Raw genomic sequence first — 111,879 nt, 5'->3', positions numbered from 1 at the left:
GCCGGTCCGGCCGAAGCCGCAGATCACCTCATCAGCCACGAACAGCACGTCGTACTTGCGCAGCACGGCCTGGATCTTCTCGAAGTAGGTCGCGGGCGGCAGCATCACGCCGCCGGCGCCCATCACGGGTTCCGCGAAGAAGGCGGCGACCGTCTCCGGCCCCTCGCGCAGGATCGTCTCCTCCAGCTCGGTGGCCAGGCGGGTGGCGAAATCCTCCTCCGTCTCGCCGGGCTTGGCGCCGTGGTAGTGGTGCGGCGTCGAGACATGGATGAAGCGGTCGGAGACCGGCAGGTCGAACATCTTGTGGTTGGCCGGCAGGCCGGTCAGCGACCCGCTGGCGATGGTGATGCCGTGATAGGCCTTCAGCCGGCTGATGACCTTCTTCTTCTCCGGCCGACCGATGGCGTTGTTGTAGTACCAGACCATCTTGATGGCCGTGTCGTTCGCCTCGGAGCCGCTATTGGCATAGAACACCTTGCTCATCGGGCAGGGCGCGCGCTCGATCAGCATCTCCGACAGGTCGATCAGCGGCTCATGCGATTTGGCGCCGAAGGCGTGGTAGAAGGGCAGCTTCAGCATCTGCTTGTGCGCCGCATCGGCCAGTCGCTTGCTGTCGAAGCCGAGCGCGGCGCACCACAGGCCGGCCACCGCCTCGATATATTCCTTGCCCTGGTCGTCCCAGACCCGGACGCCCTCGCCACGCGCGATCACCAGCGGGCCGTTCACCGCATGGGCGCGGTGGTCCGTGTAGGGGTGGAGCACATTCGCGATGTCGCGGGCGGCGTTCGAGTTGCGGGCCGCATTGGCGGGGGGCGTCATGGCGCTCGGTATTCCTTGAGCAGGATGTGGTCGTCGGGGCCGAAGCCTAGACCCTTTTCGGCGGAGTGGAAGCGGCAGGATGGGCATGGCCCGGGCCTTGCGCCATTGAAGGTTGCCGCAAGCGCCGGTGGGCGGCAGATTGCCCTTATTGGGGACTTCGACACATGACCGAGATCAAGCCGCATTCTGCCCATTGGGGCGCCTTCGAGGCCGTGGTGGAGGCGGGCCGGCTGGTCGAGGCGCGACCCTTCAGGCGGGACCCGTTCCCGGGCTCGCTGCTCGCCTCGATGCCCGATGCCGTGCATGGCGCCGCGCGCATCGACCGGCCCTATATCCGGGCCGGCTGGCTGCGCGGCGAACGGCGTGGCGCGTCCCGCGGTGGCGACAATTTCGTGCCGGTGAGCTGGGACGAGGCGATCCGCCGCGTGGCCGAGGAAGCCGCCCGGGTCCGCGCGGAACATGGCGCGCCGTCCATCCTCGGCGGGTCTTATGGCTGGTCCTCGGCCGGGCGCTACCACCATGCGCGGACGCAGCTGCACCGCTACCTCGGCATGGCCGGGGGCTTCACCAGCCAGGTGACGAACTATTCCTACGGCGCCGGCATGACGCTGATGCCGCATATCCTCGGCACCAACGAGGTGATCCAGGGCCGCGTCACCGATTGGGGCAGCATCGCGCGCAACACGAAGCTGATGCTGTGCCTGGGCGGGCTGCCGCGGAAGAACGGGCTGGTGACGGCGGGCGGCGGCGGCGCACATGAATACCTGCCGCTGATGCGCCAGGCGGCCGAGGCCGGCGTGCGCTTCGTCAACATCTCCCCCTTCCGTGGCGATACGGAGGACTTCCTCAATGCCGAATGGGTGCCGATCCGGCCGAACACCGATGCGGCGCTGATCTTCGCCATGGCGCATGTGGTGCTGGAGGCCGGGCTGCAGGACAGCGCCTTCCTCGACCGCTGCACGGTGGGCTTCGACCGCTTCCGCGACTACGTCCTTGGCGCCACCGATGGCACGCCGAAGACGCCCGAATGGGCGTCCGCCATCACCGAGGTTCCGGTCGAGACCATCCGCCGCCTGGCGCTGGAGGCCGCGGGCGCGCCCACCATGTGCACCGCCACCTGGTCCATCCAGCGCGCCGAGCATGGCGAGCAGCCCTGGTGGGCGCTGGTCGCCTTCGCCGCCATGCTGGGCGGCATCGGCAAGCCGGGGCGGGGGATCGCCTTCGGCTATGGCAGCATCAATGGCATGGGCACGCCGCGCGTGGACCTGCCCAGCGTCTCCGGCCCCTCCGTCCGCAACCCCTGCGGCGCCTATATCCCCGTGGCGCGGGTGACGGAGCTGCTGGAACGGCCGGGTGAGATCCTGCAATACAACGGCCGCGACCTGCTGCTGCCCGATATCCGGATGATCTGGTGGGCCGGCGGCAATCCCTTCCACCACCACCAGGACCTCGGAAGGCTGCTGCGCGGCTGGAACCGGGCGGATACGGTGGTGGTGCAGGAACCCTGGTGGACCGCCGTCGCGCGGCACGCCGATATCGTGCTGCCGGCGACGACGACGCTGGAGCGCAACGACATCGGCAGTTCCTCCCGCGACCGCTTCGTCACCGCCATGCACCAGGCGATCGCGCCGGTCGGGCTGGCGCGCAACGATGTGGACATCCTGGCCGACCTGGCGGACGCCGCTGGCTTCCGCGCAGCCTTCACCGAACAGCGGGACGAAAGCGCCTGGCTGCAGCACATGTATGGCCGCTGGCGCCAGGCCTGCGCCCGGCAGGGAGTGGAGGTGCCGGATTTCGAGACCTTCTGGGCCGCCGGCCATGTCGAGATCCCGCCGCCGGAGCAGGACTACGTCCAGTTCGCCGATTTCGCCGCGGATCCGGAGGCGAACCCGCTGGATACCCCCACCGGCAAGGTCGAGATCTTCTCCGAGACCATCGCCGGCTTCGGCTATGCCGAAACGCCGGGCCATGCCGTGTGGCATGAGCCGACCGAGTATCTCGGCAGCCCCATGGCGCAGAAATACCCGCTGCACATGCTGTCCTTCCAGCCCTCCACCCGGCTGCACGGGCAGCTCGACAGTGGGCGGGTCGCGGCGGCGGACAAGATCCAGGGGCGGGAGAAGCTGCGCATGAACCCTGCCGATGCGGCGGCGCGCGGCCTCACGGATGGCCAGGTGATCCGCGTGTTCAACGATCGCGGCGCGGTGGCGGCGGGGCTGGTAGTGACGCCGGATATCCGCCCCGGCGTGGTGGCGATGGCCACCGGCGCCTGGTGGAACCCTGCGCGCCCCGGCGCCACGGACAGCGCCTGCGTCCATGGCAATCCGAATGTCCTGACCCAGGATATCGGCACGTCCCGCCTTGGCCAGGGCTCGGCCGCGCAATCCTGCCTGGTGCAGATCGAGGCCTGGCAGGGCGAACTGCCGCCCGTGACGGTGCACACCCCGCCGCCTGGCGCCTGCGCCGTTCCGTAACCGGCTGCGAAAAAGCCCTCTCCCCCCGCAGGGGGGAGAGGGTTGGGTGTGGGGGGGTGCGAAGGACACCCGTTGTCCAGGTGCCTCCGCCTTGGTGGCGGCTTCAGGTGCCGATGATGCCGCCGTCGTTCTTCGTGATCACCAGCGTGGCCGAAAGCGGCACGCCGCTGCCATTCGGGAAGCTGGTATTGGGCTTGCCCGCCGCCCAATCCGCGGGGCTGGTGGTGGCGCCCGGATGCTGGACGTTCACGAACATCGTGCGCCGGTCCGGCGTGGTGACCACGCCGGTGATCTCCTGGCCGTTCGGGCCGGTCAGGAAGCGCCGCATCTCGCCGGTGATCGGGTTGGCGCAGAGCATCTGGTTGTTGCCGAAGGGGGCGAGGTCGCCCTTGAGCTGTTCGCTCTCGCCGATATCGGTCTGGATCCACAGGCGGCTATCCGCGTCGAACCACAGGCCATCCGGGCAGGCCAGCATGTTGTCGGCGTTCACCGAGGCATTGCCGGCGATGCGGCTGCTGTCCTCGGGGCCGGCGATCAGGAACAGGTCCCAGGCGAAGCGGGTGGCGGCGTGGTCGTCATTCGCCTCGCGCCAGCGGATGATCTGGCCGAACTGGTTGCGGGCGCGCGGGTTGGCCGGGTCCACCTGCGCCTCGGTGCGGCGGGTGTTGTTGGTCAGGGTGAAGTACACCCGCCCGTCGCGCGGATCGACGGCGCCCCATTCCGGCCGGTCCATCTTGGTGGCGCCGACCGCATCGGCGGCCAGGCGGGTGTTCACCAGAACCTCCCCCTGGTCGGCGAAGCCATTGGCCGCGGTCAGCGGGCCCTGGCCATGCACCAGCGGCAGCCACTCGCCGCTGCCATCCGCGTTGAACTTCGCGGCGTACAGCGTGCCCTCATCCAGCAGCGCGCCGTTGGCCGTGGCACGGTTGAAGGGGCGGGCGGAGACGAATTTGTAGATGTATTCGAAGCGCGAATCGTCGCCCGAATAGGCGACCACCGGCTGGCCCTCGCGGGCCGGGGCGAAGACGATGCCCTCATGCGCGAAGCGGCCGAGCGCGGTGCGCTTCGCCGGCATGGCGCCCGGGTTGAAGGGATCGATCTCGACGATCCAGCCGAAGGCATTCACCTCGTTGCGGTAGTCCTGCGTGGCATCGGCGCCGGTCGAGGAGACGTTGAAGCGGATGAACTCATCCGCGCCATTCGCCGCCTGGTCCCAGTTGTAGCGGCCCTGGCCGGTCGGCACGCCGTAGCGGGCCTGTTCGCGCGGCAGGTTCGGCTTCTGGTCCTGCTGGTCGAGGTTGCGGAAGTAGCCCGCCCAGTTCTCCTCGCAGGTCAGGTAGGTGTTCCAGGGCGTGTAGCCATGCGCGCAGTTGTTGAGTGTGCCGCGCACGCGGGTGCCGTCCGGGCTGTACTTGGTGCGGACCAGCGCATGGCCGCGCACAGGGCCGGCGATCTCCGTCGGCGTGGCGGCGGTGATGCGGCGGCTGCGCGGGTCGGCCACCACCGCCCATTTGCCATCCGCCTGGCGGGCGACGCGCACGATGGAGACGCCATGGGCGTTGATCTCCTTCTGCACCTCCTCCGCCTCACGACGGTCATCCGTCACCGGCATGCGGCCGCTGCCGATGGACATGCCTTTCGCGCGGGCATGCATCGTGCGCGGCTCGATGTATTCGTGGTTCAGCACGAGCAGGCCATCGGTGCTGCTGCCCTGCTCTGGGTGGCGGCCCTCGATCGGGAAGAAGTGCATGCCGTCATGGTGCGCGCCGATCGCCATGCCCTGTTCGGCGGCGGTCATCTCGGCGGGGGTCTTGCCGGCGGGCTGGCCGCTCAGCGGCGTGCCCTGCGGGATCATCACCTGGACCGAATAGCCCTCCGGCACCACCACGGTGTCGTTGGCGCTGATCGGCACGGGCTTGAAGCCGATGACCGGACCCTGGCTCGCGGCCTGGGCGCCACCCTGGCTGCTACCTTGGGCAGCAGCCGGGCGGCCGGCGCCGATGAAGCCGCTGATGGCGGCACCGAGGCCACCCACCAGCATGCCACGACGGCCCAGCCGGGCCTCGGCGATGTCGGTGAAGCGCGGGTTGGCGGAGGTGTTGGAGGGCACCTCGTCACCCGCCTCGAGATCATAGTCCACGTGGCGGAGATCGTCCGGCATGTTGCTGTCCTGGCGAGTTGCTTGGTGACCAAGCTTAGACTCGCCAAGGCAACAGGCATTCGTCAGTTGAATGACGGATCGATGACGCCGGACGCCACCGAGGAAACGCCTTTTACTGCACCGTAATTCCCTTCTCCCGCACCACGGCGCTCCACCGCGCCAGGTCGCTTTCCATCACCGCCGCCAGCGCCGCGCCATCGCCCGCCACCGGCGTCGCGCCCTGCTGCACGAAACGATCCCGCACCTCGGGGTTGGCGAGCACCTTGTTCACCTCGCCGCGGATCTGCGCGACCAGCACCGGGTCCATTCCGCGCGGGCCGAGCAGCCCGTACCAGAAGGAATAGGTGAAGTCGTAGCCGAGCTCCTTCGCCGTCGGCACATCCGGCAAGGCGGGAATCCGCCCACCCGTGGTGCCGATGGCGATCGCCCGCGCCCTGCCGTCCCGCACCGCGCCCAGCACGGTGGGCGGCGCCGCGATCAGCAGGCCGACACGCCCGGCCATCAGGTCGAGGAAGGCCGGACCCATGCCGCGATAGGGCACATGGGTCAGCCGGATGTTCGTGATGTCCTGCAGGTATTCCGTATAGAGATGCGGCGAGGAGCCGGAGCCCATGGAGCCGTAGAAATTCGCATCCGCCGGCTGGCCGCGCGCCGCCTCGATATAGTCGCGCAGCGTGCGGGCGGGGGCATTGCCGGGCACCACGAAGACGGTCGGGTAGTCCACCATCAGCGAGATCGGCGTGAAGTCCGTCCGCACGTCGAAGCCGAGATTCGGATACAGCGGCGGCGCGGTGGCCAGCGAATTGTCGGTCAGCAGCAGCGTCGTGCCGTCATTGGCCGAGCGCACCACATTGGTCCAGCCGATGATGCCGCCGCCGCCGGAGCGGTTGTCCACCACGAAATTCCCGCCGGTCTGCTCGCCCAGCCTTTGCGCCAGCAGCCGCGCGACGAAGTCGCTGGTGCCGCCGGGCGGGTAGGTGATGAGGATGCGGACCTGCCGGTTGCCCGGCCAGGCGGCCGGTTGGGCGAAGGCGGGTGCGGCGGCCAGCAGCGCGGCTGCGGCACCCAACAGGAATCGGCGGAGCATGGCGTTTCTCTCCTTCATTGGCTTGGCCGGCACAGGCTCGGCCGGTTTCGGCCTTGGTTTTGGTAGGGGCTTCGGGCGGCGGATGGTGCAGAGCCAGCACATCAGGGGCGCAGCCTTTCGGTGGCCAGGCGCGCGCCATCGGCCATGCTGCGGAGCTTCGCCCAGACGACGTCGGAGGAAACCCGGCCGCGGCCGGCGGCGGTATCGAAGCCGCAATCGGTGCCGGCGAGCAGGCGCTTCGGGTCGCCGAGGCTCTCCGCGATCCGCTGCAGCCGTTCGGCCACCACCTCCGGGTGCTCGACAAAATTGGTCAGCGTGTCGATCACGCCGGCGACCAGGATCTGGTCCTCCGCCAAGGGGTGCTTGCGGAACAGCCGGTGCTCATGCGCGTGGCGCGGATTGGCGAAGGGCAGCACGAAGCCGCCCACCCGGGCCTGCAGGATGGTGGGCAGGATATCGGCCAGCGGCACGTCGGCATCATGCGGGCCCTCGTAATTGCCCCAGCAGACATGCAGGCGGATGCGGTCTTTCGGCAGATCCTCGATCGCGCGGTTGATGGCGGTGACCACGCGCTCGCAGAAGCCGATGAAATCCGACAGCGGCCGGTCCTGGTAGGAGGCGTGGCGTTCCAGCGCGAGGTCCGGGCAATCCAGCTGCAGCAGGAAGCCGGCGTCGAGGATCGCCCGGTATTCCTGGCGCAGCGCCGTGGCCAGCGCCGCCAGATAGGCTTCCTCGGTATCGTAGTGCTGGTTCTGCACCACGGCGGCGACGATGCCGGGGGAGGGGGCGGCGAGGAAGGCCTCCCGATACTGTCCCTTGGCGGGCGCCAAAGCGCGAGCGAATTCGGCACATTCGGCGCCCATCGCCGCGTCGCCGATGTAGCGCACATCATCCACCGCGGCGGGCAGGTTCGCCGTCATGCTCGCCGTCTCCTTGCCCGCATTGGCGGCCTGGAGGTCGGCCTTGAATTCCGGATAGGCGTCGATGTCCTGCCAGCCGCCGCGCAGGCTTTCGCCGCCCAGCCCGGTTAGCCGGTCGCGCAGATACAGCACGAAGGATTCGCGGCCCTGCTCGCCATTGTTGGGGATGTCGATGCCGGCGGCGATCTGCTTCGGCACGATGGCGGCCACCGCCGCCTGCGCCGCGGCCTCCAGCTCCGCCGCATCCACCTGCTCGCCGCGGGCACGGCGGGCGTGCAGGCGGGTGAGGGCGCGCGGGCGCGGCAGGCTGCCGGTATGGGTGGTCAGGATACGGTCCGCACCGATGGCCATGGCTTTTCCCTCGATTTGCGAAAACCTTACCGCCGCAGCCCGTCCGCCACCAGCGTGCAGCCTGCCACCGCGGCAAGGATGGCAAGCCCCGGCCAGACCGCGACCCAGGGCGCGCTGAACACCAGATCCTGCGCATTCGCCAGCATATTGCCCCAGCTCGCCGCCGGGGGCGCGATGCCGAGGCCCAGGAAGCTCAGCGTGCTTTCGGCCAGGATGGCGCCCGCCACGGTCAGCGCGGCGGCGATGGCAATCGGCCCGGCGATATTGGGCAGCACGTGGCGGGCGAGCACGCGGCCCTCCCCGGCGCCGAGCGCGCGGGCCGCCCGCACATAATCCCGCGCGAGCACGGAGAGTGCCGCCGCGCGCGCCAGCCGCGCCACGCCGACCCAGCCGAAGACGGACAGGATGGCGACGATCCGGACAATGTCGGAGGCGGCTTCCCCGCGCGGCAGGCCGATCCGCCCGGTATCGGCGGCCGCCAGCACCACCAGCACCGGCAGGGCCGGCAGCGCGAGCAGCCCATCCGCCAGCCGCATCAGCACCGCATCCACAACGCCACCGCGCCAGGCCGCCAGCAGCCCGATGCTGGTGCCGAGCAGGGTCGCCGCGAGCGCCGTCGCCACGCCCACGGCCAGCGAAACCCGCGCGCCTTCCAGCAGCCGCAGCAGCACGTCGCGCCCGAGATCATCCGTGCCGAGCGGATTGGTGGCGGAGGCGGGGGCGAAGCGGTTGAACAGGTCCGGCGCGAAGGGATCGAGCCCGAGCCAGCCCGCCACCCATGGCGCGGCCAGCCCGCCCGCCGCCAGAAGGCCGAGCAGGAGAATGCCCAGTCGGAGCCTCATGGGCGCTCCCTCCCCCGCTTGCGGGGGGTTGCGGCACTGCCGCGACGCCTAAGGCTGGTCGGGGTGGGGGGGGCGCGACGAATCGGTACGCGCGCGCCGACCCCCCACCCCGACCCTCCCCCCTTTGAGGGGGGAGGGAGCAGCGCGACGCCCCTCATGCCAGGCGCGGGTCCAGCGCCCTTTGCCCGAGATCCGCCGCCAGCGTCGCCAGCATGGTCACCAGCGCCACCAGCAGCAGCGCCACCAGTGCCAGGTTCGTGTCGTTGCCCATCACAGCATCGTAGATCAGCTTGCCCATGCCCGGCCGCGCGAACAGCGTCTCCGTGATCAGCGCGCCGCCCACCAGGCTGCCGGCATCCAGCGCCGCCACCTGCAGCACCGGGACGGCGGCATTCGGCGCGGCGTGGCGCAGCAGCAGGCGCATCTCGCCGACGCCACGGGCGCGGGCGGCGGTGATCCATGGCGCGCGCAGCACCTGCGTCAGCTCCGCCGCGCTGTGCCGCGCATAGGCCGCGAGGTTCGCCATCGCCAGCGTCGCCACCGGCAGCACCAGGAAGCGCAGCGCCTCCCACCCGCCTGCTTCCGCCGACCCACCGGCCGGCAGCCAGCCCAGCGTCACGGCGAAGACGATGATCAGCAGGATGCCGAGCCAGAAGCTGGGCGCCGACTGTCCCAGAATCGCGATGGCATCGGCAAAGGGCGCCAAACGCGGCCGCATCGCAGCCAGCGCGCCGAGCGAAAGCCCGATCAGCGCCGAGACCGCCACCGCCGCCCCCAGCAGCACCAGAGTGGAGCCCAGCGCCGGCCCGATGATCTGCGCCACCGGCTGCGCAAACAGCCGCGAATAACCGAACTCACCCCGCAGCAGCGCGGCGGCCCAAGCCAGGTAGCGCGTGAGAAGCGGCTGATCCAAGCCGTGCAGCGCGCGCAGCCGCGCCGCATCCTCCGCCGTCAGCCGCGGGTCGCCGGCGATCGCCAGGTCGATCGGGTCGCCCGGCATCAGGCCGATCAGCAGGAACATCGCCAGCGACAGCAGCGCCAGCGTCACCGCGATCTGCAGCAGGCGGCCCGCCAGCAGGCGAATCATGCCTCGGCCTGGTGGCAGACGGCCTCGATGCGGTTGCCGGCGGGGTCGCGCAGGAAGGCGGCGTAGTAGTCTGGGTGGTAGTGCGGCCGCAGCCCTGGCGCGCCGTCATCCTGCCCGCCCGCGGCCAGCCCGGCCGCATGGAAGGCGCGCACCGCGGCGCGGTCGGGCGCGCGAAAAGCCCAGTGGCAGCCGGGGCCTGCGGGGGCGGTGCCGGCGCGGATGGTCAGGTAGCCGGCCGCATCGCGCGCGCCGTAGCCGATCGCGCTGTCTTCCCGCCAGACGCAGGGCACTCCCAGCGCCTGCATCACCGCATCATAGAAGGGCGCGGCGCGGTCCAGCGCCCCGATGGCGATGGAGACGTGGTCCAGCATCAGCGCGCCACCCGCCACTGCTCCACCCAGTTCGAGGACGCGTTGAGGTGCCCGGTCGGCCGCACCCCCTCCAGCCACAGCGGCCAGACATGCGCGTCGGATCGGAACCAGAGCGGGATCGCCGGCAGCTCCTCCGCATAGATCGCCTGCAGCCGGTGCCACAGCGCGCGGCGGCGCTCGCGGTCCAGCTCGATGGGCAGGGCCTCCAGCAGCGCATCCATCTCCGTATTGCGGAAGCCGGTGTAGTTCTGGCCGGACCAGTTGCGCTCGGCAGTGGGGATCTCGGCGGAATGCAGCGTGGTGCGCGGCACATTCTCCGGGCTGCTGATCCAGGCGAACAGCGCCGCGCCGGTGAAGCGGCGGCGGGAGACGGTCTCGCCGAAGAAGACACGCGGCGGCTCGTTGCGGATGCGCGCCTCGATGCCGGCCTGGCGCCACATGCCCTGGATCACCTGCTGCACCTGCTCGCGGGACCGGTTGCCGGCGGTGGTCATCAGCTCCAGCGTCAGGCGATCGCCCGCGGCGTTGCGGCGGATGCCGTCCGGGCCGGGGGTCCAGCCGGCCTCCGCCAGCAGGGCTGCCGCGCGGGCCGGGTCGAAGGGCCATTGGCGGACGGCATCGTCATGCATGCCGTCCAGCGGGTTGACGGTGGTATGGGCGACGGGCTGGCGGTTCTCATAGAGGCGCGCGACGATCTGGGCGCGGTCGGTGGCCAGGATCAGCGCCTGGCGCACGCGGCGGTCGGCCAGCACCGGGTTGTCCAGCATCAGGTCCAGATGCTCGTAGATCAGGCCCGGCTTGTATTCGAAGCGGAAGCGGCCGCGCGCGCGACGCTCCAGCGCCGAGACCTGTTCCAGCGGCAGGCCCAGCTCCCCCGCCACCATGTCGAGCTGCCCGGCCAGCAGCTGTGCCTCCAGCGCCGCAGTGTTCTCGATGGTGCGGATCTGGATGCGCCGGAAGGCGGGGGTGGGGCCCGACCAATGCGCGTTGCGCTCCAGCGTCACGCCGGTGCCGGGGGTGGTGGCGGTGACGCGGTACGGGCCGTTCCAGAGGGCGGGGTTGGTGGGCTCCGTCTCATAGGCGCTGCGGGTGCGGTAGCTGCGGGGCTCGGCTTCCCAGCGGGCGCGCTCGACATGAGCAGGCAGCGGCACCCAGTCGCCGGAGGCGCCGTATTCGAAGGTCACCTGGTCGAAGCGCAGCGTGATGCGGCGTGGCCCCTCGACGATCGCCTCATAGGCGCGGCGGTAGAATTCGCTGCCGCCGAAGCCGGTGGAGAAGTCCCGCCCGGCCTGCCAGGCGAATAGCAGGTCTTCCGCCGTGACGGGCGTTCCATCGCCCCAGGCCCAGCCCTCGCGCAGCTCCCAGGTGACCCGGATGCCGGCTTTGCCGTCCGGCGTCTGTTCCAGAACGGCCAGCCCGTTCTCCAGCGTCGGCACGGTGACGCAGCCGAGGCAGGTCAGGTTCCAATCCGCGTCCCGCGCCGTCAGCGGGCGGCGGGTGAAGCCGGCGATGTAGGATTTCGCCGCCATGGATTCGATGTTGGGGTGGAAGGTCGCAGGATATTGCGTGATGCCGATGGTCAGGCTTTCGCGCACCGGCTGCGCCAGGGCAGGGGCGGCGAGGGCGAGGAGAGCGAGGGTCAGCCAGCGGACGGCCATTGGCGGGCTCCATGCCAGACGGCGGGAATCGCGATGCGGTCGAGGTGGGCACGGTAGATCAGACTGTAGGGCGTTGGCGGCAGCGCCATGATGCGGCGCGTTCCGACATGCGAACGACCGGCCTGGGGAAAACGCGCGAGAAGCTCCGCCCTGCGCATCGGGGCTGCGACCAGCGCATCGGCCGCAGCAGGATTGTCCAGCGCAATGATTTCACGCGCCTCCCTCAGGTGGCGCAGGGCCACTGGCATCCAGATAAGCCTCACGAAGCCGGCTTCACCGGCCGGCGTGGCGGGCTCGGATGCCTGCGGCCCAGGCGTGCATCTCCTGCATCACCTCGTCATGCGGCACGCCGAGGCCGGCTTCCAGTTCCACCTCGGCCTGCGCCAACTCTGCCTCGAGTGCTGCCTGATCGGCGACCCGGTCGCGTATGGCGGCGGCGGCCAGCGTTTCCGGCGTGGATTGCAGCGCCCTGGCAGCCGCCTGGAGCGCCGCCGCCACCTCCTCCGGCAAATCCACGCTGATCCGCACCATCTGCTCGCCGCCTCCGTCCTACTCGCTGCCGTCCTTCGGCTTCGCCTCGGCCAGCGACCCGATGCCGCCATGCGCGCCGGACCAGCTCACCGGATCCTCCAGGAACTTGCGCACTTCCTTCAGCGCGGCTTCCGAGAAGTAGGGGCGTTCGCGGCAGACTTCCAGCACGTCCCACCAGGTGCAGAGGTGGTGCAGGTTCAGGCCCATGGCCTTCATCTGCTCGAAGCTGCCGGGGAAGACGCCGTAGTAGAAGACCACGAAGGTGTGGTCGCAGATGGTGCCGGCCTCGCGCAGCGCATTGGCGAAGCGGATCTTGCTGGCGCCGTCGGTGGTCAGGTCCTCCACCAGCAGGGTGCGCTGGCCGACCGGCACCTCGCCCTCGATCTGCGCATTGCGGCCGAAACCCTTGGGCTTCTTCCGCACATAGGCCATTGGCGCCATCATGCGGTCGGCGATCCAGGCGCCGAAGGGGATGCCGGCGGTTTCGCCGCCCACCACCACGTCGATGCTCTCATAGCCGATATGCCGGCCGATCTTCTGCACCGCCAGGTCGCAGATGCGGTTGCGGGCGCGGGGGAAGGAGATGATCTTGCGGCAGTCGATATAGACCGGGCTCTTCCAGCCCGAGGTGAAGGTATAGGGCTCCTCCGGCCGGAAATTCACCGCCTTGATCTCCAGCAGGATCCGCGCGGTGGTGAGAGCGGCGTCGCGGTCCCAGTCGGAGGCGTGCGGGATGGCCATTGTTTCAGAGTCCTCTGCGCGGGCGATCGCCCGTTGGTAGCCCTGCGGCGCGGCGGCGTCCATGCGGGCTGAGGAAGCGCCCGTCTGGGTGCTGGCGGATCCGCGCGCCGGTACGGCGGCGCAGGCACTGGGCATCGCGGAACGGCTGCCGGTCGCGCATCGGGTTGTGCCCCTGGAATGGGGGGCATGGGCGCGGCTGCCGCTGCCCCTTCCCACGCTGGCCGGGCTTACCCCGGCGACGCGTGCCGCTTTCCAGCCGCCCTGGCCGCGCCTGGTGATCTCCGCCGGGCGGCGGGCGGGGCCGGTGGCGCGCTGGCTGGGCGCGCGCGGCGCCCGCACCGTGAACTGCATGCGCGCCTTCGGCCGCTTCGATCTTTCGATCATTGGCCGCCACGACCGGCCGCGCGCGGCGCCCGATGTGCTGCCGATCCTCGGCGCGGCACATCGGGTGACGGCGGCGAAGCTGGCCGCCTCGCGCACCGAATGGGCGACGCTGGCGGCGCTGCCCGGGCCGCGTGTGGCGCTGCTGCTCGGCGGGCCGGTGCGGGGGGAGGGGCTGGCACCCGGGCTTGCCGCTGCGCTGGGCGCGCAGGTGGCGGGCTTCGCCGGCAGCGTCATGGCCAGCGCCAGCCGCCGCACCGGGGCCGCCGCGACGGATGCGCTGGCCCAGTCACTCACCGCCGTGCCGCACCACCTGCACCGCTGGGGTGGAGATGGCGAAAATCCCTATCTCGGCTTCCTGGCCTGGGCCGATCTGGTGGTGGTCAGTGGCGACAGCGTCTCCATGCTGTCGGAGGCGCTGATGACGGCGGCCCCGGTCTTCGTCGCCTCGCTTGGCGATGAGGGGCCGCGCCACCGGGCGCTGCACGAAAGCCTCTACGCCGCCGGCCAGGCCCGGCCGCTGGCCCAGGCGCCGGCCCCCTTCAATCGTCCTGCGCTGGACGAGGTGGGCCGGGTGGCCGCGGAAATCCTGGCACGCGGCTGGCTATGACGCGAAACCGCCGGCGCCTTGGCGACGAAGCCCTGGCCATGAGCAGCACCACCCTCCGCGCCCCGAACCCGATTCCCTGGCCCTGGCTCGACCGCGCCCGGCGCTTCTGCTGGCTCCGCACCTCTGTGCTGGTCGCGGCCCTGTCCCCCGGCCTGGTGCTGCTGGCGCTGCTGGCCGCCGGCGAGTTGGGCGCCGAGCCCTGGAAGGCGGCGACGCGGGAGGCCGGGACCCATGCCATGCGGCTGCTGCTGGTCAGCCTGGCGGTGACGCCGCTGCGCTACATGGCCGATTGGCCGAAGGCGGTGACGCTGCGGCGGATGCTGGGGCTTGTGGCGCTGGGCTACGCGCTGCTGCACCTGGTGCTCTACACCGGCCACATGGCCTGGAACCTGGCCGAGGTGGCCAGCGAGATTGTGCTGCGCTTCTACCTGACGCTCGGCTTTGGCGTGCTGCTGGGGCTGGCGGTGCTGGGCTGGACCTCCACCGATGGCTGGCAGCGGCGGCTCGGGCGGCGCTGGAAGCGGCTTCACAAGGGCGTCTATGTCCTGGCGGCACTCGGGATCTTCCACGCTTTTCTCCAGGCCAAGTCGCGCGCCGATTCGGCGGTGGTGCTGGCCGGGATCTTCCTGTGGCTGATGGGCTGGCGGCTGCTGCCGGGCTGGGCGCGGGCGCTTGGGCTGGCGCTGGCGGGCCTGGCGGTGGTGGCGGCGCTCGGCGCGGCGGGGCTGGAATGGGGCTGGTACGCCGCCACCACCAACCTGCCCGCCGCACGCATCCTGGCGGCCAACCTGGACCCCGGCGCGGGGCTGCGACCTGCGCATGGGGTGCTGGCGGCCGGGCTGGTGGTGGCCGCACTCACCGCGCTGCGCCGCCGCTTCGCCTGAGCCGCCCGGCGCGCGCAAGCTTCCCGGCCATGATCGCCAGCGTCATCATGCCCGCGCCAGAGGAGAGCCAATGCTCAACATCCGCAAGCTGCAGATGATCCGCGAGGAACTGCGCTCCGAACTCGGGGCGGAGGCGGAGCGGCCGGTGATCCGCGCCGCCGGCCTGGCGGTGGTCCAGAACCCGTTTGCAGGCCGGTTCGCCGAGGACCTGACGCCGCTGTGGGAGATCGGCGCCCAACTCGCCGAACGGCTGATGCCCGACCTGGTGCGGATGCTGTCCGGACCCGCGGTGTCCTATGGCAAGGGGGCGGTGGTCGGCGTGGCGGGGGAGATGGAGCATGGCGGCGCCTGCATCCATCCGCGCCTCGGCAGGCCGATGCGCGCCGCCATCGGGGGCGGGGCGGCGGTCATCCCCTCCAACGTCAAGGTCGCGGCAGCCGGAACGCCGCTCGACCTGCCGCTGGGGCACAAGGATGATCCCTGGTCCTTTGCGCATTTCGACACGATCACGGTGTTCCTCGCCGATGCGCCGCGGCCGGACGAGATCCTGGTCGCACTGGCCGTGGCCGATGGCGGGCGGCTGCGAAATCGCTGCGGCGCGGGGCCGGCCCGCTAGGATTTCCTCCCCGGGCGCCGCTTGCCGCGCAGCCCCGGCGGCGGCAGTGTCGGCCCGAATTGCCCGGAGGCCCGCCCATGTCACGTAAAACCCACCGAATCGCCGTGCTGCCCGGCGATGGAATCGGCAAGGAAACGGTGCCGGAGGGCCTGCGCGTGCTGGATGCCGCCGCGCGGCGCTTCGGCTTCGACCTGGAACTCAGCCATTACGACTGGTCCTGCGAGACCTATGCCCAGACCGGCAAGATGATGCCGGATGACGGGCTGGACCAGCTGGCGAAGTCGGACAGCGTGTTCCTCGGCGCGGTGGGCTGGCCGGGCGTGCCGGACCATGTCTCGCTCTGGGGCCTGCTGATCCCGATCCGCCGCGGCTTCGACCAGTACATCTCGCTGCGCCCCTGCAAGCTGATGCCCGGCGCCCGCACGCCGCTGGCCGATCGCGGCCCGGCGGATATCGATTTCTACGTGGTGCGCGAGAATACCGAGGGCGAATACTCCTCCACCGGCGGCAAGATGTTCCCGGGCACCGAGCGGGAATTCGTCACCCAGGACAGCGTCTTCACCCGTGTCGGCGTGGACCGCGTGCTGAAATACGCCTTCGAGCTGGCGATGACCCGCCCGCGCCGGAAGCTGACCAGCGCCACCAAGTCCAACGGCATCACCTTCACCATGCCCTATTGGGACGAGCGCTTCGCCGAGATGGCGAAGAACTACCCGGGCGTGACCACGGACCAGTTCCACATCGACATCCTCTGCGCCCATTTCGTGCAGCACCCGGACTGGTTCGACGTGGTGGTGGGCTCCAACCTGTTCGGCGACATCCTGTCGGACCTCGGCCCGGCGGTCGCTGGCTCCATCGGCATCGCGCCGTCGGCCAACATCAACCCGGAGAAGAAATTCCCGAGCATGTTCGAGCCGGTGCATGGCAGCGCACCGGACATCGCGGGCAAGTGGATCTGCAACCCGATCGGCCAGATCTGGTCCGGCGCGATGATGCTGGAGCACCTGGGCGAGAAGGCCGCGGCCGATTGCATCGTCAAGGCGATCGAGACCCTGCTGGCCGAGGGCGGCCCGCGCACCCGCGACATGGGCGGCAATGCCGGCACCGTGGATGTGGGCAAGGCGCTGGCGGAGGCGGTGGCGAGGGGCTGAGGACAGCAAACACCCCCGATTCCGCCCCGAATTGCGGGCGGAGTCGGGGCCTGATCGAAGCCGCGGGCCCGAATGATGCACCGCGTCACTTGAACCGAGTGGCAAACCCGTCGTATAACTCGGATACCAGTTGAGAACCATTCTCAACTACTTCGCATCCCCGCCGAGCGGGAAGACGGGAGTGCTCATGGGTCGCGAATTCAGCTACATCGCCCGACGCTGCGAGCGGGCCGTCGTCACCGCCTATCGCGAATTGCGCGATGGCGGCAACGCGGACATGGCGGCCTTCACCGCCTGCACCACGCTGTACCGCATCCACCACCCCGAATCCTCGGTGACCGAGGCGCGCCGCCTGGTTTCTGAATGGATCGACCATCACGTGGTGCAGGGGATGCAGACCGAGACGGACGGTTGCGATTGCGACTGACTTCAATTGCGAATGACTCGCAATTGAAGTTGCCGCGGCAGCTTCGGCGCGCCGCCTGAAGCGTCAGCCGGCAGCCTGCACAGCCGCCAGCGTTCGCTCCGCCAGCCCGGGCAGGCCGGTCGCAGCCTCCGACGCAGCCCTCGCGTCACCGTCCCGCGCGGCCGTCTCCACCGCCGACAGCATATCCGCCAGCGGCCTTGCGCCCGCCATGCGGGCCGCGCCCTTCAGCCGGTGCGCTGCCGCCGCCGTGCCCGGCAGGTCGCCGCCGGCCAGCGCCGCCGCCACCGCCTCCACATCCCGCTTCACCCCGTCCCGGAAGCTGGCCAGCAGGCCCGCCAGGCGCTTGGGGTCCGCGCCGAACAGGCTGCGCAGCGCCTCCGGGTCGAATAGCGGTGCGATCTCGGCGGGCGGCGGGCCCGGCTGCGCGCCCTGCGGCGCCTGGTTCGGCAGAAAACGCGCCAGGGTGCGCGACAGCAGGTCCAGCGCCAGCGGCTTGGCCAGGAAGGCGTCCATTCCCGCCGCGTAGCAGCGCTCATCCTCGCCCTTCAGCGCATTGGCGGTCACCGCGATCAGTGCCGTGCGCGGCAGGCCGGGGGTGACGGCCTCGTCGCGCCGGATGGCACGCGACATGTCCAGGCCATCCATCACCGGCATGTGCAGGTCCACCAGTACCAGCTTGTGCCGGCGGGTGCGCCACAGCGCCAGGCCCTGGGCGCCATCGGCGGCCATGTCGGCCTCGCAGCCCAGCAGTTCCAGCTGCCGCGCCAGTACTTCCCGGTTCACCGGATGGTCGTCCACCACCAGCAGCCGCGGCGTTTCCGTCCGCGTGGTGGCGTGTTCCAGCACCGGCGCCGGTTCCACCGCCGGCAGCGCATCCGCCGAGGCCACCAGCCCGAGCCGCAGCGTCACGGAGAAGCGGCTGCCGCGCCCGGGCGTGCTCTCCACCGTCACGTCGCCGCCCATCAACTGTGCCAGCCGGCGCACGATGGACAGGCCAAGCCCGGTGCCGCCGAAGCGGCGCGTGGTGGAGGTATCGGCCTGGGCGAAGGGCTGGAACAGGCGGCCGATCTGCTCCTGCGTCATGCCGACTCCGCTGTCCTCCACCATCAGGGACACCAGCGCGGAGGTGCCGCTCAGGCTGGCCGAGGCACGCAGCCGGACGAAGCCGACATCGGTGAACTTGATGGCGTTGCCGACCAGGTTGAACAGGATCTGCCGCACCCGCACCGGATCACCGGAGACCAGATCCGGCGATTGCGGCGTCTCCGGCCCCATCGGGTCGGCGAACAGCAGCAGGCCGCGGCGCTTGGCCTCCACCGTCAGCGTGTCCACCGCGCCTTCCACCAGCCCGCGCAGCGAGAAGGGCAGGGTCTCCAGCTCCATCCGCCCGGCCTCGATCTTCGAGAAATCGAGCAGGTCGTCGATGATCCGCAGCAGAGATCCGGCGCTTTCGCGAATCACCGCCACGCAGCGGTCCTGCGCCGGGCCGGGCGGGGTGCGTTCCAGCACCTCGATCATGCCGAGCACGCCGTTCATCGGCGTGCGGATCTCATGGCTCATCGCCGCCAGGAAGGCGGATTTGGCGCGGTTCGCCCCCTCCGCCGCATCCCGTGCGGCGGCGAGGGCCTGTTCCACGCGCTTGCGCTCGGTGATGTCCATGTAGGTGCGGACCGCGCCGCCATCCTCCATGTTCCGCGCATGCACCTCCACCACGGTGCCGTCGCGGCGGGCGCGTTCGTAGCGTTCCTCACCCAGCGCCTCCCCGGCGATGGCGCGACGGGCTTCCTCCTGCCGGTGCTGCGACCCCTCATAGTCGCCGCGCGCCGCCTGGAAGGCGACCAGGTCGCCGAAGGGCACGCCGGGCCGCGCCAGATGCGGCGGCAGGGCGAGGATTTCCGCCGCGCGGCGGTTCATCACCCGCACCCGGCGATCGGGGCCGACCATCACCAGGCCCTGGCTCATATGCTCGATCGTGGCGGCCAGCGCACCGCCGGTGGCGCGGGCCTCGTCGCGCGCCGCGGCCAGCGCTTCCTCCTGCCGCCGGCGTTCCGTCACATCGGTCAGCGTGCGGACGCTGCGGCCATCCGGCAGGCGGATCGACTCCACCTCCAGCACCGAGCCGTCGCGGCGGCGGCGTTCGAAATGCCCCTCCGGCAGCGGCCCGCCGGCAACCACGGCCTGGGCGCTCTCGGTCGCTTCCGCGGTGCTCTCATACTCGCCACTGCCGAGCTGCCAGGCGGTGATGTGCTCCAGCGGCGTGCCTTCGCGCGTCAGTTCCGGTGGCAGGCGCAGCAATTCCACGGCGCGGCGGTTGATGACCTGCACCTTGCGGTCCGGCGAGAACATCACCAGCCCCTGGCTCATATTCTCGATGGTGGCGGAGAGCGCGGCCTCGGCCGCGCGGGCGCTGTCCCGCGCCTGGCGCAGCTCCGCCTCCCGCGCCTGGAGGCGGGACACGTTCCGGTAGGTGGACAGCACGGAGCCATCCGGCAGTTTCTGCCGCGTGATCTCGACCCAGGCGCCGGAGGGGGCAAGCCGGATGTCGGATTCGCAGGTCGGGTTCAGGATGGCCTGCACCCGCTGCGCCACCGCCGCCTCCAGCGCCGCGCCTTCCGCCGGCGGCGGCCCGTAGTCGCCGCGGCGGAGCATCATGCGCAGGATATCGCGGCCATCGGCGCCTGGATGCGTCAGCTTCTCCGGTATGTCGTAGAAGCCGGCGAGCTGGCGGTTCAGCAGCCGCACGCGCAGGTCCGGGCCCCACAGCACCAGCCCGTCATTCATCCGGCCCAGCACCAGCTCATGCGTCGCACGCGCGGCCTGGAGTTCCTCCTCGCGGCCCTTCAGGGCGGAGATGTCGCGGTAGATCACCAGCGTGCCGCCATCCGGCGTGGCGACGGAGGAAGCCTCGATCCATTCGCCACGGGCGCCGCGCACGAGTTGCGCCGCCGTCCCCGGCTCCCGCGCCAGCACCAGGCGCGATTCGACCAGCGCCTCGAATTCCGCCGGGTCTTCCGGCACCGGGCCGAAATCGCCACGCCGCAGCCGGTGGCGCATCGCCTCCATGGCGGAGGCGCCAGGCGTGCCGAGCTCGGGCGGCATGTCGAACATGCGGATCGCGGCCCGGTTGCCCAGGCGGAAGGTCAGGTCGCGGTCCATCAGCACGACGCCGTCGGTCATGCTGTCGAGGATCAGCTGGTACATGGACCGCGCCGCGGCGAGTTCCTCCTCCCGCTGCTTCAGGCTGGTGATGTCGCGGTACATCAGCACGGCGCCGCCGCGCTCCACCGGCACCGTCTTCACCTCCAGCCACATGCCGGAGGGGGTCTGGCGGATATAGGAGATGCCGCCCGGGCGGTTCAGCAGCGCCGCGCGCTGGGCGACCCGCGCCTCCAGCTCCGCCTCATCCTTGGGCGGAGGGCCGAATTCGCCGCGCCGGTCCTGGTAGCGCATGACGTCGAGCACGTTGCAGCCCTTGATCGCCATATGCGCCGGGAACTCGCCGACGCGCAGCGTCTCGCGGTTCCAGAACTGCAGTCGCATCTCGGCATCCCACATCACCACGCCATCGGTCATGTGGTCGAAGACGGTCTGCAGCACCGTCTGCGCGGCGGACAGCTCCGCCTCCTGCCGCTTGAAGTCGGTGACTTCGGTGGCGGACAGCACGAAGCCGCGCGCCATGCGGCGCAGATGGATGCGGAACCAGGCGCCGCCCTCGGTCAGCCAGTCGCGGCTGCGCTCAGCGGCGCCCGGCCCGGGCAGCCAGGCGGCGGGGCTGGCCGCATCGGCGATATCCGGGTTCAGCTCCGCCGCGCCACCGCCGATGGCGGCGAGCAGGTCGTCCAGCGCCTCCGGCACCGCCGCGCGCATGGCAGCCGGCAGCAGGCGGCGTAGGCCTTCATTGGCGGAGACCAGGCGCCCGTCCGCGGCGAACAGCGCGAAGGGACCGGCGAGATTCGCCAGCGCCTCCGCCTGCAAGGCGGCGAGCTCTGCCGCCGGCAAGTCTGCGGCGGAACGGGCAAGATGGAGCATCACGACATCATGCCGCAGTTGGCGATAAGTTGTGTTTCGCGCGGAACCGAAGTTTGTTTCACAGGTTTCGCGCCAGCCAGACCTTTGACGCAGAGCGCCGGTCTTTGTAACTGATCCGGTCAACGAGGCCTGTCGATGCGAGCAGGTTCAGGGGGATCCATCCATGGCCGGTGGCACAACCAATCTGCTTGTCGTCGAAGATGACCCGTTCCAGCGGGAAACCATCTGCGCCTACCTGGTCAGCCAGGGCTTCGCGGTGGAGTCGGTGGCCGATGGCCGCGCCTGTCGGGCCTCGGTGGCCGCGGCCATGCCGGATGCGGCGCTGCTCGATGTCGGCCTGCCGGGCGGGGAGGATGGCTTCGCCCTGGCCCGCTGGCTGCGCGGGCAATCCGCCCAGCTCGGCATCATCATGCTGACCGCGGCCGGGGACCTGGTGGACCGGGTGGTGGGCCTCGAATCGGGCGCCGACGACTACATCACCAAGCCCTTCGAGCCGCGCGAATTGCTCGCCCGCATCCGCGCCGTGATGCGCCGCGCCGGGGCGGATGGCGCCGCCCAGGCCAGCCCGAAGCCGGAGGTGCTGGGACCGGGCAAGACGCGGATCGGCGGTGCCGTGCTGGACCTGAAGCGCGGCCTGCTGGTGACGGCGGAGGGGCGCGAGGACACGCTGACGGAGGGTGAGTTCACCCTGCTGAAGCTGTTCGTGGAACACCCGAACCGGGCCCTGCACCGCGACTGGCTGCTGGAGCGCACCTCCGGCGACGAGGAGCCGGAGGCCTTCGACCGCGCCATCGACCTGCGCATCATGCGGCTGCGCCGCAAGGTGGAGCGCAACCCGACCCGGCCGATGGCGATCCGCACCGTCCGCGGGGTCGGCTACCTGTTCGACCCCGAGGCGGTCTAGGAGCCACCGGGCGGGATCACCCGGGGCTTTCAAGCGGCCAGCGCACGCCGGGCCGCCGGCATCTCCGACTGGCCCAGCACCTCGGCGCGGCCGCGCGGCAGGGCGCCGGGGTGTTCGGCCTGCAGGAAGGCGATCATCTTCTCCCGCACCTCGCAGCGCAGGTCGAAGGTGCGGCCGGCATTGGTGGCGCTGACCAGCATGCGGACCTCCATGGTCTCCGCCCGCAGCTCCGTCACCTGCAGGTTGACCACCCGCCCGTCCCAGAGGCGGGAGCCCTCGGCGATCTCCACCAGCTTGCGGCGCATGACATCCACCGGCGCCGTGTAGTCCACATGGATCATCGCCGTGCCGATCAGGCTGGCGCTTTCGCGCGTCCAGTTCTGGAAGGGGTGTTCCAGGAAGTAGCTCAGCGGCAGCACCATGCGGCGCCAGTCCCACAGGCGGATGACGACATAGGTGGAGGTCACCTCCTCCACATTGCCCCATTCGCCCTCGACGATCACCGCATCCTCCAGCCGGATCGGCTGGGTGACCGCCAGCTGGATGCCGGCGACAAGGTTCTTCAGCAAGGGCTGCAGCGCCAGGCCGAGCACCAGGCCGGCGGCACCGGCGGATGCCAGCAGGGAAACGCCGTATTGCCGCACCCCCTCGAAGGTCATCAGCGCCACGGCGATGGTGATGGTGACGATCAGCCAGCCTGCGACCCGCTGCAGGATCCGGGACTGGGTGGTGTGCTTGCGGGCGAGGAGGTTGTCCTCTGAATCCAGCTTGAAGCGTCGCAGATAGATCGTCACCCAGATATGCAGCACGGTACGCGCCGTCCAGCCGACCAGCGCGATGAAGCAGACCAGCAGCAGATGGCGGATGACGTTGGCCTGCCCATTGGTCAGCGGCGCGATGGAGGCGGCGAAGGCGACCGCGATCATCATCAGGGTCAGCCGGGACGGACCCTCGGTGCGCTGCACCAGGGATCGCCAGAACAGGTCGCGTTCCGCCACCATGCGGGTGGCCGCGCGGAACAGCACCCGATGCGCCTGGATCGCCAGGAAGATCCCCGCAGCCAGCACGATCAGGCTGAGCAGCCAGGCCGGGACGAAGGTGAAGGAGGCGACGACGCGCCGCGCCGCGAAAGTGAAGTTGTCCAAGAGGGAGCCCCTTTGGCGGTCTTCCAGGGAATAATGCTGCGGCGCGGCGGAAGTTCCCTGCCACGATATCTCCACAACTCACCACAAGCTGCTGTTCATACAGCATTTGCTGCGGTTGCGGAGCCTCCGGGAGCCATAATTGTACTCGTGGCGCCTACTTCCCGGCCCAGTGGAGCGCCGCCCGCGCCAGCGCGTCGATCGTATCGCAGACCGGGAAGGGCAGCGCCGGGCCGGCGGCGATGCCGAGCGGGATTTCCGTGCAGCCCAGCACCACCGCCCGCGCGCCGCGCGCCACCAGGGCACGGGCCGCCTCCGCCAGCGGGCCATGGGCCTCGGCCACGCGGTTGGCCTTCACCTCCGCGATGCCGGGGGAGACCAGGCGGTCCATCTCGGCCGGCTCCGGCACCAGGCAGGTCCAGCCGCGTGGCTCCAGCCTTTCCTGGTAGAGCCGCATCGCCAGGGTGCCCGCGGTGCCCATCAGGCCGATCGGGCCGGGGGTGACGCCGAGCCGCAGCAGCTCCGCCTCCGCCGCATCGACGATGTGCAGGATGGGCAGGGCGGTGGCCGCCTGCATGCCCTCGAACCAGCCATGCGCGGTGTTGCAGGGGATGGCGATGGCGCCGGCGCCGGCAGCCTCCAGGCCGCGGATGCCGCGCAGCAGGGCGGGCAGGGGGTCCTCGCCGCCCGCCAGTCGCGCCGCGGTGCGGTCCGGCACGCGGGGGTTGGACCACAGCACGGCGGGGATGTGGTCCTGGTCGCGCTCGGCCGGCGTCAGCAGGGTCAGCCGCAGCATGAACTGCGCGGAAGCCAGCGGCCCCATGCCGCCGAGCACGCCAAGCACCGGAACACCAAGATTTTTTTCCGCCATCCGAAGCCTCGTCCTATTCTCGGCGGCCCCCGGAGTCCCGCCCCATGCGCCGCCGCAGCCTGATTGCCCTGACCGCCACCATGCCCTTCGCCGCATCGGCGCAACAGAGTGGGGCGCAACAGGGTGGCGCGCAGCCCGCCGCCGGGGCCTGGACCGCCGCCACCGAATACCCGGCGGGCGCCATGCCGGCGGAGGGCCTGGTGCGGCTGGCCGAGGCCGCGAAGCCGCTGGTCATCACCCCCGCCTTCGACGCGCCGGGCGGCGTGCGATCCGCCGCCATGCCGCGCGCCGTGGCGGAAGGGCGCTTCGCCATCGGCGATGCCTTCGCCGGGGCGCTGGGCGCGCTGGACCCGGTGTTCCTGCTGTCCTCGCTGCCCTTCCTGGCAACCTCCGCCGCGGAGGCGAAGCGGCTGCTGGTGGCGGCCCGCCCGGCCTATCAGGAGGCGCTGGAGACGCTGGGCGTCACGCTGCTGCATGTGACGCCCTGGCCGCCCACCGGCATCTGGTCCCGCCGCCCGATCGCGACGCCGGCGGATCTGCGCGGCCTGAAGCTGCGCACCTATGACGCCACGGGGACCGAGACGATGCGCGCCCTGGGCGCGGCGGCGGAAATGCTGAGCTTCCAGGCGGTGGCGACGCGGCTGGCCGATGGATCTTTGGATGCCGTGCTGTCCTCCGGCGATGGCGGCGCCGGGCGGCGGTTGTGGGAGCACCTGCCGCATTTCACCGAGATCGGCTACGCCATGCCGGTCAGCCTGGCCTTCGGCGATCCGGCCAGGCTCGGCGCGCTGACCGAGGACCAGCGGGCCGCGCTGGAACGCGCCGCGACGCGCACGGAATCCAGCCTCTGGACCCTGCTGGAAACCCGCGACGCCGCGAACCAGCAGCGCATGCGGGAGAATGGCGTGACCATCGCCCGGCCCGGCGCGCCGCTGCTGGCGGCGCTGAAGGAAGCCGGCGGCGCGGCGGTGAAGGCGTGGGAGGAGAAGGCCGGCACCGCCGGGTCCGAGATCCTGGCCGCCTATCGCAGCGGCGGCTGACTACAGCCCCGCCAGCCCGTCCCACACCAGCTTGCTGCCGGTGACCGCCAGCATCGCATAGACGATGCGGTAGAAGACCCGATCGCTCATCCGCGACTGCAGCCAGATGCCCAGCCGCACGCCGATCGGCGCCAGCGGCAGCAGCAGCAGGCTGGTCAGCAGGTTGCTGGCCGAAAGCTGGCCGAGCAGGGCGTAGGGAACCAGCTTCACGTAGTTCATCACCGTGAAGAACACGACGGTGGTCGCCGCCAGCGTCGCCCGGTCCAGCCGCAGCGGATACAGGTACACCGCCAGCGGCGGCCCGCCGGCATGCGCCACCGTGCTGGTGAAGCCGGAGATCATGCCCCAGAAGCCGCCGCGCAGCCGGCCGGGGGTGGCGGGCGCCGGCGTGGCGCGGCCGGGGCGGGCCTGCCACAGGCTGCGCGCCAGGAAGACCAGCGCGATGCCGCCCACCATCAGCTTCACCGCCGCATCGCTCATCAGCCCGAACACCGCGGCCCCCACGGCGATGCCGGCGAGGCCGCCCGGCAGGATGATGCGGAGCTCAGCCCAGCTCCACCGCCCCCACCAGGCGCGGATCGAGGAGATGTCCATCGCGCAGAGCACCGGCAGCGCGATGCCCGCCGCCTGCGGCGCCGGCACCACCAGCGCCATCAGCGGCACCGCCACGTTCCCTGCGCCGGAGGCGAAGCCGCCCTTGCTGATGCCGGTCAGCAGGAAGGCGGGCGCGGCGAGCACCCAAAACCAGGGGTCTGTGATGATGGACAAGCGCGGGACCCCGGGATGACGCAGTGGGAGGCGGGGTGTATGGCACGCGGCACCCCCGCCTGCATCACCCGGCCGCATCAGGAGTCGCCTGCATCATGGAGCATATGACGGACCCGATGTGGCTCGCCGGCCTGGCGGTTGCCATGGCACTGACCGGCATCGTCTCCGGCACCCTGGCCGGGCTGCTCGGCGTTGGCGGCGGCATCGTCATCGTGCCCGTGCTGTTCAACGTGTTCCCGCTGTTCGGCATTCCGGAGGCGGTGCAGATGAAGCTGGCGGTGGGCACCTCGCTCGCCACCATCATCCCGACCAGCATCCAGTCGGCGCGCAAGCACTTCGCCAAGGGCACCATGGACGTGCCCTTGCTGAAATCCCTGGCGCCGTCGATCGGCGTCGGCGTGCTGTTCGGCACCATCCTGGCGATCTGGCTGAAGGGCGAGGCGCTGACCCTGGTCTTCGCCACCATCGCCATCCTGGTGGCGCTGAACATGGGTTTCACGGGCGTGGAGTGGAAGCTGCGGGACAGCTTCCCGGGCGGCGTGCTGCGGCAGCTGCTCGGCAGCTTCATCGGCACGGTCAGCGCCATGATGGGCATTGGCGGCGGCACGGTGGGCGTGCCGATCCTGTCGATGTTCGGCGCGCCGATCCGCGGCGCGGTGGCCACCGCCAGCGTCTTCGGCATCATCATCTCGATCCCGGCCACCATCGGCTTCATCTATGGCGGCTGGGGCGACCCGCTGCTGCCGCCGCTGAGCCTCGGCTACGTCAACCTGATCGGCTTCGCGCTGATCGTGCCGAGTTCCATGATCGCGGCGCCCTGGGGCGTCCACCTGGCGCACACCATCCCGCCGCTGCTGCTGAAGCGGGCCTTCGCGCTGTTCCTGTTCATCACGGCGATGCGGATGTTCTATTCGCTGCTGGTGTGATGCGCGGTGCGGTCATCGTGCTGAACGGGCCGGTCGGCGTGTTCAGCGGCGCCGCGCCTCGAAGAAGGTCTTGCCGCCGCGCGTAAAGCCGGCGGCCTCGTAGAAGCGCAGCGTCGCTTCCTGCTTCGAGCCGCTGGCCAGCATCACCTTGTAGCAACCCGCCGCCCAGGCCGCGTCCAGCGCCGCCTGCAGCACGGCATGACCGAGGCCGCGCTGGCGATGGGCGGCGTGGGTCACGACATTCTCGATCACGCCATAGGACCGGCCGCCGCGCGTCAGGTTCGGCACGATGACGAGGGTGCAGGACGCCACGGGCCGCGCCTCCATCTCCGCCACGAAGACCGTGGTCAGGCCCGAATGCAGCAGGGCGTGCCAGGCCGCCTCCGCGGCTGTGGGGGCGGGGGGCGGATCGTCCTGGTTCAGGTGCCGGTACAGCTCCAGCATCCCGGCCAGATCCTCGGCCCGGGCGGGGCGGATCAGGGCCGCCATGGCAGCGTCCCTGCCGGCAGCCGCCGTGCCGCCAGTGTGGCCGCGGCCATCAGCGCGGCGCTCAGCAGCAGCGCCAGGCAGGATACGGCCGCGGCGAGCGGCGACTGCCCGCTTTCCTGCAGGCTGAACACCAGCACCCCCAGGGTCTGCGTCCCCGGCCCGTAGAGCAGGGAGGAAACCGTTACCTCGTTCACCGCCGTCAGCGCCACCAATATGCCGCCGGCGGCCAGCGCCGGGGCCAGTGGCGGCAGGTGGATCGACCACAGCCGGCGCCATGGCCCCGCGCCCATTCCGCGCGCCGCATCCTCCAGCAGCGGGTCCAGCCGGGCGGCGGCCGCCGCGGCCGGGCGCAGGGCGAGCGCCTGGAAGCGCGTGAGGTAGGCGAACAGGATCACCCCCAGCGTGCCATACAGCGCCCCGCCGCCCGGCAGCGACAGCACCACCAGGATGGCAGCGACGCCGGTGCAGGCGCCGGGCAGGGCATAGGGCAGGTCCACCGCCGTCGCCGCCAGCCGCACCGGCCGGGCGCGCAGCGTCAGCGCGATGGGCAGCGCCGCGGCCGCCAGCAGCAGCGCGGCGCCGGCCGAAAGCAGCAGCGAATTGGCGAAGGCGCGCCCGGTATGCGCATCGGCCGCGACGGCGGCCAGGAAGTGTCGCAGCGTGGCGGAGGCGGGTGTGAGTTCCATCCCCATCGCGGGCACCAGCGCCGCGGCCAGCAGCGCCAGCATCGGCACCGCCAGCACGATGAACAGGTACGCCGCTACGAGGCCGAGCACGACGAGGCGCCCGGCCCGCGGCAGCGCCACCGGCGCGAACGGCAGCCGCCCGGACGCCGGCGCCCGCCGCGCCGCCAGCGCCTGGAGCACCAGGGCCGGCGCGGCCATCGCCGCCAGCAGCAGCGCCAGCGCCGCGGCCTCGGCAAGCGAGGCGGTGCCGCCGGAGGACAGGCGCTGCCAGATCAGCACCGGCAGCACGGTGAAGCGCGCCGGGATGCCGATCAGCGCGCCGACGCCGAAATTGCCGAGTGCCGCGACATAGGCCAGCCCCGCCCCCGCCAGCAGACCCGGCGCCAGCAGCGGCCAGACGGCGCGCCGCAAGGCGGCCTCCGGCGAGGCGCCCAGCCCCCGCGCGGCCAGCACCACCTCCCCCGGCACGCGGCGCAGCAGGGCGGCGACGGCCAGCAGCACCAGCGGTGCCGATTGCGCAGCCAGCAGCAGCGCCATGCCGATGGGTGAATAGACCGGGTTCGGCGTGCCGATCGGCGGCGCCATCCCCAGCGCCAGCAGAAGCGGGGAGGCCGGGCCGCCGGCCTGGATCCAACCCAGCGCCATGACCTGCGCCGGCACCAGGGCGGGCAGCACCGCGCAGAAGATCAGCACGCGCCGCCCCGGCAGGCCGCGCAGCAGCAGCGCCCAGGCCAGCGCGCCGCCGATCAGCGTGGCCAGCGCGGCGGCGGCCAGCGACAGGGCCAGGGATCGCCAGGCGGCCCGCCAGATCGCGGTATCGGAGAAGGCGGCCGCCACCGCCGTGCCACCCAGCGCCTCCGCCAGCAGCCGGGCGAGCGGAATGGCGCCGACCAGCAGCAGCCAGCCGAGCGAAAGCCCCGCAATGCCGCGCCCGAGGCCGTGCCCGGGCGCGAAGTCCTGGTCCCGCGTCAAGTTCCGGGCGGGCGCCTCAGCCGCTGGTCAGGGCGGCGAAGCGGCGCAGGATCTCGGCCTGCTCGGCGGCGGCGCGGGCGGCATCCAGCGGCATGATGCGGATCGACTTCGGATCCGGGAAGCCGGCCGGCGGCGCCACCTCCGGGTCGATCGGCAGGAAGCCCTGGCGCGAAGCCAGCGCCTGGCCCTCCCGCGACAGCAGGAAGTCGATGAAGGCGATGGCCGCCGGGGCGTTGCGGGTGGTCGAGAGGATCGCCGCCGGTTCCGTGATGGCGGAGACGCCGTCCTCGGGGAAGACGAAGCGCACGGGGGCGCCCTTGGCGGCCTCGCGGATCGGCAGGTAGTCGATGGCGATGCCGAAGGCGCGCTCGGCGCCGGCCACCGCCTGCATCACCGGGCCGTTGCCGCCGCGCGCCTGCACGCCATGCGCCACCAGCTTTTCCACATAGGACCAGCCGAGCGCCGGATTCTGCACCAGCGCCGTCACATGGATGGCCGCGGCGCCGGACACGGCCGGCGACGGCATCGCCACTTGGTTGCGCGCGCGCGGGTCCAGCAGATCCGTCCAGGTCTTCGGCACGAAGGGGGCACGGGTGTGGTGGACGATGCCGGTGGTGATCAGCTTGGTGGCGAAATAGCCGCGCGCCGCATCCACTTGGCCGGCGGGGGTGCCGCCCAGCTTCACCTCGGGGCTCGGCCGCAGCCGGCCCTCGGCGCGCAGGCCCTCGAAGGTCAGGCTGTCGGCCAGCAGCAGCACGTCGGGGCGGGGCTGGCCGGCGGCGATCTCGGCGCGCAGCCGGGTCATGATCTGGCCGGTACCGGCGCGGATCCATTCCACGGTGACGCCCGGATGGCGGGCCCGGAAGGCCTCCACCGTCTGCGCCGCATCAGGTTCGAGCTGGGAGGTGTAGAGCACCAGCGGCCCGGAGACGCCGCCCTGGGCGAGTGCCGGGGTCGAGAGAAGCCGGCTGGCGGCGATGCCCGCCGCGGCCAGGCCGAAACTCCGCCGATCTAGTGCCATCGTTTTCCCGCTGCATGAAATCGCGTTGCCGATCTAGAGCGACCTGCGCGGGCCGGGCAGGGGGGGGAAGTGAAGTTCCTGTGGCATTTTTCGTGGGCCGGAGCCGGGCCGGCGCGAAGCGGGTCCCACCACCCGCTTCGCGCCGGCCCGTAGGCATCGGCTCAGGGAGGGGTCATGAAGTTGGCGGTGGCGCTGGCGCGGCCGATCAGGGACTGCATCTCCGGCGCCTCATGCCCATCCACCGCGGTCAGGGCCTCCATCGGGCAGAAGTATTCGTGCGGCGCCGGCATCTGGGACTTGGCGAAGCCGAGGTAGTGGCGCGCCTTCAGCCCATACAGCACCCGCACGTCGCGCACCGGCAGCACCAGCGGCTCGGTCGGTGCTTCCCGCAGTAGGCGGATCAGGCGCCAGCGCGGCGTCGTATCCTCCGCCCCCACCCGCTCCATCATCCAGCGCAGCGGGCAGACCACCAGCAGGGACCCGGTGGAGGGGGCGAAGCGCGCCCGCTTGTCCTGCAGGTTGGAGATCGAGCCGCAGGCCTCGATGCAGAGGATGTCGGCATAGCGATCCGCCGGGTCCGGGCTGAAATGCAGCCAGAGGCCGTCCGGGATGGTGCGGTAGGTGTTGGTGCCCGGCAGCTTGAGGAAGGGCTGCGCCGCCATGGACAGCTCGCCAGGCCGGCCGCGCAGCCAGGTGCCCGGCTGCTTCGGGGTACGGGTGATGCCAGGCGGGTGCTGCGGCCAGAGGCGCAGGCGGTTGCGGACGAGTTCGTCGAGTTCCTTGCCGGAGCCCAGGCGTAGTGTTTCGCTCATCTGGTTTATGTCCCCTGTGGATATCAACCCTACGTAGATAGATTCCCTGAACTGCGCGTGAGTTCAAGGCGAAAATTCAGGTTTTCTTAAGAAAGCACCCGTTCGGGTTGCAGAATCGCCCAGGTTGCGCGGAAGGCCAGAGGGCCTGGATGGGGTGCCGCCGATGACGCGAAGCTGTCGCGCAATTGCACCGCAGGATTTTTCCACAGGCTTTCAATTGCTTGCGCCAACGTCGCAATTGCACGGCTGCGGATTTTCCGGTTGCGGCGGAGCCCGGCGACCGGGCGGACGGGGCCAACGTTTTTTTTCGTCGCCTGGCCCGGCGAGGGGCGGCTTGTGCCCCGTGGTGGCCACCCGGGCACGAAAACGCCCCGCGCGGCAGGGCCGGCGGGGCGTCTGGCAGGCGGTGGATGCGGGGCCGGGTGGCCCCGCCGGGTTCAGCGCGCGGCGACCTTCACATAGTCGCGCTGCGCCGGGCCGGTGTAGATCTGGCGCGGACGGCCGATGCGCTGGCTCGGATCCTCCACCATCTCCTTCCACTGGCTGACCCAGCCGACGGTGCGCGCCACGGCGAAGATCACCGTGAACATGCTGGTCGGGATGCCCATCGCCTTCAGGATGATGCCCGAATAGAAGTCGACGTTCGGGTACAGCTTGCGGGAGACGAAGTACTCGTCCTCCAGCGCCACCTTCTCCAGCGCCATGGCGAGGTCGAGCAGCGGCTCGTCCTTGATGCCAAGCTCGGACAGCACCTCGTGGCAGCTCTGCTGCATGATCTTCGCGCGCGGGTCGAAGTTCTTGTACACGCGGTGGCCGAAGCCCATCAGCTTCACGCCGGAGTTCTTGTCCTTCACCTTGGCGATGAAGTCCGGGATGTTGTCGACATGGCCGATCTCGGCCAGCATCTTCAACACCGCCTCGTTCGCGCCGCCATGCGCCGGGCCCCACAGCGCGGCGATGCCGGCGGCGATGCAGGCGAAGGGGTTGGCGCCGGTGGAGCCGGCCAGCCGCACCGTGGAGGTGCTGGCATTCTGCTCATGGTCGGCATGCAGGACCAGGATGCGGTCCATCGCCTTGGCCAGTGTCGGCGAGACCTTGTATTCCTCGGCCGGCACGGAATTGAGCATGTGCAGGAAGTTGGCCGCGTAGGACAGGTCGTTGCGCGGATATACGAAGGGCTGGCCCTGGCTGTACTTGTAGGCCATGGCGGCGATGGTCGGCACCTTCGCGATCAGGCGGAAGGCGGCGATCTCGCGCTGGTGCGCGTCGTTGATGTCGAGATTGTCGTGGTAGAAGGCGGCCAGCGCGCCGACCACGCCGCACATGATCGCCATCGGGTGCGCGTCGCGGCGGAACCCGTTGAAGAAGTTGCGGATCTGCTCGTGCACCATGGTGTGGTAGGTCACACCCTTGCGGAACTTCGCCAGTTCCGCCTCGGTCGGCAGGTTGCCGTTCATCAGCAGGTAGCAGACCTCGATGAAGTCCGAATTCTCGGCGAGCTGCTCGATCGGGTAGCCGCGGTACAGCAGAACACCCTCATCGCCGTCGATGTAGGTGATCTGGCTCTCGCAGCTCGCGGTTTCGCCATAGCCCGGGTCGAAGGTGAACACGCCGAGGTCGGCGTAGAGCTTGCGGATGTCCACCACATCCGGGCCGATCGTTCCCTTGAGGATGGGCAGGCTGGTACTGCGGTTGGACCCGTCGAGGGTAAATGTGACGGACCCGTTGGCCGTGACGGTCATGGCTTGCTTCCTCGCAGGCAGGGGGCTCTCAGGCAATCAGAGGTGACGGTCGCCTTACTCGCGCCACCGTTATGGTGCGGCGCAAGATAGGAGCCAGTCCGCCCCCTTGGCAACGTGGGGTCGGATCAAGACTGGTTTCGAATGAAGGTTCGGTGCATGCGGGCAGCGCGAAAGGGTGCCGGCCGCGTCCTCAGTTGCGGCGGCGCCAGGCATCCGGCCGCGTGAAACTGCCAGCCCAGAGGCCGCGGCCGGCGAGCCTCGCCTCCGTCTCGACCAGCAGCATGCCGGCATCGTCATCCTCATAGGCCAGCGCCCAGCCGGCGGTGACCAGCCCGCTGTTCAGCTCCGCGCCACCGGCGCTGCAGCGGCCGAGTCCGCGGCCATAGCGATCCCGCCCATGCACGCGGCACAGCACGGAGCGGCCATTGACCAGCCGGGACAGCGCCTCCGCCGCCGCGGCGCCGCAATCGAACCAGCGGCCGGCGGCGTCGGAGCAGGATTGCCCGCGTTCCGGCGCATCGATTCCGGACAGGCGCAGCGTGCGGTCGCCTAGCCGCAGCGTGTCGCCATCCACCACCCGCACCTCGGCCGCCAGCGCGGACCAATCCTGTTCCCGCGGGGCGGAGCCCATCAGGTCCGGCGGCAGGCCGATGCCGGACAGGCCGGCAACGATGAGGATGCCCGCCAGGGCCATCAGCGGCGCGCGCAGGCGGCGGGGGGCGGGGGCGGGGCGGAAGATGCGGCGACGTCGAAACACGGGAATGGATGCAGTGCTCGGATGGGGTCACCTACGGGTAACCCATGCACCGCAGCGGGCGCAACCCATTCATTTATCTTAAATATTAGGCGAGGAATGCGGCTCTCAGCCTTGATTCCAGAAGGCTTCCGTTGCCAGCAGGGCAGCCCAGGCCTTGGCCGCCCGGGACCGCGCGCGGCGCGACCGCGCCAGCACCCAGCCCTCCGCCACCCCCGCCGCCCAGGCACCGGGCCCATGCGCCTCGGTCTCAACCAGGGCGCGAGCCACGCTGGCGTCGTTCGCTAGGCCGAATTGCTCCTGCATCTCGGCCAGCCGTTCCAGGAAGCGGCGGCTGCGCTTGCGGCCGAACAGCGGGGCGAACAGCTCCGCCAGGTAGCGCAGCCGCTTGCCGTGCAGGCGCAACGCGTGGAATTCGGCGTCCGGCAGATGGGCGATATCCTCCCCCACCTCCGTCATGCGGCGCCAGGCCTTGGCCAGCATGTGGCTGGCCAGGTCCTGCAGCGGCGCCTCGCGGCGCTCCGTGGCCTCGGCGTCCGCATCGGCCCGCCAGGGGCGCTCCACATCCAGCGCCACGCCGTCCCACACCAGTTGCCGGAAGGCGGGCCCGGCGAGCAGGCCGCGCAGCGTGGCATAGGCTTCGTCGCGGTGCCGGTGGCCGGCCTCCAGCAGCGCGAGGATACGACGCTCGCCCGGCAGCGCCTCGGCCAGTTCGGCACCCAGCCCGGCGAGGAAGACGTCCCAGTCCCGCGCCGGGCCGAGCGTGCCGGCTAGGCCCTTCAGCCCCTGGTCGAATCGGCGCAGAGCCGGGCCATCCGCCGCCGGGCGAAACGCCTTCAGCGCCGATCGCAGCCGCCGCAGCGCCACGCGCATCTGGTGCACGCCGCTGGTATCCTCCCCGGCGGCGGCCACGGGCGCGTGCCACAGCAGCACTTCCAGCAGATGGCCGATGACCCCCTGCAGCGCCGCTTCCACATCGAGATCCGGCGCCAGCTTCGTCGCGCCCAGCCGGCGCGGGCGCAGGTTCTGGTGCTGCGCGAAGGCGCGCGCTTCCTCCGCCAGGCTGGCGATGGGCGGCAGCAGGGGCAGCACGCCGGCCAGGTCCCGCATCGTCTCCAGCACCGCCTCGGCCGGGCCGGTCAGGGTCAGCCGGGCGATCGGGCGTTCGGCCGCCATCACCCGCAGGGTGCCGTGCAGCAGGCTGGCCTCCACCGCGCCGGTCAGTGGAACGCTGACGCGCCGCCCGGCGAAGGCCGCGAGCGGCAGCAACGGCGCACCGCCCGCCTGCTCCGGCACCCCATCCGGGGCCAGGGTCTCCAGCACCGCGGCGGGGGTCGCCGGGCGCCAGGGTGCCTCGGCTGCGGGCAGGGCGAGCACCAGCCGGCGCGGGGCGCGCGGGCCGGGGGCTGCTTCCAGCGCCAGGCCCTCGGCCGCCAGCGCACCCTTGGCGGTGTCCAGCCAGCCCAGCGCCACGGCGACGGATCGGGTGCGGCCGGCGCGGCGGCTCGACAGCGCGGGGTTGCGGAAGAAGCCGGTGGCGAGGCTCGGCTCCAGATCGGCTTCGAGGCTCAGGCTGGGAATGGTGCCGGACATCGGTTCAGGCCGGCAGTTCGGGCGTATCGCCCGCGGCGGGCAGGTCGGCCGGGGACAGCACGCGCAGCAGCCGCCCGCCACCAGCCTCCAATTGGCGCCAGGGCAGGGCCAGGGCGAATTCGGTCAGCGTCGCGGTCGGATAGCCTTCCGCCAGCCGGCGGGACATCGGCGTGCCGGCCGCCATGGCGGCGGGGCCGGCCAGGGCCATCGCCAGATCGTGCAACCCGGGATTGTGGCCGATCAGCAGCACGCTGCGCGCCGTCTCCCGCACCCGGCGGAGCACGTCCAGCAGGCTGGGCCAGGCGGCGAGATACAGGTCGTCCATCGGCTCGACCAGCGGCGGGCCCTCCAGCGGGGCCAGCGCCTCCAGCGTCTGCAGGGTGCGGCGGGCGGAGGAGACCAGCACGATGTCCGGCGCCAGCCCCAGCTCCCGCATCGCCGCGCCCATGGCCACGGCGGCACGCCTGCCGCGCGCGTTCAGCGGGCGGGCGTGATCGGAGAGGCGCGGATCGTCCCAGCTGGACTTCGCGTGCCGCAGCAACAGCAATTGGCGCATGGTGGCGCATCATGCCACGCCGGGGCGCGGTTGGCGACGGGTCGCCATTCGGGCGCCGGGGCGGCTTTCCGTCCGCGCCATCGGGACCATCTGTGCCGACGCGGAGACGGGTTCTGGATGGGGATTGGATGTGATGACGGGTCAGGTGCTGGTCTTCGGGGCGACGGGCGGGGTCGGGACGGCGCTGGCGCGGCGGCTGGCGGCGCGGGGTGCGCTGCCCTTCCTGGTGGCGCGGCGGGAGGCGCCGCTGGCGGCACTGGCGGCCGAGCTCGGCTGCGGCCATTTCGCCGCCGACCTGCTGGACCCGGAAGGCCGCCGCGCGGCGGTGGAGGCGGCGGGTTCGCCGCTGGCGGGGCTTGCCGTCTGCGTCGGCTCCATCCTGCTGAAGCCGCTGGCCCGGGTGACGGAGGCGGAACTGCTGGAGACCTTCCGGCTGAATACCGCCGGCCCGGCGCTGGCGGTGCAGGCGGCGGCGGCGGCGCTGGCGGCGGGGAAGGGGTCTGTCGTTCTGTTTTCCTCCGTCGCGGCGCGCACCGGCTTTGCAAACCATGTCGCGATCGGCGCGGCCAAGGCGGGGGTGGAGGGAGTGACGGTGGCGCTGGCCGCCGAACTGGCGCCACATATCCGCGTCAACTGCATCGCGCCGAGCCTGACCCGCACGGCGCTGGCCGAACCCCTGACGCGGAGCACCCAGATGGCAGATGCCATTGCCAAGCAGCACCCGATTCCCAGGCTGGGCGAGGCCGATGACGTGGCCGCCGTGGCCGATTTCCTGCTCTCCGACGCCGCCGGCTGGATGACGGGGCAGGTGATCGGCGTCGATGGCGGCCGCGGCGCCATTGCGGGGCGCGGGTGATGCGGCGGCGGGCGCTGCTGGCGGGGGTGCCGATGATGCTGCTGGCTGATGCGGCCCTCGCGGCGCCTGCCGGGCTGGATTTCCGCGTGCTGCGTGGCGGCAGCGCGGTCGGCACGCACCGCGTGCGATTTCGCGAGGAGGCCGGGCTGCTGGAGGCGCAGAGCGATGTGCGGATCGAGGTGAAGCTGATGGGCTTCACCGTCTTTCGCTACCACCACGCCACCGCCGAGACCTGGCGCGGCGATCGCCTGGTGGCGCTGACCTCCCGGCTTGAGAAGAACGGCACCACCACGGCCTGCGAGGCCCGCGCCGCCGGCGCCGCGCTGCTGCTGCGCGGGCCGGAGGGCGAGCAGCGCCTGCCCGCCGAGGCGGCGCCGCTGACCTGGTGGCGCCGCGCCACGCTGCGCCCCGGCGTGCCGCTGTTCGACCCGCGCAAGGCGCTGGTCGTGGCGCCGGAACTGCGGATCAGCCCGGCCCAGGGCGGCACCCGCGTGGTGCTGGTGGGCGGGGAGGGCGCGGATGTGCTGTACGATGCCGCCGGTACCTGGATCGGCTTCGCCACCACCGGCGAGGATGGCAGCGCCGTGCGCTACGAAAGGGCGTGACGGCGCTTCGCGTCGTTCTCGGCGACCAGTGCAGTGCGGGTCTTTCCGCGCTGGAAGGGCTGGATGCGGCGCGGGACCTGGTGCTGATGGCGGAGGTGCGGGCCGAATGCACCTATGTCCGCCACCACAAGCAGAAGATCGCGCTGGTGCTGTCCGCCATGCGGCATTTCGCCGAGGCGCAGGAAGGGCAGGGCGTGCGGCTCGCCTATAGCCGCCTGGACGATCCGGCGAATACCCAGAGCCTGGCGGGGGAGGTGGCGCGGGCGGCGCGGATGCATGGCGCCACGCGCATCATCTGCACCCATCCAGGCGAATTCCGCGTGCTGGCGGACATGCAATCCTGGCAGGACGCCACGGGCCTGCCGGTGGAGATCCGGGAGGATACCCGCTTCCTTTGCACCCTGGACGGCTTCCGCGACTGGGCCGCCGGGCGGAAGCAGCTGCGCATGGAGTATTTCTACCGCGACATGCGCCGCGTCACCGGCCTGCTGATGGCGGCGCCGGATGAGCCCGCCGGCGGCCAGTGGAACTACGATGCCGAGAACCGCGCGGCGCTGCCCGCCGACCTCACCCCGCCCCGCCCGCGCCGCTTCGCGCCCGATGCGGTGACGCGGGAGGTGATTGCCCTGGTGGAGCGCGAATTCCCCGACCATTTCGGCACCACGGACCGCTTCGGCTGGCCGGTGACCGCGGCGCAGGCGGAACAGGCGCTGGAGGATTTCATCGCCCACCGCCTGCCGCGCTTCGGCGACTACCAGGACGCCATGGCAACCGGCGAGGCGACCCTGTTCCACGCGCTGGTCGGTGCCGCGCTGAATTGCGGGCTGCTGCAACCCATGGCCGCCTGCCGTGCGGCGGAGGCGGCGTACCGGCGCGGCGATGCGCCGCTGAACGCGGTGGAGGGTTTTGTCCGCCAGATCCTCGGCTGGCGCGAATATGTGCGTGGCCTTTATTGGCTGAAGATGCCCGCGTACCGGGAGACCAATGCGCTGGAGGCGCATCGCCCGCTGCCCTGGCTGTACTGGTCCGGCGAAACCTCGATGGCCTGCATGGCGGCGGCCATCGGGCAGACGCGCGACCTGGCCTATGCCCACCACATCCAGCGGCTGATGGTGACCGGCAATTTCGCCTTGTTGGCGGGCCTGGCCCCGGCCGCGGTGAATGACTGGTACATGGTGGTCTATGCCGACGCCTATGAATGGGTGGAACTGCCCAATGTGCAGGGCATGGCGCTGCACGCCGATGGCGGGGTGATGGCCTCCAAGCCCTATGCGGCGTCCGGCGCCTACATCAATCGCATGTCCGACTACTGCCGTGGCTGCGCCTATGACGTGAAGCGGCCGACCGGGGAGGGCGCCTGCCCGTTCAACTACCTGTACTGGGATTTCATCGCCCGCCACGCGTCCCGCTTCGCGAAGAACATGCGGATGGCGATGCCGCTGCGGACCCTGGCGAAGATGGACCCGGGGAAGGTCGCGGCGATGCGGGCGCAGGCGGCGGCGTTCCTCGATGCGCTGGAGGCGGGGGCGGAGCCTGCCCCTACGGCACGCAGGACATCAGCGTCACGGGCTGGCCGCGATAGATCTCTGCCCCTTCTGGGGACCACCCCCGCGCCGCGTAGAACGACGCCTGCCCGCCGGTGAACAGCCACAGGCGCTGATGGCCCAGCGCCGCCGCCCGCCGCCGCACCTCCGCCACCAGCGCCGTCGCCACGCCCTGCCGCCGGAAGGCGGGGGCGACGAGGACGGAGGCGAGCCAGGGGGAAAGGTCCGGCCGGCTGGGCAGGTCCTCGACATCGAGCGTGGCGGTGCCCATCGGCACCCCGCCCTGCTCCGCGACCAGCGCGCAGGGCGCGGCGGGGCCGGTGGCGGCGCGCAGGAACGCCTCCGTCTCCGCCAGCGCATGGCCTCCGGCGGCCCACCACTCGGCATGCAGCAAGGCGGCGATCCGCGGCAGGTGCGGGGATTGGGCGACGGGGCGGATCAGCATGGCGGCCACAGCTAGCGCAGCCCCGCGGCCGCCGGTAGCGCGGGCCTCGCGGCTGCAGTTGGCGCCGCTCCGCAGCCACGGTGTACGAAGCCCGGCTGTCACAGCTTACGCAGCTCCGCTGACACAGCTTACGCAGCTCCGCTGACACAGCTTACGCAGCTCCGCTGACACAGCTTACGCAGCTCCGCTGACACAGCTTACGCAGCTCCGCTGCGGGCCTCACGCCACGCTGCGCGCCGCCTCGGCCCATTCCTCGGCGCTCAGCCGCCGCGCCGCCTCGGCCGGCATCGGGCGGCCGAACAGCCAGCCCTGGCCCTGCTCGCAGCCCTCCGCCGCCAGGATGCGGGCCTGTTCCTCCGTCTCCACGCCTTCCGCCACCACGGTCATGTCCAGGATTCGCCCGAGGCCGACGATGGTGGCGACGATGGCGGACAGCTTCGGGTCGCAGGCCAGGTCCGTGATGAAGGCGCGGTCGATCTTCAGCTTGCCGAAGGGGAAGCGCCACAGATGCGCCAGGCTGGACCAGCCGGTGCCGAAATCATCCATGGCAATGGACACGCCCAGGCCGCGCAGGTCGCGCAGCAGCGCCACCACATCCTCCGGATCCTCCTGCAGCAGGCTCTCCGTGATCTCGAGCTCCAGCCGATGTGCGGAAAGCCCGGAACGGGCCAGCGCATCGGCCACGGTATGCACCAGGTCGCCATGGCGGAACTGCGCGGGGGACAGGTTGACCGCCACCCGTTGTTCCCCTGGCCAGCGCGCGGCCTCGGCGCAGGCAGCACGGATCACCCAGGCGCCGAGCGGCACGATCATGCCGTTCTGCTCGGCCAGCGGGATGAACTCGATCGGCGGGACCAGGCCGCGCAGCGGGTGCGGCCAGCGCAGCAGCGCCTCGAACCCCACCAGGCGCCGGTCGCGCAGGCGGCGCTGCGGCTGGTAGTGCAGGACCAGTGCTTCAGCCTCGATCGCCTGCTGCAGATCGGCCTCGATGGCCCGCCTGGCGCGCAGCGCCTCGTCCATCGCCGGCTGGAAGCCGCGGATCGCGGGCTTCGGCACGCCGCGCGCGGCGGAAAGCGCGGCCTCGGCGCGCGCCAGCAGCAGTTCCGCCTCGTCCCCATCCTGCGGCGCCACGGCCAGGCCGAATTCCACGCACAGGGTCAGGCTCGGGGTATTGGGCAGCAGCAGCGGCTCAGCCAGGGCATTGGCCAGGCGTTCGGCCAGCGCCACCGCGTCCTCCTCCCCGGCCATCGCGGTCTGCACCACGGCAAAGCGGTCCGCCGACAGGCGCGCGACCGTGTCTTCCCGCCGCACCAGGGTCCGCAGCCGCCGGGCCAGCGCCTCCAGCACCGCATCGCCGGTGGCGCGGCCGTGCAGGGCGTTCACGTCTCGGAAGCCGCGCAGGTTCATCACCAGCACGCCGACCTGGCGCTGCCCCGCCCGGGCGCCGGGCAGGGCGCGGGCCAGGCTCTTGCGCAGCTCCGCATGGGTGGCGAGGCCGGTCAGGCTGTCATGGCGCAGCAGCGTGCGGGCGCGGATCGCGGCCGCTTCCTCCCGCCGCCCACGCAGGCCGAGCCAAAGCAGCAGCGCCAGCATCGCGCCGCCGAACAGCACGACGCTGGCCTGCGCGATGCGGAAGACGCGGACGAGATAGCGGCGGCGCCCGGTCTCCCGCAGCGTCATCTGCAGGGCGCCGGCGGTGCCTTGGGCGTCCTCCACCGGCACCTCGACATGCGGTGGGTGGGCGGCGTCGATCGGCTGGCCGCGGTCCGGCGCCGCCATCTCCAGCAGCGGCGCGCCGCTGGTGCCGAGCAGCCGGAAGCCGCTGAATTCCTGCGGCAGCGGAAAATCCTGCAGTAGCTCGCGCTCCGCCAATTCGGCCGGCGCACTGCGCAGAAGCTGCCCCAGGCGCGGTTCCTCCCGCAGCATGTCGCGGGCCACCTGGGTGGCCCAGCCATGGGCCGCGGTCTGCAGCGTCTGTTCCAGCAGCAGCTGGTTCGCCCCCACCGCGGCCAGCGTCAGCACCACGGTCAGGCTGGCGAGGCGCAGCATGAGGCGCTGCACCGTGTCGGTCGACGAGGGAGCCGGAGGCACAGGTCTGGCCATGCGGCCATTCTGGACCGGATTTGTGAACCGCACGTTGAAGGCGGGCATGACGGAATTTGCCGCGGAGTGCCGCGCGCCGGTATAGCAGCGCCCCGCCAGCTAGACAGAAACACGGAGAACCAGGCCATGGCCGGCCATTCGCACGCGAAGAACATCATGCACCGCAAGGCGGCGCAGGGGGCCAAGAAGGCCGCGGCCTTCGGCAAGCTGATCCGGGAGATTTCCGTCAGTGCCAAGCAGGGCCTGCCCGATCCGGCGATGAATCCGCGCCTGCGCGCCGCGGTGAAGGCGGCGCTGGTGGCGAACATGACGCGCGACACCATCGACCGCGCCATCAAGCGCGCCGCCACCGCCGGGGTGGGCGAGGACTACCAGGAGATGCGCTACGAGGGCTACGGCCCCTATGGCATCGCCGTGATCGTCGAGGCGCTAACCGACAACCGCAACCGCACCGGCGGCGACCTGCGCTCCATCTTCGCCAAGAATGGCGGTGCTCTGGGCGAGACGAACTCGGTGGCCTTCCAGTTCGAGCGCAAGGGCGTGCTGCGCTACCCGGCCAATGCGGCGGATGCCGACACCATGCTGGAGGCCGCCATCGAGGCCGGCGCCGGCGATGTCGAGAGCACCGAGGACGGCCATGAGGTGTCCTGCGCGGTGGAGGATTTCGCCGCCGTGCGCGACGCGCTGGAGGCCAGGTTCGGCACCGCGGAGGCCGCCAAGCTGGAGTGGTGGCCCTCCACCACCGTGGACCTGGACGAGGAGCGGGCGCGGGAGGTGCTGAAGCTGCTGGATATTCTCGACGAGCATGACGACGTGCAGAACGTCTATGCGAATTTCGAGGTCGATGCGGCGGCGATGGAGCGGCTCAGCGCCTGAGCTTCACCATTACAAACACGTTATCTGATGAACCAGGACGCGCAACGAGCGATCTGTTCTCAACCGCGACGGTGACGTCGCGGGAAACCGCGGCGATGTCGTCGCGGCAAATGAGATGGATGGACCGCCCGATGAGCCGAAACCTGCTTTATCCCGTCCTTGGCGTGCTGCTGATCGCCGTCGGCGCACTCGGCTATTGGGCGTACCAGGAGCAGAACCGCAGCGGCATCGACCTCACCGTGGGCGGCCGCGGCATCACCGTCGAAACGCGCTGAGGGGGGCCGCCACATGCTCGGGACAATCCTCCTCATCGTGCTGATCCTGGTGCTGCTCGGCGGCGTCAGCGGTCGCTTCGGCGGTTATGGCTACGGCTTCGGCCATGGCGGCATGGGGCTGCTCGGCACCGTGCTGGTCATCGTGCTGGTGCTGCTGGTGCTCGGCCGCCTCTGACGGCCTTCGCCGGGGTCGTCCGGGACCGCATGCAGGCCTCATGAGGGCCTGCATCTGGGCCACCGGTTGCATCCCGGCTTGGCTTGCGGGCCAATCGCGGCGATCATCCGCCCCAAGGGCCGCGCATGGCCCAGCGGAGGAGATGCTGCCATGACCATTTCGCGACGTATTGCGCTCGCCCTGCCCCTGGCGGCACTGGCCGCGCCCGCCATCGTCCGCCCCGCCTTGGCGCAGGCCGCCTGGCCGTCCCGCCCGATCCGCCTGGTGGTGCCCTATGCGCCCGGCGGCACCACGGATGTGATGGCCCGCCTGGTGGCGGAGCAGATCGGCCAGCGCCTGGGCCAGACAGTGGTGGTGGAGAACCGGCCCGGCGCCGGCGCCACCATCGGCGCCGCCGTGGTGGCGCAGGCGGAGCCGGATGGGCTGACCCTTTTAATGTCGAACAGCGGCTCGCATGGCGTCTCGCCGAGCCTGTACCCGAGCCTGCCCTATGACCCGATGGGCGACTTCACCCATGTGGCGCTGGTGGTGACCAGCCCCTCCGTCCTGGTGGTGACCAAGAACCATCCGGCGCAGAATCTGGAGCAGTTCATCGCCCATGTGCGCCGCGCCGGGGAGATCGACTTCGCGGTCTCCGGCATCGGCAGTTCCAGCCACCTGACGGGCGTGCGGCTGGGCATGGCGCTGGGCATCCGGGTCACGCCGATCCCCTATCGCGGCGCCGGCCCGGCGATGACGGACACCATCGCCGGCGTGGTGCCCGCGATGATGGACAGCCTGCCTTCCGCCGCGCCGCACATCGCCAATGGCAGCGTGCGTGCCATGGCGGTATCCTCCGCCACCCGCTCCGGTCGCTTCCCGGACCTGCCGACCCTGAAGGAAAGCGGCGTGGACGTGGTGAATTCGGCCTGGTTCGGCATTTCCGGCCCGGCCCGCCTGCCGGCCCCGATCGTCACCCGGCTGGCCGCCGTGATTCGCGAATCGCTGGCCCAGCCGGCCATGATCAGCCGTTTCGAGGAACTGACGGGCTCGCCGCCGCCGGAAAGCACGCCGGAAAGCTACACCGAATTCGTGCGCTCCGAGATCGCCGGCTTCGCGCCCATCGTCCGCGCCGCGGGCATCGAGCCGCGCTGAGGCGTGCCGCCGCGCGGCTGCGCGGCGGCATTCCCTGGTCTTCAGGGCAGGGGATCGGTGCGGCGGAAGCGCTGCACCCGCTGGCCGGTATCGACCTCCGAGATATAGAGGTTGCCCTGGCTGTCGACCGCGACGTTGTGCGGCACCATGAACTGGCCGGCGTAGCGGCCCATGCGGCCAAAGGTGGACAGCACCTCCCCGTCCCGCCGGCGCAGCACGCGGGCGACGCTGTTGGTATTGTCCACGCTGAACAGATACGCCTGGTCCGCATCCGGCGAGGGCACCAGATCCGCGATGGCGCCGTTCAGCCGCGTCTGCCGCGCCACGAAGAATTCCGAGACGAAGCTGCCGTCGCGGCGGAACACCTGCACGCGGTTGTTCACGCGGTCGCAGACATAGACCAGCCCGTCGCGCGTCAGCCGTACGCAGTGCACCGGGTTCGCGAAGCTGCGGGAAGGCGGTTGCGCCGGGTCGAAGGCGGGTTGCGGGTCATCGTTTGGCCGCTCGCCATAGGCACCCCAGTGCCGCTTGTAGGCACCGGTGTCGCTGTCGAAGACGATGATGCGGCGATTGCCGTAGCCATCCGCCACGAACAACTCCCTTGCCTGGACATCGACCTCGGTATCCGCGGGGCGGTTCAGGTTCTGCGTGTCGTTGCTGCCGGAGGAAGCGCCGGCGCGGCCGATCTGCATCTGGAAGCGGCCATCGAGGTGGAACTTCAGGATCTGGTGGTCACGCGGACCATTGCCGGCGAGCCAGACATTGTCCTCCGCATCCACATAGATGCCGTGCTCGCTCTGCGGCCATTCATAGCCCTCGCCCGGCCCGCCCCAGGACCGGAGCAGATTGCCCGACATGTCGAAGACCAGCACGGGCGGCGCGGCGACGCAGCACAGCGTCTGCGGCGGATTGGTGGCTGCCAGCACCTGGCGGGGCGCCAGGGTGGATGGCCGATGGATGATCCAGATGTGGTCCCGCCGGTCCACCGCGACCCCGGCGACCGCGCCGATGATCCAGTTGTTGGGCAGGGTCTTCGGCCAGAACGGGTCCACCTGGAAGTTCGGTGGAACCTCCGCATGGTCATGCGCGGTCTGTGCATGACCTGGCGAGGCGAGGAGAAACAGGGCGGCGCAGGCGCCCAGCAGGCTGCGCCCCCAGATTCGGGTTCGGTGCATCTTGCGTTTCCTTCCCTTGGCCCGGGCTGTTCAGCCGGGCAGGGGAAGGCTAGGCGCCGCCGCGCGTGGCGGCAGCCATCCGCATTGTCACGCTTTCGGGCGCAGCGCTGCGCCGGCTTCAGCGGGCCGGGGCGCTGTTGACGCGGCGGCCGATCTCCTGCGCCAGCCGCGCCTGGTCGGCGACGAAGCCCTGGAACTCGGCCGGTGGCATGGCGATGCCCTGCAGGCCCTGGGTGTCGAACTGCCGCATCACCTCCGGGTCCGCCACCGCCGTCGCCACGGCGGCATGCACCTTCCGCACGATCGCGGCGGGGGCGCCCGCGGGCATCCAAAGGCCGAACCAGTTCACCACGTTGAAGCCGGCAATGCCGCCTTCCTGCATGGTCGGTACCTCCGGCATTCCCTTCCAGCGCCGTGCGCCGGTCAGCGCGATGGCGCGCAGGCGGCCGGCGCGGACATGCTCCAGCGCCACGTTGGTGCCGACGAAGAACATGTCCACGCGGCCGGAAAGCAGGTCCGCCACCGCTTCCGCCACGCCGCGATAGGGGATGGACAGCACGTCCACCCCGGCCATCGACTTCATCAGCTCCGCCGGGATGTGGCTGGCGGTGCCGTTGCCGGCATTGGCGTAGGTCAGCCGCCCCGGCTCGCGCTTCGCCAGCGCGATCAGCTCCGCCAGCGTGGTGGCCTGCACGCTGGGATGCACCACCAGCGCCTGGCCGAAATTCTGCACCGCCAGCGTCACATGGGTGAAGTCGCCGATCGGGTCGAAATTGACGTTCGGGTTGAAGGGCGGCGTGTTGACGTGGGACGCGGTGGTGAACAGCCATGTGTAGCCATCCGCCGGCTGCCGCGCGACGTAGGAGGTGCCGATGACGCCGCCGGCGCCGGGGCGGTTTTCGGTGACCACCGGTTGGCCGAGCGCGGCCGACATGCGCGGCGCGATCGCCCGCAGGATGAGGTCCGGCGGCCCGCCAGGCGGCGAGGGGACGACGGCGCGCACCGGCCGGTTCGGATAATCCTCCGCCCCCTGGGCACCCTGGGCGCGGGCCGTGGCGGGAAGCGCGAGGGCGGCCGCGCCGATGAGGTGACGCCGTGTGAGTCTGGCCATGCGAAGAACCTCCTCCATCAGATGCGAACCGGACCCTGGGATTGGATGGAGGCCATGATCGCCTCCAGCACCTCGACATTATGCACCGCGTCGCCGCCGGGCCGGGCGAGCGCCTGGCGTCCCAGGGCGTGCTCCGCGAAATGCTCCAGCTCCGCGCGTTCGGTGCCGGTCTTCTGGAAGGTGATCACCTCCGGCCGCTGCTTCACCGTGACGTTGTCCGGGTCGATGCGGCAAACGGTCAGGTCCCAGGTGGTCAGGTGCTCGACATCGCCGACGGAGACCCAGGCCTTGCTGCCGAAGACCTGCATGCGCCAGGTCTCGGCGGTCGCGATGACCGTGCCGAGATAGCCGGTTGCGCCGCTGGCGAAGCGCAGCAGCATGGAAGTCGTGTCGTCCATGCCGAAATCCTGCACCAGGCGGTAGCTCTGCGCCGTCACCTGCTCGATCGGCCCGGCGAGGTAGAGCATGGCATCCACCACATGCACGCCGCGCCCGGTCATGCCTCCGGCGGGGCCCTCCGCGCGGTCATGCCGCCAATGGCCCTGCGGGAAGCGATAGGCGCTGGGGCCGCAGAAGTTGCCCTCGAGATGCAGCACGCGGCCGAGCGTGCCGTCCTCGATCATGCGATGGATCGCCTGCAGCGCCGGCTGGAAGCGCCAGTTGTAGCCGACGCCGAGCGTGACGCCGGCATCGGCGCAGGCCTGCGCGGCGCGCTGCGCTTCCTCCACGCTCACGCCCAGCGGCTTTTCCGTGAACACATGCTTGCCGGCGGCGGCGGCGGCGACGATCTGGCCGGTGTGTTGGCGATGCGGCGTGGCGAGCACCACCGCATCGATCTCCGGGTCCGCCAGCGCCGCCTCGTAGCTGTCGATCTGGCGCAGGCCATGCGCGGCGGCGAAGTCGCGTGCCTTGTCCGGCGTGCGGGTGGCGAAGGCGGTGAAGCGGATGAGCTGGCTGTCCGGCCCCACGCAGCGAACCAGGTGCTGGCCCCAACTTCCGAGGCCGATGATGGCGGCGCTTATCATGGCGTGGGGTCTCCTGCAGTGCGGATGATCAACTGTCCTGAACTCCCTCGGCAAAGACTTCCTCCACCGCCAGAAGGCGCCGCGACAAATGCTGCGCGTGCGACCAGCGGCAGATCGCCTCCAGCTCCGCCCGGTTGGCGGCGATGCCGTAGGTCCAGGGGTCGGGGCCGAGCAGGGCCTTGGTGGCGGCCCATTCCTCGGCGTGGAAGGGCAGCATCTGGGTCAGGGAGGAATGCCGCAGATCGGCCTCGATATCCGCCAGCGCCAGGCGCTTCGCCTCGGCGAAGGCCGCGGTCAGGCGTGGGGCGAGGGCGGGATCGCGCGCCAGGATGTCCTGGCGGATGCCGATCAGGTGCATGATCGGGTGGAAGCCGGTGCGGCGGTGATAGGCGATGGCGGCGGCACGCGGGTCGGGAAACAGCCGCGTCACGCGCGGGTCGCCGGCGGCGAAGGCGGCGGGCTCGGTGGGGGACAGGATGGCGTCGATCTCGCCGGCCAGCAGCGCCTCGTTCAGCGTGCCCGCGATGGGCTGCACATCCATCCCGGGCGGCAGTTCCAGCGGCAGGCGCTCGCGCCGGCCGGCCGCATTGGTGCCGGCGGTGCGCCAGGCGATGCCGTTCACATCCACGCCGTGGTCATCCGCCAATATGCCGCGCAGCCACAGGCCGAGCGTCATCTGGTACTCCGGAATGCCGACGCGCCGCCCCTCCAGGTCCTTCGGCCCGGCGATGCCCGCCCCGGCGCGCAGATAGATGCAGCCGTGCCGGAAGGCGCGGGAGACGAAGGCCGGGATGGCGGCGTAGGCCGCCTCGCCGCGGGATACCTGCAGCAGGTGGGACGACAGCGACAGCTCCGTCACATCGAATTCCGCGCGGGTGAAGGCGCGCGGAAAGCTCTGCTCCGAATGAATCGGCACCTGCACCAGCCGCAGGCCGGGAATCGTCACGCGGCCATCGAACAAGGCCCGCACCCGGTCATAGGGGGCGCAGGCGACGGTCAGTGTCAGCAAGCGATCAATCCGCCTTGATGCCGGCGCGGCCGATCAGCACGCGAAACCGCTCCAGCTCGCTGGTGATCAGGGTCCGGAAGGCCTCCGGCGTGCGCGGGGCCGGGTCGGCGCCTTCCGTGGTCAGGCGGGTCTTGAGGTCGGCGTCGTTGAGCAGGCCGTTCACCGCGGCGTTGATCTTCGCGATCACCTCCCGCGGCGTCGCGGCGGGCGCGACCAGCCCGTGCCACTGCACCACCTCGAAGCCCGGCAGCGCCTCGGCGATCGGCTTGATGCCGGGCAGCGCGGCGGAGGGGGTGAGCGCGCTCATTCCCAGCGCCACCAGCCGGTCGTCGCGGGTGGAGGGCAGCACCACCGGCGCACCGGCGAAGCTGGCCTTCAGCCGGCCGGCGATCAGGTCCGTCAGCATCGGGCCATTGCCGCGATAGGGCACGTGCACCAGCTCGATCCCCGCCGCGTCGCAGAAGGCGGCCATGGTGATGTGCGAAGCCGCGCCATTGCCGGCGCTGCCATATTCCAGGGAGCCGGGGCGGGCCTTGGCCAGCGCGATGAACTCCGCCGCGCTGCGGGCGGGGACGGAGGGGTGGACGGCCAGGATGGAGGGCAGGGTGGCCACCAGCGCCACCGGGGCGAAGTCGCGCAGCGGATCATAGGGCAGGTTCGGGTAGATCCAGGGATTCACCGCCAACGTGCCGACATGGCCCCACATCAGCGTGTGCCCATCCGCCGGCGCGCGCGCCACGGCGGTGGCGCCCACGGTGCCGCCCGCGCCGCCGCGATTCTCCACCACCACCGGGTGGCCGCCCAGCGCCTGCTGCAGCTTCAACGCCACCGGCCGCGCCAGCAAATCGTTCGAACCGCCGGGCGGGAAGGGCACCACGATGGTGATCGGCCGCGACGGCCAGGGCGCCTGGGCCAGGGCCGGCGTGGTGAGCGGCGCCAGGCCCAGAAGGGAGGAGGCGCGGAGGAGGCTGCGGCGCGAGGGCATGGTTGGCTCCGGTCGATTGCCGCTACAATTGCGCGGGCGCCACGATTGCGGAAGGGCCAATCCCGCTATGTGGAAGCAATTCAGATGGCCCCGCCGCGCGAGCCAGTGATTTCCAGCCGCCGCGGACCGCGTTACGCTCGCTGATCCAGGTGGAGAATGCCGATGACCAAGATGCGGATCGAGGGGTCCTTCGTCGCCCTGATCACCCCCTTCAATGCCGATGGCAGCATCGATTTCGGCGGCTTCCGCACGCTGATCGACTGGCAGGCGAAGAATGGCACCTCCGCCGTGCTGATCATGGGCTCGACCGGCGAGGTCTCCATGCTGACGCCGGAGGAACGGCGCGAGATCGTCGAGAAGACCGCCAAGATGAAGACCGGCGGCATGAAGATGTTCTACGGCTGCACCGGCACCAGCACCGCCGCCACCATCGCCTATCTGAAGCACGCCAAGTCCGCCGGCGCCGATGGCGCGATCCTGGCGGCGCCGGCCTATATCTGCGCGCCGGAGGATGACATCGAGGCCTTCTTCGCCGAATGCGCGGATGCGGTGGAACTGCCGATCGGCATCTACAACAACCCGCCGCGGGTGAAGTCCGACCTGCATTGGGACCATCTGCTGCGGCTGATGAAGCACCCGAACATCGTCGTGCTGAAGGAAAGCACCACCCGCGTCGGCCAGGTGGCGCAGGTCTGCGCGGCGCAGCCGGATGCGACCATCATGTGCTGCGACAGCCCGAACCTCGGCCTGGTGGTGCCCACCATGTCGCTCGGCGGGCATGGCACGGCGAATATGACCGGCAATATCGACCCGGCCGGCATGGCACAGCTTTCGACCCCCTGGGCCGATCCGGCGCAGTCCGTGGTGTTCCGGGAGACCTATCTGCGCCTGCTGCCGCTGCTGCACTTCACCTATTCGGCCATCAACCCGGTGGCGGTGAAGTCGCTGATGCAGGCGGTGGGGCTGCCGGCGGGTGACCTGCGGCGGCCGCTGACCGGGCTGAAGCCGGACCATCTGGCGCGCGGCCTGGCCATCGTGCGCAGGCTGGGGCTGGATGAAAAATATGGCTGGAAGACCGCGCCGGTGCTGCCGCTCGCGGCAGAGTAATCTTTCTCCGCTTGCCGGCCGGGCGCGCATGGCCAATCCTCCCTGCAACGCAACGGAGGAAATGACATGTCGCGCAAGACCGAACGCTCGGTGCAGGAACTGTACCGTGATGACCCGGAGCGGGCGGATGCCGTGGCCTTCGGGCGTCGCGGGGCGCTGAAGGGCGCGGCGCTGGCGGCCATGGGCGGCGCGGTGGGCGCGGCGATTCCCTTCGGCGCCAACATGCCGGCCGGCACGCTGCCCGCCCTGTTCAGCCGCCCGGCCGCAGCCCAGGGCAGCGCCCCGGCCGTGCTGCAGATGGAGGGCAAGGGCCCGCTGATCCTGCAGGGCGAGCGGCCGTTGAACGCGGAGACGCCGGAAACCCTGCTGGATGAGCCGGTGACCTCCGCCCGCAACATGTTCATCCGCAACAATGGCGGCGTGCCGGAGGTGCCGGCCGACCCCAAGGCCTGGAAGCTGACCATCGACGGGGAGGTGAACACCCCGATCGAGATCACGCTCGGCGAGTTGGAGCAGCGCTTCCCCGTCGTCACCCGGCAGTTGCAGCTGGAATGCGGCGGCAATGGCCGCGCCTTCTTCTCTCCGCAGACCCGCGGCAACCAATGGGGCAACGGCGCCATCAGCAATGGCGAATGGACCGGCGTGCGGCTGCGGGACGTGTTGCAGGCGGCCGGGCTGAAGCCCTCCGCCGTCGCCACCGGCCATTATGGCGCCGACCCGCATCTGTCCGGCGAGCCGGGGCGGCCCTCCATCGCGCGCGGCATGCGGATCTCGAAGGCGATGGAGGAGGACACGCTGCTGGCCTTCCGCCTGAACGGGGCGGCGATTCCCCTGGTCAACGGCGCGCCGCTGCGGCTGGTGACGCCGGGCTGGCCGGGCAGCCTTAGCCAGAAATGGCTGACCCGCATCTGGGTGCGCGACAAGCCGCATGACGGCCCGGGCATGGGCGGCACCAGCTACCGCGTGCCGGTGAAGCCGATCGTCCCCGGCAGCAGCAACAACGGCGCCGATTTCGTCGATCTGGAGAGCATGCCCGTGCGCTCGATCCTGTCCTCGCATGCGCATGGGGCGCGGCTGGCGGCGGGGACGCGGTCGCTCGACCTGCGTGGCGCCGCCTGGGCCGGGGACCTGACGGTGCGGGCGGTGCATGCCAGCGTCGATTTCGGCGCGACCTGGACCGAGATGCAGGTGGCCGCGCCGGCGAATGCTCATGCCTGGCAGCGCTGGACCGGCCGCGTGGAACTGCCCTCGGATGGCTATTACGAGGTCTGGTACCGGGCGACGGACAGCAACGGCCGCATGCAGCCGCATCTGCCGGCCAACTGGAACCCGCAGGGCTATGGCGGCAATGGGATCAGCCGCGCCGCGATCCTGGTCGGCTGATGCGGAAGGTCTTGTTCACCCTGGCGCTGCTGCTTCCCGCAGCGGCGCTGGCCCAGGATGCGGCGCAGCGCCAGGCCGATGCGGCGCGCGCCATCGAGCAGACGGTGGAGGAGGAGACGGTTCTGGCCGAAGGCGAAGGCCGATCCGAGGTCTTCGGCTACTGCACCGCCTGCCACAACACCGCGCTGATCCGCCGCAGCCGCTTCTCGCGCCCGCAATGGGACGGGCTGATGGACTGGATGACGGAACGGCACGGCATGAACCCGCTGGAGGGCGAGTTCCGCGACACCATCGTGGACTACCTGGCCCGCCACTACGGCCCGGCGCAGGCGCCCGCCCGCGGCCGCAACCCCTTCCTGAACTGAAGCTAGCGCGGGTTCGGGCCGTGGTGGTCCACCGCCGGGCCGACCGGTGCCGGGCCGGGGTCCTTCGGGGTCTCGGCCGGCTTCTGCGCCGGGCCATGCACGGCCGGGCCGACCGGGGCGGGGCCGGGGTCGGGCCGCGCATCGGGGTTGTTCTTGCCGCCCTCATCCGTGGTCACGGCGCCGCTGCCGCGTTCGGGGGTGCTCATCCGCGCAACTCCTGCTGGTTCGTTCCGGTCCTCAACGCGGCGACCGCCGCGCGGTTCGTCCAGGCCACCCGTTGACGCGCAGCCGCCGCGGCGGCACGAAACGCCGAACCCATCGAGGAACCCGACCATGGCCGACGCCTTCATCTGCGACGCCGCCCGCACCGCCATCGGCCGCTATGCCGGCGCGTTGAAGGATGTGCGCCCCGACGACCTCGGCGCGGTGCCGATCAAGGCGCTGATGGCGCGCAACCCGAAGCTGGACTGGGCGGCGGTGGAGGATGTGATCTTCGGCTGCGCCAACCAGGCGGGCGAGGACAACCGCAACGTCGCCCGCATGTCCGCCCTGCTGGCTGGCCTGCCCGAGTCGATCCCGGGTGCCACGGTGAACCGCCTCTGCGGCTCCGGCATGGATGCGGTGGGCATCGCCGCCCGCGCCATCAAGGCTGGCGAGGCCGAGCTGATGCTGGCCGGCGGCGTCGAGAGCATGACCCGCGCGCCCTTCGTCATGGGCAAGTCGGCCGAGGCCTTCGGCCGCACCGCCGAGATCTACGACACCACCATCGGCTGGCGCTTCGTCAACCCGAAGATGAAGGCCGGCTTCGGCATCGATTCCATGCCGGAGACGGCGGAGAACGTGGCGCAGGATTTCCAGGTTTCGCGCGCCGACCAGGACGCCTTCGCGCTGCGCTCGCAGCAGCGTGCCGGCAAGGCACAGGCCTCCGGCCGCTTCGCGCAGGAGATCGTGCCGGTCAGCATCGCGCGCCGGAAGGGCGACCCGATCATCGTCGACCAGGACGAGCATCCGCGCCCGGAGACCACCATGGAAGCCCTGGCGAAGCTCGGCACGCCATTCCGCAAGGAAGGCGGCAGCGTCACCGCGGGCAATGCCTCCGGCGTCAATGACGGCGCCTGCGCCATCCTGATCGCCAGCGCGGATGCGGCGCGCAAGCATGGGCTGACGCCGCGCGCCCGCGTGGTCGCGGCCGCCACGGCCGGCGTGGCGCCGCGCATCATGGGCTTCGGCCCGGCGCCGGCGGTGAAGCGCGTGCTGGCGAAGGCGGGCCTCAGCCTGTCCGACATGGCGGTGATCGAGCTGAACGAGGCCTTCGCCGCGCAGGCGCTGGCGGTGACGCGCGATCTCGGCCTGCCGGACGATGCGGCGCATGTGAACCCGAATGGCGGCGCCATCGCGCTCGGCCACCCGCTCGGCATGTCCGGCGCGCGGCTGGTGCAGACGGCGGTGCAGGAACTGCACAATCGCGGCGAACGCTACGCGCTGGTCACCATGTGCATCGGCGTCGGCCAGGGCATCGCCATGGTGCTCGAGCGCGTCTGACGATCGACCGTCCACCAATCGCTTGCGGGCCGCACCGCGCGGCCCGCACCCCGCTTCCCGACGGCCGGGATCGAATGTTAGACATCCCACCTCATCAGGTGGGGAGCCGGGATGTTTTTGCACCTGGGGGATATCGTCGTGCATGCCGCGGTGGAGGGCCCCGAGGAGGCGCCGCCGCTGCTGATGCTGCATTCCATCGGCACGACGATGCAGGTCTTCGAACCGCAGGTCGCGACCCTGGCGCGCACGCATCGCGTCATCCGCATGGATATGCGCGGCCACGGCCTGACCGGGGTGACCGACGGCGATTATTCCATGGAGCTGCACGCCTCCGACGCGCTGGCGCTGCTGGACGCTCTGGGCATCCGCCAGGCGCATGTGCTGGGCATGTCGATCGGCGGGCGCATCGCCATGCAGCTCGCGGCCATGGCGCCGGATCGCGTGCTGTCGCTGATGCTGATGGACACCGCGCTGGAATTCCCCCCGCCGGATGCCTGGCAGGACCGCATCGACGCTGTGCGCGAGATCGGCACCCAGGCACTGGTTGATGTGGTGATGCCGCGCTGGGTGGTGGACACCTCGCTCGCCTCCTCCCAGGGCCTGCGGCAGATGCTGCTGCGCACGGACCGCCGCGGCTATGCCGGCTCCGCCGCCGCGCTGCGCGATGCGCGTGCGGCACAGGTCGCCGGCCATATCGACTGCCCGACCACCGTGATGGTCGGCGACCGTGACATCGCCACCCCGCCCGAGATGGCGCGGGAGGTGCAGGACGCGATTCCCGGCAGCCGCTATGTCGAGATCAGCGAGGCGGGCCACCTTCCCACGCTGGAACGCCCCGCGCAGGCGACCGCGGCCATCCTGGAGCATTTCGCCAACCTCGCCCCCGCGGCCGGGCGCGACGCCGGTATCGCCATCCGCAAATCGGTGCTGGGGGAGGCACATGTCGCGCGGGCCGGCGCCAATGTCACGTCTCTGGATGCACCGTTCCAGGACTGGATCACGGCCAATGTCTGGGGCGCCATCTGGACCCGTCCCGGGCTGACGCGCCACACCCGAAGCCTGCTCTGCATCGGCATGATGGCGGCGCTGGCCCGGCATGAGGAGCTGGAACTGCACATCCGCGCCACCCGCAACACCGGCGTGACGCCGGAGGAGATCGGCGAGGTCCTTTTGCAGGTCGGCGCCTATGCGGGCGTGCCGGCGGCGAATTCCGCGCTTAAGATCGCCAAGGCCGTCCTCAAGGAAGAATAAGGCAGATGCCCGACCCCATCCCGTTCCGCCGGCCGGACCCGGCGACGCAGCCGCCCTATGACGCGCCGGAATACGGCAGCACGCATAAGCGCCACCCGAAGCAGAAGCTGGTGGTGGTGCCGCATACGCTGACCGAGACCAGCGGCCCGCGCTTCGACCCGGCCTTCTACCCGCCGCAGGTCGACATGTCGCAGGTGAACGGCCGCGCCGCGATGGGGGAACGCATCATCGTCGCCGGACGCGTGACGGATGAGGATGGCCGCCCGCTGCGCGGCGCGATGGTCGAGGTCTGGCAGGCCAATTCTTCCGGCCGCTACCACCACCCGCGCGACCAGCACGATGCGCCGCTGGACCCGAATTTCGAGGGGCGGGCGCGGCTGTTCACCGATGCGGAGGGCAATTACAGCTTCGTCAGCATCAAGCCCGGCGCCTATCCCTGGCGCAACCACGCCAATGCCTGGCGGCCCATCCACATCCATTTCGGCCTGCATGGCGCGGGCTTCGCGCAGCGCATGATCACCCAGATGTATTTCCCGGGCGACCCGCTGCTGCCGCTGGACCCGGTGTTCAACTGCACGGCGGATGAGGCGGCGCGCAACCGGCTGGTCTCGACCTTCGACCTGGACATCACCAGGCCCGAATGGGCGCTTGGCTACCGCTTCGACATCGTGCTGCGCGGCCCCGCCGCCACCCCCTTCGAGAACGCGCCATGACCCGCGCCCTAATGACCGCGCCGATCCCGGCGACGGCAAGCCAGACCGCCGGCCCCTACTGGCACATGATCGATTTTCCCGAATGGGCCGACCTGCTGCGCCCGGGCGGGCCGAATGCGGGCGTGGCCGGGGAACGCATCACGCTCACAGGCCGCATCACCGATGGCGATGGCGCGCCCTGCGTCGATGCGCTGGTGGAGATCTGGCAGGCCGGGCCGGACGGGGCCTACGGCGCCGGCTTCCACGGCTTCGGCCGCTGCGCCAGCAACGAGGACGGCGTGTTCCGCTTCACCACGCTGAAGCCCGGCGCCGTGCCGGGCCTCGGCAATGCGACGCAGGCGCCGCACATCGTGGTGACGATCTTCGCCCGCGGCCTGATGAAGCATGTCGTCACCCGCGCCTACTTCGCGAATGAGGCGCTGAACGCGGCCGATCCGGTGCTGAACCTGGTGGACCCCGCTCGCCGCTCCACGCTGATCGCCCAGCCGGAAGGCGGTGGCACCTGGCGGCTGGACATCCGGCTGCAGGGTGAGAACGAGACGGTGTTCCTCGACGTATGAGCGTTTCCCCGGGCGACGGGCCGGTCTTCGGCGCGGTCTTCGGCAGCGATGCGATGCGCGCCATCATTGGCGAGCGCGCCTTCCTCCAGCGCATGCTGGATGTGGAGGCGGCGCTGGCCCGCGCCCAGGCGCGGCTCGGCCTGATCCCGGCGGAGGCCGCGACCGCCATCACCGCGGCGGCGCGGGTCGAGATGCTGGATATCCCGGCGCTGGCGGCGGCCACCCGCAACACCGGCTTCGCCGTGGTCGGGCTGGTCAAGCAGCTTGCCGCCGCGGCCGGGCCGGAAGCGGGGCGCTGGACCCATTGGGGCACCACTACCCAGGACATCACCGACAGCGCCTTCGTGCTGCAGATGCGCGACGCCTTCGCGCGGATCGAGGCGGATCTCGACCGGCTGGTTGCCGCACTGGCGCGGCTGGCCCGGGCGCATCGCGACACCGTCATGGCCGGGCGCACCCATGCGCAGCAGGCGCTGCCCATCACCTTCGGGCACAAGGTGGCGCTGTGGCTGGATCCGTTGCTGACCATGCGGGAACGGCTGGCGCAGGCGCGGCCGCGCATGCTGCGGCTGCAATTCGGCGGCGCCGCCGGCACGCTGGCCTCGCTCGGCCAGGATGGCCTGGCGGTGCAGCGGGAACTGGCGGCGGAGCTCGACCTGGCGGTGCCGGCGATCCCCTGGCATGTGGCGCGCGACGGCATGGCGGAGGCCGCCTGCTGGCTCGCCATGCTGACCGGCTGCCTGGCGAAGATGGCCACCGACATCATGCTGCTGATGCAGTCCGAGGTCGCCGAGGCTTCGGAGCCCGCGGCGCCGGGCCGGGGCGGCAGTTCGGCCATGCCGCAGAAGCGCAACCCGATCGCCTGCGAATACGTCATCGCCCAGGCCCGCGCCGCGCAGACCCTGCTGCCGCAGGTGCTCGGCGCCATGGCGCATGAGCATGAACGCGGCGCCGGCGGGCAGCAGGTGGAGCAACTGGCCCTGCCGCAGATCTTCCTCTACGCGCATGGCGCGCTGTCCCAGGCGCTGCTGCTGGGGGAGGGGGTGGTGGTGGATGCCGCCCGCATGCGCCGCAACCTCGATGAATCGCGCGGGCTGATCGTGGCGGAGGCGGTGATGATGGGCCTGGCCCCGCTGCTCGGCCGCAACCCGGCGCATGATCTGGTGCACCACGCCTGTGACGTGGCGTTGGAGGAGAAGATCACGCTGGACGAGGCGCTGGCCCGCGACCCGCGCGTCACGGCACATCTGGATGCGGCGGGCATCGCCCGGTTGACCGACCCGGCGGGTTATCTCGGCGCCGCGCCCATCTTCATCGACCAGGTCCTGGCCCGGCTCGGCTGACTACCGCAGAAGCTCCCCGATCGCCTCCGCCGCCCGGGCCACGGTGAAGGGCTTGGCCAGGAAAGGCGCGCCGGGCAGCCCGCGCCCCGGCTCCGCCGCGCGGAAACGGCCGGAGGCATAGAGCACCGGCAGCAGCGGCCGCAGCTGCCGCGCCGCATGCGACAGGTCGAAGCCATCCGCGCCCGGCAGGTTGATGTCGGTCAGCAGCACGTCGATCTCCGGCCGGCGGGCGAGCAGGCCCAGCGCGGCCTCCGCATCCTCCGCCTCCAGCACCGTGAATCCGGCATCGGTCAGACCCTCGACCAGGGTCATCCGCACCAGGGGGTCGTCCTCGACGAGCAGCAAGGTCTGCGGCTCCGACTGCATGCCATCAATCCTCCAGCTCGCAAGGCTAAACCCAGCGCGGCCGGATAGGGTTACCCGGAGCTGGCACGAGTGCGTGAGAAGCAGCCTGGGCGCCATGCTGTGTCCCAGAGGACGCGAGGCGGCGGATTTCCGCATCGCACAAGACCCTTGCCTAGCTGGCCCGGCACGCCATACAGGGCCTTATGCCACCCAAAGACATTGCCATCGTTGGCGCCGGCCTGGCCGGCCTTGCCTGCGCCAAGACCCTCGCCGCCTATGACGTCCGCCTGCGCCTGTTCGACAAGGGCCGCAGCCCCGGCGGGCGGATGACGACGCGGCGCGTGGAGGCGGGCGGGCATGTGCTGAACTTCGATCATGGCGCGCAATACCTGACCGCCCATGGCGCGCCCTTCGCCGCGGTGCTGGATGCGGCCAATGCGCAGGAATGGCCCGATGCCGGGCGCCGTGTCGGCGTGCCGCGCATGTCCTCGGTTCCGCGCGCGCTGGCGGAGGGCATGGATATCGACCTGATGCGCCATGTCAGCGCCATCACCGGCGAGCCGGGTGCCTGGCATGTGCATCATCTGGACGCGCGACTGGTCCGCCCCGGCCGGCCCTTTCCGACCCAGGCGCCGGAGGTGGAGGGGCCGTTCGATGCGGTGATCCTGGCGCTGCCGGCACCCCAGGCGCAGGCGCTGCTGCTGGGCCCGGCGCCGCATCTGGCCTCCACACTGGAATCGGTGCGCTTCGAGCCCTGCTGGGCGCTGATGCTCGCCTTCCCCGAGCGACTGCCGCTGCCGGACACGATCCGCCTGCATAGCGGCCCGATCGGCTGGGCGGCACGCGACAGTTCGAAGCCCGGCCGCGATGCCAGCCTGGAGCTGTGGGTGGTGCAGGCCGGCCCGGAATGGTCGCGGGAGCATCTGGAACTGACGGCGGAAGACGCCGCGGCGAAGCTGCTTGAGGCCTTCGCCAGCCTGGCCGCGGAACACGCCCCCGACACGGCGCTGCCCGAGCCCTTCTATCAATCCGCGCATCGCTGGCGCCACGCGCTGGTGGAGGCGCCGCTCGGCGCGCCCTGCCTGTGGGACGCCTCGCTCGGGCTGGGGGCTGCCGGCGACTGGTGCATCGGCGCCCGGGCCGAGGCGGCGGTGGACAGTGCCGGCGCCCTGGTCGCCGCGATCCGGAGCACATGAGCGCGGCGCCCGGCCTTCAGGATCCGAGCCTGGACGTCCCGAGCCTCGATGCGACGCTGGCCGAGGCATTCCGCCTGATCGCCCATGGCGTCGCCGATCGCCGCCACCCTTTCCATACGCCGACATTGGCGACACTGGCCGCCGATGGCGCGCCGGCCGCCCGCACCGTGGTGCTGCGCGGCTTCGACGCGGCCGCGCGGCAGCTTCGCATCCATACCGACCAGCGCGCCGCCAAGGTGGCGGAGTTGGCCGCGGAGCCGCGCGCCAGCCTGCATCTGTATGATCCGGGCGCTGCGGTGCAGCTTCGGCTGGCGGGGGTGGCGACGCTGCATGGCACGGATCCGGTGGCCGATGCCGCCTGGGCGGCCAGCCGCGACTTCAGCCGGATGTGCTACGCGATCGAACCCGCGCCCGGCACGCCCTGTGCCGCACCACCGCCGGCGCCGCTGGATGCCGAGGCCGGGCGGCCGAATTTCTGCGTCATCCTGCTACGGATCGATCGACTGGAATGGCTGCATCTGGCCGCCGGCGGGCATCGGCGGGCCCGCTTCGCCTGGCCGGAGCCTGGTTCCCTGCCGGGGGCGCCGGAGGCCGGCTGGCTGGTCCCGTGAAGCCCGAGGCCCGCCGAAACTCTCCTGTTTTCCGCCGCCGGCCGAATCGCCTAAACTCCTTTGTCTTGGCCCTTGCTTCCGGGCCTGTCCCCCGAGGCCCGACGACCTGCGGAACCTGCCACCTGCGGCGGCGGGGCTGCGGGCGCGGGGTATCAGCTAGGCGCACATGACCTCCCCCGAAGCGATCACAGCCGAAATCCTCCGCCAGACGGCCCTGCGCGGGCCGGAGAAGAGCATCTGTCCCAGCGAGGTCGCCCGCGCGCTGGCGCCGGAGGAGGACGCCTGGCGGCGCCTGATGGGCCCGATCCGCGCCGCGGCCATCCGTCTGGCCCGCGCCGGGCAGGTCGAGGTGCTGCGGAAGGGCAAGCCGGTGGGCACCGATACGGCCATTCGCGGCGTGATCCGCCTGCGCGCGCCGCAGGCGGGTTCCGGTGCCGCGGCGGGCTTCAACGACGGGCCCGCGGCGAGCCGCGACGAGACGGACCCGAAGGCATGAGCCAGGCCGCGAAGCTGCGCGGCCGTGGCACGGCCGGCCTGCCGCCGGCCGAGCCGGTGGATTTCAGCCGGCTGGTGCTGCCGGCCTCTCCCAACGCCGCGCTGCTATCCCCACCCGGCGCCACCACCCAGCCCCATGTGGCCCAGCCACTGCTGCCGGTCTCGCCGGAAGCCGCCTGGGCGGCGCTGCGGATGCTGGGGGAGGCGGAGCTGCGCTGCTGGAAGATGGCGGAATGGCCGGAACGGCGGCAGGTGCAATGGGTGGTCCGGTCCCGCCTGATGAACTTCCCGGACCTGGTGAACGGCCAGGTGGTGCCGCTCGTCGGCGGCTCCGGCATCTTCCTGTATTCGCGCAGCCTGCTGGGCTATTACGATTTCGGTGTGAATGCGCGCCGCATCGCCGCCTGGCGGGCCCGCCTGGATGAGGCGCTGCGCGCCGGCTGACCTTTCTGGATACCGCCCGCCATGCGCCGCCTCGGCTCCTTCCTGCGTGACGCCTGGGCGCTGACGCGCCCGTACTGGACGAGTGAGGAAAAAGGCCGCGCCAGGCTGCTGCTGGCGGCGGTGGTTGTGCTGAACCTGTCGCTGGTCGGCATGACGGTGGTGCTGACCTACTGGCAGCGCGCCTTCTACAACGCGCTGGAGGCGAAGGATGCCGGCGCCTTCTGGTCGCTGATCTTCCTGGGCGGGGAGGCCGCGGGAACCTGGTTTCCCGGCTTCGCGGTGCTCGCCGTCGCCTACATCCTGATCGCGGTCTACCAGCTTTACCTGCAGCAGGCCCTGCAGATCCGCTGGCGCCGCTGGCTGACCGGGCGCTACCTGGATGATTGGCTGGCCGACCGCGCCTATTACCGCATCGCCCTGACCGATCCGGCCACCGACAACCCCGACCAGCGCGTGGCCGATGACCTGCGGCTGTTCGTGGATGACACGCTGACGCTGGGGCTCGGCCTGATGTCCTCCGTGGTGACACTGTTCTCCTTCATCTTCGTGCTGTGGTCGCTGTCCGGGCCGCTCGAGGTCTTCGGCGTCTCGATCCCTGGCTACATGGTGTGGGTGGCCATCCTGTATTCGGCGCTGGGCACCTGGCTCGCCCACCTGATCGGCCGGCCGTTGATCCGCCTGAACTTTCTGCAGCAGCGGGTGGAGGCGGATTTCCGCTACGCCCTTGTGCGGCTGCGCGACAATGTGGAGGGCGTGGCCCTGCACAATGGCGAGGCGGATGAGAAGCGCGGCCTGCTGACACGCTTCCATGCGCTGACCTCGAACTGGTGGGCGATCATGACCGCCACCAAGCGGCTGACTTTCTTCACCGCCGGCTATGCCCAGGTCGCCAGCATCTTCCCCATCGTGGTGGCGGCACCGGCCTATTTCGCCGGCAGCATTCCGCTCGGCGGGTTGATCCAGACCAGCAGCGCCTTTGGCGAGGTGCAGGGCGCGCTGTCCTGGTTCGTCGCCAGCTATGCCCGGCTGACCGAATGGCGGGCGACGGTGGAACGCCTCACCGGCTTCCAGCTTGCCATCGCCAAGGCCCGCGCGACGAGCGCCGGTCCGCAACCCGTGGCGGGCGCCGATCAGGCGGTGACCATGGCGGGCGTCACGCTCAGTCTGCCGGATGGCCGGGTGCTGATGCGCGACGTGGCGCTGCGGCTGGAGAAGGGGCAGGCGGTGCTGATCTCCGGCGCCTCCGGCAGCGGCAAGTCCACGCTGTTCCGGGCGCTGGCGGGCATCTGGCCGTTCGGCGCCGGCGCGGTGCATGTGCCCGCGGGGGCGCGCGCGCTGTTCCTGCCGCAGCGGCCCTATCTGCCGCTGGGGTCGCTGCGCCGCGCGGTCTGCTACCCGCTGGACGCGGCGCTGGTGCCGGATGCCGAGGTGCGCGCGGCGCTGGAGGATGTCGGCCTGGCGCGGCTGCTGGACCGGCTGGATGTGGAGGATGTGTGGGACCGGCGCCTGTCCGGCGGCGAACAGCAGCGCCTCGCTTTCGCCCGCGCGCTGCTGACCCGGCCCGATTTCCTGTTCCTCGACGAGGCCACCGCCAGCCTCGACCCTGCGGCGGAGGCGGCGATGTACCGGCTGGTGACGGAGCGGCTGCCGGAGACCGGCATCCTGTCCATCGCGCACCGCCCGGCGGTGGCGGAGTTCCATGGTACCCGGCTGGTGGTGGCGGAGGGGCGGCTGGGGAAAGCCTAGTCCGGCATCCCGCGCGCCACCTCGACAAGCTGGTCCAGCGCCTTGCCCCAGCCATCGGCGAAACCCATGGCGGCATGCTTCTCGCGGTCCGCTGAATCCTTGTGCATGGCGCGGGCGGTGTAGCGGGTGCCGCCTTCCACCGCTTCCAGCGCCAGCATGGCGGTGAAGAAGGGGTTGGGGGCGGGGCGCCAGCCGGGCAACAGCGCGTCGGTGAAGACCAGGCGCTCATTCTCCACCACCTCCAGGTAGCAGCCGGCATTGTCCATCGGCGGACCCTCCGGCCCCTGCATCACGGTGCGGAAGATGCCGCCCGGGCGCAGGTCGATCTCCGCCTCCAGCGTCCGCCAGGGCGCGGGGGTGAACCACTTCACCAGGTGTTCCGGGCGGGTCCAGGCCAGCCAGACCAGGCGGCGCGGCACCGGCACGATGCGGGTCAGCACCAGGTCCAGCTCATGCGGGTCAGCTTTCATCCGTCGCGTCCTTCATGGTGAGGAGATAGGCGTCCAACCGGTCCAGCCGGCCTTCCCAGGCCGCGCGCTGGCGCGCCAGCCAACCCTCCGTCTCCCGCAACGCATCCGGGCGCAGGGCGCAGATGCGGGTGCGGCCCACCTTCTCCGTGCCGATCAGGCCGCCCTGCTCCAGAACACGGATGTGCTGGAGCAGCGTGGGCATCGCCATGGTGAAGGGTTCGGCAAGGCGGCTGACGGAGGCAGGGCCGCTGCCGAGCCGGGCCAGGATGGCACGGCGGGTGGGGTCGGCAAGCGCCTGGAAGGCGCGGTCCAGCGTCGCGGAATGGTTAGTCATATGGCTTAGTAACCACGATTTCGACCGGCAGGCAAGAATGGTTAGTCGGATGCCTATGTTTTCCGCCGAGCCTTGCTGCCATGCCACAATGATGTTATGTTATACTATAACATTCAGTACGGTCCCGCATGCTCATCGAAGGCTTCGCAGCGCCGGAGGGTTCAACCGCCGGCGCCGACCCGCCCGCCAGCAACCTCGCCGGCTCCGCACCGCAGGTGCTGGCCGGCATCCGGCAGCCTGGCACCAGCATCGCCATCTGGAACCGGCGTCTGCCCGGCAGCCTGACCTGCGACCTCGCCGCGCTGGCCGCACGCGCCCCCTTCACCGCGACGGTGGAGGATGTGCCGGAAGAAGCGGTCGGCCGCATGGCGGAGTGCCTGCCGATGCCGGCCCCGATCGACCTGCTGCTGGATGTGCTGCACCTGGCCCGCATCTTCACCCACCTGGTCCAGGCGGACCGCCTGCGCCTGCGGCTGGAGGCGCTGGACGGTCCCGGCTGCCATCGCTGGCATGCCGATGCGGTCGGGCTGCGCCTGCTCTGCACCTATCGCGGCCCGGGCACCGAATGGCTGGCGCTGCCGGGCGGGGCACGCGTGGCGCGGATGCTACGCGACGGCGCGGCGCCGCCCGCCAACCGCCTGACGACCGGGGAGGTCGCGCTGCTGAAGGGCGAGGGTTTCCCCGGCCATGCCGGCCAGGGCTGCATCCACCGTTCCCCACCCCGTTCACCGGGCGCCCCGCCGCGCCTGCTGCTGTGTCTCGATGAAGCGGGAAGGATCCCCCTCGAATGAATGAGCCCCTGAACAAGCTGCCCGTGACCGTGCTGTCCGGCTTCCTCGGTGCCGGCAAGACCACGCTGCTGAACCACATCCTGGCCAATCGCGAGGGGCGCCGCGTCGCCGTCATCGTCAACGACATGTCGGAGGTGAATATCGACGGCGCGCTGGTCGCCAATAGCGGCAGCCTGTCCCGCACCGAGGAACGGCTGGTGGAGATGTCCAACGGCTGCATCTGCTGCACGCTGCGGGAGGATCTGATGATCGAGGTCACCAAGCTGGCCCGCGACGGCCGCTTCGACGCGCTGCTGATCGAGAGCACCGGCGTGGGCGAGCCGATGCCGGTGGCCGCCACCTTCGATTTCCGCACGGAGGACGGCTTCTCGCTGTCCGACATCACGCGCATCGACAGCATGGTGACCGTGGTCGATGCGCCCGCCTTCCTGCGCGACTACGGCTCCGCCGACAGCCTGGCGCGGCGCGGGCTGGGCACGGGCGAGGAGGATACGCGGCTGCTGGTGGATCTGCTGGTGGAGCAGGTGGAATTCGCCGACCTGCTGGTGCTGAACAAGGCCGATCTGATGACGGAAGCGGAACTCGGCCGGCTCTCGGGCCTGCTCGCCACCTTCAACCCGGGGGCGGCCATCATCGCCTGCAGCCATGGCCGCGTGCCGGTGGACCAGGTGCTGGACACCGCGCGCTTCGACTTCACCCGCGCCAGCCAGGCGGCAGGCTGGGCGCAGGCATTGGCCGGTGGGCATCTGCCGGAATCCGAGGAATTCGGCATCACCAGCTTCGTCTGGAAGGCACGCCGGCCGCTGCACCCGGGCCGCTTCAAGCGAATGATCGAAGGCCCGCTGCCCGGCGTAGTGCGCGCCAAGGGCTTTTTCTGGCTCGCCACCCGCATGCCCTGGGCCGGGTCCTGGCAACTGGCCGGCGCCGTCGGGCGGCATGAGGCGGCGGGCTTCTGGTGGGCCGCCACCGATCCGGCGCGCTGGCCGGAGGAACCCGAATGGCGCGACGGCGTGAAGGCGAATTGGCAGGAGCCTTACGGCGACCGGCGGCAGGAGATCGTCTTCATCGGCATCGGCATGGATGAGGCCGCGCTGCGGAGGCAGCTCGAGGACTGCCTGCTGACCGACAAGGAAATGCAGCGCGGCGTGCGCGGCTGGGCGAAGCTGCCGGACCCGTTCCCGGCCTGGCGCCAGCAGGGCTGAGGCGGCTCAGCTCAGCGCATTCACCAGCCACAGGCTGAGCGCCGGGAAGGCGACCAGCAGGCCGAGGCGGATCACGTCCATCGCCAGGAAGGGCAGCACGCCGCGATAGATCCGCGCCATCGGCACGTCCTTGGCCAGGCCCGAGACGACGAAGACGTTCAGCCCGATCGGTGGCGCGGTCAGCCCGATGCCGACCACCACCAGCACCAGGATGCCGAACCAGATCGCCGTCTCCTCCGTCGTCAGGCCGAAATCCAGCGCGGTGACCACGGGGAAGAACACCGGCAGGGTCAGCAGCATCATCGCCAGCTCATCCATCACCGCGCCGAGGATGATGTAGGAGACCAGCAGGATGCCGAGCACCGCATAGGGCGGGAAATCCTGCTCCGAGATCCACAGGCCCAGCAGGTCCGGCGCCTGCGACAGCGCCAGGAAGGCGTTGAACACCTCCGCGCCCAGCAAGATGACGAAGATCATCGCCGTGGTCTCGGCGCTGGTGAAAAGGCTTTCACGGATCTGGCGCGGGTGCAGCGTGCCGCGCAGCACGCCCACAGCCAGCGTGCCGATGCAGCCGATGGCGGCGCTCTCGGTCGGAGTGAAGACGCCGCCATAGATGCCACCCACCACGACCACGGCGATCAGCAGCACCGGGATCACGTTGAGGAAGGCACTGCGCCGTTCCGCTGCGCTCGGCACCTCGCCCGGCGGGCCGAGCTTCGGGTTGAAGCGCACCATCAGCGCGATCGCCAGCAGATAGAGCGCCACCGCCAGCAAGCCGGGGATCAGCGCCGCCATGAACAGCTTGGCGATGTTCTGCTCCGTGCTGATGGCATAGATCACCAGGATGACGCTGGGCGGGATCAGGATGCCGAGCGTGCCGCCCACCGCGATGGTGCCGGTGGAGAAGCCGGGATCGTAGCCGTAGCGCCGCAGCTCCGGCAGGGCGGCGCGGGCGAAGGTGGCGGTGGTGGCGACGGAGCTGCCGCAGACCGCGCCGAAACAGGCGCAGGCACCGATCACGCCCATCGCCATGCCGCCCGGCTTGCGCCCGATCAGCGCATTCGCCGCCGCGAACAGGTCCCGCGCCAGCCCGCCGCGTTCCGCCAGCGCGCCCATCAGGATGAACAGCGGAATGACGGACAGCGTGTAGTTGGCGAACAGGTGGTAGGGCGTGGTCTTCAGGTAGTTGCCGAGCGCGGTCCAGTCGAGGATGTGGACATAGCCGCCCATGCCGACCAGCAGCATGGCCAGCCCGACCGGCGCGCGCAGCGCGATCAGCGCCAGCAGCGCGCCGAAGCCGATGAGCGCCAGGGCGAATTCGGGTGCCATCAGAAACGCCCCCGGGCGAAGCGTGCCGCCCAGACCAGCGCCGACAGCCCGGTCAGCCCGAAGGCGAGCGCGCCGATCGCCACCGCCCACCAATAGGGCAGGGCGAGCAGCCCGATGCTGCGCATGCCGTTCGCCCAGGTCTCCCAGGCACCGATCGTCATGCGCTCGGCCAGCCACAGCGTCACGGCGGCCCAGACCAGCATCCAGAACGCGTCTACCAGCCCCGCCACCCTTCGCGGCAGCCAGGTGGTGAAGGTGTCCACCAGGATGTTGGCCCGCATCAGCGTGCCATAGGCCAGGAAGAAGAAGACCCCGGCGCCGCTGGCGATCGAGACGATCTCGAAATCGCCGCGGATCGGCTGGCTGGTCAGCCAGCGCAGCACCACGCTGATGCTGGTGACCAGCGCGGCCACCAGCAGCGAAATGCCGCCGAGCAACGCCATGCCCCGTGCGACGAAGCTGATGGCGCCGCCGGGCGGCTGCCCCCAATCCGGGCTCGCATGATCCTGCATCAACCGGCGCTCCTGCTTTCGGTGGGGCGCGCCGGCCCGGGGATCGTGCTCCGGAAGCTGAAGGATCCGGAGCAGGAGGTCCGTACCGACTGTTCAGGTCGGAACGGTTGGTGCTGCAGGCTCAGGCGCCGTGTTTGTCGATCAGCCGGCGCGCTTCGGCCAGCAGCGCCTCGCCGTCGAAGCCTTTCTGCCGTGCTTCGGCGATCCAGGTCTGCACCACCGGGCGCGTCGCCTCGATCCAGCGCTGCTTCTCCTCCGGCGGAAGCTGGAAGATGGTGTTCTGCCGGCGCCGGGCGACCTGGGCGCGCACCACCGGGCCCTGCTCGTCCCACGGCTTGGCCGCCATTTCCGCCGCTGCCAGCCCGGAATTGGCGTCCAGCACCGCCTTCAGCTCGGCCGGCATGGCGGCGTAGCGGGCCTTGTTCATCGCGAGGATGAAGGTGGCCGTATAGAAGGTGGGGGTGCCGAGGATCTCGGTATGGTGGGTCACCAGCTCCTGCAGCCGGATCGAGGGGACGATCTCCCAGGGCACCACGGCGCCGTCGATCACGCGCTGGGACAGCGCCTCCGGCACCTGCGGCACCGGCAGGCCAATCGGCGCGGCGCCAAGGGCGCGCAGCGCCTCGCCGGCCTGGCGGCTGGGGAAACGCAGCTTCAGGCCACGCATGTCCTCCAGCCGGTGTACCGGGCGGTTGGCGTGGACGACGCCGGCATCATGCGCCCAGACGCAGATCGGATGCACATCGGCGAATTCGTCGCGCAAATGCGTCTGGTAGAATTCCTGGCAGGCCAGCGCGTTGGGCTTCGCGCGCGGATCTGCGACGAAGGGCAGCTCGAATACCTCGATCTTCGGGAAGCGGCCGGGGGTGTTGCCGGGCAGCGTCCAGATGATGTCCACCACGCCGTCGCGCGCCTGGTCGAACAATTGCGGCGGCGCGCCGCCGAGCTGCATCGAGGGGAAGATCTGCACGCGCAGCTTGCCATCGGAATCCGCCTGGATCTTCTGCGCCCAGGGCATCAGGAAGTGGCGGTGCACGTTCGACACGGGCGGCAGGAAATGGTGCAGGCGCAAGGTCACTTCCTGCGCCTGCGCGCTGCGCGCGAGCGCGGGCGCGGCCAGGGCCGAGGCACCGAGCAGCATGAGTTTGCGGCGTTCGACGATCATCGATACAGGCCCCCCGATTCCATCCGTTCCGCGAAGGCGCGCCGGATGATTATGGGTATTGATGCCCCCGCCCGCGGCTTCAGGCAAGGCGCAGGGCAGCGGCCTTGGCGGCGACCGCGGCGGCATCGTCGCCCGGCCGATAGATCGCGCTGCCGATGCCGAAGCCGCCGGCGCCAGCCGCGCGCCAGGCCGGGATGTTCGCCGCATCGATGCCGCCCACCGGCAGCACCCGCGTACCCTTCGGCAGCACCGCCAGCAGCGCCTTCAGCATGGCGGGGGACCCGGCTTCGGCGGGGAACAGCTTCAGCCCATCCGCCCCGGCCTTGAGCAGCGCGAAGGCCTCGCCCGGCGTGAAGAAGCCGGGGATGCAGATCATGCCCTCCGCCTTCGCGGCACGGACCACGGCGGGGTCGGCATGCGGCGTCACGATCAGCCGGCCGCCGACACCGGCAATGCGGGCGCAATCGGCGGGATCCGTCACGGTGCCGGCGCCGACCAGCGCATCCTCGCCGAAGCGGTTGGCCAGGATGCGGATGCTCTCCAGCGGCGAGGGCGAGTTGAGCGGTACTTCCAGCACCGCGATGCCGGAAGCGACCAGCGCCTCTCCGATGCCGAGTGCCTCCTCGGGTTTCAGGCCGCGCAGGATGGCGACAAGTGGGCAGGCGGCGAGCCAGTCCTTCAGATCCATTGCAGGCTCCTGCCGATATGCCGCAGACCGGCCGCGACCAGGTCCGGGTCGTGCCGCGTCACCGTGATGCCGCGCTGCGCCAGCGCCGCCGCGTAAAGCCCGGCCAGGCCCTCGGCGCCGGCCAGATGCACATGGCGGATGCCTTCGGCGGCGGCCGCGATCTCATGGCCGATGAGCAGGCCGGACAGGAAGCTGCGGGTCTCATCCTGCGCCAGCGCGCCCATCAGGTGCAGGCTGCGGGCGCCGAACAGATGGTGCAGCAGGCCGCCCGGCTGGCTGGCGCGATCGACGCCGCGGGCAAAGGCTTCCGGCATGTCCGGGCCATCCGTGCTGGTGCGGGCAAGGATGGTGTGCTGCGACAGGGCGGCGAAGGTCTCGCCTGTCATGTGGGTGGCGAAGCCGGTGACGCGGCCGCCTTCCAGGTGGGCCCATTTGCTGTGCGTGCCGGGCAGGCAGGCCAGCGCAGTGCCGACCGATTCGGCCAGCGCCACCAGCTTGGTCTCCTCGCCGCGCATCACGTCGGGGATGCCGGCGGAATCCCTGGTGGTGAGGCCGGGCACCAGGCGGATCTCGGCGCCCTCGAAGGGAATGGGGCTGGTGGCTGCGGCGATTTCCGCCGGGCCTGCGGGGCAGGGCAGGTAGGGTGCCTCAACCCAGCCTTGCCGGCTGCCGACCATGCCGCAGAGCAGCACCTTCGTCTCGCCATCCGCAAGCCAGGGGCCGATCGCCTCGCGCAGCGCCGCCGGGAAACCGCCTTCGGGCACGGTCAGGATGCCGCCGGGCCGGTCGATGCGCGCTTCCGGCGCGCCCGTGGCGCCGATGCGATAGGCGCGCAGGCTCGTGGTGCCCCAATCGACCCCGATCATTCCGGATTCCGTATTCCGTCCCGCCCCTGTCCTGCGCCCGACGTCGGGCGTGTGCAAGAGGGGCGCGTGCAAGAGGGGGCGGGCGCTACACCCCCGGGACGGTGATCTGCTGGTCGTTCTGGCCGCGCATCGCCCAGCCGGTGGTGCGGTTCTCGATGGCGACCGCGGCGACGTACATCGCCACCCCCATCACCGCCGTCACGATCAGCCCGGCGAAGACCAGCGGCACGTCGAAGCGGCTGCTCGCCAGGATCATCAGATGGCCGATGCCTTTGTTCGCCGCCACCGTCTCCGCGATGATCGAACCGACGAAGGCCACCGTGATGGCGATCTTCAGCGAGGCGAAGAAATACGGCATCGCCCGCGGCAGCCCGACCTTGCGGATGATGTCCGACGGCTTGGCGCCGAGCGCACGCAGCACGTCGCGCAGCTCCGGCTCCACCGTCGCGATGCCGGTCGCCACATTCACCACGATCGGGAAGAAGCTGATCATGAAGGCGGTGATCACGGCGGGCACCGTGCCGATGCCGAACCAGATCACCAGGATCGGCACCACCGCCACCTTCGGCACGGAGTTGAAGCCGATCAGCAGCGGGTAGAGCCCGTGATACAGCAGGGACGAACTGCCGATGGCGACGCCCAGCAGCAGGCCGAAGATGACGGCGAGGAAGAAGCCGATCAGCGTCGTCATCAGCGTCTGCCAGCTGTTATCCAGCAGCGGCACCCACCACTTCACCATGCTCTCGGCGATGGCGGACGGCGCCGGCAGCACGAATTGCTGCACGTTGAAGGCGCGCACGCCCGCTTCCCAGATCACGAACATGCCGATGATGACGAGCCAGGGCAGCCAGGCCTGCAGGCGGCGGCGCCGGCGCTGGGCCAGCGCCAGGGCCTGCAGCCGGCGCATCGCCTCGGGCGACATGGTGGGATCGGCGGGGGCAGGGCGCGTGGTCACGGCCGCAGCGGCGGGAAGGGTGGCGTCACTGGCCATGGACGACCTCCTCGCCCTTGCGGGCGGCGCTGATGTGTTCGCGCAGATCATGCACGAGGGAGACGAATTCGGGCGTGTAGGTGGTCTCCAGCGTGCGCGGCCGCGGCAGGTCAACCACCCGCTCCGCGATGATCCGCCCGGGGCGGGAGGACATGACCAGCACGCGATCGGCCAGGTAGGCGGCTTCGCGCAGGTCATGCGTCACCAGGATCACGGTGGGTTTTCGGGCCATCCAGACCCCCTGCAGCACCGCCCAAAGGTCTTCCCGGGTGAAGATGTCGAGCGCGGCAAAAGGCTCGTCCAGCATCAGCAAAGCGGGTTCGTGAATCAGCGCGCGGCACAGGCTGGCGCGCTGCTGCATGCCGCCGGACAGTTCATGCGGGAACTTCTTATCGAAGCCGCCGAGGCCGACGAGCTTCAGCAGGTCCTGCGCCTTCGCCTCGTACATGGCGCGCTGGCGACGAAGCTGGCGGCGATGCGGCTCCACCACCTCCAGCGGCAGCATCACGTTGTCGATGATGTTGCGCCAGGGCAGCAGCGTGGGGTTCTGGAAGGCCATGCCGGCGATGGAAAGCGGGCCGTCCACCTCCTGCCCCGCCACCAGCAGGGTGCCGGCGGTGGCGGGCCACAGGCCGGTGACCAGCTTCATCAGGGTGGATTTGCCACAGCCGGAGGGGCCGACCACCGCGATGAACTCGCCCTTGCCGACATCCAGCGTGGCGTTCTGCAGGGCGAGCGTGCCCTCCACGCCACCATAGCGCATGGCGACGCCACTGATCTCGACGAAAGGTCGCTCCATCAGATTTCCCCGGCCCTTCCCTGGCGCGACGGCTCGCGCACGGTCCTGTGTGCGACAGCGGAGGGTCCCGGCGCAAGACGCGCTGCGCCGCACAAGGCGCCGCGAAGCCGATTCCGAGAGAGAATCTGCCACTTAACCGGGCAGGTAGCCCGGATTGACGTCAGCGCGCCTGCATCACGGCGGTGCAGGCGGCCGGCAGTCGGCGCGGCGGGCCGGGCGGGCCGGGGCGGCGCGGCGGCGGTTGCCGGGCCTCCGCGCTGAACCACCATTCCAGGCTGGCATCGCAGCCATCGCCGGGTGGCGGCGGGGCGATGTCGCGGCAGTCGGGGCTGTCCGCCGGGCAGCGCAGGCGCAGATGCATGTGGCTGTCATGCCCCCGCCAGGGCCGCACCCGGCGCAGCCAGGCGCTACCTCCATGGTCGGCGCAGAGCCGGCGCTTGATGGCCGGGTTCACCAGCAGCCGGTCCAGCCCCGGCGCCTCCGCCGCGATGCGGATCAGCGTGGCGTGGCGCGGGGTCCAGCGGGCCGGGTCCACCGCCTCGCCATCCGCGCGAACCAGGGATGGGATGGTCAGCTCCTCCCGCATCGCCGCCGGCACGCGGGGCTTCGGGCGCAGGTCGAGCCAGATATCGGCATCCAGCCCGGATTGGTGGCTGGCATGGCCCCAGGGCATCGGCCCGCCGCGCGGCTGCGAGAGGTCGCCGATCCACAGGTCCGGCAGCCCCGCCGCCCGCGCCTGGCCCGCGACATGCGCCACGAGAGCGAGCGTCGCCGGGTGCCCCCAGTGGCGGTTGCGGGAGGTGCGGATGGCCTGCCAGCCCGGCCCCTCCGGCGCCAGCGCCCGGCCACCGGCCAGGCAGCCGAGTCCGGTGCTGCCGATGGCGCGCGGCGGCGCCAGGCTCGGACGGGGCAGGGCGGCCCAGTCCGCGGCGCGGGCGGGCGGGCCCTGTTGCGCCAGGGCGGGTGGGGCCGATGCGAGAAGGAACGAGAGGCAGGCCGCGCGCAACGCGTGTCGGAGGAACGCGTGTCGGGAGGCGGCGCCAGGGGTCATCACGTGTTGATAAGCCCAGCCGCCCAGCCACTCAACCCAGCGCGAGCAGCCATCAGGGCACCTCGTGCCGCTGTGAATTCTGACACATTTGCCCATGCAGGATAACGCTGCGTTGCGACCGGCCCGGAGCCGGCCGGCGTGTGTTGGGAGCTGACGAATTGGGCCGTTATCTGGTGACCGGCGGGGCCGGCTATGTGGGCAGCCATACCGTGCTGGCGCTGCGCGACCGCGGCGAGGATGTGGTGGTGCTGGACGACCTCTCGAAGGGGCACCGCGAAGCCGTGCCTGCGGGGGTCCGCCTGGTGGACGGGCGCTGCGAGGACCGGCGCGCCCTGGCCGAGGCCTTCGGCGGCGGCCGCTTCGACGCGGTGCTGCATTTCGCCGCGCTGTCCCTGGTCGGCGACAGCATGCGCGACCCGCTGCGCTACATGGCGGAGAACCTCTCCACCCTCTCGGCCGTCGCCAGTGCCGCCGTGCAGCATGATTGCCGCCGCCTGGTGATGTCCTCCACCGCCGCGCTGTTCGGCTTCCCGGAACGCATCCCGATCGATGAGGAACAGCGTCTCGGTCCGGTCTCGCCCTATGGCGAGAGCAAGCTGATGTGCGAGCGCGCGCTGGATTGGGCGGAGCGCATCCACGGGCTGCGCTTCGCCTCGCTGCGCTATTTCAACGCCGCCGGGGCGGATCCGGAGGGTCGCGCCGGGGAGGATCATGACCCGGAGACGCATCTGGTGCCGCTGGCGATCGATGCGGCGCTCGGCCTGCGCCCGCCGCTGATGGTGTTCGGCACGGATTATCCGACCGATGACGGCACCGGCGTGCGCGACTACGTGCATGTGACGGATCTGGCGGATGCGCATCTGCGCGTGCTGCCGCTGCTGGAGAAGCAGTCCGTCCGCTACAATCTGGGCAATGGCACCGGCTATTCGGTGCGCGACGTGATCGAGACGGTGGAGCGCGTCGGTGGCCGCCGGGTGCCGCATGCGCTGGGGCCGCGGCGGGAAGGGGATCCGGCGGTGCTGGTCGCCTCCTCGGCCAAGCTGCGGGCCGAAACCGGCTGGAGCCCGCGATTCGCCAAGCTGGAGGACATTGTGCGCACCGCCTGGGATTGGCGGGCGGCGCACCCGCAGGGCTATGCCGGGGCACGCCAGGCGGCCTGAGCCGCCCGGCGCGGTCGGTTTTTCAGCCGTTGAAGCGGAAGGCGCCGGCCACCTGGTCCTGCGGCTGCGCCTGCCCGTTGGCCGACTGACCCTGGTTCGCCTGGGCACCGGCCTGGGCACCGCCCGCCTGGTTGGCCGCGGCTTCCTTGGCCTTCGCCTCGATCTGCCGCGTCACCTCGGCCAGCACCCGCGCCAGGTTCGGCAGCTGCAGCACCGGCACCACCAGCAGCGCGGAGGGTTCCGGCTTGCCGTCCTTGACGGAGGCCGAGGCACTGGTCTGCACGCCGAGGGTGATGCGCGCGACGCCGCTGGCGACATGCACGTCGATGATGCCGTCGCCGAAGACGGTGGGAATGGCGGACATGGTCGGTCTCCTTACTGTTCGCGGAAAGCGCGGTGGAAGCTGTCGATGAGCGGCTGCATCATGTAGCGGGCGAAGGTGCGTTCCCCGGTCTGGATCTGCGCCTCCACCGCCATGCCGGCCCGGAGCGTCAGCCCCTCCACCGCGCGCAGCTGGTCTTCATCGAGCTGGATCTGCACGCGGTAATAGCTCAGCCCGCGCCGTTCATCCTCCGTCACGTCGGAGGCGACGAAAGTGACATGGCCGTGCAGATAGGGCACCAGGCGCTGCTTGAAGGCGGGCAGGCGGATTTCCGCCTGCAGGCCCTGATGCACCACGTCGATGTCGTTCGGCTGGACGTTCACCTCGGCGATGATGCGGTCGTTCGCCGGGACCAGGTCCATCACGGGATCGCCCGGGCGCACCACGGCGCCCACGGTGAAGACGCGCAGGTTCAGCACCGTGCCGGCCTCGGGCGCCATGATCTCGAGCCGGGTGGAGACATTCTCCGCCGCGCGCAGCCGTTCCTCGGCCTCGGCCAGGCGCTGGCGCACCTCGCGCAGCTCGGTGGAGGCTTCCTGGGTCTGCGTGTCGCCGGTGCGCTGCATCTCGCGCTCCGATTCCTCGATCTGGGCGCGGGACCGGACCATCTGGTTGGTGATGTCCGTGATGTTGCCCTCGACCGAGGCGACCTGGCGTTGCAGCGCCAGAAGCTGCGGCAGGCGTGCGAGGCCCTGGCGCAGCAGCTGGGCGGTATTGCTCTCCTCCGCCTTCAGCAGCACCAGCATGCGGCGCTGCGCGTCCATCTGCCCCTCGGCGGAGGCGATGGTGGCGCGGTGCTGGTCGATGCGCGACCGCAGCACCTGCATCTGGCTTTCCAGCGCCACGCGGCGGGCCTGGAACAGCGCCCGCTGGCCGCTGATGACCTCCGTCGCACGCGGCTCCGACGACGCGATCAGATCCTCGGGGAAGGCGATGGTCGGCGAGCGCGCCAGTTCCGCCACCAGCCGCGCATCCTGCGCCAGCAGTGCCCAGCGCTGGCTGCGCAGCGTTTCCGTCTGCTGGGCAGCCTGCGGCTGGTCCAGCCGCATCAGAACCTGCCCGGCGGTCACCGCATCGCCGTCGCGCACCAGGATGTCGCGCACGATGCCGCCCTCGAAGTGCTGGATGGTGCGGCGGGTGCCTTCCACCTTCAGCAGGCCGGGCGCGATGGAGGCTTCCGCCAGCGGGACCACGCTGGCCCAGACGCCGAGGCCGACGACGAAGACCGCGACGATCAGGTAGCCGAGCCACATCGCCGTGCCCGTGCGGGGCTTCGGCGCATCGAGGATCAGATCCTCCTCCGCCGGCTGCCAAAGCGCCGGGGGCGGCGCCGCGGGGCGGGGGGCGAGGTGCTGGCCGCCATTCTGGCCGCCGGGGATCGGGGTGATGTTGCCGAGGGCCTGTGGCCCGTTGCCGGGCATCGGGATCGCGCCGCTCATCGTGCACCTCCGGCGTGTTGGACGATCTCGGCCGGGCGGCTGCCCTGGGCCAGGCGCTTCAGCACCTCGTTGCGCGGGCCGAAGGCTTCGGCGGCGCCGTCGCGCAGCAGCAGCACCTTGTCCACGCCCTGCACCAGCGTCGGCCGGTGCGAGACCAGGATCACGGTGGCGCCCTGCGCCTTCAACGAGTCCAGCCCGCGGATCAAAGCCTGCTCGGCATCGCCATCGAGGTTGGAATTGGGCTCGTCCAGCACCACGAAGCGCGGGTTGCCGTACATCGCCCGCGCCAGGCCGATGAGCTGGCGCTGGCCACCGGACAGATGCTGGCCGCCATCGCCGATTTCCGTGTCGTAGCCCTGCGGCAGGCGCAGGATCATCTCGTGGCAGCCGGCCAGCCGCGCGGCCTCGAACACGCCTTCCGGCGGCTCGTCGCGCATGCGGCTGATGTTCTTCATCACCGTGCCGTCGAACAGCTCCACATCCTGCGGCAGGTAGCCGACATAGCGGCCGAAATCCTCACGCTGCCAGGTGAAGACATCCGCGCCGTCCAGCCGGACCGTGCCGGCAGCCGGCGCCAGCGTGCCGATCAGCAGGCGGATCAGCGTGGTCTTGCCGGCGGCCGAGGGGCCGATGATGGCCATGCTCTCGCCGGCCGCCAGGTTGAAGGTGATGCCCTTGATGATGGCGACGGACTGGCCCGGGAAGCCGAAGGTCACGCGCTCCGCGGCAACCCGTCCGGTCGGCGCCGGCAGCGCCATGCCGGCGGGGCGGATGCGCGGCAGGGCCAGGAAGCCGAGCAGGCGGCGATAGGATTGGCGCGCCTGCACCAGCTGCTTCCAGCCGCCGATCATCTGTTCCACCGGCGCCAGCGCCCGGCCCATGATGATCGAGGCGGCGATCGAGGCACCGGCGGTAAGCTGCTGTTCCAGAACCAGGAACGCACCGACGCCGAGCACGCCGACCTGCACCGTCAGCCGGGTGAAGCGGGTGATGGACAGCAGGATGGCGGCACGGTCCGCGGCGCGTTCCTGCGGCGGGATCGAGGCCGAAAGCCCCTCCCGCCATTTCTGCAGCACGGCGGGGGCCATGCCCATGCTGTCGATGACTTCGGCGTTGCGGACCATGCTCTCGGCACGGCGCTGGTTCGCCATGCTGGCGGTGCTGGCCTGGCGGACCAGCGTGCCGGTGGCCCATTCATTGGCCAGCGTCAGCAGGAACAGGACGGCGGCACCGCCGAAGGCGATCCAGCCCAGCACCGGGTGCAGGGCGAAGATCACCGCCAGGTAGATCGGCACCCATGGCACGTCGAAGACGGTGAGCGAGGCGGGGGAGCCGAGCCAGCCACGGCAGGCGCCGAGGTCGCGCAGCGCCTCCATCCGGTAGGGCCGGCCGCGGAGCTGGCTTTCGATGGCGCGGAGGAAGGCCTCCGGCGCCACCTTGCCTTCAACCCAGCTCGCCAGCCGCTGCATCACCTGGCCGCGCAGGCCGTCGAGCACCGCCATGACCAGCAGGGCGAAGATCGCGATGGCGGTCAGGTAGTACAGGGTATCGATGCTTCGGGAGCCGAGGACGCGGTCGAAGACCTGCATCATGTACAGCGAGACGGTGAGCTGCAGCAGGTTGACCACGCCGCTGAACAGCGCGACGCCGACAAGCTGGCGGCGGCCCGCGGCGAGCGCGCGCGACAGGACCGTCTCCGGCGGGCGGTCACCGCCGCCGGGCATCAGTTGCATCGGGGGGCGCATGCGTCAGAACACTCCGGCAGGCAGCAGGTCCGGCCGCAGCCAGAGGGCGTAGGCGGCACCCAGCACCAGGGCGATCGCCAGCAGGTTGGCCAGCACCAGCTTCAGGAAGCCGGGGCCGCGGCGCAGCCGCCCGATCTGTTCCTTGGCGGCTTCCAGGCGGATCGTCTCCACCTGGTTGTGCAGGGTGCGGAAGGCGTGCGCCTGGAGGTCGGCCTCCGCCTTGCGGCGCAGCGCCTCCGGCTCCGTCGGCCGCGCGGCCTCGACCGCCATGGCGAAGGCCAGCAGATCCCGCAGGCGGTCATCCGCCCGGTCGGTGATGAAATCTTCGAGGCAGGGTGCCGGCGTGGTGGCCAGCAGCACCGGCGGCACAGGACGATCCGGCACCGGACGCTCAGGCATCAGGCGTTCGGGCATCGGTCGGGTGCCGGCATCGGTGCGGCCGGTAGAAGTGCCGGCTGGAGGCTGGCCCGTCATGGGACTTCCAGACATGTCATGTGTCCGTGCAACTGGCCGGTGGTTCCGGCGGGAACTCCGGGAGGCGGCGTCCTAGCATGCGGGGCGCCGCGATAAAACAAACGTGAGGGTTGAACCCTTTCGCGTAAGGTTCCGTCCACGCCCTTTTACCTCGGGGTTGTTTCCGGAGTGATGACAGCCCCGCTCACGAAAGCCGGCGCCGGGATGGCGAGATAGGCCATCCGCTTCGCCTCGACCCGTCCGCGCGTCACCGTATCCAGGATCAGCCCGCAGGCGAGCGACAGGAAGGCCAGCAACATCAGGCCCATGGACAGCACGGCGGTGGGCAGCCTGGGCACCAGCCCGGTGGCCAGGAAGGTGTGCAGCACCGGGATGGCGAGGCCGAGCCCGGTGCCGGCCAGGACCAGGGCGATCAGTGCGAAGAAGGGCAGCGGCCGTTCCCGCCGCACCAGCAGCAGGATGGCATTGAGGATGCGGAAGCCGTCTCGCCAGGTGTTGAGCTTGGAGGTGCTGCCCGGCGGCCGCGCCCGGTAGCCGCTCGGCACCTCGCCCACCGGCATCCGCAGCTCCAGCGCATGCACGGTGAATTCCGTCTCGGTCTCGAAGCCCTCGGCCAGCGCCGGGAAGGATTTGGCGAAGCGGCGGGAGAATACCCGGTAGCCGGAGAGCATGTCCGTCACCCGGTTGCCGAAGATCACCCGGACCAGGCCGGTCAGCACCTGGTTGCCCAGCACATGGCCCGGGCGATAGGCGGCCTCGGCCTCCGTCACCCGCGTGCCGGTGACCATGTCGAGGCGTTCCTCCATTGCCAGGCGCAGCATCTCGGGCGCGGCGGCGGCGTCGTAGGTGTCGTCGCCATCGACCAGGACGTAGAAATCGGCCTCGATGTCGGCCAGCATCCGGCGGACCACATGGCCCTTGCCCTGCTGCGTCTCCCGCATCACCTGGGCGCCGGCGGCGCGGGCGGCGGCCACCGTGCCGTCCTGGCTGTTGTTGTCATAGACATGGATGGTGGCGCCCGGCAGCGCGGCCCGGAAATCGGCGACCACCTTCGGGATCGCCACTTCCTCGTTGTAGCAGGGGATCAGCACGGCGATCCGGGGCGGCTGGGTCATGCAGCGGCCCGGCTGGCATTGAAGACGAAGCGGCGCGAGAGCCAGAAATTCCCCACCATGCCGGCCAGCGCGCCCGCCGCCACGCCCAGCACCGGATGCGCCGCGACCAGCGGCACGCCGGCCACAAGCAGGGCATAGGTGCCGTAGTTGCAGGCGAAGCCGATCAGGTTGACCAGCAGGAACAGCGCCCATTGCCGGGCCATCGGTGCGCGCGGCGCGGCGCGGAAGGTCCAGGCGCGGTTCAGCGCCCAGGTGGTGCTGGCCGCCGCCAGGTAGGATACGGCGCGCCCCGAATACAGCCCGAGTCCGAGCGCCAGCCCGGCATAGAGCACCGCGGTATCCACCACGAAGCCGGCGGTCCCGACCACGCCGAATCGCAGGAACTGCATCATGCCGGCCCACCGTTCCGGGCCGAGGCGCGCGATCAGGGTTTCGGCGGTGCGTGCGGGCATGTCGTTTCCATGCAGGGGAAGTGGTGCGGCGGCGGGCCACGTCAAAGCACCACAGCATGACCAAAAGGCGGCAGCTTGCCGGCGGCGGCACCGGCTGCGAGCCTTGTTACACGTCTGGAGGGATTTCGGCGCATGCGGATCGGTGTGGTGGGGCTGGGGCAGATGGGGCTCGCCATGGCCGGCAGGCTGGTGGAGCAGGGGGCGGAGGTGCTGGGCTTCGACCTCGATGCCGGCCGGTGCGACGGGGCGCGGGCGCGCGGCGTGCAGGTGGTGGCGAAGGTGGAACAGGCCGCGGCGCCGGTGATGCTGCTGTCCCTGCCGCAGGACCGCGCGGTGGAGGCGGTGATGCTGGCGCTGCTGCCGGCGCTGCCGAAGCAGGCGGTGGTCGCGGATACCTCGACGCTGGACCCGCTGGCCGCGCAGCGCTTCGCCGCCGCGGCGTCCGATTGGGGCGTGGACTACCTGGATGCGCCGGTCTCCGGCGGCCCGGCCGGGGCGGCCGCGGGCACGCTGGCGATGATGCTGGGCGGGGACGCCGCGGCGATCGAGCGCGCGCGTTCGGCCCTGGCGCTGGTCGCGACGAAGCTGGTGCATGTCGGCGGGCCGGGCGCGGGGCAGGTGGCCAAGCTGGTGAACAACCTGATGGTCGCGACCCACCTGGCCGTGGCCGGGGAGGCGCTGCGCCTGGGCGCGCTGGCCGGGGTGGCGCCGGAGGCGCTGCTGCCGGTGGTCAACGCGGCCTCCGGCCGCTCCGCCGCGACCGAGGTGAACTTCCCCAGGTGGATCCTGCCGGGCGGTTTCGATTCGGGTTTCTCGGCGGGGCTGATGCGGAAGGATGTGCGGCTGGCCCTGGCGCTGGCCGAGAGCGTCGGCGCCGCGCTGCCGGTCTGCGGCCCGGCGGCGGCGCAATGGGAGGCGGCGCAGGTGGCCGACAGCGCCGACTTCAACCACGTGCCCGCCGCCATCCTCGGGGGGAAATGAGCATGTTCGCGGCGAAGACGGTACTGTCCGAGGAAATCGCGCGGCTGCTCGGCGGCCGCATCGGCAGCGTGCTGCAGGGGGAGGTGACGGCGGGGCAGGGTGGCACCATCACCCTGCAGGACCCCGCCACCGGCCTGCCGATGGTGGATTACGCCGATGCCGGCGCCGAGGTGGCGCGCCAGGCGGCGGCGGGCGCCGCGCGGGCGCAACGCGAATGGATGGCGCTGAGCGCCGCGGAGCGTGGCCGGCGCATCTGGGCGCTGGGCGCGCTGGTGCGCCGGGATGCGGAGGCGCTGGCGCGGCTGGAATCGGCCAATGCCGGCAAGCCGCTGCGCGACTGCCGGGCGCAGGTCGCCCGCGTCGCGGAGATGGCGGAATACTGGGCCGGCTGGTGCGACAAGATCGAGGGCCGCACCGTGCCCGTGCCCTCCGGCCACACCGTCATCATTCGGCGGGAGCCGATGGGCGTGGTGCTGGCCATCACGCCGTGGAACGCGCCGATCTTCACCTGCGGCTGGAACGTGCTGCCGGCGATCGCGGCGGGCAACGCCGTGGTGCTGAAGCCATCCGAATACACGCCGCTGACCTCGCTGGCCTTCGGCCTGCTGGCGGTGGAAGCCGGGCTGCCGCGCGGGCTGGTGCAGGTGGTGGCCGGCCTGGGTGCCACGAGCGGGGAGGCGCTGCTGGCGGCACCCGAAATCGCCATGGTGACCTTCGTCGGCGGCGCGGCCAGCGCCAGCCGCATCGCGGCGGCCTGCGCGGCGCGGATGATCCCCTGCGTGCTGGAGCTCGGCGGCAAATCGGCCAATATCGTCTTCGCCGATGCGGATCTGCCGGCCGCCGTGCAGGGCGCACAGCAGGCGATCTTCGCCAGTTCGGGCCAGAGCTGCGTCGCCGGGTCCCGGCTGCTGGTGCAGCGGTCGGTGCATGACCGGTTCGTGGCGATGCTGGCGGAGGCCTCCACGAAAATCCGGCTGGGCGATCCGCTGGATGCGGCGACGGAGGTCGGGCCGGTGGCGACCGCGCGGCAATTCGCGCATGTGACGCAGATGGTGGCGGATGGCGTGGCCGAGGGCGCGGAATTGCTGGCCGCGCCACGCGCCGAAAGCCTGCCATCCGATGGCTTCTGGGTGATGCCCAGCATCCTGTCCGGCCTGTCCAACGGCGCGCGCGCCGCCCAGACGGAAATCTTCGGCCCCGTGGTCGCCGCGATTCCCTTCGAGGAGGAGGCGGAAGCGGTGGCGCTGGCCAATGCCACCCCCTACGGCCTGGCCGGTGCCGTGTGGACGCGCGACCTGGGCCGGGCGCATCGGGTGGCGGCCGGGGTGCGGGCGGGCAGCTTCTGGGTGAACGGCTACGGCACCATCCATGTCTCCGTGCCGTTTGGCGGCTTTGGCGCCAGCGGCCATGGAAGGTCCTCGGGGGTGGAGGCGCTGGCGGCCTATACCCAGTCCAAGGCGGTGTGGGTGGAAACGGCGGAGACGCCGGCGCTGGGCTTCGGGCACCGACCGGGGTAGCGCCATTTGCGGGCCTTGCATCGGGAGGGGGAAGGCTGTTCCCTTGGCGGTCAGGGCTGACGCGGCGCCTCGCCGCGGATGCGATCTGGGAGACAACGAAAAATGTTGCGTCGCCATCTTCTGACCGGCGCCGGGGCGGCGCTCGGCGCTTCCGGCCTTGGCATGCCTGCCTTCGGCCAGGGGACCCCAACCGCGTCCCGCGTGTTGAAATTCATCCCGCAGGCGGACCTCGCGGTGGTCGATCCCATCGTGACCACCGCCTATGTCACGCGCAACCACGCCTACCTGATCTGGGATACCCTGTACGGCTTCGATGCCGACTACAAGGCGCAGCCCCAGATGGCCCAGGGCCACACGGTGGAGGATGACGGCAAGCGCGTCACCATCACCCTGCGCGACGGGCTGAAATGGCATGACGGCGCGGCGGTGACGGCGAAGGATTGTGTCGCCTCGATCCGCCGCTGGGCGGCGCGCGATGCGCTCGGCCAGGTGCTGATGGCGCAGACCGATGAGCTGGCGGCGCCGGACGACAAGACCATCCTGTTCCGGCTGAAGAAGCCCTTCCCCCTGCTGTTCGAGGCGCTGGGCAAGCCCTCCACCCCCGTTGCCTTCATGATGCCGGAGCGCCTGGCCAGCCAGTCGCCGACCACGCCGATCACCGGCGACCTGATCGGCAGCGGGCCGTTCAAGTTCGTCGCAGGCGAGCGCGTGCCGGGTGCGCGCGTGGTCTATGAGCGCTTCGCCGACTATGTGCCGCGCCCGCAAGGCGAGGCGAGCTGGACCGCCGGGCCGAAGGTGGCGAAGTTCGACCGCGTCGAATGGCATGTGACGCCGGATGCGGCGACCGCCGCCGCGGCGCTGCAGAGCGGCGAGATGGATTGGTGGGAGCAGCCGACCGGCGACCTGCAGCCGCTGCTGCGCCGCAACCGCAACATCGTGCTGGAGATCCCGGACCCGACCGGCCTGCTGGCGATCGCGCGCTTCAACCACCTGCACCCGCCCTTCGACAAGCCGGCGGTGCGCCGTGCGCTGCTCGGCGCGGTGAACCAGGCGGATTTCATGACCGCCGTGATCGGCACGGATCGCAGCCTGTGGCGCGAGGGGATCGGCTTCTTCCCGCCGGGCACGCCGCTGGCCTCCGATGCGGGGCTCGAGGCCGTCACCAGCCCGCGCGACGTGGAGAAGGTGAAGCGCGAGCTCGCCGCCGCCGGCTATAACGGCGAGAAGGTGACGCTGATCGCGGCGTCCGACTTCCCGTCGCTGAACGCACTGGCGCAGGTCGGCAACGACATGATGCGGCGCGTCGGCATGAATGTGGACTACATCTCCACCGACTGGGGCACCGTGGTGCAGCGCCGCGCGAGCCGGGAGGCGCCGGACAAGGGCGGCTGGAACATGTTCTTCACCTTCTGGTCCGGCCTCGACATGTTCAACCCGGGCGTGCACCAGAGCCTGCGCGGCCACGGCCAGCAGGCCTGGTTCGGCTGGCCGACGATTCCGAAGATCGAGGAGCTGCGCCAGGCCTGGTTCGAGGCGCCCGACCTGCCGGCGCAGCAGGCGCTGGCACGGCAGATCCAGGAAGTGGCCTTCCAGGAAGTGCCCTACCTGCCGCTCGGCCAGTATTTCCAGGCCACCGCCTATCGGCGGGACATCTCGGGCGTGCTGAAGGGCCTGCCGCTGTTCTGGAATGTCCAGCGCGCCTGAGGGCGCGTCACACGAAGCGCGCCTGAGGGCGCGTCACGCGTCACACGCGGCGTGCCTGTTGGCACGCCGTATGCGCGCCTGAAGCTGGTTGCGGCGGAGCGGGGTGCACCCTCTCCGCCGGATGCGTCTTGCGGGAACGGCGCAGGGCTGGTCTGATCCACTCTCGGGAAGGCTCGAACGGGAGAATGGTATGCTTCGCAGGGATCTGCTGAAGACAGGCGCAGCTATTGGTGGCGCGGCGATCGGTGGCGCCACTTCGCTGCCGCGCTTCGCCATCGCGCAGCCGGCGCAGAACCGCGTGTTGAAGATGGTGCCGCAGGCGAATCTCACCAGCCTGGACCCGATCTGGACCACGGCGAACATCACCCGCAACCACGGCCACATGATCTATGACACGCTGTACGGGCTGGATTCGCAGTTCCGCCCGCAGCCGCAGATGGCCGCCGGCCATGTGTCCGAGGATGGCGGGCGCCGCATCATCATCACGCTGCGCGACGGGCTGAAATTCCACGACGGCACGCCGGTTCTTGCGAAGGATGCGGTGGCCAGCGTCTCCCGCTGGATGAAGCGCAATCCCTTCGGGCAGAAGCTGGCCTCGCTGACGGACAGCCTGACGGCGCTGGACGACAAGCGCCTGCAGTTCAGCCTTAAGCGGCCCTTTCCGCTGCTGTTCGCGGCGCTCGGTCAGGTTTCCAACAGCCCGGCCTTCATCATGCCGGAACGCCTGGCCAGCACGGACGCCTTCACGCAGATCCGCGAGGCGGTGGGCAGCGGTCCGTTCCGCTTCAAGGCGGATGAATACAATTCCGGCTCCATGGTGGTGTACACCCGCAACGCCGACTACGTGCCGGTTTCCTCCGGCACGCCGAGCCTGACGGCGGGGCCGAAGATCGTGCATTTCGACCGCGTCGAGTGGCACATCATCACCGATGCCGCGACCTCAGCCGCGGCGATCCAGACCGGTGAGATCGACTGGTACGAGCAGCCGCCGCCGGAGATCCAGCAGCTGCTGCGCCGCAACCGTAACGTCCGGATCGAGGCGATCGACCCGCTGCCGCTGACCGGCATCCTGCGCTTCAACCACCTGCACGCGCCCTTCAACAACAAGAAGCTGCGCCAGGCGATGCTGCCGGCGATCAGCCAGTCCGACTTCATGCAGGCGATCGTCGGCACCGACCCGGCGAACTTCAACGCCGCCACCGGCTTCTTCACGCCGGGCACGCCGATGGCCAATGACGCGGCGATGGGCGCGCTGACCGGCCCGCGCAGCATCGACCGCGCCAAGGCGCTGATGCAGGAAGCCGGCTACGACAACGAGGTGATGCGCCTGATCGGCCCGACCGACATCCTGGCGCCGTCGGCGATGACGCAGGTGGGTGCCGACCTGGTGCGGCGGATGGGCTTCAACGCGGATATCGTGCTGACCGACTGGGGCACCACGGTGCAGCGCCGCACCTCGCGTGAGCCGGTTTCCGCCGGCGGCTGGAGCATGCTGTTCACCGCCTTCTCCTCCTTCGACTTCGCCAACCCCGCGGCGCATTTCCCGCTGCGTGGCAACGGCGCCGGCGCATGGTTCGGCTGGCCCGACATCCCGAAGCTGGAGGAGCTGCGCGATGCGTGGTTCGAGGCGCCGGACCTCGCCGCGGAGCAGCGGCTGGGGCGGGAGATGCAGGAGGTGGCGATGGATGAGCTGCCCTACATCCCAGTCGGTGCCTACCTGTCGCTGACCGCGCTCCGCAGCAACCTCTCGGGCCGCGTGCCCGGCCTCGCGCTGTACTGGGGCATCAAGCGCGACTGATCGACGACAATGGAACAGGGGAATGGGCAGATGATTGGACGGCGTGGATTGATGGCGGCCTCGGCCGCGGCGGTGGCGGCCCCCAGCGTGGTTTCGGCGCAGGGCGGTGCGGCACGAAGCCTGCGGGTGATTCCGCAGGCGAACCTGACCTCGGTGGATCCGGTCTGGACCACCGCGGTGGTCACCCGCAACCACGCCTTCATGATCTACGACCAGATCTGCGCGCAGGACAGTAAGGGCGAGATCAAGCCACAGATGGCGGAGGGCTGGACCCTCTCCGACGACAAGCTCACCTGGACCTTCACCCTGCGCGAAGGCCTCGCCTTCCATGATGGGGAGAAGGTGCTGGCGAAGGATGCCGTCGCCTCCATCAAGCGCTGGGCGCGGCGCGATCCCTTCATGCAGGTGCTGATCGGCAATGTCGCGGAGGTGGAGGCGATGGATGATCGCCGCTTCCGCTTCCGCCTGCATCGCCCGGTGCCGCTGCTGACCATGGCGCTCGGCCAGACGCAGTTCCCCTGCTTCATCATGCCGGAACGCATCGCCAGCACGGATGCCTTCACCCAGATCCGTGACACGGTGGGCAGCGGCCCGTTCAAGTTCGTCCCCGGCGAGTGGAACCCGGGTCAGCGCGCCGTCTGGGCGAAGAACGAGCGCTACGTGCCGCGGCAGGAGGCGGTGGACGGCTTGGCCGGTGGCCGCCGTCCGAACATCGACCGTATCGAATGGACCATCATCACGGACCCGGCGACCAGCGCCAATGCGATGATGCAGGGCGAGCAGGATTACTGGGAATATCCGCTGCACGACCTGCTGCCGCTGATGCGGCGGAACCGGGAGATGGTGGTGGAGCAGCGGCTGCTCGACGGCACCTATGGCGTCTGCCGTTTCAACACGCTGCAGCCGCCGTTCAACAACCCGGCGATCCGCCGCGCCGTCGCCATGGCGGTGGACCAGCGCGACTACCTGCGCTCCGTCGCCGGCAATGACCCTGATGGCTGGGGAGTTTGCGAGGGCGTCTTCACCTGCGGCACGACGCTGGCCAACGAGAATGGCAGCGAGGTGCTGAAGACCCGCAACATCGAGCGCGCGAAGCAGGCCCTGGCGGCGGCCGGCTACAATGGCGAGAAGGTGGTGCTGATCGCGCCGGGCGACTACCCGCAGATCAACGCGCTGTCGCTGGTCACCGCCGATATCCTGACGCGGATGGGCATGAACCTGGAGGTCGTCTCGACCGACTGGGGCACGCTGGTGCAGCGCCGCGCCAGCAAGGAACCGGTGGAGCGCGGCGGCTGGAGCATCATCCACACCACCTCCTCCGGCCAGTCGCTGACGCTGCCGGTGTATCATCTGTTCCTGCGGGCCAATGCGGCGAATGCCTGGTTCGGCTGGCCGGATGAGCCCGAGATCGAGCGGCTGCGCGGCGAATGGGTGCAGACCGGCGACCCGGCGGAAAGCCGCCGGATCGCCGAGCAGCTGAACGCCAAGGCGATGGAGTCGATGTACTACATCCCGCTCGGCTTCTACTGGCAGCCGAGCGCCTGGCGCCGCAACGTCACCGGCGTGTTCCGCGCGCCGGCCACCGTGTTCTGGAACATCGGCAAGGCGTGATCCCATGATGCAGACGACCAGGCGGGGCGTTCTCGGTGCGGCAGGTGCGGCGCTGGTCGCGCCCCGTCTGGCGTCGGCACAGGCCCAGGCGCGCACGCTGCGCTTCGTGCCGCAGGCCAACCTCTCCAACATCGACCCGGTGTGGTCCACGGCTGTCGTGGTCCGCAACCACGGGCTGATGATCTACGACACGCTGTACGGCCTCGGCGCCGATTTCCAGCCGAAGCCGCAGATGGCGGCGGGGCACGAGATCAGCGACGAGGGCCGGCGCTGGACCATTACGCTGCGACCGGGCCTGCGCTTTCATGATGGGGCGCCGGTGCTGGCGCGGGATTGCGTTGCCTCCATCGCGCGATGGGCGAAGCGGGATGTGCTGGGCCAGCGGCTGGACGGGCTGCTGGATGGCATGCGCGCCATCGACGACACGCACTTCGAGATACGCATGAAGAGGGCCTGGCCGGGGCTGGCCTTCGCGCTGGGCAAGCCATCGGCCAATATCTGCGCCATCATGCCGGAACGCGTGGCGCAGACCGACCCCTTCCAGCAGATCCAGGACTTTACGGGGAGCGGCCCGTTCCGCTTCCTGCGCGACGAGTTCCGCGCCGGCGACCGCGTGCATTACGCGAAGTTCGACGGCTACGAATCGCGCAACGAGCCGACGGATTTCCTGGCCGGCGGCAAGCCCGTGCATTTCGACCGCGTCGAATGGCGGGTGATGCCAGATCCCTCCACCGCCGCGGCCGCGCTGCAGAACAACGAGGTGGACTGGTGGGAGACGCCGCTGCCGGACCTGCTGCCGCTGCTGCGCCGCAACCGCGACATCGTGGTGGACCTGGTGAACGACGCCGGCAATCTGGGCGTGCTGCGCTTCAACTTCCTGCACCCGCCCTTCGACAACCCGGCGGTACGCCGCGCCATCCTGCCGGCGCTGGACCAGCGTGCCTTCATGGATGCGGCGGTCGGCACGGATCCGGAGATGTCGCGCGTCCCGGCCGGTGCCTTCACGCCGGGCATGCCGCTCGCGAATGAGGCGGGGCTCGAGGTGCTGTCCGGCCCGCGCAACCTGGCGGCGGCGCAGCGGGCGCTGCGCGAATCGGGCTATGCCGGGCAGCGCGTGGCGATGCTGTCGGGCACCGACATCCCGGTGCTGCAGAACCTGTCCGTGGTGGCGGCCGACCTGCTTGCCCGCATCGGCTTCAACGTGGATCTGCAGGCGATGGATTGGGGCACGCATATCCAGCGCCGTACCAATCGCGGCCCTGTGGAACAGGGCGGCTGGAGCGCCTTCTGCACGACCTGGGAAGGCTTCGACGTCTCGGTGCCCGGCAGCCACCAGCCGATTCGCGGCCATGGCGCCGCCGCCTGGGCCGGCTGGCCCACCATCCCGCGCCTGGAGGAACTGCGCGAGGCGTGGTTCGAGGCGCCGGACCTCGCTGCCGAGAAGCGGATCGCGGAGGAAATGCAGCGCGTGGTGTGGCAGGAAGTGCCCTTCATCCCGCTCGGCCAGGTACTGCCGCGCATGGCCTACCGGCGCAGCATCACCGGGGTCGTGAAGGGCGGGCCGGCCCTGTTCTGGGGCGTGCGACAGGCCTGACCGACATTCACCGGATCGTGGCACGCCGTGTGCACCGCGATTGCTCCGGGCGCGCAACCGGCCGATGAACGGTTCGGGAAGCTGGCGCGCCGCACAGGGATAAGGCAGTCTGCCCGTAATCAGGGCGGCTGGGGGCAAGGGATACAAAAATGGATCGAAGGTCATTCCTCAAGGCGGGCGTGGGCGCCGCGGGCTTTGCAGCCGCAGGCGTCTCGGCGCCGGCCTACAGCCAGGCGGCGAACCGCACGCTGCGTTTCGTGCCGCAATCGAACCTGGCGAATTTCGACCCGATCTGGGGCACGCAGTATGTCGTGCGGAACGCCTCCGCGATGGTGTGGGACACGCTGTATGGCGTGAACGACAAGCTCGAGCCGCAGCCGCAGATGATCGAGGGGGAGACGATTTCCTCCGACGGCCTGACCTGGACTTTCAAGCTGCGTTCCGGCCTGCGCTTCCATGATGGCGAGCCGGTGCGGGCGAAGGATGTTGTCGCCTCCATCAATCGCTGGATGCCGCGCGACCCGATGGGCCAGATGGTGCGCGCGATCCAGAAGGAACTGGTGGCGGTGGACGACACCACCTTCCGCTGGGTGCTGGGCAGCCCCTATCCCAAGCTGAAATACGCGCTCGGCAAGACCAACACGCCGATCTGCTTCATCATGCCGGAGCGGATCGCGACGAAGTTCGACAGCTTCACGCAGATCACGGAATATGTCGGCTCCGGCCCGATGAAGTTCGTGAAGGAGGCGTGGGTGCCCGGCGCCTCCGCCGTGTTTCAGAAATTCGACCAGTATGTGCCGCGCAACGAGGCGCCGAGCTGGCTGGCCGGCGGCAAGCGCATGGGCGTCGACCGCGTTGAATGGGTGGTGATGCCGGACCCGGCGACCGCCGCCGCCGCGCTGCAGAACGGCGAGGTGGATTGGTGGGAGAACCCGATCAGCGACCTGGTGCCGCTGATGCGCCGCAACCGGAACATCCGCCTGGATATCGCGGACCCGCTGGGCAACATCGGCAGCTTCCGCATGAACCACCTGCATGCGCCCTTCAACTCGAAGAAGGTCCGGCAGGCCGTCCTCGCGGCGATGAGCCAGGAAGACTACATGCGCGCCCTGGTCGGCACGGATGATGCGCTGTGGAAGCCGCTGCCCGGCTTCTTCACACCGGGCACGCCAGGCTATACGGAAGCGGGTGGCGACATTCTGAAGGGTCCGCGCAACATGGACCTGGCGAAGCGGCTGTTGCAGGAAGGCGGCTACAACAACGAGCCGGTGATCTGCATCGTGGCACAGGACCAGCCGATTACGAAGGCGCAGGGCGACATCACGGCGGACCTGCTGAAGCGCATGGGCATGAATGTGGATTTCGTGGCGACGGACTGGGGTACAACAGGCCAGCGCCGCGCCATGAAGAATCCGCCGAACAATGGCGGCTGGGGCATGTTCCACACCTGGCACGCCGGCGCGGATTGCGTGAACCCTGCCGCCTACAATGCGCTGCGCGGCACCGGGCAGCAGGCCTGGTTCGGCTGGCCGGAATCGAAGGGCGTCGAGGACGGCGTGACCGAATGGTTCAACGCGCCGGACACGGCGGCCGAGAAGGTGGCGCTGGACAAGATCAACACCGCCGCGATTGATGACGTGGTCTATGCGCCGACCGGCTTCTTCCTGGGCTACACGGCCTGGCGCAGCAACGTGACCGGCATCCAGAAGGGCCCGCTGCCGTTCTTCTGGGGCGTCAACAAGGCCTGATGAAGCGACCGCATCCGGGTCGGGCGCCGCCCCGGCCCGGATGCACCGATGAACCGAAAGGTCTGAAAACCGGATGTTTGCCTATATTGTCCGAAGAGTCCTCGCCACCATCCCGGTGATGGCGATCGTCGCGTTGTTCGTGTTCTCACTGCTCTACATCGCCCCGGGCGATCCGGCCGCGGTGATTGCGGGAGATCAGGCCACGCCGGACGATGTGGAGCGCATTCGCGCCAGCCTCGGCCTCGACCGCCCATACCTGGTGCGGTTCGGCGCCTGGGTCTGGGATATCGCGAATGGTGACCTAGGTGTATCGATCTTCACCAACCTGCCGGTCAGCACCATGATCCAGCAGCGCATCGAGCCGACGCTGTCGTTGATGATCGTCACGCTGATCCTGGCAGTCTCCATCGCCGTGCCCATGGGGGTGATGGCGGCCTGGCGGCAGGGCACCTGGATCGACCGTGCGGTGATGGGCTTCGCCGTGCTCGGCTTCTCCGTGCCCGTCTTCGTGGTCGGCTATGTGCTGGCCTATATCTTCGCGCTGGAGCTCGATTGGCTGCCCGTGCAGGGCTACACGCCGCTGTCGCGCGGCTTCTGGCCCTGGTTCGAGAACCTGATCCTGCCCTCGGTCGCATTGGGCAGCGTCTACATCGCGCTGATTGCGCGCATCACCCGCGCCACGATGCTCGAGGTCCTGCAGCAGGACTACATCCGCACGGCCCGCGCCAAGGGGCTGAACCAGTCGGGCATCCTGTTCCTGCATGCGCTTAAGAATGCGGCCGTGCCGATCATCACCGTCATCGGCCTCGGCATCGCGCTGCTGATCGGCGGCGCCGTGGTGACGGAGAGCGTCTTTGCCATCCCGGGCCTCGGCCGCCTGACGGTGGATGCCATCCTGCGGCGCGACTACCCGGTGATCCAGGGCGTCGTCCTGCTGTTCAGCTTCATCTATGTGCTGGTCAACCTTGCCATCGACCTGGCCTACACCCTGTTCGACCCGAGGATCCGGTATTGAGCACCGCAACACTCCCCCCCGGCACCTTGCCCCCCGGGGTCAATGCCGCCGTCCCCATGCGGGACATCATGCCGCCCGTTCGTGCGCGCGGTGGCCTGCTCGGCTTCATCCGCCGCAACCCGACCATTGCCGTCGGTGGCTTCCTGGTCTTCCTGATGGTGTTCATCGCCGTCTTCGCGCCTTTCCTGACCAGCAAGGACCCGACCGCACTGGCACCCGCGCTTCGGACGCGCGAGCCTTCGGCGCAGTTCTGGTTCGGCAGCGACATGCTGGGCCGCGACATCTATTCGCGTGTCCTGTACGGCGCCCGCGTCTCGCTGACCGTCGGCTTCGCGGTGGCGATCTGCGCCTCCGCCATCGGGCTGTTCATCGGCCTGGTCTCCGGCTTCATCCGGGTGGCGGACAGCATCATCATGCGGATCATGGATGGCATGATGTCCATTCCGTCGATCCTGCTGGCGATCGCGCTGATGGCGCTGACCCGCGGCAGCGTGGGCAATGTGGTGCTGGCCATCACCATCGCGGAAATCCCGCGCGTCTCGCGCCTGGTGCGCGGCGTGGTCCTGTCGCTGCGTGAACAGCCCTATGTCGATGCGGCCGTCGCATCCGGCACGCGCACGCCGATGATCATCATCCGCCACATCCTGCCCAACACCCTGGCGCCGCTGACCGTGCAGGCCACCTATATCTGCGCGAGCGCGATGATCACGGAAGCCATCCTGTCCTTCATCGGTGCAGGTACGCCGCCGATCATCCCGTCCTGGGGCAACATCATGGCCGAGGGCCGCGCGCTCTGGCAGGTGAAGCCCTACATCGTGTTCTTCCCGGCGCTGTTCCTGTCCATCACCGTGCTGGCCGTGAACCTGCTGGGTGACGGGCTGCGCGATGCGCTCGACCCGCGCATGGCCAAGAGGCTCTAACCGACATGGCACTTCTCGAAGTCGATGCGCTGCAGACGCATTTCCGCACGCCCGACGGCATCAACCGTGCCGTCGATGGTGTTTCCTTCCATGTGAATGCCGGCGAGACGCTGGCGATCGTGGGTGAAAGTGGCTGCGGCAAGTCCGTCACCGCCATGTCCATCCTGCGGCTGATCCCGGAGCCGCCCGGCAAGATTGCCGGCGCCATCCGCTTCAACGGCAAGAACCTGCTGGAGGCCTCCGACAAGGAGATGCGGGCGATCCGCGGCAACGAGATCAGCATGATCTTCCAGGAGCCGATGACCAGCCTGAACCCGGTGCTGACCGTGGGCCGCCAGATCGGCGAGACGCTGCGCCTGCACCAGGGCCTGTCGGCCCAGGCCGCCGAGGATCGCGCGGTGGAGATGCTGAACCTGGTCGGCATCCCCGAGGCCAAGCGCCGCGTGAAGGAATATCCGCACCAGCTCTCGGGCGGCATGCGCCAGCGCGTGATGATCGCCATCGCGCTCGCCTGCAACCCGAAGCTGCTGATCGCGGATGAGCCGACCACGGCGCTGGACGTGACCATCCAGGCGCAGATCCTGGACCTGATGCGCGACCTGAAGCACCGCGTCGGTGCCGCCATCGTCCTCATCACCCACGACCTCGGCGTGGTGGCCGAGGTCGCAGAGCGCGTGGTGGTGATGTACGCCGGCAAGAAGGTTGAGGAGGCGCCGGTCCACGCGCTGTTCAACAGCCCGCGCCATCCCTACACGCAGGGCCTGCTCGGTTCCGTGCCGAAGCTCGGTTCGTCCCTGACCGGGGAGGCGACGCGGCTGGCGGAGATCCCCGGCCTGGTGCCGAGCCTGAAGCAGAAGATCCCGGGCTGCGTCTTCGCCTCCCGCTGCCCGCATGCGACCGACCTCTGCACGGCCGTCGCGCCGGCGCTGGAGGAGAAGGCGCCGGGCCATGTCGCCGCCTGCCATTATGCCTTGCGTGAAGGGGCCCTCGCCGCATGAGCACCGCCCCTCTGTTGCAGGTCAACGACCTGAAGAAGCACTTTCCGATCCATGGCGGATTCTTCGGCGGCGTCACCGCCAAGGTCTATGCGGTGGACGGCATCTCCTTCGACATCGCCAAGGGCGAGACGCTGTCGCTGGTGGGCGAATCAGGCTGCGGTAAATCCACCGTTGGCAAGGCGCTGCTGCGGCTGTTCCCGCTCACCGACGGCCAGGTGATCCTGGGCGGCGAGCGGATCGACGACATGCCCGCCGCGACGCTGCGACCGATCCGGCGCCGCATGCAGGTGGTGTTCCAGGACCCGTTCAGCTCGCTCAACCCGCGCATGCGGGTGCGCGACATCCTGGCGGAGCCGATCCGCAATTTCGGGCTGGCGAAGAACTCGGCCGATCTGGAAGCCCGCCTGGTCGCGCTGATGGACAAGGTCCGGCTGCCGAAAGATGCGATCAACCGCTGGCCGCATGAATTCTCCGGCGGCCAGCGCCAGCGCATCGGCATCGCCCGGGCACTGGCCGGCGAGCCGGACCTGATCATCTGCGACGAGGCGGTCTCCGCGCTCGACGTTTCGGTGAAGGCGCAGATCGTCAACCTGCTGCAGGATCTGCAGAAGGAACTCGGCCTGGCGATGCTGTTCATCAGCCATGACTTGGCGATCGTCGAGCATATGACGCACCGGGTCGCGGTGATGTATCTCGGCAAGATCGTGGAGGTGGCGCCACGGCGCAGCCTGTTCGGGGCGCCGAAGCATCCCTACACGGAGGCGCTGCTTTCGGCCGTGCCGCAGCCGACTCCGGGCATCCAGCGCCAGCGGGTTATCCTGAAGGGGGATGTGCCCAGCCCGATCAACCCGCCCAAGGGCTGCCGCTTCCACACCCGCTGCCCGTATGCCTTCGACCGCTGCCGGGTGGAGGAGCCGCCGCTGCGGCCGATCCATGATGCGATGGGGGAGGGGCATGTCGCCGCCTGCCACCTGCATGACCTGCCCGACGCGGAAAACCCGCTCGCCGGGGCCAAGGGCGCCGCACTTCTCGCCGTCGGCTGACGGTTTCGCCATCGCCACGCTTGACGAGGCGCGGGACCGGGACGACTCTCCCCAGCCAGGGCGGCCCCCAGTCGGGGGCCGGCAGGCCAAAATTTGGGGAGAGGCGCGATGCCGCAGGTGACACTGACGGTCAACGGCACGAAACACACGGTCGAGGTCGAGGCCCGCACCCTGCTGGTCGAGACGCTGCGGGAGCAGCTTCGCCTGACCGGCACCCATGTCGGCTGCGACACCAGCCAGTGCGGCGCCTGCGTGGTCCATATGGGCGGCGATAGCGTGAAGTCCTGCACCATCCTGTCGGTCCAGTGCGACGGCAGCGAGATCACCACCATCGAGGGCTTGGCGGCGGCCGACGGCACGCTGCATCCGATGCAGGAAGCCTTCCGCGAATACCATGCGCTGCAGTGCGGCTTCTGCACGCCGGGCATGGTCATGTCGGCCATCGACCTGGTGAACAAGCACCCGGATGGGATGAGCGAGAAGGAGATCCGGGAAGGGCTGGAGGGCAACCTCTGCCGCTGCACCGGCTACCACAACATCGTGAAGGCGATCGCGGCCGCGCAGGACGTGATGCATGGCCGCGTCCCCGAACTGGTGCGCGCCGCCGCCGAATAGTCGGAACTGTCGAGGCCTGGGCCGCGGAACAGCCCCACGTCAGAGGGGGCGCCGCGGTTCATTGGGGAGGATAAGACCGATGAACGTGGTGACGCCCTTCGAGGGCATTGGCGCCAGCCTGCGCCGCAAGGAGGATTTCCGCTTCCTGATGGGCCGCGGCCAGTATGTGGATGACATCAACCGGCCGGGCCAGACCCACGCCGTGATGCTCCGCAGCCCGCATGCCCATGCGACGATCGACCGCATCGATACCGTTGCCGCCAAGGCGATGCCGGGGGTCAAGGCGATCTTCGTCGGCGAGGACATGGCGGCCGAGCAGATCGGCGGCATTCCCTGCGGCTGGCAGATCCACAACAAGGACGGCTCGCCGATGGCGGAGCCGATGCATCCGGCCCTTGCGCTCGGCAAGGTGCGCCATGTCGGCGATCCCGTCGCGGTGGTGATCGCGGAGACGAAGTCCCAGGCGCGGGACGCGGCGGAAGCCATCGTCGTGGACTACACGCCGCTGCCCGCCGTCTCCGGCACCGAGGCCGCTTTGCAGCCGGGGGCGCCGCAGGTGCATGACGGGGCACCGGGCAACCTCTGCTACGACTGGCACATCGGCGACAAGGCCGCGCAGGAAGCGGCCTTCGCCCGCGCCGCAAGGGTGGTGAAGTTCGAGACGACGAACAACCGCCTGGTGCCGAACGCCATGGAACCGCGTGCGGCAATCGGCGATTTCGACAGCTTCTCGGGCGACTACACGCTCTATACCACCAGCCAGAACCCGCATGTGATCCGGCTGCTGATGGGCGCCTTCGTGCTGCACATCCCCGAATCCAAGCTGCGCGTCGTGGCGCCGGATGTGGGCGGTGGCTTCGGGTCCAAGATCTACCATTATGCCGAGGAGGCGATCGTCACCTGGGCCGCCGGCAAGGTGAAGCGACCCATCAAATGGACCTGCGAACGGTCCGAATCCTTCATGTCGGACGCGCATGGGCGCGACCATGTCTCAACCGCGGAACTGGCGCTGGATGCCGAGGGGAAGATCCTCGGGCTGAAGGTGCACACGCTGGCGAATATGGGCGCGTATCTCTCGACCTTCGCGCCCTGCGTGCCGACCTATCTCTACGCCACGCTGCTGTCGGGCGTGTATGCCACGCCGGTGATCTATGCCGAGGTGAAGGCGGTGTTCACCAACACCGTGCCGGTGGATGCCTATCGTGGCGCCGGGCGGCCCGAGGCGACCTACCTGCTGGAGCGGCTGATGGATGTGGCGGCCGCCGAGGCCGGCCTCGACAAGGTGGATTTCCGGCGCCGCAACTTCATCCTGCCCGACCAGTTCCCGTACCAGACGCCGGTCGCCCTGCAGTATGATAGCGGCGACTACCATTCCACGCTGGAAGCCTGCCTGGAGACGGCTGGCTGGGCTGGATTCGAGGCACGCCGCGCGGAATCGAAGACGCGCGGCAGGCTGCGTGGCATCGGCATCTCGACCTATGTCGAGGCCTGCGGCATTGCGCCGTCTGCCGTGGTGGGCTCGCTGGGCGCGCGGGCCGGGCTTTACGAGGTCGGCACCATCCGCGTGCACCCGACCGGCAGCGTCACCGTGCTGACCGGCGCGCATAGCCACGGGCAGGGGCATGAGACGACCTTCGCGCAGCTGATCGCGGACAAGCTCGGCGTGCCGACGGCGAATGTGGACATCGTGCATGGCGACACGGCCAAGGTGCCCTTCGGCATGGGTACCTACGGGTCGCGCAGCCTGGCGGTCGGCGGATCGGCCATGGACAAGGCGATGGACAAGATCATCGCCAAGGGCAAGCGCATCGCCGCGCACCTGATGGAAGCCAGCGTCGAGGATGTGGAGTTCGAGCGCGGCACCTTCCGGGTTGCCGGCACGGACAAGACCAAGACGCTGACCGATATCAGCCTGGCCGCCTATGTGCCGCACAACTACCCGATCGACGAGATCGAGCCCGGGCTGGAGGAGACGGCCTTTTACGATCCGAAGAACTTCACCTATCCCGGCGGCTGCCATATCTGCGAGGTCGAGATCGACCCGGAGACCGGCCGCACAGAGGTGCTGAACTTCACGGCGGTGGATGACGTCGGCCGGGTCATCAACCCGATGATCGTCGAGGGCCAGGTGCAGGGCGGCGTCGCCCAGGGCATCGGCCAGGCGCTGCTGGAGGCGGCGATCTACGATGCCTCCGGGCAACTCGTCTCCGGCTCCTTCATGGATTACACCATGCCGCGGGCGGGCGACCTGCCGGATGTCGGCGTCGCCACCCATGTCACGCTCTGCACCCACAACCCGCTCGGGGTGAAGGGGTGTGGCGAGGTGGGGGCCATCGGCTCACCACCGGCGGTGATGAATGCGGTGGTGGATGCGCTGCGTGACTATGGCGTGCGCCATGTGGAAATGCCGGCGACGCCGCAGAAGATCTGGGGCATCGTCAACGCACACAGGCTTGCGGCCGAATAGCTGAGGGGATCGAACCATGTATGATTTCGCCTACCACAAGCCCGCTTCGGTCGCGGATGCCGTGAAGATCCTGGCGGCCGACCCCGATGCGCGGCCGATCTCCGGCGGCATGACCCTGCTGCCGGCGCTGAAGCTGCGGCTGAACAAGCCGACCTCCGTGGTCGACCTATCCGGCATCGCGGAGCTGCACGGCGTGAAGCGGGAAGGGGACAAGCTGGTGATCGGCGCCCTGACCCGTCACGGCGATGTCGCGAGCTCGGCCGAGGTGAAGGCCGCGATCCCGACGCTCGCCGCCATGGCCGGCACGATCGGTGATACCCAGGTCCGCAACCGCGGCACCATGGGCGGCTCCGTCGCCAACAACGACCCCTCCGCCGACTACCCTGCCGCGCTGCTGGCGCTCGGCGCCACCATCCAGACCGACAAGCGCAAGCTGGCGGCGGAGGATTTCTTCACCGGCATGTTCACCACGGCGCTGGAGGTTGGGGAGCTGGTGACGGCCATCCACATCCCGATCCCGACCAAGGCCGGCTATGCCAAGATGCGCAACCCGGCCAGCCGCTATTCGATGGCCGGTGTCTTCGTGGCGCAGACCGCTTCCGGCGTGCGCGTGGCGGTGAACGGCGCCGGCGCCAACGGCGTGTTCCGCGAGAAGGCGATGGAAGCGGCACTGTCCGCTAACTGGTCGCCGGATGCGGTGGCCGGCGTGAAGGTGGATCCGGGCCTGCTGAACGGCGACATCCATGGCAGTGCCGAATACCGCGCCCATCTGGTGACGGTGATGGCGAAGCGGGCGGTGATCGACGCCGGCTGACGCCCCTCCTGCCTGCCTTCCCAGCCTGCCCGCAGCGGCGCAGGCTGGGGCTGGCTTGGCAGGAGATTCGGCGTGCAGATCGACGACCCGGACATCATCGCGGAGGCCCGCGCGGTCTTCGACCGCTATGAAGCGGCGCTGATGGCGAATGAGACGGCCACGCTCGACGCCATCTTCTGGGCGGACCCGCGCACTGTCCGCTTCGGCATCGGCGAGATCCTGTATGGCATCGAGGCCATCCGCGCCTTCCGCGCCTCCGTGAAGGCCTATGCGCAGCGCACCCAGCGCCAGGTACGCATCACCACCTTCGGCCCGGATGTCGCGGCCACGCATCTGGAATATGAACGCATCGGCACCGGCCTGGTGGGGCGCGAGACCAAGATCATGGCGCGCATCCCGGGGCAGGGGTGGCGCGTGGTCTCGGCCCATGTCTCGCTGCTGGCGGCCGATGATCCGGGGCGGGTGATGGGAGAGGTGCGTTGATCGAGTTGGAGATGCAGCAGGGCGATGCGCCGCATGTGGTGGTGATCGGCGCCGGCATCATCGGCGCCGCGACGGCGCTTGGCGCGCTGCGCGAGGGTTTCCGGGTGACCATCCTGGAGCCGGGCGACCCGGGCGGCGAACAGGCGGCAAGCTACGGCAATGGCTGCTGGCTCAGCCCGATGTCGGTGATCCCGCCGGCCGGACCCGGGCTGTGGAAGAAGGTACCGAAATTCCTGGCGGACCCGCTGGGGCCGCTGGCGATCCGCTGGTCGTACCTGCCCAAGGTGCTGCCCTGGCTGGCCCGCTACCTCTGGGCCGGCTGGACGGAGGCCAAGGTTCTGCGGGCGGCGCAGGCGCTGCGGCCGCTGCTGGTGGGCAGCCCCGCGTTGCACAAGGAACTGGCGGAACAGGCAGGCGTCGGCCACCTGATCGAGCGCCGGGGCCTTGTCTACATCTATGAGAACCGCGCCCAGTTCGAATCCGAGGCGCTGGCCTGGCGGGTGCGCAAGCAGGTCGGCATCGAATGGCTGGAACTGGACGCGGATGAGATGCGCCAGCGGGAGCCCGACCTGGACCGCCGCTACACCTTCGGCGCGATGGTCGAGGAAGGCGGCCACTGCCGCGACCCCGGCGCCTATGTCGCGGCACTGGTCGCCCAGGCCCGGGCGGAGGGCGCCAAGTTGCTGCGGGATGCCGCCACCGGATTCCGCATCGAGCAGGGCCGGCTGAAGGCGGTGCTGACCCGGAGCGGGGAGCTGCTCTGCGACCACGCCGTGATCGCCGCCGGCGCCTATTCCCGCAAGCTGGCGGCCGCGGTCGGTTCGGACGTGCCGCTGGAGACGGAGCGCGGCTATCACGCGATGGTGGCGGATGCCGAGGCCGGGCCGCGCACGCCGATGATGCCCTATGACGGCAAGATGTCGATCACCTGGACCGATCGCGGCCTGCGCTGCGCCGGCCAGGTGGAGATTGCGGGGCTGGATGCGGCGCCGAACTGGAAGCGGGCGGAGATCCTGCGCGACCACCTGCTGCGCAGCTTCCCCGGCCTGCCGCGGGACCTGCCGGCCAGCCGGGTGAAGATGTGGATGGGCCACCGGCCTTCCATGCCGGATGGGCTGCCATGCCTCGGCCCGTCCGCGGCGACGCCGGATGTGCTGCTGGCCTTTGGCCATGGGCATACCGGCCTGGTCGCCGCGCCACGCACTGCGCACGCCATCGTGGACCTGCTGGCCGGCAGAACGCCGGACCTGCCGATGGAGCCGTTCCGGCCGGAGCGATTCGCATGACCTGTTGAAGGCCCGCGCTGCCTCCATGCCTGGGAATCGGCGCGCTTTTCGCTGGTTTTTCTTGCTACCTGGTGCAATCTTGCATGGTGGCGGCCCTGCATCGTGTCGGGTCGTGTCCACAAGTACGGATTGCATAAGATCGTGTTTCCCGACAACGAGCAGGGCGGCGCCGGGTCCGTCGAAGCCGAAGTTAAGTGGTACAATGCCCGCAAGGGTTTCGGCTTCGTCCTTGGACCGGATGGACAGGACGTCTTCTTCCACGCCTCGGCCTTGACCGAGGCGGGCATCGAGCCGCCGGACACCGGCGACAAGTTGAACTGCGAGATCGGAACGGACCGTCAGGGTCGCCGCCTGGTCACGCGGATCCACTCGGTCATCAAGGGTCCGGGCGGCGGCGACAGGGCCGCGCGTCCGGGTGGGTTCGGGGATCGTCCGCCGCGTCGGGATTTCGGAGGCGCGCCGGGTGGCTTCGGCGATCGTCCGCCGCGCCGTGACTTCGGCGGTGGTGCGCCCGGCGGGTTCGGCGATCGTCCGCCGCGTCGGGATTTCGGGGGCGCGCCGGGTGGCTTCGGCGATCGCCCGCCGCGCCGCGACTTCGGCGGTGGTGCGCCGGGTGGCTTCGGTGCCGGTGGTGGCGGCTTCGGCGCGCCGCGCGGCAATTTCGGAGACCGTCCGCCGCCGCGCCGCGATAGCGGCCGCGACGAGGGTGGCCCCACCTATGCCGTGAACGGCACGGTGAAGTGGTTCGACCAGGTGCGCGGCTTCGGCTTCGTCACCCCCGAGGATGGCGGGCAGGACGTGTTCTTGCATTCCTCCGTCCTGCAGCGCGCCGGCCGGGCCGATGTGCAGCAGGGTGAGAAGGTGGCGCTGGATGTGCGCGATGGTCAGCGCGGGCGCCAGGCCGTCAACATGAAGGAGTAGCCTCACGGCGCTCCGCCGGCGCCTTCTGCGCCAATGTAAAAAGCCCCGGTCACGAAAGTGCCGGGGTTTTTTCTGGATTTAACTAAAAACCGACTGGCACAGCATGTGTCAGGCTAAAAATTTACCTTCCATTTACGATCAAGGGCCGAGTGTAAGGACACCGCGACGCCTCGACGACCGCGGACAAATCGCCAGGCGGGAAGATCCCGGAGGAAATGCGATGTCCAGTGCCCAGATCATGCCATCACCCATGGCATCCTATGCGGCCCCTCTCGGGGAAGCGGGTCTGTTCTACGACCCCGTCCTCCGCATGGGCATCTCCTGGCTCGACAAGCCCGCGAGGCCGGAGCCTGTGGTCGATGCGGGAAGCCCGGTCAGCCTGGCGGAAGCCGTAGCCGGCATCGTTGCCATCGCCGCCGCCCGCGCCCGCAACGCTGGCGAACTGCTGGCGCTGCGCCGCGCCGTGGAGCATGCGCTGGACGCACCGATTCAGGCGATACCCCGGCCGGCGCCGGACCCGCGCGAATCCGGCCTTTCGGACCTGCCGGAAATCTGCGACGCCAGGGCGGAGAATGAGGCGGACCGCCTGGGCGCGCTGCTGCGGCGTCAATCCCCGGGCTGAACGCACCCAACCGCGCGGCTCAGCGGAAGCGGGTGGGCCGCAGCCCGCCATGCAGCCAGCTGACCAGCGTATAGATGTCATAGACTGGCAGCCCAAGCTCCGCCTGCAGCGCTGCGGCGTAGGGCGGCATGTTGGTGCATTCCAGCACGACGGCGCCCACCTCGGGATGCCGCGCCACCAGGGCGCGCCCGGCGTCCAGGATATCCTGCTCGGCCAGCGCCACGTCCATGTCGGACGCCTCGGCCTTGATCAGCACGCGGAAGAACTCCCGCCCGCCCTCCGTACCCTGCACGGGAATATCCAGCGGCACATTCGCGGCCTGCAGATGCGCCGGCGTCAGCGACGAACTGCTGACGGTCACCACGCCTACGCGCTTGCCCGGCGGCAGCATCGCCTGCACCCAGGGCACCTGCATCAGGGAGGAAGTGGCCACCGGCACCTGCACCGCCGCCGCCAGCTCCGCCTGGAACAGCGACAGGAAGCCGCAATTGGTGGTGATCGCCTCCGCACCCAGATCGATAAGATCCCTTGCTGCATCGATGAAGTCCGGCAGCAGGCCGCGCGCGCCCTGCAGCACTACCTTCTCCGGCGTCGCGCCGCGCACCACCCGGAACAGCACTGGGAAGGGCCATGTGGTGCCATTGCCCATGTCGCCGGGGATGCGCGGGAATCGCGCTTCCAGCATCAGGATTCCGAGCGGCGCGCCGTAGATGGATTTGCCGCCGCGCGCGATGCGCGGAGAATGGGAGGAGCTGGACATGGGCGAAGCGTAGCCCGCTGACGCTTTCTGTCCAGCCGGGCGTGGCAAGGGGTTGCACAGCGGGCTCCGGGGCGGTTCTTCTACACCCGAACAGGCCGAGGACCCTCCGCAATGAAATTCCGCCATCGCCTTCTGCTGCCGCTTCTCGCGGCCCTTGGCGCCGCCGCACCTGCCGTGGTGCAGGCGCAGGATAACTGGCCGTCGCGCCCGATCGAGTTCCTCGGCGGCTTCCCCAACGGTTCGGGTGTCGACATCTACGCGCGCCGCATCGCGGAGCCGCTGTCACGCGCGCTGGGCGTGCCCGTCGTGGTGAACAACCGCGTCGGCGCCGGCGGCAACATCGCCTCCGCCTATGCGGCCAATGCGCGGCCGGATGGCTACCTCATGCTGTTCGGCACGGCCGGGACGCATGCTATCAACGCCACGCTGTACCGGCGCCTGCCCTTCGACCCGATGCGCGACGTGACCCACATCGCGCATCTGGGCGATGTGCCGAACGTGCTGATCACCAGCATGCAGCACCGCCCGCAATACACGGATTGCGCCGCGCTGGTCGCAGATGCCAAGGCCCGGCCCGGCGCGCTGAACTACGCCAGCACCGGCAATGGCGCCTCCACCCATCTGGCGGGCGCGCTGTTTGCCTCGCGGGCGGGGATCGACATGCTGCACATCCCGTTCCCCGGCCAGGGCCCGGCCATGGCCTCGCTGCTCGGCGGGCAGACCGACCTGTTCTTCAACCAGGTCGGCCCCTCCGTCGGCATGATCCGCCAGGGCGCCGTGCGCGGGCTCGGCGTCACCACGCCACAGCGCCTGGCCGCGCTGCCGGATGTGCCGACCATCGCCGAGGCCTGCAACCTGCCGGGCTTCGAGAGCACCACCTGGTACGGCGTCTTCGGCCCTCCCGGCCTGCCGCAGCCGATCCAGATGCGGCTGAACGCCGAGATCCGGAAGATCATCGAGGCACCGGAATTCCGCGACTGGCTGGTGAACAACCAGGGCATCGCGCCCTCCACTGTCCGCACGCCGGAGGAGTTCCGCCGGGTGCATGAGCAGGACATCGCCCGCTGGGGCGAGGTGGTGCGCGCCGCCGGCGCCCAGGTGGACTGAAACTGGAGGGGGGGCGCCGCGGCGCCCCCTTCTTCCTTCAGGCCAGGATGAAATCTGCCGCGCTCAGAGCGTGGCTGCCGCCCAGCACGAAGGCCATGTCCGCCTGCACATCGGCATCGGCACTGTCGAACCAGACGATGGTGCTGCCCGGCACCTGCGTAACCCGCACCGCGGCCGCGCCCGCCGTGAAGGCGCCGCCACCGAGGAAGCCGATGGGCCCGCCCAGGGCCGAGAGATCCAGCAGGTCTTCCCCCACCACGAAGCCCGTGATCCGGTCCCGCTGCGTGACGCTGCTTTCCGACGTGTCGGTCCAGCGGAACACATCCGCGCCGGCACCGCCGAGCATGACATCGGCCCCGAGGCCGCCCTCGAAGGTGTCGTTGCCTTCGCCGCCCACCAGGATGTTCCGGGAATCGCTGCCGAGCAGCAGGTCGTCCCCGGCCTCGCCGCGCACCGTATCCATGTGGCCGTCGCCGGCCAGCAGCGTGTCGTTGCCGGCACCGCCAAACAGCTGGTTGTTGCCGCCGCCGCCCTCAAGCCGGTCATCGCCATCGCCGCCATAGAGCCGGTCGTTGCCGTCGCCGCCGGACAGCACATCATCGCCCGCCGCGCCCACCAGCGTGTCCAGCCCATCTCCGCCCAGGATCGTATCCGCGCCACCGCCACCATTCAGCAGGTCCTGGCCGCGCCCGCCATCCAGCACGTCGTCGCCGTCATTGCCCAGCATCCGGTCGTCGCCGCTGCCGCCCCACAGGCTGTCCTGGCCGAGGCCGCCATATAGCGAATCCCGCCCGGTGCCGCCGAACAGCGCGTCGTCGCCATCGAGCCCGACCAGCGTGTCGGCGCCGCCTGCGCCCTCCAGCGTCTCCGCCGCCGCGCTGCCGCGCAGCAATTCCGGCACCGGCGGGCGCGGCTGGTCCTGCACCAGCAGCGGGGTGATGGCCTCTGCGGTGAAGCTGGATGCGGTCAGCACCATGGTGCCGCCCTCCTCCAGCTCCACCAGGTCATCGGCGGCGAGCGTCAGCAGGACGGAGGCCTCGGTCTGGTTCGCGGCGAAGGAGACGGTGCCGCTGAACAAGGTGCCCGGCGCGAAGTCCGCGGCGCTCAGGCTGCCGGGGACGAAGCTCCAGCCCAGGCTCGCGGCCTCCGTCAGGCCGGCGCCGCTGCGGATGAAGCGGTAGACGATGGTGCTGTCCTCGGTGCCTTCCACGAGGGGCGAGGTCTCGGGGATGATGGTGATCAGGCTGGTGGTATCGAGGATGGTGCCTGTGGCAGTACCTTGCAGCAGATCCTGGCCGATCGGGTTGGAGAGGGTGAGGGTCAGCGCCTCATCCGCCTCCACCACGCGATCCGTGGCGATGGCCACGCTGATGGTGCGGCTGGTCTCGCCGGCCAGGAAATGCAGCACGCCGATGGCCGCGGTAAAATCCGCCCCGGCGGTCGCGCTGCTGCCCGTCACGGCATAGTCGACGCGGCCATCGGCGCTGGCATCGCCGCGGGTGACGGTGAAGACCATCTCGCCCGCCGCCTCGGTGGCGCTGGCATCGGCCACGCTGAAACCGGCGACCACCGGCGCGTCGTCATCCGTGATGGTCACCACCACGCTGTCATTCAGCAGGATGCTGCCGCCCGGCGCCAGGAAGGTGACAGGCGTGGTGGACAGTTCCAGGCGGAAGGTCTCGTTGGTGAAGCCGAGGAGGGGCAGCGCCTCGTCAATCGCGTCGCGATTGATGGGGATGAAGATGGATTTCTGCGTCTCGCCCGGCGCGAAGGTGATGCTGCCGCTGGTCTCCAGCAGGTCGGCCTCGACATTGGCGTAGCCGAGGCCCTCGGCCTGGTTCACCGCCTGCCAGGTGACCGTGACCGCGTGCTGCACGCCGGCAACCAGGCGCACTTCCACGGCGGCGAAGGTGGCGCCGGGGCCGGTGCCCTCGACCACCACGGTATCCTCGGCGCTGATCTCCGCCGTCACCCAGCCCTGGCGATAGGCGAAGTGCCAGACGCCGGGCTGGCCGATGATATTGCCGGTGGTGACCAGGTCCAGGGCGGCCTGCGGATCCTCGGCGGCGGCCAGGCTCGGCGGCAGTTCCGTGACCACCACCTCGCCATCGATGACGGTGGCGAAATTCGTCATCAAGGCGCGACCGGCGACCGTGTCGAAGAACAGGTTGTCGCGGAAATTGAAGGAAGGCCACTCCAGCGATTCGTAGCGGAAGGTCACGTCGAAATCGATCGAGGTGGCGCCCGGGTTGGTCGCGGGGCGGAGCACCAGCTGGAAGGCGTTGCGGCCCGCCGCATCGCTGATCTCGGACCCGCCGCCGGAGGTCGGCAGCACATCGTCCCAGGTCACCACGAGGGTGCCGGTCGCCTCATCCAGGTCGTACCAGACCATGTTGGTGCCGCGGGAGGTGCCGCCTTCGCTCAGGGGCAGCGGCGTGCGGTCCGTGTCCACCGGGCTCCAGAAGGGGGCCAGGATGGGCGCGATGGTCTCCCGCACGCCGACGCCGGGGCCTTGCGGGGGGATCTCCGGCAGTTCCGCACGGTCCCCGGAAGCCGGGCGGAACTGGATGAAGCCATCCTGGTTCACCCAGAGCGAGCTATGGAAACTGCCGAGGAATTTGAGGCCCGAGCTGGCATTGTAGAAGGCCGAAAGGTCGATCGGCCCGAAGCTCCAGCGCGAATCGGCGGCCAGCGCGTTCTCACCGAGGCCCGCCGGGCCACCGAATCCGTTGATCAACAGTGCCATGCCGGGTTCCTGTTCCTTGGACGTCCGGCTTAGAGTGAGGGTGACACGGAAAGCGTCAACCTCGTTTCGGTTTCGTCAGATTTCGCGCCGCGGGTCAGTTCCGCCGACGGCGTTGCGCGGCTTCCTCCTGCCGCATGGTCACGAAGACCTCGTAATCCGCATGCCGCGTCGGCACCCAGCCGATGACGTTGCCGCGTTCCACCGCGCGGTGGATGTCCGGATGCGCGGCGGGCAGCGCCAGGTGGAAGGCGGTGATGTCGGCCATGAAGGCATCCGGCGTGTCCTTCCGCACCACGATCGGGCCGTTCTTGATGGGGCGGGACTGCCAGATGATGCGCAGCTCGCGCAGGTTGAGCAGGCCCTTTTCCGCCGTCGCGCGCAGCATGCCGCGGGAGAAGCCCTCGGAGGCCTCGCCGACGCCCGAGGCCCAGGTGACGCCGGCATCGAATTGCCGGCCCATCACGGCCACGATCGCCTGTTCATGCCCGCCGGCGAAGCCGGTGCGGCCGAAGAACTGCTCCGGGTTGATGCCGGCGGCGCGCAGCTCCGCGCGGGGAATCAGGTAGCCGCTGGCGCTGTTCGGATCGGCCCAGGCCATGGTCTTCCCGCGCATCTGCTCGATGCTGGTGATGCCGCTATCGGCGCGGGTGTACATGACGGCGACGTAGCTGGTGCTGCCATCGGCTTCCTGCGTGACCAGGATGGGTTCGACATTGCCATTCGATTCCATCCAGGACGCCGCATAGGCGGCGGGCGACATGCTCGCCATCTCGATATGCTTGCCCGCAAAGGCCTGGACCACGCCGGAATAGTCGCTTGCCTGGAACAGGCGCACGGGCACGCCGAAGGTCTCCTCGATCAACCGCCCATAGGCGCCGTAGCGGCCGATGCGATCCGCCTCATTCTCCCCGCCCAGGATGCCGATGCGTATTTGCGGCAGTTGCTCCGCCCAGGGGCGGCGGCCCTTCTCCGGCATGGCGGGCGCCTGGGCGCGCGCGGCAAGGGGGGCGAGGGTGGCGGCGGCAATCAGGGTGCGGCGGGTGAAGCGCATGGGGGCGGTGCCTCGGTGACGGAAGCGCGACACTACCGTGACAGGCGCCGCAAATCACCAGGATTGGGCGTTCGGCCGCAGGATCGCCTTGGTGGTCGTCGCCAGGTTGCGCGGTTCGGGCTTCGGCATCTGCGGCCGCTCCATCCGGCCCCAGCCGGGCGCGTCCAGCACCGTGCCGCCTTCCATGACGATGCGGCCGCGCACGATGGTGGCGACCGGCAGGCCCACCGTCTCCATGCCCTCATAGGGGGTGAAGCGGCTGCGCGTGCTGTGCAGCTCCGCGCCGCGGATCACGCCCTCCTTCGCCGGGTCCACCACGGCGATGTCGGCATCCGCGCCGGGCTGGATCACGCCCTTGCGCGGATAGAGGCCGAAGGCCTTGGCCGGCGCGGCGCAGGCCATGCGCACATACTGCTCCATCGTCATGCGGCCCTGATGCACCAGGGTCAGCATGAGGCGCATGGAGGTCTCGACGCCCGGGAAGCCGCAGGCATTGTCCCAGAAGCTGGCATGCTGCTTCTCCGCCATGGCATGCGGCGCGTGGTCCGTGCCCAGCATGTCGATGGTGCCGTCCAACAGGGCATTCAGGATCGGCTCCCGCTGCGCGCCTTCGCGGATCGGCGGGTTCAGGCGCGCAATGCGGGCCTTGTCACCAACGAGATCTTCGGCAGACAGCAGAAAATACTGCGGCCCGGTCTCCACCGTCATCGGCACGCCGCGCGCCTTGGCATCGCGGATGATGGGCAGGGAGCGCATGCAGCTTTCATGCACGATATGGATGCGCGCGCCGGTCCACTCCGACAGGGTGATGGAACGGTTCAGGCTTTCCAGCGCCACGATATCGGCGCGCGCCGCCAGATGCGCGAAGGCATCGTCGCGCCCGGCGGCCTTCATGCGGTTCTCGCGCCAGAACAGCATGGGCGAGTTCTCGGCATGGATCGAGCAGCGCAGGCCGAGCTCGGCCAGGATCTCGAACCCCTCCAGCACCGCGCCGTCATTGGGGGCGGGCAGGTTGCCGGTGGTGTTGCCGTAGAACAGCTTGGTGCCGATGATCCCGGCCTCGGCGAGCTGCGGCAGGATGTCCAGCGTGCGCTCGTCCAGCAGGCCGTACAGGCCGTAATTCACATGCGCCTGGCGCGCGGCGGCTTCCTGCTTGATGGCGAGCGCATCCATCGACCAGACCGGCGGGTCTGTGTTCGGCATGTCGAAGATGGTGGTGACGCCACCGGCCGCAGCGGCGCGGGTGCCGGTGGTCCAATCCTCCTTCTGCGTCATGCCGGGTTCGCGGATGTGGGTGTGCACATCGATGGCGCCAGGGATGACGAATTTGCCGGCCGCCGCCATGGTGCGGCGGGCGCGCGGCGCGAAGTCGCGATGGCCGACGAAGACGATCAGCCCATCCTTCACCGCGACATCGGCGGCGAAGCGCCCGGTCTCGTTGATGACGGTGCCGCCGGTGATGAGCAGGTCTGCGTAAAGTTCGGTCATGATCAGATCACCCAGCCGCCATCGACGGTGAAATCCTGCCCCGTGGTCTGGCGCGACAGGTCGGAGGCGAAGAACAGCACGGCATTGGCCACATCCACATCCGTGCTGATGCGGCGCAGCGCGTATTCGCTGGCGTGCTTGGTGTGCGCTTCATCGATGCTGATGCCGTCCTTCCGCGCCATGGTGGCCAGCACGTTCTGGAAGCGATCGCCTTCCACCATGCCGGGGGCGACGCAGTTCACATTGACATTGTGCGGGCCGAGTTCCAGCGCGGCGGATTTCGTCAGCCCGCGCAGGCCCCATTTGCTGGCCGAGTAGGCGCTGCGCCCGGCGCGGCCGCGCATGCCGAAGGTGCCGCCCACATTGACGATCTTGCCTGAGCCCGCCGCGATCATTGTCGGCGCGAAGGCGCGCATGGTGAGGAAGCAGCCGGTGACGTTCAGGCGGAGGATTTCGTCGAATTCCTCCGGCGTGGTCTCCCAGAAGGTCTTTCCCAGGGGGCCACGGCCGCCGGCGATGTTGATCAGCGCGTCGCAGCGGGTGAAGGCGGCCAGCACGGACTTCGCCATGGCGTCCACGCTGGCGGCATTCATCAGGTCGCAGCCGAAGATTTCGGCGCGGCGGCCCATGGCGCGGACCTGGGCGGCGACGGGTTCGATGGCGGCGGTGTCGCGGCCGACCAAGGCGAGGTCGGCGCCATGTTCGGCCAGCAACAGCGTGCAGGCGGCGCCCATGCCCTTGGCGGGGCCGGTCACTACCGCCACGCGATCCTTCAACAGCATTCTTGGCTTCCTCCGCCGATTTGCCCCAACCCTTACCAGCCTTCGGCGTTGCGGCAGTGCCGCAACCCCCCGCTTCGCAGGGGAGTGAGCCATGCTTCTCCCTCCCTCGCCTGCGGGGGAGGGCCGGGGTGGGGGGTTCCCGCTACTCCGCCTTCAACAGCCGCTTCGACCGTGTCCAGCCCTTCGCCATCGCCCGGCAATGGCACGCCACATGCGGCGCAACCGCCTCGCACCATTCGCGCGCCCCGGCATTCACGCCGCGCAGCCGCTCGGCCGCCGCATTCGCCTCCCGCGCCAGCTTGGCCTCGTCGATGCCGAGCACGCGGCGGTCGCGCAGTTTCCACTGGCCGGCGACCATCACATCCACCACGGCGCTGCCATCCTCCGTCCAGACCATCTGGTTCGCCGCGTCGTTCAGCGGCGCCCAGTTCACATGGTCCAGGTCCAGCAGCACCAGGTCCGCATTGCGCCCCGCCTCGATGGTGCCGCCCTCCAGCCCCAGCAGCTTCGAGGAGCCCTCGGTGGCCAGCCGCACCGTCTCCGCCGTGCCGAGCCATTCGGCATCCTCCGCATCCTCCCACAGCCGGGACGCGAAGGCAGCGAGGCGCATGGCCTCGAACATGTTCTGGTTGTCGGAGGAGGAGGAGCCATCCGTGCCGATGCCGACCGTGACGCCCGCCGCCAGCGCCTTCCGCACCGGCGCGATGCCGGAGGCCAGCCGCATATTGGCACCCGGATTATGCGAGATGCCGGCGCCGCGTTCCGCCAGCAGCGCCAGGTCGCCCTCGGTCAGCCAGACGCCATGCGCCACGCTGAACCACGGCCCAACCAGGCCGAGCTTGTCCATATGGCCGAGCAGCGTCGCGCCCTCGTAGCGGATTTCGCCGCCCGCCGCCTGATAGCGGCTTTCGGCGACGTGGCTCTGCATCGGCAGGCCATGCTCCGCGGCCAGCGCCCGGCAGGCCTTCAGGAAATCGTCCGTGCCATGCAGCGGAATCGTCGGCGCGACGCCGAACCGGATGTTCCGCCCACCATGCGACCAGCCGCGCGCGATGTCGCCCATCGCCGCCAGCGTATCGGCGGCGGGGGCGGTGGACATCGCCGCCACCTTGCTCCGAAAGGGCTCCGGCAGGCTCTCGATCAGGCCCGGCGTCGCCTGGAAGAAGGTGAGGTCCCCCAGCATCGGCGCCAGCACGGCGCGGAGGCCGACCGCCGCATAGGCCTCCGCCATCGCATCCAGCCCCTCCGCGGTCGGCAGCGGGATCTCGGAGGGCAGGTCATAGACCGCGGTGCAGCCCTTCTTCAGGTTCTCCACGGCGTTCAGCGCGCTGGACAGGTACTTGTCCTGCAACTGCCGCCCGCCGGTGACCCAGGGCGCATGCGCCAGCAGCAGCGCCAGGTCCCATTTGTCGCCCGATCCCTTGGCGAGCCCGCCATGGCCATGGGTATGGCCATTCACCAGGCCGGGGATTACCAGGCGGTTGCGCGCATCGAAGGGCTGGGCGGACTCCACCTGGCTGCCGGGCGGCAGCAGCGCGGCGATCCGGCCGCCTTCCACCAGCACCTCCTGATAGCTGGTGGACAGCGCATCCGGCGCCAGGACCCGGGCGCCGGTCAGAAGGATTTTCGACATGGCGGCAGCCTCCAACCATTAGGCGGCCGGTGCAATTGCACCGGCCGAGCGGCCGAACGGCCGCCGCCGCCCATGCGGCGAAGCCAAGCCGGCGGAGCCGGCGCCCGGCGTTTGAGGGGCATGAAAACTTCTGATCGGGATGGCCAAAGGCCATCTCGATCAGAACATACGCTCGGACTTCGGCGGCAGGTAGCGGTCCGTGAACATGCTCTCGGCGGTCGGCGGGTTGGCGACGCCCAGCGCCTCCGCATTCACCTGCACCAGCTGCCGGGCGCGTGCCATGTCGAGGTGACCCATGCCGCCAGCGCGGCTGTTCGGCGTGATGATGGACCGGTCGCGCGTCATCGCGAAGCGGCGGGCTTCCAGCGCCTCGTCGAACAGCGCCTCGCGCCGCTTCAGCGCGGCCATGCCGGCGGGCACATCGGCCAGCAGCAGCTTCAGCCCCTCCATCGAGGCCTTGATGAAGCGTGCCGCCACATCGCCGTTCCGCTCCAGCCAGTCGGCACGGACGAAGACGCCGGAGCCGTAGAGGTCCAGGCCGTGCTCGGCATAGGGCCAGGACAGGATGTTGTCCTCCGGGATGCCGAGGCCCACCAGGTTGAAATGCACGGTGAACAGGAAGCCCGTCACCGCATCCACCTGGCCGGTCCGCAGCATGGTATCGCGAAGGTTCGCGGCCATGGAGGTCCAGCGGACGCGAGAGGCATCGATGCCCGCGACCTTCGCGAAGGCGGGGAACAGCAGGCGGGATCCTTCGCCCTCCGGCGCGCCGAGGCTCTTGCCCGCGACGTCCTGCGGCTTCTCAATGCCGCGGCCCTTCATGGTGACGATGGCGGCCGCCGTGCGGTCGAACACCGGGTACAGCATCACCAGGCGGCTGTTCGGGTTCTCCGCGTTGAACTTCACCGCGCCGGAGAAATCCGCGAAGCCGATGTCGTAGGCGCCGGAGCCCACCTTCACCAGTGCATCGCCGGAGCCGAAGCCGCGATCCATGCGCACCGCAAGCTGCGCACGCTCGAACAGGCCGCGATCCTGCGCCAGCGCCCACATGCCGTGGTTGCCCTGCAGCGCCCAGTCGAGGGTGAAGCGCACCGCGCTCTGCGCGCGGGCGGTGCGGATGGCGGGCAGGGCAAGCGCGGCGCCGGTGCCGGCGGCGATCAGGGTGCGACGGTTCAGCATGTGCGGGTCCTCCTCGGTGGCCGCAACATAACCCGGAATTGTAATCTGTCATCGGCAAGAAGGCGCCGGATCGGGCATCCCGGGCGGGGCACTGCCGCCGTGCTGGGCATCTGTCCGCGAATTGGGCAGCTCAGTGGCTCACCCGGCCACGATGGGCGAGGTACAGCGTGGCGCCGACCATGATGATCGTGCCCCA

General features: G+C 70.2%; 107 protein-coding genes (2 of these 107 running past the window's edge). 51 read left to right on the top strand and 56 right to left on the bottom strand.

The window, feature by feature from the left end:
• A protein-coding gene (locus HB662_RS24525; protein WP_168053813.1) for an aspartate aminotransferase family protein crosses the window boundary here: on the bottom strand, positions 1-819 show its 5' portion. Its footprint begins 591 nt before the window's first position; the window shows 819 of its 1,410 coding nt (coding positions 1-819); its start codon is at positions 817-819; its stop codon lies beyond the left edge, outside the window.
• A 164-nt stretch (positions 820-983) separates the two neighbouring features.
• Between HB662_RS24525 and HB662_RS24520 the strand changes: the two genes are divergently transcribed.
• Positions 984-3,293: a molybdopterin-dependent oxidoreductase gene (locus HB662_RS24520; protein WP_168053811.1), complete on the top strand. Its 2,310-nt coding sequence runs from the start codon at positions 984-986 to the stop codon at positions 3,291-3,293.
• Between the two features lie 103 nt (positions 3,294-3,396).
• Here HB662_RS24520 and HB662_RS24515 read toward each other — a convergent pair whose 3' ends face one another.
• The 10 genes from HB662_RS24515 to HB662_RS24470 form a co-directional block, all read right to left on the bottom strand.
• Positions 3,397-5,454 carry a PhoX family protein gene (locus HB662_RS24515; RefSeq protein ID WP_168053809.1) on the bottom strand — a complete coding sequence of 686 codons (2,058 nt, stop codon included), beginning with the start codon at positions 5,452-5,454 and terminating at the stop codon, positions 3,397-3,399.
• A 112-nt stretch (positions 5,455-5,566) separates the two neighbouring features.
• Complete coding sequence (locus HB662_RS24510; RefSeq protein ID WP_168053807.1) at positions 5,567-6,541, bottom strand: Bug family tripartite tricarboxylate transporter substrate binding protein; 975 nt, start codon at positions 6,539-6,541, stop codon at positions 5,567-5,569.
• A 101-nt stretch (positions 6,542-6,642) separates the two neighbouring features.
• Positions 6,643-7,812, bottom strand: a complete 1,170-nt coding sequence (locus tag HB662_RS24505) for a cobalamin-independent methionine synthase II family protein (RefSeq protein WP_168053805.1) — start codon at positions 7,810-7,812, stop codon at positions 6,643-6,645.
• 26 nt (positions 7,813-7,838) lie between these two features.
• Positions 7,839-8,654 carry an ABC transporter permease gene (locus tag HB662_RS24500; RefSeq protein ID WP_168053803.1) on the bottom strand — a complete coding sequence of 272 codons (816 nt, stop codon included), beginning with the start codon at positions 8,652-8,654 and terminating at the stop codon, positions 7,839-7,841.
• A gap of 154 nt (positions 8,655-8,808) precedes the next feature.
• Positions 8,809-9,741 carry an ABC transporter permease gene (locus HB662_RS24495; protein WP_168053801.1) on the bottom strand — a complete coding sequence of 311 codons (933 nt, stop codon included), beginning with the start codon at positions 9,739-9,741 and terminating at the stop codon, positions 8,809-8,811.
• Positions 9,738-10,112 (bottom strand): VOC family protein, encoded by a 375-nt coding sequence (locus HB662_RS24490; protein WP_168053799.1) that lies wholly within the window; start codon positions 10,110-10,112, stop codon positions 9,738-9,740. Before HB662_RS24490 ends, HB662_RS24495 begins: the two co-directional genes overlap by 4 nt.
• A complete protein-coding gene (locus tag HB662_RS24485; protein ID WP_168053797.1) occupies positions 10,112-11,770 on the bottom strand; it encodes a peptide ABC transporter substrate-binding protein in 1,659 nt (552 codons plus the stop codon). The genes HB662_RS24490 and HB662_RS24485 overlap by 1 nt, the downstream gene beginning before the upstream one ends.
• A complete protein-coding gene (locus tag HB662_RS24480; RefSeq protein WP_168053795.1) occupies positions 11,752-12,018 on the bottom strand; it encodes a type II toxin-antitoxin system RelE/ParE family toxin in 267 nt (88 codons plus the stop codon). The genes HB662_RS24485 and HB662_RS24480 overlap by 19 nt, the downstream gene beginning before the upstream one ends.
• 25 nt (positions 12,019-12,043) lie before the next feature.
• On the bottom strand, positions 12,044-12,301 hold the full coding sequence (locus HB662_RS24475) for a hypothetical protein (RefSeq protein WP_168053793.1): 258 nt from the start codon (positions 12,299-12,301) through the stop codon (positions 12,044-12,046).
• An 18-nt stretch (positions 12,302-12,319) separates the two neighbouring features.
• On the bottom strand, positions 12,320-13,042 hold the full coding sequence (locus HB662_RS24470) for an orotate phosphoribosyltransferase (protein ID WP_168053791.1): 723 nt from the start codon (positions 13,040-13,042) through the stop codon (positions 12,320-12,322).
• Positions 13,043-13,103: 61 nt separating this feature from the next.
• Between HB662_RS24470 and HB662_RS24465 the strand changes: the two genes are divergently transcribed.
• From HB662_RS24465 to HB662_RS24445, 5 genes are all read left to right on the top strand, one after another.
• Complete coding sequence (locus tag HB662_RS24465) at positions 13,104-14,033, top strand: mitochondrial fission ELM1 family protein (protein WP_168053789.1); 930 nt, start codon at positions 13,104-13,106, stop codon at positions 14,031-14,033.
• Between the two features lie 38 nt (positions 14,034-14,071).
• Positions 14,072-14,917: a protein-methionine-sulfoxide reductase heme-binding subunit MsrQ gene (locus tag HB662_RS24460; protein ID WP_168053787.1), complete on the top strand. Its 846-nt coding sequence runs from the start codon at positions 14,072-14,074 to the stop codon at positions 14,915-14,917.
• 70 nt (positions 14,918-14,987) lie between these two features.
• Positions 14,988-15,533 (top strand): amino acid synthesis family protein, encoded by a 546-nt coding sequence (locus HB662_RS24455; protein WP_168053785.1) that lies wholly within the window; start codon positions 14,988-14,990, stop codon positions 15,531-15,533.
• A gap of 77 nt (positions 15,534-15,610) precedes the next feature.
• Positions 15,611-16,684 carry a tartrate dehydrogenase gene (locus tag HB662_RS24450; RefSeq protein ID WP_168053783.1) on the top strand — a complete coding sequence of 358 codons (1,074 nt, stop codon included), beginning with the start codon at positions 15,611-15,613 and terminating at the stop codon, positions 16,682-16,684.
• Between the two features lie 187 nt (positions 16,685-16,871).
• On the top strand, positions 16,872-17,111 hold the full coding sequence (locus HB662_RS24445) for a hypothetical protein (protein ID WP_168053781.1): 240 nt from the start codon (positions 16,872-16,874) through the stop codon (positions 17,109-17,111).
• Between the two features lie 63 nt (positions 17,112-17,174).
• Here the strand turns inward: HB662_RS24445 and HB662_RS24440 are convergent, their stop codons facing one another.
• A complete protein-coding gene (locus tag HB662_RS24440; RefSeq protein ID WP_168053779.1) occupies positions 17,175-21,140 on the bottom strand; it encodes a PAS-domain containing protein in 3,966 nt (1,321 codons plus the stop codon).
• A gap of 163 nt (positions 21,141-21,303) precedes the next feature.
• Between HB662_RS24440 and HB662_RS24435 the strand changes: the two genes are divergently transcribed.
• A complete protein-coding gene (locus HB662_RS24435) occupies positions 21,304-22,044 on the top strand; it encodes a response regulator (protein ID WP_168053777.1) in 741 nt (246 codons plus the stop codon).
• 29 nt (positions 22,045-22,073) lie between these two features.
• On the opposite strand, the gene HB662_RS24430 is transcribed toward HB662_RS24435, so the two are convergent.
• Complete coding sequence (locus HB662_RS24430; protein WP_171970281.1) at positions 22,074-23,189, bottom strand: mechanosensitive ion channel family protein; 1,116 nt, start codon at positions 23,187-23,189, stop codon at positions 22,074-22,076.
• A gap of 154 nt (positions 23,190-23,343) precedes the next feature.
• On the bottom strand, positions 23,344-24,057 hold the full coding sequence (cuyB, locus tag HB662_RS24425) for a cysteate racemase (RefSeq protein WP_168053775.1): 714 nt from the start codon (positions 24,055-24,057) through the stop codon (positions 23,344-23,346).
• 44 nt (positions 24,058-24,101) lie between these two features.
• Here cuyB and HB662_RS24420 point away from each other — a divergent pair, with 44 nt between their 5' ends.
• Positions 24,102-25,097 (top strand): TRAP transporter substrate-binding protein, encoded by a 996-nt coding sequence (locus tag HB662_RS24420; protein ID WP_168053773.1) that lies wholly within the window; start codon positions 24,102-24,104, stop codon positions 25,095-25,097.
• On the opposite strand, the gene HB662_RS24415 is transcribed toward HB662_RS24420, so the two are convergent.
• Entirely contained in the window at positions 25,098-25,865 is a 768-nt protein-coding gene (locus HB662_RS24415; protein ID WP_168053771.1) for a sulfite exporter TauE/SafE family protein, read from the bottom strand.
• 95 nt (positions 25,866-25,960) lie between these two features.
• Between HB662_RS24415 and HB662_RS24410 the strand changes: the two genes are divergently transcribed.
• Positions 25,961-26,791, top strand: coding sequence for a sulfite exporter TauE/SafE family protein (locus HB662_RS24410; RefSeq protein WP_342449579.1), 831 nt, complete (start codon positions 25,961-25,963; stop codon positions 26,789-26,791).
• A 42-nt stretch (positions 26,792-26,833) separates the two neighbouring features.
• Here HB662_RS24410 and HB662_RS24405 read toward each other — a convergent pair whose 3' ends face one another.
• The 8 genes from HB662_RS24405 to HB662_RS24370 form a co-directional block, all read right to left on the bottom strand.
• Complete coding sequence (locus HB662_RS24405) at positions 26,834-27,280, bottom strand: GNAT family N-acetyltransferase (protein ID WP_168053769.1); 447 nt, start codon at positions 27,278-27,280, stop codon at positions 26,834-26,836.
• The gene (locus tag HB662_RS24400) at positions 27,268-28,938 is read right to left on the bottom strand and encodes an ABC transporter permease (RefSeq protein WP_168053767.1); all 1,671 of its coding nucleotides are present in this window, start codon (positions 28,936-28,938) and stop codon (positions 27,268-27,270) included. Before HB662_RS24400 ends, HB662_RS24405 begins: the two co-directional genes overlap by 13 nt.
• A gap of 16 nt (positions 28,939-28,954) precedes the next feature.
• Positions 28,955-29,959: an ABC transporter substrate-binding protein gene (locus tag HB662_RS24395; RefSeq protein WP_168053765.1), complete on the bottom strand. Its 1,005-nt coding sequence runs from the start codon at positions 29,957-29,959 to the stop codon at positions 28,955-28,957.
• A gap of 161 nt (positions 29,960-30,120) precedes the next feature.
• Positions 30,121-30,771 carry a hypothetical protein gene (locus tag HB662_RS24390; protein WP_168053763.1) on the bottom strand — a complete coding sequence of 217 codons (651 nt, stop codon included), beginning with the start codon at positions 30,769-30,771 and terminating at the stop codon, positions 30,121-30,123.
• A 437-nt stretch (positions 30,772-31,208) separates the two neighbouring features.
• Positions 31,209-32,513 (bottom strand): citrate synthase, encoded by a 1,305-nt coding sequence (gltA, locus tag HB662_RS24385; RefSeq protein ID WP_168053761.1) that lies wholly within the window; start codon positions 32,511-32,513, stop codon positions 31,209-31,211.
• A 190-nt stretch (positions 32,514-32,703) separates the two neighbouring features.
• Positions 32,704-33,270, bottom strand: a complete 567-nt coding sequence (locus HB662_RS24380; RefSeq protein WP_168053759.1) for a thermonuclease family protein — start codon at positions 33,268-33,270, stop codon at positions 32,704-32,706.
• 105 nt (positions 33,271-33,375) lie between these two features.
• A complete protein-coding gene (locus HB662_RS24375) occupies positions 33,376-34,860 on the bottom strand; it encodes a CYTH and CHAD domain-containing protein (protein WP_168053757.1) in 1,485 nt (494 codons plus the stop codon).
• 4 nt (positions 34,861-34,864) lie between these two features.
• Positions 34,865-35,416 (bottom strand): SixA phosphatase family protein, encoded by a 552-nt coding sequence (locus tag HB662_RS24370; protein WP_168053755.1) that lies wholly within the window; start codon positions 35,414-35,416, stop codon positions 34,865-34,867.
• Between the two features lie 133 nt (positions 35,417-35,549).
• On the opposite strand from HB662_RS24370, the gene HB662_RS24365 reads away from it, so the two are divergent.
• From HB662_RS24365 to HB662_RS24355, 3 genes are read left to right on the top strand one after another with little or no spacing between them, the layout of a single operon-like run.
• Positions 35,550-36,272, top strand: coding sequence for an SDR family NAD(P)-dependent oxidoreductase (locus HB662_RS24365; RefSeq protein ID WP_168053753.1), 723 nt, complete (start codon positions 35,550-35,552; stop codon positions 36,270-36,272).
• Positions 36,272-36,877, top strand: coding sequence for a DUF6134 family protein (locus HB662_RS24360; protein WP_168053751.1), 606 nt, complete (start codon positions 36,272-36,274; stop codon positions 36,875-36,877). Before HB662_RS24365 ends, HB662_RS24360 begins: the two co-directional genes overlap by 1 nt.
• Positions 36,874-38,520, top strand: coding sequence for a cryptochrome/photolyase family protein (locus tag HB662_RS24355; RefSeq protein ID WP_168053749.1), 1,647 nt, complete (start codon positions 36,874-36,876; stop codon positions 38,518-38,520). The genes HB662_RS24360 and HB662_RS24355 overlap by 4 nt, the downstream gene beginning before the upstream one ends.
• Here the strand turns inward: HB662_RS24355 and HB662_RS24350 are convergent.
• Together HB662_RS24350 and HB662_RS24345 are read right to left on the bottom strand one after the other, a co-directional pair.
• Positions 38,417-38,866: a GNAT family N-acetyltransferase gene (locus HB662_RS24350; RefSeq protein WP_168053747.1), complete on the bottom strand. Its 450-nt coding sequence runs from the start codon at positions 38,864-38,866 to the stop codon at positions 38,417-38,419. The genes HB662_RS24355 and HB662_RS24350 overlap by 104 nt on opposite strands.
• Before the next feature lie 219 nt (positions 38,867-39,085).
• On the bottom strand, positions 39,086-40,915 hold the full coding sequence (locus HB662_RS24345; protein ID WP_168053745.1) for a putative bifunctional diguanylate cyclase/phosphodiesterase: 1,830 nt from the start codon (positions 40,913-40,915) through the stop codon (positions 39,086-39,088).
• 180 nt (positions 40,916-41,095) lie between these two features.
• On the opposite strand from HB662_RS24345, the gene HB662_RS24340 reads away from it, so the two are divergent.
• The 4 genes from HB662_RS24340 (at position 41,096) to HB662_RS24325 (ending at position 43,429) form a co-directional block, all read left to right on the top strand.
• Positions 41,096-41,845 carry a YebC/PmpR family DNA-binding transcriptional regulator gene (locus HB662_RS24340; RefSeq protein ID WP_168053743.1) on the top strand — a complete coding sequence of 250 codons (750 nt, stop codon included), beginning with the start codon at positions 41,096-41,098 and terminating at the stop codon, positions 41,843-41,845.
• Between the two features lie 131 nt (positions 41,846-41,976).
• Positions 41,977-42,120 (top strand): hypothetical protein, encoded by a 144-nt coding sequence (locus HB662_RS24335; RefSeq protein ID WP_168053741.1) that lies wholly within the window; start codon positions 41,977-41,979, stop codon positions 42,118-42,120.
• 13 nt (positions 42,121-42,133) lie between these two features.
• Positions 42,134-42,295 carry a DUF3309 family protein gene (locus HB662_RS24330; protein WP_168053738.1) on the top strand — a complete coding sequence of 54 codons (162 nt, stop codon included), beginning with the start codon at positions 42,134-42,136 and terminating at the stop codon, positions 42,293-42,295.
• A gap of 150 nt (positions 42,296-42,445) precedes the next feature.
• Entirely contained in the window at positions 42,446-43,429 is a 984-nt protein-coding gene (locus tag HB662_RS24325; protein ID WP_168053736.1) for a Bug family tripartite tricarboxylate transporter substrate binding protein, read from the top strand.
• Between the two features lie 41 nt (positions 43,430-43,470).
• On the opposite strand, the gene HB662_RS24320 is transcribed toward HB662_RS24325, so the two are convergent.
• The 5 genes from HB662_RS24320 to HB662_RS24300 all read right to left on the bottom strand — a co-directional run bounded on the left by HB662_RS24320 (position 43,471) and on the right by HB662_RS24300 (position 48,734).
• A complete protein-coding gene (locus tag HB662_RS24320; protein ID WP_168053734.1) occupies positions 43,471-44,604 on the bottom strand; it encodes an NHL repeat-containing protein in 1,134 nt (377 codons plus the stop codon).
• A 118-nt stretch (positions 44,605-44,722) separates the two neighbouring features.
• Entirely contained in the window at positions 44,723-45,715 is a 993-nt protein-coding gene (locus tag HB662_RS24315; RefSeq protein ID WP_168053732.1) for a tripartite tricarboxylate transporter substrate-binding protein, read from the bottom strand.
• A 17-nt stretch (positions 45,716-45,732) separates the two neighbouring features.
• The gene (locus tag HB662_RS24310) at positions 45,733-46,740 is read right to left on the bottom strand and encodes a Gfo/Idh/MocA family protein (protein WP_168053730.1); all 1,008 of its coding nucleotides are present in this window, start codon (positions 46,738-46,740) and stop codon (positions 45,733-45,735) included.
• Positions 46,741-46,768: 28 nt separating this feature from the next.
• On the bottom strand, positions 46,769-47,749 hold the full coding sequence (locus HB662_RS24305; RefSeq protein ID WP_209443460.1) for a substrate-binding domain-containing protein: 981 nt from the start codon (positions 47,747-47,749) through the stop codon (positions 46,769-46,771).
• Positions 47,750-47,753: 4 nt separating this feature from the next.
• The gene (locus HB662_RS24300) at positions 47,754-48,734 is read right to left on the bottom strand and encodes a Bug family tripartite tricarboxylate transporter substrate binding protein (RefSeq protein ID WP_168053728.1); all 981 of its coding nucleotides are present in this window, start codon (positions 48,732-48,734) and stop codon (positions 47,754-47,756) included.
• Positions 48,735-48,896: 162 nt separating this feature from the next.
• On the opposite strand from HB662_RS24300, the gene HB662_RS24295 reads away from it, so the two are divergent.
• From HB662_RS24295 to HB662_RS24285, 3 genes are all read left to right on the top strand, one after another.
• Positions 48,897-49,841, top strand: coding sequence for a 4-hydroxy-tetrahydrodipicolinate synthase family protein (locus tag HB662_RS24295; protein WP_168053726.1), 945 nt, complete (start codon positions 48,897-48,899; stop codon positions 49,839-49,841).
• A 66-nt stretch (positions 49,842-49,907) separates the two neighbouring features.
• Positions 49,908-51,224 carry a sulfite oxidase gene (locus HB662_RS24290; RefSeq protein WP_168053724.1) on the top strand — a complete coding sequence of 439 codons (1,317 nt, stop codon included), beginning with the start codon at positions 49,908-49,910 and terminating at the stop codon, positions 51,222-51,224.
• Positions 51,224-51,589, top strand: a complete 366-nt coding sequence (locus tag HB662_RS24285) for a hypothetical protein (RefSeq protein WP_168053722.1) — start codon at positions 51,224-51,226, stop codon at positions 51,587-51,589. Before HB662_RS24290 ends, HB662_RS24285 begins: the two co-directional genes overlap by 1 nt.
• Before the next feature lie 2 nt (positions 51,590-51,591).
• On the opposite strand, the gene HB662_RS24280 is transcribed toward HB662_RS24285, so the two are convergent.
• Positions 51,592-51,795: a hypothetical protein gene (locus HB662_RS24280; RefSeq protein ID WP_168053720.1), complete on the bottom strand. Its 204-nt coding sequence runs from the start codon at positions 51,793-51,795 to the stop codon at positions 51,592-51,594.
• Positions 51,796-51,922: 127 nt separating this feature from the next.
• On the opposite strand from HB662_RS24280, the gene pcaF reads away from it, so the two are divergent.
• From pcaF to pcaB, 5 genes are all read left to right on the top strand, one after another.
• On the top strand, positions 51,923-53,131 hold the full coding sequence (pcaF, locus tag HB662_RS24275) for a 3-oxoadipyl-CoA thiolase (protein WP_168053718.1): 1,209 nt from the start codon (positions 51,923-51,925) through the stop codon (positions 53,129-53,131).
• A gap of 111 nt (positions 53,132-53,242) precedes the next feature.
• Complete coding sequence (gene pcaDC, locus HB662_RS24270; protein WP_168053716.1) at positions 53,243-54,382, top strand: bifunctional 3-oxoadipate enol-lactonase/4-carboxymuconolactone decarboxylase PcaDC; 1,140 nt, start codon at positions 53,243-53,245, stop codon at positions 54,380-54,382.
• Positions 54,383-54,387: 5 nt separating this feature from the next.
• Positions 54,388-55,095: a protocatechuate 3,4-dioxygenase subunit beta gene (gene pcaH / locus HB662_RS24265; RefSeq protein WP_168053714.1), complete on the top strand. Its 708-nt coding sequence runs from the start codon at positions 54,388-54,390 to the stop codon at positions 55,093-55,095.
• Positions 55,092-55,655 carry a protocatechuate 3,4-dioxygenase subunit alpha gene (gene pcaG / locus HB662_RS24260; protein ID WP_245185869.1) on the top strand — a complete coding sequence of 188 codons (564 nt, stop codon included), beginning with the start codon at positions 55,092-55,094 and terminating at the stop codon, positions 55,653-55,655. Before pcaH ends, pcaG begins: the two co-directional genes overlap by 4 nt.
• On the top strand, positions 55,652-56,998 hold the full coding sequence (gene pcaB, locus HB662_RS24255; RefSeq protein WP_168053712.1) for a 3-carboxy-cis,cis-muconate cycloisomerase: 1,347 nt from the start codon (positions 55,652-55,654) through the stop codon (positions 56,996-56,998). The genes pcaG and pcaB overlap by 4 nt, the downstream gene beginning before the upstream one ends.
• Here the strand turns inward: pcaB and HB662_RS24250 are convergent, their stop codons facing one another.
• A complete protein-coding gene (locus HB662_RS24250; RefSeq protein WP_168053710.1) occupies positions 56,999-57,364 on the bottom strand; it encodes a response regulator in 366 nt (121 codons plus the stop codon). It abuts the gene before it with no gap.
• A gap of 182 nt (positions 57,365-57,546) precedes the next feature.
• On the opposite strand from HB662_RS24250, the gene HB662_RS24245 reads away from it, so the two are divergent.
• The 5 genes from HB662_RS24245 (at position 57,547) to HB662_RS24225 (ending at position 61,835) form a co-directional block, all read left to right on the top strand.
• Positions 57,547-58,539: an NAD(P)/FAD-dependent oxidoreductase gene (locus HB662_RS24245; protein ID WP_168053708.1), complete on the top strand. Its 993-nt coding sequence runs from the start codon at positions 57,547-57,549 to the stop codon at positions 58,537-58,539.
• Positions 58,536-59,150: a pyridoxamine 5'-phosphate oxidase family protein gene (locus tag HB662_RS24240; RefSeq protein WP_168053706.1), complete on the top strand. Its 615-nt coding sequence runs from the start codon at positions 58,536-58,538 to the stop codon at positions 59,148-59,150. The genes HB662_RS24245 and HB662_RS24240 overlap by 4 nt, the downstream gene beginning before the upstream one ends.
• A gap of 166 nt (positions 59,151-59,316) precedes the next feature.
• Entirely contained in the window at positions 59,317-59,646 is a 330-nt protein-coding gene (locus HB662_RS24235; RefSeq protein ID WP_168053704.1) for a DUF3253 domain-containing protein, read from the top strand.
• The gene (locus tag HB662_RS24230) at positions 59,643-60,089 is read left to right on the top strand and encodes a DUF1499 domain-containing protein (protein ID WP_168053702.1); all 447 of its coding nucleotides are present in this window, start codon (positions 59,643-59,645) and stop codon (positions 60,087-60,089) included. Before HB662_RS24235 ends, HB662_RS24230 begins: the two co-directional genes overlap by 4 nt.
• A gap of 21 nt (positions 60,090-60,110) precedes the next feature.
• A complete protein-coding gene (locus tag HB662_RS24225) occupies positions 60,111-61,835 on the top strand; it encodes an ABC transporter ATP-binding protein/permease (protein WP_168053700.1) in 1,725 nt (574 codons plus the stop codon).
• On the opposite strand, the gene HB662_RS24220 is transcribed toward HB662_RS24225, so the two are convergent.
• Together HB662_RS24220 and HB662_RS24215 are read right to left on the bottom strand one after the other, a co-directional pair.
• Positions 61,832-62,305 (bottom strand): SRPBCC family protein, encoded by a 474-nt coding sequence (locus HB662_RS24220; RefSeq protein ID WP_168053698.1) that lies wholly within the window; start codon positions 62,303-62,305, stop codon positions 61,832-61,834. The genes HB662_RS24225 and HB662_RS24220 overlap by 4 nt on opposite strands.
• Positions 62,295-62,639 carry an ArsR/SmtB family transcription factor gene (locus HB662_RS24215; RefSeq protein WP_168053696.1) on the bottom strand — a complete coding sequence of 115 codons (345 nt, stop codon included), beginning with the start codon at positions 62,637-62,639 and terminating at the stop codon, positions 62,295-62,297. Before HB662_RS24215 ends, HB662_RS24220 begins: the two co-directional genes overlap by 11 nt.
• Positions 62,640-62,767: 128 nt before the next feature.
• On the opposite strand from HB662_RS24215, the gene HB662_RS24210 reads away from it, so the two are divergent.
• The gene (locus HB662_RS24210) at positions 62,768-63,430 is read left to right on the top strand and encodes a DUF1826 domain-containing protein (protein ID WP_168053694.1); all 663 of its coding nucleotides are present in this window, start codon (positions 62,768-62,770) and stop codon (positions 63,428-63,430) included.
• Positions 63,427-64,632, top strand: a complete 1,206-nt coding sequence (gene zigA / locus HB662_RS24205; RefSeq protein ID WP_280865429.1) for a zinc metallochaperone GTPase ZigA — start codon at positions 63,427-63,429, stop codon at positions 64,630-64,632. The genes HB662_RS24210 and zigA overlap by 4 nt, the downstream gene beginning before the upstream one ends.
• Before the next feature lie 6 nt (positions 64,633-64,638).
• On the opposite strand, the gene HB662_RS24200 is transcribed toward zigA, so the two are convergent.
• The 8 genes from HB662_RS24200 to mepA all read right to left on the bottom strand — a co-directional run bounded on the left by HB662_RS24200 (position 64,639) and on the right by mepA (position 72,033).
• Positions 64,639-65,961: a TRAP transporter large permease gene (locus HB662_RS24200; protein WP_168053692.1), complete on the bottom strand. Its 1,323-nt coding sequence runs from the start codon at positions 65,959-65,961 to the stop codon at positions 64,639-64,641.
• Positions 65,961-66,473: a TRAP transporter small permease gene (locus HB662_RS24195; protein ID WP_168053690.1), complete on the bottom strand. Its 513-nt coding sequence runs from the start codon at positions 66,471-66,473 to the stop codon at positions 65,961-65,963. Before HB662_RS24195 ends, HB662_RS24200 begins: the two co-directional genes overlap by 1 nt.
• A gap of 121 nt (positions 66,474-66,594) precedes the next feature.
• The gene (locus HB662_RS24190) at positions 66,595-67,638 is read right to left on the bottom strand and encodes a TRAP transporter substrate-binding protein (protein WP_209443459.1); all 1,044 of its coding nucleotides are present in this window, start codon (positions 67,636-67,638) and stop codon (positions 66,595-66,597) included.
• 79 nt (positions 67,639-67,717) lie between these two features.
• Positions 67,718-68,326 (bottom strand): 2-dehydro-3-deoxy-6-phosphogalactonate aldolase, encoded by a 609-nt coding sequence (locus HB662_RS24185; protein WP_168053688.1) that lies wholly within the window; start codon positions 68,324-68,326, stop codon positions 67,718-67,720.
• Positions 68,317-69,192: a 2-dehydro-3-deoxygalactonokinase gene (locus tag HB662_RS24180; protein ID WP_168053686.1), complete on the bottom strand. Its 876-nt coding sequence runs from the start codon at positions 69,190-69,192 to the stop codon at positions 68,317-68,319. Before HB662_RS24180 ends, HB662_RS24185 begins: the two co-directional genes overlap by 10 nt.
• Before the next feature lie 85 nt (positions 69,193-69,277).
• On the bottom strand, positions 69,278-70,183 hold the full coding sequence (locus HB662_RS24175; protein ID WP_245185868.1) for an ABC transporter permease: 906 nt from the start codon (positions 70,181-70,183) through the stop codon (positions 69,278-69,280).
• Positions 70,173-70,982, bottom strand: a complete 810-nt coding sequence (locus tag HB662_RS24170) for an ABC transporter ATP-binding protein (RefSeq protein ID WP_168053684.1) — start codon at positions 70,980-70,982, stop codon at positions 70,173-70,175. Before HB662_RS24170 ends, HB662_RS24175 begins: the two co-directional genes overlap by 11 nt.
• Positions 70,983-71,142: 160 nt before the next feature.
• A complete protein-coding gene (mepA, locus tag HB662_RS24165; RefSeq protein ID WP_168053682.1) occupies positions 71,143-72,033 on the bottom strand; it encodes a penicillin-insensitive murein endopeptidase in 891 nt (296 codons plus the stop codon).
• Positions 72,034-72,191: 158 nt separating this feature from the next.
• Here mepA and galE point away from each other — a divergent pair, with 158 nt between their 5' ends.
• Positions 72,192-73,193: a UDP-glucose 4-epimerase GalE gene (gene galE / locus HB662_RS24160; RefSeq protein WP_168053680.1), complete on the top strand. Its 1,002-nt coding sequence runs from the start codon at positions 72,192-72,194 to the stop codon at positions 73,191-73,193.
• Positions 73,194-73,215: 22 nt separating this feature from the next.
• Here the strand turns inward: galE and HB662_RS24155 are convergent, their stop codons facing one another.
• From HB662_RS24155 to HB662_RS24130, 6 genes are all read right to left on the bottom strand, one after another.
• A complete protein-coding gene (locus tag HB662_RS24155; protein WP_168053678.1) occupies positions 73,216-73,557 on the bottom strand; it encodes a hypothetical protein in 342 nt (113 codons plus the stop codon).
• Between the two features lie 11 nt (positions 73,558-73,568).
• A complete protein-coding gene (locus HB662_RS24150; protein WP_168053676.1) occupies positions 73,569-75,014 on the bottom strand; it encodes an HlyD family type I secretion periplasmic adaptor subunit in 1,446 nt (481 codons plus the stop codon).
• A complete protein-coding gene (locus HB662_RS24145; RefSeq protein ID WP_245185867.1) occupies positions 75,011-76,759 on the bottom strand; it encodes a type I secretion system permease/ATPase in 1,749 nt (582 codons plus the stop codon). Before HB662_RS24145 ends, HB662_RS24150 begins: the two co-directional genes overlap by 4 nt.
• Positions 76,760-76,762: 3 nt before the next feature.
• Positions 76,763-77,233, bottom strand: a complete 471-nt coding sequence (locus HB662_RS24140) for a hypothetical protein (RefSeq protein ID WP_168053674.1) — start codon at positions 77,231-77,233, stop codon at positions 76,763-76,765.
• 146 nt (positions 77,234-77,379) lie between these two features.
• Positions 77,380-78,348 (bottom strand): glycosyltransferase family 2 protein, encoded by a 969-nt coding sequence (locus HB662_RS24135; RefSeq protein WP_168053672.1) that lies wholly within the window; start codon positions 78,346-78,348, stop codon positions 77,380-77,382.
• Complete coding sequence (locus HB662_RS24130; protein WP_245185866.1) at positions 78,345-78,800, bottom strand: GtrA family protein; 456 nt, start codon at positions 78,798-78,800, stop codon at positions 78,345-78,347. Before HB662_RS24130 ends, HB662_RS24135 begins: the two co-directional genes overlap by 4 nt.
• 132 nt (positions 78,801-78,932) lie before the next feature.
• Here HB662_RS24130 and HB662_RS24125 point away from each other — a divergent pair, with 132 nt between their 5' ends.
• The 18 genes from HB662_RS24125 (at position 78,933) to HB662_RS24040 (ending at position 100,937) form a co-directional block, all read left to right on the top strand.
• A complete protein-coding gene (locus HB662_RS24125; protein WP_168053670.1) occupies positions 78,933-79,781 on the top strand; it encodes an NAD(P)-dependent oxidoreductase in 849 nt (282 codons plus the stop codon).
• A 2-nt stretch (positions 79,782-79,783) separates the two neighbouring features.
• Entirely contained in the window at positions 79,784-81,298 is a 1,515-nt protein-coding gene (locus HB662_RS24120; protein ID WP_245185865.1) for an aldehyde dehydrogenase family protein, read from the top strand.
• Positions 81,299-81,400: 102 nt separating this feature from the next.
• Positions 81,401-83,002, top strand: coding sequence for an ABC transporter substrate-binding protein (locus HB662_RS24115; protein WP_168053666.1), 1,602 nt, complete (start codon positions 81,401-81,403; stop codon positions 83,000-83,002).
• Between the two features lie 190 nt (positions 83,003-83,192).
• Positions 83,193-84,800, top strand: coding sequence for an ABC transporter substrate-binding protein (locus tag HB662_RS24110; protein WP_168053664.1), 1,608 nt, complete (start codon positions 83,193-83,195; stop codon positions 84,798-84,800).
• A 30-nt stretch (positions 84,801-84,830) separates the two neighbouring features.
• A complete protein-coding gene (locus HB662_RS24105) occupies positions 84,831-86,411 on the top strand; it encodes an ABC transporter substrate-binding protein (protein ID WP_168053662.1) in 1,581 nt (526 codons plus the stop codon).
• A 7-nt stretch (positions 86,412-86,418) separates the two neighbouring features.
• Positions 86,419-88,005, top strand: a complete 1,587-nt coding sequence (locus HB662_RS24100) for an ABC transporter substrate-binding protein (protein ID WP_168054022.1) — start codon at positions 86,419-86,421, stop codon at positions 88,003-88,005.
• A gap of 149 nt (positions 88,006-88,154) precedes the next feature.
• Positions 88,155-89,753: an ABC transporter substrate-binding protein gene (locus HB662_RS24095; protein ID WP_168053660.1), complete on the top strand. Its 1,599-nt coding sequence runs from the start codon at positions 88,155-88,157 to the stop codon at positions 89,751-89,753.
• A 73-nt stretch (positions 89,754-89,826) separates the two neighbouring features.
• Positions 89,827-90,768: an ABC transporter permease gene (locus HB662_RS24090; protein WP_168053658.1), complete on the top strand. Its 942-nt coding sequence runs from the start codon at positions 89,827-89,829 to the stop codon at positions 90,766-90,768.
• 68 nt (positions 90,769-90,836) lie between these two features.
• Positions 90,837-91,688 (top strand): ABC transporter permease, encoded by an 852-nt coding sequence (locus HB662_RS24085; RefSeq protein ID WP_245185863.1) that lies wholly within the window; start codon positions 90,837-90,839, stop codon positions 91,686-91,688.
• 5 nt (positions 91,689-91,693) lie between these two features.
• Positions 91,694-92,686, top strand: coding sequence for an ABC transporter ATP-binding protein (locus tag HB662_RS24080; protein WP_168053654.1), 993 nt, complete (start codon positions 91,694-91,696; stop codon positions 92,684-92,686).
• Positions 92,683-93,729, top strand: coding sequence for an ABC transporter ATP-binding protein (locus HB662_RS24075; protein ID WP_168053652.1), 1,047 nt, complete (start codon positions 92,683-92,685; stop codon positions 93,727-93,729). Before HB662_RS24080 ends, HB662_RS24075 begins: the two co-directional genes overlap by 4 nt.
• A 108-nt stretch (positions 93,730-93,837) precedes the next feature.
• On the top strand, positions 93,838-94,344 hold the full coding sequence (locus tag HB662_RS24070; protein WP_168053650.1) for a (2Fe-2S)-binding protein: 507 nt from the start codon (positions 93,838-93,840) through the stop codon (positions 94,342-94,344).
• A 79-nt stretch (positions 94,345-94,423) separates the two neighbouring features.
• Positions 94,424-96,811 carry a xanthine dehydrogenase family protein molybdopterin-binding subunit gene (locus HB662_RS24065; RefSeq protein WP_168053648.1) on the top strand — a complete coding sequence of 796 codons (2,388 nt, stop codon included), beginning with the start codon at positions 94,424-94,426 and terminating at the stop codon, positions 96,809-96,811.
• Positions 96,812-96,827: 16 nt separating this feature from the next.
• Positions 96,828-97,625 carry an FAD binding domain-containing protein gene (locus HB662_RS24060; RefSeq protein ID WP_168053646.1) on the top strand — a complete coding sequence of 266 codons (798 nt, stop codon included), beginning with the start codon at positions 96,828-96,830 and terminating at the stop codon, positions 97,623-97,625.
• 72 nt (positions 97,626-97,697) lie between these two features.
• A complete protein-coding gene (locus HB662_RS24055) occupies positions 97,698-98,108 on the top strand; it encodes an AtzH-like domain-containing protein (protein WP_168053644.1) in 411 nt (136 codons plus the stop codon).
• Complete coding sequence (locus tag HB662_RS24050; protein ID WP_245185862.1) at positions 98,105-99,394, top strand: NAD(P)/FAD-dependent oxidoreductase; 1,290 nt, start codon at positions 98,105-98,107, stop codon at positions 99,392-99,394. The genes HB662_RS24055 and HB662_RS24050 overlap by 4 nt, the downstream gene beginning before the upstream one ends.
• Before the next feature lie 141 nt (positions 99,395-99,535).
• Complete coding sequence (locus tag HB662_RS24045; RefSeq protein ID WP_168053642.1) at positions 99,536-100,315, top strand: cold shock domain-containing protein; 780 nt, start codon at positions 99,536-99,538, stop codon at positions 100,313-100,315.
• A gap of 220 nt (positions 100,316-100,535) precedes the next feature.
• Complete coding sequence (locus HB662_RS24040) at positions 100,536-100,937, top strand: hypothetical protein (RefSeq protein ID WP_168053641.1); 402 nt, start codon at positions 100,536-100,538, stop codon at positions 100,935-100,937.
• A gap of 19 nt (positions 100,938-100,956) precedes the next feature.
• On the opposite strand, the gene HB662_RS24035 is transcribed toward HB662_RS24040, so the two are convergent.
• Positions 100,957-101,697, bottom strand: a complete 741-nt coding sequence (locus HB662_RS24035) for an aspartate/glutamate racemase family protein (protein WP_168053640.1) — start codon at positions 101,695-101,697, stop codon at positions 100,957-100,959.
• 111 nt (positions 101,698-101,808) lie between these two features.
• On the opposite strand from HB662_RS24035, the gene HB662_RS24030 reads away from it, so the two are divergent.
• Positions 101,809-102,804 carry a Bug family tripartite tricarboxylate transporter substrate binding protein gene (locus HB662_RS24030; RefSeq protein WP_168053639.1) on the top strand — a complete coding sequence of 332 codons (996 nt, stop codon included), beginning with the start codon at positions 101,809-101,811 and terminating at the stop codon, positions 102,802-102,804.
• A gap of 37 nt (positions 102,805-102,841) precedes the next feature.
• Here HB662_RS24030 and HB662_RS24025 read toward each other — a convergent pair whose 3' ends face one another.
• The 7 genes from HB662_RS24025 to HB662_RS23995 form a co-directional block, all read right to left on the bottom strand.
• On the bottom strand, positions 102,842-105,550 hold the full coding sequence (locus tag HB662_RS24025; RefSeq protein ID WP_168053638.1) for a Calx-beta domain-containing protein: 2,709 nt from the start codon (positions 105,548-105,550) through the stop codon (positions 102,842-102,844).
• 94 nt (positions 105,551-105,644) lie between these two features.
• The gene (gene phnD, locus HB662_RS24020; protein WP_168053636.1) at positions 105,645-106,601 is read right to left on the bottom strand and encodes a phosphate/phosphite/phosphonate ABC transporter substrate-binding protein; all 957 of its coding nucleotides are present in this window, start codon (positions 106,599-106,601) and stop codon (positions 105,645-105,647) included.
• Positions 106,602-106,655: 54 nt separating this feature from the next.
• Positions 106,656-108,089 carry a dihydroorotase gene (locus HB662_RS24015; RefSeq protein ID WP_168053634.1) on the bottom strand — a complete coding sequence of 478 codons (1,434 nt, stop codon included), beginning with the start codon at positions 108,087-108,089 and terminating at the stop codon, positions 106,656-106,658.
• A 2-nt stretch (positions 108,090-108,091) separates the two neighbouring features.
• Entirely contained in the window at positions 108,092-108,871 is a 780-nt protein-coding gene (locus HB662_RS24010) for an SDR family NAD(P)-dependent oxidoreductase (protein WP_168053632.1), read from the bottom strand.
• Between the two features lie 142 nt (positions 108,872-109,013).
• Positions 109,014-110,504: an amidohydrolase family protein gene (locus tag HB662_RS24005; RefSeq protein WP_168053630.1), complete on the bottom strand. Its 1,491-nt coding sequence runs from the start codon at positions 110,502-110,504 to the stop codon at positions 109,014-109,016.
• 159 nt (positions 110,505-110,663) lie between these two features.
• Positions 110,664-111,683, bottom strand: a complete 1,020-nt coding sequence (locus HB662_RS24000; protein ID WP_168053628.1) for an ABC transporter substrate-binding protein — start codon at positions 111,681-111,683, stop codon at positions 110,664-110,666.
• A gap of 130 nt (positions 111,684-111,813) precedes the next feature.
• Positions 111,814-111,879: the end of a DMT family transporter gene (locus HB662_RS23995; RefSeq protein ID WP_245185860.1), read on the bottom strand. The gene runs 846 nt beyond the window's last position; only the last 66 of its 912 coding nucleotides appear in the window; its start codon lies beyond the right edge, outside the window — the gene reads right to left on this strand; the stop codon is at positions 111,814-111,816.

The sequence above is a fragment of the Falsiroseomonas frigidaquae genome (assembly GCF_012163145.1).
In the GTDB taxonomy this organism is placed as follows: domain Bacteria; phylum Pseudomonadota; class Alphaproteobacteria; order Acetobacterales; family Acetobacteraceae; genus Falsiroseomonas; species Falsiroseomonas frigidaquae.
Note: the sequence above shows the minus strand (reverse complement) of the source record. Positions and strands in the feature narration are given on the sequence as shown.

Excerpts from the sequence above, each read along its gene's own strand:
- HB662_RS24115 (WP_168053666.1), top strand. The coding sequence starts at position 81,401 with ATGTTGCGTCGCCATCTTCTGACCGGCGCCGGGGCGGCGCTCGGCGCT.
- HB662_RS24300 (WP_168053728.1), bottom strand. The coding sequence starts at position 48,734 with ATGCCCTCGCGCCGCAGCCTCCTCCGCGCCTCCTCCCTTCTGGGCCTG.
- HB662_RS24295 (WP_168053726.1), top strand. The coding sequence starts at position 48,897 with ATGACCAAGATGCGGATCGAGGGGTCCTTCGTCGCCCTGATCACCCCC.
- HB662_RS24250 (WP_168053710.1), bottom strand. The coding sequence starts at position 57,364 with ATGCAGTCGGAGCCGCAGACCTTGCTGCTCGTCGAGGACGACCCCCTG.
- HB662_RS24095 (WP_168053660.1), top strand. The coding sequence starts at position 88,155 with ATGGATCGAAGGTCATTCCTCAAGGCGGGCGTGGGCGCCGCGGGCTTT.
- HB662_RS24060 (WP_168053646.1), top strand. The coding sequence starts at position 96,828 with ATGTATGATTTCGCCTACCACAAGCCCGCTTCGGTCGCGGATGCCGTG.
- HB662_RS24520 (WP_168053811.1), top strand. The coding sequence starts at position 984 with ATGACCGAGATCAAGCCGCATTCTGCCCATTGGGGCGCCTTCGAGGCC.
- HB662_RS24185 (WP_168053688.1), bottom strand. The coding sequence starts at position 68,326 with ATGGATCTGAAGGACTGGCTCGCCGCCTGCCCACTTGTCGCCATCCTG.
- phnD (WP_168053636.1), bottom strand. The coding sequence starts at position 106,601 with ATGCGCTTCACCCGCCGCACCCTGATTGCCGCCGCCACCCTCGCCCCC.
- HB662_RS24125 (WP_168053670.1), top strand. The coding sequence starts at position 78,933 with ATGCGGATCGGTGTGGTGGGGCTGGGGCAGATGGGGCTCGCCATGGCC.
- pcaB (WP_168053712.1), top strand. The coding sequence starts at position 55,652 with ATGAGCGTTTCCCCGGGCGACGGGCCGGTCTTCGGCGCGGTCTTCGGC.
- HB662_RS24420 (WP_168053773.1), top strand. The coding sequence starts at position 24,102 with ATGCGCCGCCGCAGCCTGATTGCCCTGACCGCCACCATGCCCTTCGCC.
- HB662_RS24350 (WP_168053747.1), bottom strand. The coding sequence starts at position 38,866 with ATGCTGATCCGCCCCGTCGCCCAATCCCCGCACCTGCCGCGGATCGCC.
- HB662_RS24030 (WP_168053639.1), top strand. The coding sequence starts at position 101,809 with ATGAAATTCCGCCATCGCCTTCTGCTGCCGCTTCTCGCGGCCCTTGGC.
- HB662_RS24285 (WP_168053722.1), top strand. The coding sequence starts at position 51,224 with ATGCGGAAGGTCTTGTTCACCCTGGCGCTGCTGCTTCCCGCAGCGGCG.
- HB662_RS24005 (WP_168053630.1), bottom strand. The coding sequence starts at position 110,504 with ATGTCGAAAATCCTTCTGACCGGCGCCCGGGTCCTGGCGCCGGATGCG.
- HB662_RS24290 (WP_168053724.1), top strand. The coding sequence starts at position 49,908 with ATGTCGCGCAAGACCGAACGCTCGGTGCAGGAACTGTACCGTGATGAC.
- HB662_RS24455 (WP_168053785.1), top strand. The coding sequence starts at position 14,988 with ATGCTCAACATCCGCAAGCTGCAGATGATCCGCGAGGAACTGCGCTCC.
- HB662_RS24135 (WP_168053672.1), bottom strand. The coding sequence starts at position 78,348 with ATGACCCAGCCGCCCCGGATCGCCGTGCTGATCCCCTGCTACAACGAG.
- HB662_RS24010 (WP_168053632.1), bottom strand. The coding sequence starts at position 108,871 with ATGCTGTTGAAGGATCGCGTGGCGGTAGTGACCGGCCCCGCCAAGGGC.
- HB662_RS24370 (WP_168053755.1), bottom strand. The coding sequence starts at position 35,416 with ATGCGCCAATTGCTGTTGCTGCGGCACGCGAAGTCCAGCTGGGACGAT.
- gltA (WP_168053761.1), bottom strand. The coding sequence starts at position 32,513 with ATGACCGTCACGGCCAACGGGTCCGTCACATTTACCCTCGACGGGTCC.
- HB662_RS24180 (WP_168053686.1), bottom strand. The coding sequence starts at position 69,192 with ATGATCGGGGTCGATTGGGGCACCACGAGCCTGCGCGCCTATCGCATC.
- HB662_RS24070 (WP_168053650.1), top strand. The coding sequence starts at position 93,838 with ATGCCGCAGGTGACACTGACGGTCAACGGCACGAAACACACGGTCGAG.
- HB662_RS24120 (WP_245185865.1), top strand. The coding sequence starts at position 79,784 with ATGTTCGCGGCGAAGACGGTACTGTCCGAGGAAATCGCGCGGCTGCTC.
- HB662_RS24490 (WP_168053799.1), bottom strand. The coding sequence starts at position 10,112 with ATGCTGGACCACGTCTCCATCGCCATCGGGGCGCTGGACCGCGCCGCG.
- HB662_RS24075 (WP_168053652.1), top strand. The coding sequence starts at position 92,683 with ATGAGCACCGCCCCTCTGTTGCAGGTCAACGACCTGAAGAAGCACTTT.
- HB662_RS24445 (WP_168053781.1), top strand. The coding sequence starts at position 16,872 with ATGGGTCGCGAATTCAGCTACATCGCCCGACGCTGCGAGCGGGCCGTC.
- HB662_RS24200 (WP_168053692.1), bottom strand. The coding sequence starts at position 65,961 with ATGGCACCCGAATTCGCCCTGGCGCTCATCGGCTTCGGCGCGCTGCTG.
- HB662_RS24390 (WP_168053763.1), bottom strand. The coding sequence starts at position 30,771 with ATGAGCGAAACACTACGCCTGGGCTCCGGCAAGGAACTCGACGAACTC.
- HB662_RS24225 (WP_168053700.1), top strand. The coding sequence starts at position 60,111 with ATGCGCCGCCTCGGCTCCTTCCTGCGTGACGCCTGGGCGCTGACGCGC.
- HB662_RS24235 (WP_168053704.1), top strand. The coding sequence starts at position 59,317 with ATGACCTCCCCCGAAGCGATCACAGCCGAAATCCTCCGCCAGACGGCC.
- HB662_RS24015 (WP_168053634.1), bottom strand. The coding sequence starts at position 108,089 with ATGACCGAACTTTACGCAGACCTGCTCATCACCGGCGGCACCGTCATC.
- pcaF (WP_168053718.1), top strand. The coding sequence starts at position 51,923 with ATGGCCGACGCCTTCATCTGCGACGCCGCCCGCACCGCCATCGGCCGC.
- HB662_RS24195 (WP_168053690.1), bottom strand. The coding sequence starts at position 66,473 with ATGCAGGATCATGCGAGCCCGGATTGGGGGCAGCCGCCCGGCGGCGCC.
- HB662_RS24465 (WP_168053789.1), top strand. The coding sequence starts at position 13,104 with ATGCGGGCTGAGGAAGCGCCCGTCTGGGTGCTGGCGGATCCGCGCGCC.
- HB662_RS24325 (WP_168053736.1), top strand. The coding sequence starts at position 42,446 with ATGACCATTTCGCGACGTATTGCGCTCGCCCTGCCCCTGGCGGCACTG.
- HB662_RS24480 (WP_168053795.1), bottom strand. The coding sequence starts at position 12,018 with ATGCCAGTGGCCCTGCGCCACCTGAGGGAGGCGCGTGAAATCATTGCG.
- HB662_RS24040 (WP_168053641.1), top strand. The coding sequence starts at position 100,536 with ATGTCCAGTGCCCAGATCATGCCATCACCCATGGCATCCTATGCGGCC.
- HB662_RS24175 (WP_245185868.1), bottom strand. The coding sequence starts at position 70,183 with ATGGCCAGTGACGCCACCCTTCCCGCCGCTGCGGCCGTGACCACGCGC.
- HB662_RS24330 (WP_168053738.1), top strand. The coding sequence starts at position 42,134 with ATGCTCGGGACAATCCTCCTCATCGTGCTGATCCTGGTGCTGCTCGGC.
- HB662_RS24150 (WP_168053676.1), bottom strand. The coding sequence starts at position 75,014 with ATGAGCGGCGCGATCCCGATGCCCGGCAACGGGCCACAGGCCCTCGGC.
- HB662_RS24475 (WP_168053793.1), bottom strand. The coding sequence starts at position 12,301 with ATGGTGCGGATCAGCGTGGATTTGCCGGAGGAGGTGGCGGCGGCGCTC.
- HB662_RS24510 (WP_168053807.1), bottom strand. The coding sequence starts at position 6,541 with ATGCTCCGCCGATTCCTGTTGGGTGCCGCAGCCGCGCTGCTGGCCGCC.
- HB662_RS24085 (WP_245185863.1), top strand. The coding sequence starts at position 90,837 with ATGCCGCCCGTTCGTGCGCGCGGTGGCCTGCTCGGCTTCATCCGCCGC.
- HB662_RS24505 (WP_168053805.1), bottom strand. The coding sequence starts at position 7,812 with ATGGCCATCGGTGCGGACCGTATCCTGACCACCCATACCGGCAGCCTG.
- pcaDC (WP_168053716.1), top strand. The coding sequence starts at position 53,243 with ATGTTTTTGCACCTGGGGGATATCGTCGTGCATGCCGCGGTGGAGGGC.
- HB662_RS24065 (WP_168053648.1), top strand. The coding sequence starts at position 94,424 with ATGAACGTGGTGACGCCCTTCGAGGGCATTGGCGCCAGCCTGCGCCGC.
- HB662_RS24215 (WP_168053696.1), bottom strand. The coding sequence starts at position 62,639 with ATGACTAACCATTCCGCGACGCTGGACCGCGCCTTCCAGGCGCTTGCC.
- HB662_RS24440 (WP_168053779.1), bottom strand. The coding sequence starts at position 21,140 with ATGCTCCATCTTGCCCGTTCCGCCGCAGACTTGCCGGCGGCAGAGCTC.
- HB662_RS24410 (WP_342449579.1), top strand. The coding sequence starts at position 25,961 with ATGGAGCATATGACGGACCCGATGTGGCTCGCCGGCCTGGCGGTTGCC.
- mepA (WP_168053682.1), bottom strand. The coding sequence starts at position 72,033 with ATGACCCCTGGCGCCGCCTCCCGACACGCGTTCCTCCGACACGCGTTG.
- HB662_RS24140 (WP_168053674.1), bottom strand. The coding sequence starts at position 77,233 with ATGACGGGCCAGCCTCCAGCCGGCACTTCTACCGGCCGCACCGATGCC.
- HB662_RS24105 (WP_168053662.1), top strand. The coding sequence starts at position 84,831 with ATGATTGGACGGCGTGGATTGATGGCGGCCTCGGCCGCGGCGGTGGCG.
- HB662_RS24315 (WP_168053732.1), bottom strand. The coding sequence starts at position 45,715 with ATGGCCAGACTCACACGGCGTCACCTCATCGGCGCGGCCGCCCTCGCG.
- zigA (WP_280865429.1), top strand. The coding sequence starts at position 63,427 with ATGAATGAGCCCCTGAACAAGCTGCCCGTGACCGTGCTGTCCGGCTTC.
- HB662_RS24080 (WP_168053654.1), top strand. The coding sequence starts at position 91,694 with ATGGCACTTCTCGAAGTCGATGCGCTGCAGACGCATTTCCGCACGCCC.
- HB662_RS24450 (WP_168053783.1), top strand. The coding sequence starts at position 15,611 with ATGTCACGTAAAACCCACCGAATCGCCGTGCTGCCCGGCGATGGAATC.
- HB662_RS24365 (WP_168053753.1), top strand. The coding sequence starts at position 35,550 with ATGACGGGTCAGGTGCTGGTCTTCGGGGCGACGGGCGGGGTCGGGACG.
- HB662_RS24000 (WP_168053628.1), bottom strand. The coding sequence starts at position 111,683 with ATGCTGAACCGTCGCACCCTGATCGCCGCCGGCACCGGCGCCGCGCTT.
- HB662_RS24320 (WP_168053734.1), bottom strand. The coding sequence starts at position 44,604 with ATGCACCGAACCCGAATCTGGGGGCGCAGCCTGCTGGGCGCCTGCGCC.
- HB662_RS24280 (WP_168053720.1), bottom strand. The coding sequence starts at position 51,795 with ATGAGCACCCCCGAACGCGGCAGCGGCGCCGTGACCACGGATGAGGGC.
- HB662_RS24335 (WP_168053741.1), top strand. The coding sequence starts at position 41,977 with ATGAGCCGAAACCTGCTTTATCCCGTCCTTGGCGTGCTGCTGATCGCC.
- pcaH (WP_168053714.1), top strand. The coding sequence starts at position 54,388 with ATGCCCGACCCCATCCCGTTCCGCCGGCCGGACCCGGCGACGCAGCCG.
- HB662_RS24515 (WP_168053809.1), bottom strand. The coding sequence starts at position 5,454 with ATGCCGGACGATCTCCGCCACGTGGACTATGATCTCGAGGCGGGTGAC.
- HB662_RS24145 (WP_245185867.1), bottom strand. The coding sequence starts at position 76,759 with ATGCGCCCCCCGATGCAACTGATGCCCGGCGGCGGTGACCGCCCGCCG.
- HB662_RS24245 (WP_168053708.1), top strand. The coding sequence starts at position 57,547 with ATGCCACCCAAAGACATTGCCATCGTTGGCGCCGGCCTGGCCGGCCTT.
- HB662_RS24395 (WP_168053765.1), bottom strand. The coding sequence starts at position 29,959 with ATGGCACTAGATCGGCGGAGTTTCGGCCTGGCCGCGGCGGGCATCGCC.
- HB662_RS24460 (WP_168053787.1), top strand. The coding sequence starts at position 14,072 with ATGAGCAGCACCACCCTCCGCGCCCCGAACCCGATTCCCTGGCCCTGG.
- HB662_RS24035 (WP_168053640.1), bottom strand. The coding sequence starts at position 101,697 with ATGTCCAGCTCCTCCCATTCTCCGCGCATCGCGCGCGGCGGCAAATCC.
- HB662_RS24495 (WP_168053801.1), bottom strand. The coding sequence starts at position 9,741 with ATGATTCGCCTGCTGGCGGGCCGCCTGCTGCAGATCGCGGTGACGCTG.
- HB662_RS24470 (WP_168053791.1), bottom strand. The coding sequence starts at position 13,042 with ATGGCCATCCCGCACGCCTCCGACTGGGACCGCGACGCCGCTCTCACC.
- HB662_RS24130 (WP_245185866.1), bottom strand. The coding sequence starts at position 78,800 with ATGCCCGCACGCACCGCCGAAACCCTGATCGCGCGCCTCGGCCCGGAA.
- HB662_RS24110 (WP_168053664.1), top strand. The coding sequence starts at position 83,193 with ATGCTTCGCAGGGATCTGCTGAAGACAGGCGCAGCTATTGGTGGCGCG.
- HB662_RS24210 (WP_168053694.1), top strand. The coding sequence starts at position 62,768 with ATGCTCATCGAAGGCTTCGCAGCGCCGGAGGGTTCAACCGCCGGCGCC.
- HB662_RS24170 (WP_168053684.1), bottom strand. The coding sequence starts at position 70,982 with ATGGAGCGACCTTTCGTCGAGATCAGTGGCGTCGCCATGCGCTATGGT.
- HB662_RS24090 (WP_168053658.1), top strand. The coding sequence starts at position 89,827 with ATGTTTGCCTATATTGTCCGAAGAGTCCTCGCCACCATCCCGGTGATG.
- HB662_RS24435 (WP_168053777.1), top strand. The coding sequence starts at position 21,304 with ATGGCCGGTGGCACAACCAATCTGCTTGTCGTCGAAGATGACCCGTTC.
- HB662_RS24230 (WP_168053702.1), top strand. The coding sequence starts at position 59,643 with ATGAGCCAGGCCGCGAAGCTGCGCGGCCGTGGCACGGCCGGCCTGCCG.
- cuyB (WP_168053775.1), bottom strand. The coding sequence starts at position 24,057 with ATGGCGGAAAAAAATCTTGGTGTTCCGGTGCTTGGCGTGCTCGGCGGC.
- HB662_RS24310 (WP_168053730.1), bottom strand. The coding sequence starts at position 46,740 with ATGATAAGCGCCGCCATCATCGGCCTCGGAAGTTGGGGCCAGCACCTG.
- HB662_RS24240 (WP_168053706.1), top strand. The coding sequence starts at position 58,536 with ATGAGCGCGGCGCCCGGCCTTCAGGATCCGAGCCTGGACGTCCCGAGC.
- HB662_RS24025 (WP_168053638.1), bottom strand. The coding sequence starts at position 105,550 with ATGGCACTGTTGATCAACGGATTCGGTGGCCCGGCGGGCCTCGGTGAG.
- HB662_RS24340 (WP_168053743.1), top strand. The coding sequence starts at position 41,096 with ATGGCCGGCCATTCGCACGCGAAGAACATCATGCACCGCAAGGCGGCG.
- HB662_RS24100 (WP_168054022.1), top strand. The coding sequence starts at position 86,419 with ATGCAGACGACCAGGCGGGGCGTTCTCGGTGCGGCAGGTGCGGCGCTG.
- HB662_RS24500 (WP_168053803.1), bottom strand. The coding sequence starts at position 8,654 with ATGAGGCTCCGACTGGGCATTCTCCTGCTCGGCCTTCTGGCGGCGGGC.
- HB662_RS24345 (WP_168053745.1), bottom strand. The coding sequence starts at position 40,915 with ATGCTGCGCCTCGCCAGCCTGACCGTGGTGCTGACGCTGGCCGCGGTG.
- HB662_RS24220 (WP_168053698.1), bottom strand. The coding sequence starts at position 62,305 with ATGAAAGCTGACCCGCATGAGCTGGACCTGGTGCTGACCCGCATCGTG.
- HB662_RS24360 (WP_168053751.1), top strand. The coding sequence starts at position 36,272 with ATGCGGCGGCGGGCGCTGCTGGCGGGGGTGCCGATGATGCTGCTGGCT.
- pcaG (WP_245185869.1), top strand. The coding sequence starts at position 55,092 with ATGACCCGCGCCCTAATGACCGCGCCGATCCCGGCGACGGCAAGCCAG.
- HB662_RS24485 (WP_168053797.1), bottom strand. The coding sequence starts at position 11,770 with ATGGCCGTCCGCTGGCTGACCCTCGCTCTCCTCGCCCTCGCCGCCCCT.
- HB662_RS24190 (WP_209443459.1), bottom strand. The coding sequence starts at position 67,638 with ATGATCGTCGAACGCCGCAAACTCATGCTGCTCGGTGCCTCGGCCCTG.
- HB662_RS24405 (WP_168053769.1), bottom strand. The coding sequence starts at position 27,280 with ATGGCGGCCCTGATCCGCCCCGCCCGGGCCGAGGATCTGGCCGGGATG.
- HB662_RS24375 (WP_168053757.1), bottom strand. The coding sequence starts at position 34,860 with ATGTCCGGCACCATTCCCAGCCTGAGCCTCGAAGCCGATCTGGAGCCG.
- HB662_RS24155 (WP_168053678.1), bottom strand. The coding sequence starts at position 73,557 with ATGTCCGCCATTCCCACCGTCTTCGGCGACGGCATCATCGACGTGCAT.